General features: G+C 34.1%; 103 protein-coding genes, 2 tRNA genes, 6 pseudogenes and 1 riboswitch (1 of these 112 running past the window's edge). Of the genes and pseudogenes, 64 read left to right on the top strand and 47 right to left on the bottom strand.

Annotated elements, in window-relative coordinates:
- Together ACQKCJ_RS11330 and ACQKCJ_RS11325 are read right to left on the bottom strand one after the other, a co-directional pair.
- Window positions 1-292, bottom strand: partial view of an iron chelate uptake ABC transporter family permease subunit gene (locus tag ACQKCJ_RS11330; protein WP_427402048.1) — the start only. 737 nt of this gene lie to the left of the window's left edge; the window shows 292 of its 1,029 coding nt (coding positions 1-292); its start codon is at window positions 290-292; its stop codon lies off the left edge, out of view.
- 5 nt (window positions 293-297) lie between these two features.
- Window positions 298-1,440, bottom strand: coding sequence for an ABC transporter substrate-binding protein (locus tag ACQKCJ_RS11325; RefSeq protein ID WP_427402047.1), 1,143 nt, complete (start codon window positions 1,438-1,440; stop codon window positions 298-300).
- 172 nt (window positions 1,441-1,612) lie between these two features.
- Between ACQKCJ_RS11325 and ACQKCJ_RS11320 the strand changes: the two genes are divergently transcribed.
- The 7 genes from ACQKCJ_RS11320 (at window position 1,613) to ACQKCJ_RS11290 (ending at window position 9,214) form a co-directional block, all read left to right on the top strand.
- A complete protein-coding gene (locus ACQKCJ_RS11320) occupies window positions 1,613-1,975 on the top strand; it encodes a DUF5522 domain-containing protein (RefSeq protein WP_271335192.1) in 363 nt (120 codons plus the stop codon).
- A 183-nt stretch (window positions 1,976-2,158) separates the two neighbouring features.
- A complete protein-coding gene (gene cobU, locus ACQKCJ_RS11315; protein ID WP_427402046.1) occupies window positions 2,159-2,668 on the top strand; it encodes a bifunctional adenosylcobinamide kinase/adenosylcobinamide-phosphate guanylyltransferase in 510 nt (169 codons plus the stop codon).
- 129 nt (window positions 2,669-2,797) lie between these two features.
- A complete protein-coding gene (gene cobT / locus ACQKCJ_RS11310; protein WP_271335194.1) occupies window positions 2,798-4,477 on the top strand; it encodes a nicotinate-nucleotide--dimethylbenzimidazole phosphoribosyltransferase in 1,680 nt (559 codons plus the stop codon).
- Window positions 4,478-4,655: 178 nt separating this feature from the next.
- A complete protein-coding gene (locus ACQKCJ_RS11305) occupies window positions 4,656-5,453 on the top strand; it encodes an adenosylcobinamide-GDP ribazoletransferase (protein ID WP_271335195.1) in 798 nt (265 codons plus the stop codon).
- A complete protein-coding gene (cobC, locus tag ACQKCJ_RS11300) occupies window positions 5,438-5,971 on the top strand; it encodes an alpha-ribazole phosphatase (protein ID WP_427402045.1) in 534 nt (177 codons plus the stop codon). The genes ACQKCJ_RS11305 and cobC overlap by 16 nt, the downstream gene beginning before the upstream one ends.
- A gap of 67 nt (window positions 5,972-6,038) precedes the next feature.
- Window positions 6,039-6,251: riboswitch (cobalamin riboswitch) on the top strand.
- Between the two features lie 27 nt (window positions 6,252-6,278).
- Window positions 6,279-8,141, top strand: coding sequence for a TonB-dependent receptor plug domain-containing protein (locus ACQKCJ_RS11295; protein ID WP_427402044.1), 1,863 nt, complete (start codon window positions 6,279-6,281; stop codon window positions 8,139-8,141).
- A 5-nt stretch (window positions 8,142-8,146) separates the two neighbouring features.
- Window positions 8,147-9,214: a YncE family protein gene (locus ACQKCJ_RS11290; RefSeq protein WP_427402043.1), complete on the top strand. Its 1,068-nt coding sequence runs from the start codon at window positions 8,147-8,149 to the stop codon at window positions 9,212-9,214.
- A 74-nt stretch (window positions 9,215-9,288) separates the two neighbouring features.
- Here ACQKCJ_RS11290 and ACQKCJ_RS11285 read toward each other — a convergent pair whose 3' ends face one another.
- Window positions 9,289-10,761, bottom strand: a complete 1,473-nt coding sequence (locus ACQKCJ_RS11285) for a S41 family peptidase (RefSeq protein ID WP_271335199.1) — start codon at window positions 10,759-10,761, stop codon at window positions 9,289-9,291.
- Between the two features lie 170 nt (window positions 10,762-10,931).
- Here ACQKCJ_RS11285 and ACQKCJ_RS11280 point away from each other — a divergent pair, with 170 nt between their 5' ends.
- Genes ACQKCJ_RS11280 through ACQKCJ_RS11270 form a run of 3 tightly spaced genes read left to right on the top strand, consistent with a single transcriptional unit; the run spans window position 10,932 to window position 12,431 of the window.
- Window positions 10,932-11,441 (top strand): RNA polymerase sigma factor, encoded by a 510-nt coding sequence (locus tag ACQKCJ_RS11280; RefSeq protein ID WP_271335200.1) that lies wholly within the window; start codon window positions 10,932-10,934, stop codon window positions 11,439-11,441.
- On the top strand, window positions 11,428-11,886 hold the full coding sequence (locus tag ACQKCJ_RS11275) for a hypothetical protein (RefSeq protein ID WP_271335201.1): 459 nt from the start codon (window positions 11,428-11,430) through the stop codon (window positions 11,884-11,886). The genes ACQKCJ_RS11280 and ACQKCJ_RS11275 overlap by 14 nt, the downstream gene beginning before the upstream one ends.
- 17 nt (window positions 11,887-11,903) lie before the next feature.
- The gene (locus ACQKCJ_RS11270; protein WP_271335202.1) at window positions 11,904-12,431 is read left to right on the top strand and encodes a DUF4252 domain-containing protein; all 528 of its coding nucleotides are present in this window, start codon (window positions 11,904-11,906) and stop codon (window positions 12,429-12,431) included.
- Here ACQKCJ_RS11270 and ACQKCJ_RS11265 read toward each other — a convergent pair.
- A pseudogene (locus ACQKCJ_RS11265) lies at window positions 12,402-12,584 on the bottom strand (hypothetical protein); the annotation flags it as partial. The gene ACQKCJ_RS11270 and the pseudogene ACQKCJ_RS11265 overlap by 30 nt on opposite strands.
- On the opposite strand from ACQKCJ_RS11265, the gene ACQKCJ_RS11260 reads away from it, so the two are divergent.
- From ACQKCJ_RS11260 to yiaA, 3 genes are all read left to right on the top strand, one after another.
- Window positions 12,505-12,969, top strand: a complete 465-nt coding sequence (locus tag ACQKCJ_RS11260; protein ID WP_414655386.1) for a DUF4252 domain-containing protein — start codon at window positions 12,505-12,507, stop codon at window positions 12,967-12,969. The pseudogene ACQKCJ_RS11265 and the gene ACQKCJ_RS11260 overlap by 80 nt on opposite strands.
- A 283-nt stretch (window positions 12,970-13,252) precedes the next feature.
- Window positions 13,253-13,927: a TIGR02117 family protein gene (locus ACQKCJ_RS11255; RefSeq protein WP_427402042.1), complete on the top strand. Its 675-nt coding sequence runs from the start codon at window positions 13,253-13,255 to the stop codon at window positions 13,925-13,927.
- A gap of 14 nt (window positions 13,928-13,941) precedes the next feature.
- Window positions 13,942-14,337 carry an inner membrane protein YiaA gene (gene yiaA / locus ACQKCJ_RS11250; protein WP_271335205.1) on the top strand — a complete coding sequence of 132 codons (396 nt, stop codon included), beginning with the start codon at window positions 13,942-13,944 and terminating at the stop codon, window positions 14,335-14,337.
- A 978-nt stretch (window positions 14,338-15,315) separates the two neighbouring features.
- Here the strand turns inward: yiaA and carB are convergent.
- Both carB and rpmH read right to left on the bottom strand, forming a co-directional pair.
- Window positions 15,316-18,171, bottom strand: a complete 2,856-nt coding sequence (gene carB, locus ACQKCJ_RS11245; protein ID WP_427402041.1) for a carbamoyl-phosphate synthase large subunit — start codon at window positions 18,169-18,171, stop codon at window positions 15,316-15,318.
- A gap of 146 nt (window positions 18,172-18,317) precedes the next feature.
- Window positions 18,318-18,479, bottom strand: a complete 162-nt coding sequence (rpmH, locus tag ACQKCJ_RS11240) for a 50S ribosomal protein L34 (RefSeq protein ID WP_008464848.1) — start codon at window positions 18,477-18,479, stop codon at window positions 18,318-18,320.
- 166 nt (window positions 18,480-18,645) lie between these two features.
- Between rpmH and ACQKCJ_RS11235 the strand changes: the two genes are divergently transcribed.
- Entirely contained in the window at window positions 18,646-19,161 is a 516-nt protein-coding gene (locus ACQKCJ_RS11235) for a hypothetical protein (protein WP_065451088.1), read from the top strand.
- Between the two features lie 290 nt (window positions 19,162-19,451).
- Here ACQKCJ_RS11235 and ACQKCJ_RS11230 read toward each other — a convergent pair whose 3' ends face one another.
- Window positions 19,452-20,111 (bottom strand): alpha/beta hydrolase, encoded by a 660-nt coding sequence (locus tag ACQKCJ_RS11230; protein WP_271335207.1) that lies wholly within the window; start codon window positions 20,109-20,111, stop codon window positions 19,452-19,454.
- A 318-nt stretch (window positions 20,112-20,429) separates the two neighbouring features.
- Between ACQKCJ_RS11230 and ACQKCJ_RS11225 the strand changes: the two genes are divergently transcribed.
- Window positions 20,430-20,714: a GNAT family N-acetyltransferase gene (locus tag ACQKCJ_RS11225; RefSeq protein WP_427402072.1), complete on the top strand. Its 285-nt coding sequence runs from the start codon at window positions 20,430-20,432 to the stop codon at window positions 20,712-20,714.
- 3 nt (window positions 20,715-20,717) lie between these two features.
- On the opposite strand, the gene ACQKCJ_RS11220 is transcribed toward ACQKCJ_RS11225, so the two are convergent.
- Genes ACQKCJ_RS11220 through ACQKCJ_RS11210 form a run of 3 tightly spaced genes read right to left on the bottom strand, consistent with a single transcriptional unit; the run spans window position 20,718 to window position 24,595 of the window.
- On the bottom strand, window positions 20,718-22,148 hold the full coding sequence (locus tag ACQKCJ_RS11220; protein WP_271335209.1) for an anion permease: 1,431 nt from the start codon (window positions 22,146-22,148) through the stop codon (window positions 20,718-20,720).
- Window positions 22,149-22,169: 21 nt separating this feature from the next.
- Window positions 22,170-23,321: a porin gene (locus ACQKCJ_RS11215; RefSeq protein WP_271335210.1), complete on the bottom strand. Its 1,152-nt coding sequence runs from the start codon at window positions 23,319-23,321 to the stop codon at window positions 22,170-22,172.
- Between the two features lie 59 nt (window positions 23,322-23,380).
- Entirely contained in the window at window positions 23,381-24,595 is a 1,215-nt protein-coding gene (locus ACQKCJ_RS11210) for a hypothetical protein (protein WP_427402040.1), read from the bottom strand.
- Between the two features lie 264 nt (window positions 24,596-24,859).
- Between ACQKCJ_RS11210 and ACQKCJ_RS11205 the strand changes: the two genes are divergently transcribed.
- From ACQKCJ_RS11205 to ACQKCJ_RS11195, 3 genes are read left to right on the top strand one after another with little or no spacing between them, the layout of a single operon-like run.
- Window positions 24,860-26,242, top strand: a complete 1,383-nt coding sequence (locus tag ACQKCJ_RS11205) for a TolC family protein (RefSeq protein ID WP_427402039.1) — start codon at window positions 24,860-24,862, stop codon at window positions 26,240-26,242.
- Window positions 26,243-26,254: 12 nt separating this feature from the next.
- The gene (locus ACQKCJ_RS11200; protein WP_427402038.1) at window positions 26,255-27,208 is read left to right on the top strand and encodes an HlyD family secretion protein; all 954 of its coding nucleotides are present in this window, start codon (window positions 26,255-26,257) and stop codon (window positions 27,206-27,208) included.
- A 2-nt stretch (window positions 27,209-27,210) separates the two neighbouring features.
- Entirely contained in the window at window positions 27,211-28,368 is a 1,158-nt protein-coding gene (locus ACQKCJ_RS11195; protein WP_271335214.1) for an ABC transporter permease, read from the top strand.
- A gap of 69 nt (window positions 28,369-28,437) precedes the next feature.
- Here the strand turns inward: ACQKCJ_RS11195 and ACQKCJ_RS11190 are convergent.
- Window positions 28,438-28,761 (bottom strand): annotated as a pseudogene (locus ACQKCJ_RS11190) (anion permease); the annotation flags it as partial.
- A gap of 91 nt (window positions 28,762-28,852) precedes the next feature.
- Window positions 28,853-30,487, bottom strand: coding sequence for an ABC-F family ATP-binding cassette domain-containing protein (locus ACQKCJ_RS11185; protein WP_271335215.1), 1,635 nt, complete (start codon window positions 30,485-30,487; stop codon window positions 28,853-28,855).
- 202 nt (window positions 30,488-30,689) lie between these two features.
- Here ACQKCJ_RS11185 and ACQKCJ_RS11180 point away from each other — a divergent pair, with 202 nt between their 5' ends.
- Entirely contained in the window at window positions 30,690-31,133 is a 444-nt protein-coding gene (locus ACQKCJ_RS11180; protein WP_427402037.1) for a PepSY-like domain-containing protein, read from the top strand.
- 23 nt (window positions 31,134-31,156) lie between these two features.
- On the top strand, window positions 31,157-31,621 hold the full coding sequence (locus ACQKCJ_RS11175) for a PepSY-like domain-containing protein (RefSeq protein ID WP_427402036.1): 465 nt from the start codon (window positions 31,157-31,159) through the stop codon (window positions 31,619-31,621).
- 52 nt (window positions 31,622-31,673) lie between these two features.
- On the opposite strand, the gene ACQKCJ_RS11170 is transcribed toward ACQKCJ_RS11175, so the two are convergent.
- Together ACQKCJ_RS11170 and ACQKCJ_RS11165 are read right to left on the bottom strand one after the other, a co-directional pair.
- A complete protein-coding gene (locus ACQKCJ_RS11170; RefSeq protein ID WP_271335218.1) occupies window positions 31,674-32,849 on the bottom strand; it encodes a GlmU family protein in 1,176 nt (391 codons plus the stop codon).
- Window positions 32,850-33,208: 359 nt separating this feature from the next.
- Window positions 33,209-33,460 (bottom strand): type B 50S ribosomal protein L31, encoded by a 252-nt coding sequence (locus tag ACQKCJ_RS11165; RefSeq protein ID WP_213301759.1) that lies wholly within the window; start codon window positions 33,458-33,460, stop codon window positions 33,209-33,211.
- A 245-nt stretch (window positions 33,461-33,705) separates the two neighbouring features.
- Here ACQKCJ_RS11165 and ACQKCJ_RS11160 point away from each other — a divergent pair, with 245 nt between their 5' ends.
- The 7 genes and pseudogenes from ACQKCJ_RS11160 (at window position 33,706) to ACQKCJ_RS11130 (ending at window position 40,775) form a co-directional block, all read left to right on the top strand.
- On the top strand, window positions 33,706-34,248 hold the full coding sequence (locus tag ACQKCJ_RS11160) for a DUF4199 domain-containing protein (RefSeq protein WP_427402035.1): 543 nt from the start codon (window positions 33,706-33,708) through the stop codon (window positions 34,246-34,248).
- A gap of 8 nt (window positions 34,249-34,256) precedes the next feature.
- A complete protein-coding gene (locus ACQKCJ_RS11155; protein ID WP_271335220.1) occupies window positions 34,257-35,213 on the top strand; it encodes a glycosyltransferase family 2 protein in 957 nt (318 codons plus the stop codon).
- Between the two features lie 131 nt (window positions 35,214-35,344).
- Window positions 35,345-37,072, top strand: a complete 1,728-nt coding sequence (locus ACQKCJ_RS11150; RefSeq protein ID WP_271335282.1) for a phospho-sugar mutase — start codon at window positions 35,345-35,347, stop codon at window positions 37,070-37,072.
- 6 nt (window positions 37,073-37,078) lie between these two features.
- Window positions 37,079-37,474: pseudogene (locus tag ACQKCJ_RS11145) on the top strand (DUF1016 N-terminal domain-containing protein); the annotation flags it as partial.
- 251 nt (window positions 37,475-37,725) lie between these two features.
- Window positions 37,726-38,118, top strand: coding sequence for a PDDEXK nuclease domain-containing protein (locus ACQKCJ_RS11140; RefSeq protein ID WP_427402034.1), 393 nt, complete (start codon window positions 37,726-37,728; stop codon window positions 38,116-38,118).
- Window positions 38,115-39,944, top strand: a complete 1,830-nt coding sequence (locus tag ACQKCJ_RS11135) for an ABC transporter ATP-binding protein (protein ID WP_427402033.1) — start codon at window positions 38,115-38,117, stop codon at window positions 39,942-39,944. The genes ACQKCJ_RS11140 and ACQKCJ_RS11135 overlap by 4 nt, the downstream gene beginning before the upstream one ends.
- 129 nt (window positions 39,945-40,073) lie before the next feature.
- Complete coding sequence (locus tag ACQKCJ_RS11130) at window positions 40,074-40,775, top strand: hypothetical protein (protein WP_271335223.1); 702 nt, start codon at window positions 40,074-40,076, stop codon at window positions 40,773-40,775.
- A 221-nt stretch (window positions 40,776-40,996) separates the two neighbouring features.
- Here ACQKCJ_RS11130 and ACQKCJ_RS11125 read toward each other — a convergent pair whose 3' ends face one another.
- Genes ACQKCJ_RS11125 through ACQKCJ_RS11110 form a run of 4 tightly spaced genes read right to left on the bottom strand, consistent with a single transcriptional unit; the run spans window position 40,997 to window position 46,554 of the window.
- Complete coding sequence (locus ACQKCJ_RS11125; protein ID WP_427402032.1) at window positions 40,997-41,719, bottom strand: hypothetical protein; 723 nt, start codon at window positions 41,717-41,719, stop codon at window positions 40,997-40,999.
- Window positions 41,720-41,765: 46 nt separating this feature from the next.
- Window positions 41,766-42,401, bottom strand: coding sequence for a hypothetical protein (locus ACQKCJ_RS11120; protein WP_427402031.1), 636 nt, complete (start codon window positions 42,399-42,401; stop codon window positions 41,766-41,768).
- Complete coding sequence (locus ACQKCJ_RS11115) at window positions 42,398-44,857, bottom strand: TonB-dependent receptor (protein WP_427402030.1); 2,460 nt, start codon at window positions 44,855-44,857, stop codon at window positions 42,398-42,400. The genes ACQKCJ_RS11120 and ACQKCJ_RS11115 overlap by 4 nt, the downstream gene beginning before the upstream one ends.
- Window positions 44,858-44,868: 11 nt before the next feature.
- Window positions 44,869-46,554: a M23 family metallopeptidase gene (locus ACQKCJ_RS11110; protein WP_271335227.1), complete on the bottom strand. Its 1,686-nt coding sequence runs from the start codon at window positions 46,552-46,554 to the stop codon at window positions 44,869-44,871.
- A gap of 179 nt (window positions 46,555-46,733) precedes the next feature.
- On the opposite strand from ACQKCJ_RS11110, the gene ACQKCJ_RS11105 reads away from it, so the two are divergent.
- The 3 genes from ACQKCJ_RS11105 to rny all read left to right on the top strand — a co-directional run bounded on the left by ACQKCJ_RS11105 (window position 46,734) and on the right by rny (window position 49,095).
- Window positions 46,734-47,024 carry a hypothetical protein gene (locus ACQKCJ_RS11105; protein ID WP_271335228.1) on the top strand — a complete coding sequence of 97 codons (291 nt, stop codon included), beginning with the start codon at window positions 46,734-46,736 and terminating at the stop codon, window positions 47,022-47,024.
- A 6-nt stretch (window positions 47,025-47,030) separates the two neighbouring features.
- Window positions 47,031-47,324, top strand: coding sequence for a cell division protein ZapA (locus ACQKCJ_RS11100; RefSeq protein WP_056246511.1), 294 nt, complete (start codon window positions 47,031-47,033; stop codon window positions 47,322-47,324).
- Between the two features lie 208 nt (window positions 47,325-47,532).
- On the top strand, window positions 47,533-49,095 hold the full coding sequence (rny, locus tag ACQKCJ_RS11095; protein WP_271335229.1) for a ribonuclease Y: 1,563 nt from the start codon (window positions 47,533-47,535) through the stop codon (window positions 49,093-49,095).
- 277 nt (window positions 49,096-49,372) lie between these two features.
- Here the strand turns inward: rny and ACQKCJ_RS11090 are convergent, their stop codons facing one another.
- The 5 genes and pseudogenes from ACQKCJ_RS11090 to ACQKCJ_RS11070 all read right to left on the bottom strand — a co-directional run bounded on the left by ACQKCJ_RS11090 (window position 49,373) and on the right by ACQKCJ_RS11070 (window position 53,915).
- Window positions 49,373-50,893 carry a PAS domain-containing sensor histidine kinase gene (locus ACQKCJ_RS11090; protein ID WP_427402029.1) on the bottom strand — a complete coding sequence of 507 codons (1,521 nt, stop codon included), beginning with the start codon at window positions 50,891-50,893 and terminating at the stop codon, window positions 49,373-49,375.
- A 145-nt stretch (window positions 50,894-51,038) separates the two neighbouring features.
- The gene (gene xerD / locus ACQKCJ_RS11085) at window positions 51,039-51,935 is read right to left on the bottom strand and encodes a site-specific tyrosine recombinase XerD (protein WP_271335283.1); all 897 of its coding nucleotides are present in this window, start codon (window positions 51,933-51,935) and stop codon (window positions 51,039-51,041) included.
- Between the two features lie 80 nt (window positions 51,936-52,015).
- A pseudogene (locus tag ACQKCJ_RS11080) lies at window positions 52,016-52,603 on the bottom strand (porin family protein).
- A gap of 185 nt (window positions 52,604-52,788) precedes the next feature.
- Window positions 52,789-53,344 (bottom strand): annotated as a pseudogene (locus ACQKCJ_RS11075) (porin family protein).
- 307 nt (window positions 53,345-53,651) lie between these two features.
- Window positions 53,652-53,915: a hypothetical protein gene (locus ACQKCJ_RS11070; RefSeq protein ID WP_271335232.1), complete on the bottom strand. Its 264-nt coding sequence runs from the start codon at window positions 53,913-53,915 to the stop codon at window positions 53,652-53,654.
- A 283-nt stretch (window positions 53,916-54,198) separates the two neighbouring features.
- Here ACQKCJ_RS11070 and ACQKCJ_RS11065 point away from each other — a divergent pair, with 283 nt between their 5' ends.
- The 3 genes from ACQKCJ_RS11065 to ACQKCJ_RS11055 all read left to right on the top strand — a co-directional run bounded on the left by ACQKCJ_RS11065 (window position 54,199) and on the right by ACQKCJ_RS11055 (window position 58,013).
- Window positions 54,199-54,765: a porin family protein gene (locus tag ACQKCJ_RS11065; protein WP_271335233.1), complete on the top strand. Its 567-nt coding sequence runs from the start codon at window positions 54,199-54,201 to the stop codon at window positions 54,763-54,765.
- 188 nt (window positions 54,766-54,953) lie between these two features.
- The gene (gene aroQ, locus ACQKCJ_RS11060; RefSeq protein ID WP_271335234.1) at window positions 54,954-55,367 is read left to right on the top strand and encodes a type II 3-dehydroquinate dehydratase; all 414 of its coding nucleotides are present in this window, start codon (window positions 54,954-54,956) and stop codon (window positions 55,365-55,367) included.
- Between the two features lie 156 nt (window positions 55,368-55,523).
- On the top strand, window positions 55,524-58,013 hold the full coding sequence (locus ACQKCJ_RS11055; protein WP_427402028.1) for a DUF5686 and carboxypeptidase regulatory-like domain-containing protein: 2,490 nt from the start codon (window positions 55,524-55,526) through the stop codon (window positions 58,011-58,013).
- Window positions 58,014-58,441: 428 nt separating this feature from the next.
- Here ACQKCJ_RS11055 and ACQKCJ_RS11050 read toward each other — a convergent pair whose 3' ends face one another.
- From ACQKCJ_RS11050 to ACQKCJ_RS11035, 4 genes are all read right to left on the bottom strand, one after another.
- Window positions 58,442-59,317: a cation diffusion facilitator family transporter gene (locus ACQKCJ_RS11050; RefSeq protein ID WP_271335236.1), complete on the bottom strand. Its 876-nt coding sequence runs from the start codon at window positions 59,315-59,317 to the stop codon at window positions 58,442-58,444.
- Window positions 59,318-59,459: 142 nt separating this feature from the next.
- Window positions 59,460-60,773 (bottom strand): UDP-N-acetylglucosamine 1-carboxyvinyltransferase, encoded by a 1,314-nt coding sequence (murA, locus tag ACQKCJ_RS11045; RefSeq protein WP_427402027.1) that lies wholly within the window; start codon window positions 60,771-60,773, stop codon window positions 59,460-59,462.
- Window positions 60,774-60,964: 191 nt separating this feature from the next.
- Window positions 60,965-61,687, bottom strand: a complete 723-nt coding sequence (locus tag ACQKCJ_RS11040; RefSeq protein ID WP_271335238.1) for a DUF4290 domain-containing protein — start codon at window positions 61,685-61,687, stop codon at window positions 60,965-60,967.
- Window positions 61,688-61,690: 3 nt separating this feature from the next.
- Window positions 61,691-61,987, bottom strand: a complete 297-nt coding sequence (locus ACQKCJ_RS11035) for a DUF493 family protein (RefSeq protein WP_271335239.1) — start codon at window positions 61,985-61,987, stop codon at window positions 61,691-61,693.
- A 338-nt stretch (window positions 61,988-62,325) separates the two neighbouring features.
- On the opposite strand from ACQKCJ_RS11035, the gene ACQKCJ_RS11030 reads away from it, so the two are divergent.
- The 6 genes from ACQKCJ_RS11030 (at window position 62,326) to ACQKCJ_RS11005 (ending at window position 68,211) form a co-directional block, all read left to right on the top strand.
- Window positions 62,326-63,240, top strand: a complete 915-nt coding sequence (locus ACQKCJ_RS11030) for a carboxylesterase family protein (protein ID WP_271335240.1) — start codon at window positions 62,326-62,328, stop codon at window positions 63,238-63,240.
- 387 nt (window positions 63,241-63,627) lie between these two features.
- Entirely contained in the window at window positions 63,628-64,161 is a 534-nt protein-coding gene (locus ACQKCJ_RS11025) for an ATP-binding protein (RefSeq protein WP_271335284.1), read from the top strand.
- Between the two features lie 65 nt (window positions 64,162-64,226).
- Window positions 64,227-66,122 (top strand): RecQ family ATP-dependent DNA helicase, encoded by a 1,896-nt coding sequence (locus tag ACQKCJ_RS11020; RefSeq protein WP_427402026.1) that lies wholly within the window; start codon window positions 64,227-64,229, stop codon window positions 66,120-66,122.
- A complete protein-coding gene (gene fmt, locus ACQKCJ_RS11015) occupies window positions 66,122-67,069 on the top strand; it encodes a methionyl-tRNA formyltransferase (RefSeq protein ID WP_271335242.1) in 948 nt (315 codons plus the stop codon). Before ACQKCJ_RS11020 ends, fmt begins: the two co-directional genes overlap by 1 nt.
- 180 nt (window positions 67,070-67,249) lie before the next feature.
- Window positions 67,250-67,522 (top strand): HU family DNA-binding protein, encoded by a 273-nt coding sequence (locus ACQKCJ_RS11010; protein ID WP_017498096.1) that lies wholly within the window; start codon window positions 67,250-67,252, stop codon window positions 67,520-67,522.
- 128 nt (window positions 67,523-67,650) lie between these two features.
- Window positions 67,651-68,211 (top strand): YqgE/AlgH family protein, encoded by a 561-nt coding sequence (locus tag ACQKCJ_RS11005; RefSeq protein ID WP_072959341.1) that lies wholly within the window; start codon window positions 67,651-67,653, stop codon window positions 68,209-68,211.
- Here ACQKCJ_RS11005 and ACQKCJ_RS11000 read toward each other — a convergent pair.
- Both ACQKCJ_RS11000 and ACQKCJ_RS10995 read right to left on the bottom strand, forming a co-directional pair.
- Window positions 68,208-69,047: an aminotransferase class IV gene (locus tag ACQKCJ_RS11000; RefSeq protein WP_427402025.1), complete on the bottom strand. Its 840-nt coding sequence runs from the start codon at window positions 69,045-69,047 to the stop codon at window positions 68,208-68,210. The two genes, ACQKCJ_RS11005 and ACQKCJ_RS11000, sit on opposite strands and share 4 nt — an antisense overlap.
- 54 nt (window positions 69,048-69,101) lie before the next feature.
- Window positions 69,102-69,494, bottom strand: a complete 393-nt coding sequence (locus ACQKCJ_RS10995) for an START-like domain-containing protein (protein WP_140509532.1) — start codon at window positions 69,492-69,494, stop codon at window positions 69,102-69,104.
- Window positions 69,495-69,647: 153 nt separating this feature from the next.
- Here ACQKCJ_RS10995 and ACQKCJ_RS10990 point away from each other — a divergent pair.
- The 3 genes and pseudogenes from ACQKCJ_RS10990 (at window position 69,648) to ACQKCJ_RS10980 (ending at window position 70,670) form a co-directional block, all read left to right on the top strand.
- Window positions 69,648-69,721: transfer RNA gene (locus ACQKCJ_RS10990), tRNA-Met, on the top strand.
- Between the two features lie 104 nt (window positions 69,722-69,825).
- Entirely contained in the window at window positions 69,826-70,083 is a 258-nt protein-coding gene (locus tag ACQKCJ_RS10985) for a hypothetical protein (protein ID WP_427402024.1), read from the top strand.
- Window positions 70,084-70,254: 171 nt separating this feature from the next.
- A pseudogene (locus ACQKCJ_RS10980) lies at window positions 70,255-70,670 on the top strand (helix-turn-helix domain-containing protein).
- Window positions 70,671-70,743: 73 nt separating this feature from the next.
- Here ACQKCJ_RS10980 and ACQKCJ_RS10975 read toward each other — a convergent pair.
- From ACQKCJ_RS10975 to ACQKCJ_RS10960, 4 genes are read right to left on the bottom strand one after another with little or no spacing between them, the layout of a single operon-like run.
- Window positions 70,744-71,724, bottom strand: a complete 981-nt coding sequence (locus ACQKCJ_RS10975) for an aldo/keto reductase (protein WP_427402023.1) — start codon at window positions 71,722-71,724, stop codon at window positions 70,744-70,746.
- A 26-nt stretch (window positions 71,725-71,750) separates the two neighbouring features.
- The gene (locus ACQKCJ_RS10970; protein WP_271335247.1) at window positions 71,751-72,149 is read right to left on the bottom strand and encodes a nuclear transport factor 2 family protein; all 399 of its coding nucleotides are present in this window, start codon (window positions 72,147-72,149) and stop codon (window positions 71,751-71,753) included.
- A complete protein-coding gene (locus tag ACQKCJ_RS10965; protein WP_271335248.1) occupies window positions 72,136-72,975 on the bottom strand; it encodes an aldo/keto reductase in 840 nt (279 codons plus the stop codon). The genes ACQKCJ_RS10970 and ACQKCJ_RS10965 overlap by 14 nt, the downstream gene beginning before the upstream one ends.
- Before the next feature lie 44 nt (window positions 72,976-73,019).
- The gene (locus ACQKCJ_RS10960) at window positions 73,020-73,997 is read right to left on the bottom strand and encodes an aldo/keto reductase (RefSeq protein ID WP_427402022.1); all 978 of its coding nucleotides are present in this window, start codon (window positions 73,995-73,997) and stop codon (window positions 73,020-73,022) included.
- 179 nt (window positions 73,998-74,176) lie between these two features.
- On the opposite strand from ACQKCJ_RS10960, the gene ACQKCJ_RS10955 reads away from it, so the two are divergent.
- Together ACQKCJ_RS10955 and ACQKCJ_RS10950 are read left to right on the top strand one after the other, a co-directional pair.
- Window positions 74,177-75,073: a helix-turn-helix domain-containing protein gene (locus tag ACQKCJ_RS10955; RefSeq protein ID WP_427402021.1), complete on the top strand. Its 897-nt coding sequence runs from the start codon at window positions 74,177-74,179 to the stop codon at window positions 75,071-75,073.
- Window positions 75,074-75,106: 33 nt separating this feature from the next.
- Window positions 75,107-76,687, top strand: coding sequence for a Na+/H+ antiporter (locus ACQKCJ_RS10950; protein WP_271335251.1), 1,581 nt, complete (start codon window positions 75,107-75,109; stop codon window positions 76,685-76,687).
- Between the two features lie 41 nt (window positions 76,688-76,728).
- Here ACQKCJ_RS10950 and ACQKCJ_RS10945 read toward each other — a convergent pair whose 3' ends face one another.
- From ACQKCJ_RS10945 to ACQKCJ_RS10925, 5 genes are all read right to left on the bottom strand, one after another.
- Complete coding sequence (locus tag ACQKCJ_RS10945; protein ID WP_271335252.1) at window positions 76,729-77,505, bottom strand: TIGR03915 family putative DNA repair protein; 777 nt, start codon at window positions 77,503-77,505, stop codon at window positions 76,729-76,731.
- A gap of 199 nt (window positions 77,506-77,704) precedes the next feature.
- Window positions 77,705-78,964, bottom strand: coding sequence for a putative DNA modification/repair radical SAM protein (locus ACQKCJ_RS10940; RefSeq protein ID WP_271335253.1), 1,260 nt, complete (start codon window positions 78,962-78,964; stop codon window positions 77,705-77,707).
- A 348-nt stretch (window positions 78,965-79,312) separates the two neighbouring features.
- Window positions 79,313-80,038, bottom strand: a complete 726-nt coding sequence (locus ACQKCJ_RS10935) for a siderophore-interacting protein (RefSeq protein ID WP_271335254.1) — start codon at window positions 80,036-80,038, stop codon at window positions 79,313-79,315.
- 79 nt (window positions 80,039-80,117) lie between these two features.
- Window positions 80,118-80,966, bottom strand: coding sequence for a helix-turn-helix domain-containing protein (locus ACQKCJ_RS10930; protein WP_271335255.1), 849 nt, complete (start codon window positions 80,964-80,966; stop codon window positions 80,118-80,120).
- A 180-nt stretch (window positions 80,967-81,146) separates the two neighbouring features.
- Complete coding sequence (locus ACQKCJ_RS10925; RefSeq protein WP_271335256.1) at window positions 81,147-83,009, bottom strand: TonB-dependent receptor plug domain-containing protein; 1,863 nt, start codon at window positions 83,007-83,009, stop codon at window positions 81,147-81,149.
- A gap of 64 nt (window positions 83,010-83,073) precedes the next feature.
- Here ACQKCJ_RS10925 and ACQKCJ_RS10920 point away from each other — a divergent pair, with 64 nt between their 5' ends.
- The 8 genes from ACQKCJ_RS10920 to ACQKCJ_RS10885 all read left to right on the top strand — a co-directional run bounded on the left by ACQKCJ_RS10920 (window position 83,074) and on the right by ACQKCJ_RS10885 (window position 88,798).
- The gene (locus ACQKCJ_RS10920) at window positions 83,074-84,558 is read left to right on the top strand and encodes a PLP-dependent aminotransferase family protein (protein ID WP_427402020.1); all 1,485 of its coding nucleotides are present in this window, start codon (window positions 83,074-83,076) and stop codon (window positions 84,556-84,558) included.
- Between the two features lie 51 nt (window positions 84,559-84,609).
- The gene (locus tag ACQKCJ_RS10915; protein ID WP_427402019.1) at window positions 84,610-85,173 is read left to right on the top strand and encodes a Crp/Fnr family transcriptional regulator; all 564 of its coding nucleotides are present in this window, start codon (window positions 84,610-84,612) and stop codon (window positions 85,171-85,173) included.
- A gap of 66 nt (window positions 85,174-85,239) precedes the next feature.
- The gene (locus tag ACQKCJ_RS10910) at window positions 85,240-85,566 is read left to right on the top strand and encodes a DMT family transporter (RefSeq protein WP_271335259.1); all 327 of its coding nucleotides are present in this window, start codon (window positions 85,240-85,242) and stop codon (window positions 85,564-85,566) included.
- 249 nt (window positions 85,567-85,815) lie between these two features.
- Entirely contained in the window at window positions 85,816-86,199 is a 384-nt protein-coding gene (locus tag ACQKCJ_RS10905) for a hypothetical protein (RefSeq protein WP_427402018.1), read from the top strand.
- A gap of 226 nt (window positions 86,200-86,425) precedes the next feature.
- The gene (locus ACQKCJ_RS10900; protein ID WP_271335261.1) at window positions 86,426-86,989 is read left to right on the top strand and encodes a DUF6642 family protein; all 564 of its coding nucleotides are present in this window, start codon (window positions 86,426-86,428) and stop codon (window positions 86,987-86,989) included.
- A 3-nt stretch (window positions 86,990-86,992) separates the two neighbouring features.
- Window positions 86,993-87,913: a helix-turn-helix domain-containing protein gene (locus ACQKCJ_RS10895; RefSeq protein ID WP_427402017.1), complete on the top strand. Its 921-nt coding sequence runs from the start codon at window positions 86,993-86,995 to the stop codon at window positions 87,911-87,913.
- 70 nt (window positions 87,914-87,983) lie between these two features.
- A complete protein-coding gene (locus ACQKCJ_RS10890) occupies window positions 87,984-88,184 on the top strand; it encodes a hypothetical protein (RefSeq protein WP_271335263.1) in 201 nt (66 codons plus the stop codon).
- A 41-nt stretch (window positions 88,185-88,225) separates the two neighbouring features.
- The gene (locus ACQKCJ_RS10885) at window positions 88,226-88,798 is read left to right on the top strand and encodes a pentapeptide repeat-containing protein (protein ID WP_271335264.1); all 573 of its coding nucleotides are present in this window, start codon (window positions 88,226-88,228) and stop codon (window positions 88,796-88,798) included.
- A gap of 177 nt (window positions 88,799-88,975) precedes the next feature.
- Here the strand turns inward: ACQKCJ_RS10885 and ACQKCJ_RS10880 are convergent, their stop codons facing one another.
- The 4 genes from ACQKCJ_RS10880 to ACQKCJ_RS10865 all read right to left on the bottom strand — a co-directional run bounded on the left by ACQKCJ_RS10880 (window position 88,976) and on the right by ACQKCJ_RS10865 (window position 97,422).
- The gene (locus ACQKCJ_RS10880; RefSeq protein WP_427402016.1) at window positions 88,976-90,538 is read right to left on the bottom strand and encodes a DUF5123 domain-containing protein; all 1,563 of its coding nucleotides are present in this window, start codon (window positions 90,536-90,538) and stop codon (window positions 88,976-88,978) included.
- 28 nt (window positions 90,539-90,566) lie between these two features.
- On the bottom strand, window positions 90,567-92,369 hold the full coding sequence (locus ACQKCJ_RS10875) for a RagB/SusD family nutrient uptake outer membrane protein (RefSeq protein WP_427402015.1): 1,803 nt from the start codon (window positions 92,367-92,369) through the stop codon (window positions 90,567-90,569).
- A 17-nt stretch (window positions 92,370-92,386) separates the two neighbouring features.
- On the bottom strand, window positions 92,387-95,629 hold the full coding sequence (locus ACQKCJ_RS10870; RefSeq protein WP_427402014.1) for a SusC/RagA family TonB-linked outer membrane protein: 3,243 nt from the start codon (window positions 95,627-95,629) through the stop codon (window positions 92,387-92,389).
- Between the two features lie 626 nt (window positions 95,630-96,255).
- Window positions 96,256-97,422, bottom strand: coding sequence for an MFS transporter (locus ACQKCJ_RS10865; RefSeq protein WP_271335268.1), 1,167 nt, complete (start codon window positions 97,420-97,422; stop codon window positions 96,256-96,258).
- Window positions 97,423-97,524: 102 nt separating this feature from the next.
- On the opposite strand from ACQKCJ_RS10865, the gene ACQKCJ_RS10860 reads away from it, so the two are divergent.
- From ACQKCJ_RS10860 to ACQKCJ_RS10845, 4 genes are all read left to right on the top strand, one after another.
- On the top strand, window positions 97,525-98,358 hold the full coding sequence (locus tag ACQKCJ_RS10860; RefSeq protein ID WP_271335269.1) for an AraC family transcriptional regulator: 834 nt from the start codon (window positions 97,525-97,527) through the stop codon (window positions 98,356-98,358).
- A 123-nt stretch (window positions 98,359-98,481) separates the two neighbouring features.
- Window positions 98,482-98,817: a hypothetical protein gene (locus tag ACQKCJ_RS10855; RefSeq protein ID WP_271335270.1), complete on the top strand. Its 336-nt coding sequence runs from the start codon at window positions 98,482-98,484 to the stop codon at window positions 98,815-98,817.
- A 164-nt stretch (window positions 98,818-98,981) separates the two neighbouring features.
- Window positions 98,982-99,512, top strand: coding sequence for a DUF3347 domain-containing protein (locus ACQKCJ_RS10850; protein ID WP_271335271.1), 531 nt, complete (start codon window positions 98,982-98,984; stop codon window positions 99,510-99,512).
- Between the two features lie 2 nt (window positions 99,513-99,514).
- Window positions 99,515-100,075, top strand: a complete 561-nt coding sequence (locus ACQKCJ_RS10845; protein WP_271335272.1) for an AraC family transcriptional regulator — start codon at window positions 99,515-99,517, stop codon at window positions 100,073-100,075.
- Window positions 100,076-100,118: 43 nt separating this feature from the next.
- Here ACQKCJ_RS10845 and ACQKCJ_RS10840 read toward each other — a convergent pair whose 3' ends face one another.
- Window positions 100,119-100,286, bottom strand: coding sequence for a Txe/YoeB family addiction module toxin (locus tag ACQKCJ_RS10840; RefSeq protein ID WP_427402071.1), 168 nt, complete (start codon window positions 100,284-100,286; stop codon window positions 100,119-100,121).
- Window positions 100,287-100,374: 88 nt separating this feature from the next.
- The gene (locus ACQKCJ_RS10835) at window positions 100,375-100,476 is read right to left on the bottom strand and encodes a hypothetical protein (RefSeq protein WP_414655385.1); all 102 of its coding nucleotides are present in this window, start codon (window positions 100,474-100,476) and stop codon (window positions 100,375-100,377) included.
- Window positions 100,477-100,820: 344 nt separating this feature from the next.
- Here ACQKCJ_RS10835 and ACQKCJ_RS10830 point away from each other — a divergent pair, with 344 nt between their 5' ends.
- Both ACQKCJ_RS10830 and ACQKCJ_RS10825 read left to right on the top strand, forming a co-directional pair.
- On the top strand, window positions 100,821-103,361 hold the full coding sequence (locus ACQKCJ_RS10830; protein ID WP_427402013.1) for a heavy metal translocating P-type ATPase: 2,541 nt from the start codon (window positions 100,821-100,823) through the stop codon (window positions 103,359-103,361).
- A gap of 8 nt (window positions 103,362-103,369) precedes the next feature.
- Window positions 103,370-105,622, top strand: coding sequence for a multicopper oxidase family protein (locus tag ACQKCJ_RS10825; protein ID WP_427402012.1), 2,253 nt, complete (start codon window positions 103,370-103,372; stop codon window positions 105,620-105,622).
- Window positions 105,623-106,117: 495 nt separating this feature from the next.
- On the opposite strand, the gene ACQKCJ_RS10820 is transcribed toward ACQKCJ_RS10825, so the two are convergent.
- Window positions 106,118-106,570: a DUF4442 domain-containing protein gene (locus ACQKCJ_RS10820; protein WP_271335275.1), complete on the bottom strand. Its 453-nt coding sequence runs from the start codon at window positions 106,568-106,570 to the stop codon at window positions 106,118-106,120.
- Between the two features lie 231 nt (window positions 106,571-106,801).
- Between ACQKCJ_RS10820 and ACQKCJ_RS10815 the strand changes: the two genes are divergently transcribed.
- From ACQKCJ_RS10815 to ACQKCJ_RS10795, 5 genes are all read left to right on the top strand, one after another.
- A complete protein-coding gene (locus ACQKCJ_RS10815) occupies window positions 106,802-107,281 on the top strand; it encodes a DUF4870 domain-containing protein (protein WP_271335276.1) in 480 nt (159 codons plus the stop codon).
- A 150-nt stretch (window positions 107,282-107,431) separates the two neighbouring features.
- Window positions 107,432-107,764, top strand: coding sequence for a PadR family transcriptional regulator (locus tag ACQKCJ_RS10810; protein ID WP_213259014.1), 333 nt, complete (start codon window positions 107,432-107,434; stop codon window positions 107,762-107,764).
- 3 nt (window positions 107,765-107,767) lie between these two features.
- A complete protein-coding gene (locus ACQKCJ_RS10805) occupies window positions 107,768-109,489 on the top strand; it encodes a PspC domain-containing protein (RefSeq protein WP_427402011.1) in 1,722 nt (573 codons plus the stop codon).
- A 3-nt stretch (window positions 109,490-109,492) separates the two neighbouring features.
- Window positions 109,493-110,227 carry a head GIN domain-containing protein gene (locus ACQKCJ_RS10800; RefSeq protein ID WP_271335278.1) on the top strand — a complete coding sequence of 245 codons (735 nt, stop codon included), beginning with the start codon at window positions 109,493-109,495 and terminating at the stop codon, window positions 110,225-110,227.
- Between the two features lie 85 nt (window positions 110,228-110,312).
- Entirely contained in the window at window positions 110,313-111,146 is an 834-nt protein-coding gene (locus ACQKCJ_RS10795) for a GIN domain-containing protein (protein WP_427402010.1), read from the top strand.
- 150 nt (window positions 111,147-111,296) lie between these two features.
- Here ACQKCJ_RS10795 and trxB read toward each other — a convergent pair whose 3' ends face one another.
- Window positions 111,297-112,244: a thioredoxin-disulfide reductase gene (trxB, locus tag ACQKCJ_RS10790; protein WP_271338734.1), complete on the bottom strand. Its 948-nt coding sequence runs from the start codon at window positions 112,242-112,244 to the stop codon at window positions 111,297-111,299.
- A gap of 152 nt (window positions 112,245-112,396) precedes the next feature.
- Between trxB and ACQKCJ_RS10785 the strand changes: the two genes are divergently transcribed.
- Window positions 112,397-112,471: transfer RNA gene (locus ACQKCJ_RS10785), tRNA-Pro, on the top strand.
- 327 nt (window positions 112,472-112,798) lie between these two features.
- Here ACQKCJ_RS10785 and ACQKCJ_RS10780 read toward each other — a convergent pair.
- The gene (locus tag ACQKCJ_RS10780) at window positions 112,799-114,967 is read right to left on the bottom strand and encodes a hypothetical protein (RefSeq protein WP_427402009.1); all 2,169 of its coding nucleotides are present in this window, start codon (window positions 114,965-114,967) and stop codon (window positions 112,799-112,801) included.
- Window positions 114,968-115,343: the final 376 nt, after the last annotated feature.

Raw genomic sequence — 115,343 nt, 5'->3', positions numbered from 1 at the left:
TTAATCCCAAAACATCTGGACCTGCCAGCGGATTTCTAAATAAGGTCTGCATAAGCAAACCGCTTATCGATAATCCTACACCCACTAACATAGCAGTAATTGCTTTGGGCAAACGATAATTAATAATAATATATTCCCAAGTCGATTTGCTTGCCTGACCTCCGGTTAAGCTCGTATAAACCTCTTCGAATGGGATGGTAACGGATCCTAAACTAATGTCCAGAAAAAACATAAATAAAAGGGCAAGACCAAGTACCGAAAACAGGATTATATTTCGCTTTTTATTAATCAATGCTATTAATTTAATTTAGAGGCAAAAGTAAACTCATAGCTTGGCAATAACTCAGGGTGAAAGATCTTGATGTAGTCTTTTAACACTAAATCCGGACGACTTGGAGCCAATTCATAATAAACTGTTCCTCCTGTTGCTCCGTACTTTCCTTCGAATGTATATACGTTTTTGTTCTTAAAAGCATCAAACTGACTATAGTGCGGATTTGCTTTTTCTACTTCAGCTAAACTTTTAAACGAACCCGAAGCAATCCAGAAATTAGCCGTTTTACCTTTTACTAATATTTTCTCAAAAGACAAACCTTCGCTTCCTGTTCCTTTTAGATCTGACCATAAATAATTGGCATGAGCATCTTTCATAAATTGAGCTACCCAACTATTTCCTTTGGCTACATACCAAATATCTTCGTACATAGAACCGTATAAAACTGTTGACGTTGCAGGTTTATCAGCTACCAGTTTCTTCGCCTGATCGTAACTGGAAACAATTTTATCAAACAATTCTTTGGCTTTATCTTCTTTACCAAACAAAACGCCGTAAAGTTTAATCCATTCTGCTTTTCCTAGTGGCGATTGCTCCATCCAATCTGCTTGAATCAAAATATTTAAACCGCTTTTTTTCAAATTATCCAACGTTGGATTATTGTTGTCTACACCAAAAGTTACAATCAGATCCGGAGATAACTCGATCAATTGTTCGATGTTCAACTTCTCGTTTTCACCCACATTTTTAACCGCTCCTTTATCGATCAGAGCTCTTGTTTTTTCTGATGAAACATAATCAGTATGCGGAAAACCAACTAATTTATCTTCGACTTCCAGCATTTCAAGAAAAGGGATATTTGTTGTAGAAGTTACAACAACAGATTCTAAAGGAACTTTTATGGTCGTATATTTTTGCAAACTATCCGGAACTTTTGCATTTTTTTCTTTTAATACATAAGTGAATTTCGCATTGGCATTTGGCCACGGATCTGAAACAGTTACAACTGAATATCCTTTACTTTTTACAATAGAAAGTCCGGCAGCATATTCGATACTATTTTTTGCAATTTCCGTTTTTTCAATCTCTGCAGTTTCATTCTTTTTACATCCAACAAGAACAAAAAAAGGTAAAATAAAAATTAATTTAGGTAATAAATGTTTCATCTTTAAGTTATATATTTTTTTAAAGGAATAGTTTTTGCTTCTCGGTTTTAGCTCGTAATATGAATTATTACGATTTGACAATTTAAATTTTGATACTGACAAAGGTAACGTAATTTCTATTTTTTATGATTATCTTTATTCTTACAAAAACCAAAAACGACACCTTTAACCTATGAATAGCATAAAAACAAAAGTTTGCTCCAGCTGCGAATCTTCTTTTAGTTGTGGAGATTTATCAGCAGAAAGCAAGTGTTGGTGCAATGACTTTCCTCCTATTTTTAATCTTTCTGAAGGAAATGATTGCCTTTGTCCGGTTTGTTTTAAAGAAGCTTGCGAGGACAAAATTGATGCTTATGTAGAAACAATTACGCCACAAAAAGCCCTTAAAAACAAAGCGATATCTTTGCCAAAACAAGAAAAATTAATTGAAGGAATTGATTATTATATCGAAAACGACAATTATGTTTTTAAAACCTGGTTTCACCTAAAAAGAGGAAGCTGTTGCGGAAATGATTGCCGCCATTGCCCTTATTAAAAGTTATGAGTTATGAATTATTAGTTATAAGTTCATAACTGTTTTTTTAATGCAATTAGTCTTTTGCGTTAGGGATAGCAGCGGTATCCTTTTATTTTTTTCTTTAAAAAATAAAAGATATAGCGGATAGCCCGACCGCAGGGAACGCCATAACAATTCACAACTTACAATTCACAATTAAAAATGATTTGCTTAATTACCGGAGGCGAGCGATCAGGAAAAAGCAGTTATGCCCAAACTCTAGCCTTACAACTTTCAGATTCACCAATATATGTCGCAACAGCCAGAAAATGGGATGCTGATTTCCAGAACAGAATCGATCGTCATCAGCAGGAACGTGATGAACGCTGGACAAATATTGAGAAAGAAAAATACTTAAGCGAAATTAATTTTACTAAAAAAACAGCACTTATTGATTGTGTTACCCTTTGGCTGACAAACTTTTTTACAGATCATCAATATGATGTAAATTTAAGCTTAGAGGAAGCAAAAAAGGAGTTTCTTGCGATCGCGAATCAAAAAAATGCTACACTAATTATTGTAACCAACGAAATTGGAATGGGCGTTCATGCCGAAACTCATATTGGCAGAAAATTTACTGAATTGCAAGGCTGGATGAATCAATTTTTGGCTTCTAATGCAGATCAAGTGGTTTTGATGGTTTCCGGAATCCCGGTTAAGATAAAAGGTTAAAAAATAAAAATCCATTTTTTTTAAATTCCAAATTCCAACGCTATCCTTTATCTTTACTTAAATCTTTAAATTTTAAATCCTTTTTAAGATTGAATTGGAATTTAGAATTTAAAAAATTGGAATTTAAAAATGAGCTACTTAGATGATATTTTAAAATCGCGTCGGGACACCCGACATTTTACCACTGACGAAGTTCCTGATGAAGTGATCGAAAAAGCATTGCAAGCCGGACATTGGGCACCTTCTGTAGGATTGACAGATGCTACACGTTATTTTATTATTAAATCTCCTGAAGTTAAAACGGCTGTAAAGAATCTCTTTTTAGATTATAATAAAAAGGCCGAAGAACTAACTGATAATCCTGAACAAAAGGAACGATACAAATCCTTGAAACTTGAAGCGATTGAAGAAGCGCCAATTGGACTTATTATTGCATATGACCGATCTGTTTTGAACCAATTTACGATTGGAACTGTGGGCAGCAACGAAGCAGTAAAATTTAGTTCAGTTTGTGCTGCACAAAATATCTGGCTTTCGCTAACTGAGCAAGGTTACGGAATGGGCTGGGTTTCGATTTTGAATTATTATCAGTTTAAAAAGATTCTTGATTTACCCGAAAACATTGAGCCTTTGGGTTATTTCTGTATTGGAAAACCGGCCACAAATTACGACAATCAACCCATGTTGCAGCAACTGAATTGGAAACAAAAATCTGAAGCTCCTGATTGCAAAGAAATCAAAAATATTACTGAATGTCACATATCTGATTTACCTAACAAAATTTCTGCTAAAAATGAAACTGAAAGTGATTTTAATACACTTTTGCAGGAAAAAATAGACTCTAAAACAAAACCACTTGGAGCTTTGGGAACTCTGGAAACACTTGCTTTTCAGATGGCAACGGTTTTTGAAACTCTAAATCCAAAAATAATAAATCCTAATATCGTTGTTTTTGCCGCTGATCACGGAATTGCAAATCATGGCGTTAGTGCTTATCCGCAAGATGTAACCCGACAAATGGTCGCGAATTTTCTGGAAGGCGGAGCTGCCATAAATGTTTTTTGTAATCAAAACGATATTCATTTATCGATCGTTGATGCCGGAGTCAATTATGATTTCCCTACAAACGCTAATTTGATTAATGCCAAAATCGCCAAAGGAACCCAATCCTTTTTGCATGTTCCTGCCATGAGCGAAAATGAATTGAATTTGTGTTTTGAGAAAGGAAAAGCTATTGTTGAAGACATTGCAAAAACGGGATGCAACTGTATTGGTTTTGGCGAAATGGGAATTGGTAATACCTCTACAGCTTCTGTTTTGATGAGTCTTTTAACAGATTCTCCTATTGAGGAATGTACTGGGAAAGGAACCGGGATTGAAAACGAAAAATTACTTCAGAAACAAGAATTACTCAAAAAAGCAATTGAAAATTATTCAGGCCAAGCCGAATTAAAACAACATCTCGCCTACTTTGGAGGTTTTGAAATCCTGCAAATCGCCAGCGGAATGTTAACTGCCTATGAAAACAAAATGCTGATTTTAGTAGATGGTTTTATTTGCAGCGTAGCATTTTTGATAGCTTCTAAAATAAATCCCGACATTCATAAAAATGCTGTTTTTTGTCATTGCTCTGCCGAAAAAGCACATCAAGGATTATTGAATTATTTTGATGCAAAACCTATTTTAAATCTTGATTTGCGCTTAGGTGAAGGAACTGGATGTGCCATTGCTTTTCCTATTTTAAAATCGGCTGAAGTTTTTCTGAATGATATGGCTAGTTTTGAAAGTGCCGGGGTTAGCAGGAAGTGATGAAGTCCCAGTTTTCAGTTTTCAGAAAAAAAACAATCATTTGCCACAATCTATGTCATTTCGACGAAGGAGAAATCACACTAGAAATTCCCCAAAGAAAATCAACAATCTTTGTCGAGCCCCGAGTATGATTTCTCCTTCGTCGAAATGACAAGACTAAATTAAATTTATATTAAAAATGAAAAAAGAACTACATATCTTCTTCACTTCCTTAATGTTCTACACCCGAATTCCTTGTCCTAAAAACATTGATCATCATCCTGATTATTTGAATAAAGCCACACGTTATTTTCCTTTGATTGGTTGGATTGTGGGAACCATTTCCTTTCTGGCTTTTTATCTTTCTTCTTTTTTTCTCTCAACAGAAACTGCAGTGATTATTGCTCTTATTATATCTGTACTAACAACCGGCGCCTTTCATGAAGATGGATTTGCTGATGTTTGCGATGGTTTTGGCGGAGGATGGACGAAAGAAAAAATCCTGATCATTATGAAAGATAGTGCGATTGGCGCTTATGGAGCAATTGGTTTGGTTTTGCTTTTTTTATTAAAATTCAAATTGCTTTCAGAATCTGTTTCGCTTTTTAAGGCAGATAATGCTATCGCTCTTTTCCAGATTTTTCTTTTATTTATTTCCGCGCATGCTTTAAGTCGTCTTGCTGCTATATCGATTATTTTTACTCACGAATATTCTCGCGAAGACGCTTCGAGCAAAAGCAAACCTATTGCTAAAGAAAATACCTGGAAAGAAATTTTAGGTTCATTTTTCTTTGGGTTAATTCCGTTATTGGTTTTATCTTATTTTCAATATCAATTTCTTTTAGCTGTAATTCCGGTATTTGTAATGCGCTATTTTTTAGCTCGTTATTTTCAAAAATGGATCGACGGCTATACCGGAGATTGCCTGGGAGCAACACAACAAGTTTGTGAAGTTATTTATTATTTAAGCATTCTTTTGATATGGAAATTTATCTAGTCCGTCATACCGAAACGATTTGCGAGAAAGGAGTTTGCTACGGACAATCGGATGTGGGTTTAGCAGAACCTTTTGAAAACATTTTCGAAAACATTGTTTTGCAATTACCCTCAGAAGCTGTTATTTTTTCGAGTCCCTTAAAACGTTGTATGATTTTGGCCGAATACATTCAGAAAAACATACAGGCAAATTCATTCGAAAAAGATGCACGACTGCTAGAAATGAATTTTGGTGATTGGGAAATGAAAAACTGGAACGATATTCCACCGGAACAACTCAATCCCTGGATGGAAGATTTTGTAAATATTAATGCTTTAAACGGGGAATCATTTATAGAATTACATAAAAGAGCTGGTGATTTTTTATCGCAGCTTTCAAAAGAAATAACAACGCCTGTCGTTATTGTTGCGCATGCCGGTGTAATTCGAAGTATATTATGTCATCATAGTTCGCTGCCATTAAAAGACGCCTTTAACAATAAGGTAGATTTTGGGCAAGTCATCAAAATTGAACTATAAACGTCTTTTTGTTCAGAATTTGTTTTTAAAACTCAAACAAATTTGAAAAATCGACAATTTTAACTTTATCTTTGCACGAAATTAAGGTTGTGTTCATTTTAAACACATTAAAAGGGAATCAAGTAAATAATTAAAAAAATCTTGAGCTGTACCCGCAACTGTAAGCTTTGTTCTTAAACGAATGCTTGTTGTTAACTACAAAACCACTGCTCGCCCCGGCGAATGGGAAGGTAAACAACAAGACGCAAGCCAGGAGACCTGCCTTTGTAACAAATATCGAGCTCTCGGGAAAAAGAGTATTGAAATTATGACTTTAAAAAAACTTTTTGCTTTTTGTTTACTGTTGTTGTGCCAGATTATTTCGGCGCAAAGTGATTCTATTAATAAATTAAAAGAAGTCATCGTTTCTGATACCAATCTTAAGAAATACTCGAACTCACAATCAGTTCAGGTATTGAATGATTCTGTCATTAATAAAAATCAATCTTCCTTAACTTCCCTTTTAAATTACAATACTGTTATTTATTTTAAAGAAAATGGTCTTGGCATGACATCCGGCCCTTCTTTTAGAGGAACTACCGCATCACAAACTGCCGTTATCTGGAATGGTATCAATATCAATTCGCAATTTCTGGGTCAGACAGATTTCAACACCATCGGAACAAGAGATTTCAATTCTATAGCTGTAAAAGGCGGGGGCGGAAGTGTTCTGTACGGCAGCAGTGCCATAGGCGGAAGTATACACCTTAACAATGATTTACAATTTAAAAAAGAGTTTTCAAACCATCTCTTTTTTAGTGCCGGCAGTTACGATACTTACAGTGCCAATTATCGCACTATGGTTTCATCAAATAAGTATAGTCTGCAAGTAAGTTTTTCCAGAAACAGTTCAGAAAATGATTTTAAATATCCTGGAAATACGGATCAGAAAAACATCAATGGAGAATACTACAATACGAGTATGAACACCACTTTTGGTTATAAAATCAATTCTAAGAATACTATAAAATTATACAGCCAGTTTTATGATTCTGAGCGTCATTTTTCTTTAACTACTCCTACAGCATCCAAAACAAAATACGGCGATTTTAATACCCGAAACCTTTTAGAATGGGAAAATAAATTTGATCGGTTTACTTCGAAAGTAAAATTAGCTCATATTGGTGAATCTTATAAATATTTCTCTGACATAGATTCTGATTTGTTTACTTATGGAAAAGTCGAAACCTCAATTATAAAATATGATTTGGCTTTTGATGTAAATGACAAAATAAAACTTAATTCGATCATTGACTATAATCGTAATAAAGGATACGGATCAAGCATCAATAATGTAAAAAGAGAAATAGGTTCTGCAAGTTTATTATTAAGTCATTTAGTAACTGATAAATGGGATTATAACGCTAGTATTCGTCAGGAAGTAACCGACAATTATGGCAATCCTTTTCTTTTTTCTTTAGGAACAAGGTATTTGTTTACCGATTTTTATCGCATAAAATTCAATGCTTCTAAAAATTTCAGAATGCCTACTTACAATGATTTGTTTTGGGAAGGAAGCGGTAATCCTAACTTAAAACCTGAGACATCTTATCAGGCGGAAATTGGCAGTGAATTTTTCACGAAAAACTTTTCATTATCTGTAACTACTTACTACAATTCGATCACAGACTTATTGCGCTGGGTACCATCACAAGGAGGCGGAGACAATTGGTCGCCTGAAAACACAAAAAAAGTGAGAGCTTATGGAGCCGAAGTACTTCTGGAATGGAGAACTAAAATAGACAACCATAATTTTACGCTTAATGGTACTTATGCCTATACTGTTTCAGAAAGCAAACAGTTAATAAGCGGTGAATTGGTCTATAAGCAACTTGTATATGTTCCTTATCATAAACTAACAGGATCGGTTTCGTACAATTGGAAAAAAGTATCCTCTTATTTTCAGTATTTATATAATGGCGATGTTTACAGCACTCCTTTTAATAATCCTGCAACCAGAGTAAAAGATTATAACGTTGGAAATTTTGGAGCTGATTATGATTTTGGAAAAAAGAACAGTTACAAAATTGGCTTTCAAATATTTAATATCTGGAACGAAAACTATCAACCTGTCATAAGCAGACAGATGCCCGGAACAAACTATACTTTATACATTAACCTTAATTTTTAAATATCATGAAAAGATTTAATAAACTGTTTTTAACCATTGCGATAAGCTCGGTATTTCTTGTGTCGTGTAGCAATGATGACAATGATAATCAAGCGCCAAGAGGAGATTATGATGGTGGGCTATTCATTGTTAACGAAGGTAATTTTTTAACGCCAAATGGAAGTATCTCTTATTTATCAGATGATTTACAAATAGAAAACAACGTATTTACTTTAGTAAACCCAGGCAAAGTTACTGGTGACACTCCTTTATCTGTTAGTTTTAATGGTGATGTAGCTTATATTGTTGTAAACGGTTCTAATAAAATCGAAGTCGTTAACAGATATACTTTCAAAAGTATTACCACTATTACTACAAACATAAAAAACCCAAGATACATTGCTTTTGCAAATGGAAAAGGATATATAACAAACTGGGGAGATATCGCTATTAAAACAGATGATTATGTAGCGGTTCTTGATCTTACCTCAAATGCTGTTACTTCTACAATTCCTGTAGTTGAAGGTCCTGAAAAAATAGTTGAGAACAACGGTAAACTTTATGTAGCGCACAAAGGCGGAGGCGGACAAGGAAACTCACTGAGTATAATAAACGCTGCAAATAATACAGTTACATCAAATTTTGTAGTAGGTGATGTTCCTAGTTCATTAGTAAAAGAAAACGGAACTCTATATGTATTGTGCAACGGAAGACCTAGTTATGCAGCGCCGGAAACAACCGGTAAAATCGTTAAAGTTAATTTAAGCACGAATGCAGTAACATCTACTCTTGATTTTCCCGGACTAACGCATCCTGATTTCTTAGATATTGACAATAGCAAAATATATTATACTATTGGAAACAGTATTTATTCTATGGCAACAAACGCAACGGCTTTACCAACAGCAGAAACATTTAAAGCAAAAGAGGTTGGTTCTCTTTATGGCTTTGCTGCAAAAAATGGTAAATTATATGTGGCTGACGCAGTAAACTATCAGGATAACGGAAACATTTATCTTTATTCTTTAACAGGAACGGTTTTAAATAAATTTGGAGTATCTATTTTACCAAACGGTTTCTACTTTAATAACTAATCTAAAAGCAGATTAAGTTTTAGTTCCTGAACATAAAAAAAGGCTTTCATTTCTGAAAGCCTTTTTTATTGGTCTTATTTTAATGCTCTTAAAAGTCCTTCCGGCGCTTTCTCTATATACATTTGATCTCTTGTTCCGGTCATTGCTTTACTATCTGTAAAGTTCCTTAAAACTATTCCTTTATCTAATTGTACTTTTTTACCCGTTGATCCGGTAATTTTCGAAATGGCAACACTTAGTAATGGCTCTGACGAATCTCCTAAAACACCTAAATTAGTTATGCGCTCTAATTGTTCGTAAGTAGGTTTTAAACCGTCTGTATATTCGCCAAAATCAGCAGCATTTACAATTTTCAAAACCAGGGGCTGCATTGCATATTTATGATTAGGATTTCTTTGTGCTTTTCCAAAAGTTGGAGAATCATATAAAGTTATCGAACCTACATTTTTTCCAACAGTAGTCTCACCTACCTGAATTACAGAAACATAAGGCGCTAATCCGTTTATTACTAATTCACTCGCAGATGCTGTACCGCTTGTTGTTATAATATATATTTTTGACAAGTTTAAGCTATTAATTGCAGCTCCGTCTATTTTGTCAACAAACCTGTTATTCAATGATTCCGGATCTTCGCTTTCGTAAAACTCATTAATTTTTGCATTCCATTTTTCTTTAGCAAAAATCTTATTGGTAAATTGTCCCGTAATCATACTTGCCAAACGTGTTGCTGTTTGTATAGAACCACCTCCGTTATATCTTAAATCCAAAACAAGATCTGTAATTCCTTGTGATTTTAACTCAGCAAAAGCTGCATTAAGCTGTGAATCATAATTGGCATAAAAACCATTGTACATTAAATAACCAATTTTTGAACTTCCTGATGGAATTACTTTATTAATAAAAACTGGATTTTCATTGAGAGTTGTCTTAACCAGTGCAACTGTCTTTCCGTTAGATTCAAAATCAGTTCCGGTATAAGAAGCCATATTTAAAGTAAAACTATCAGCCGCTAAAAGTGCCTGATAATTTGAAACTGTAAGTTGGGTTCCGTTTACGGCTGTAAAAAGATCTCCACGTTTGATATCTTTGTTCGAAGCATCAGAATTTGGAATAATATAACGCACATAGCCCACTAAATTAGTCGCGCTTCCCGGTCTATAGCCCAATCTAAAATCTACACCATTATTTTTTGTAGTTCCCTGAAGTTCTTGTTCCAAAACGCTGTAATCAGAAACAATCCAACTAAAGCGATCGATTGCCTGACCTTTTGGGAATTTACTAATTGGTTTATTCAATAAGTCCTGAAATAAATCTTCCGGTTTAGAATATCCTCTTAAAAAAGAATTTAAAGATTCCTGATTATTAAAACGATCATCTGCTAAATTAGGAACATCTGCTTGCCATAAATAGAATTGATTTAATCCTTTCCAAACAAAATCATTTACTTGCAAAGCCGCAGGAGCCGCCACATCATCCTGATCCTCGCAAGATTGCAAAGAAAAGGCAAGTAAAAATAATAACAGGACGCTCTTTAATATTGTTTTCATATAGTGGGTATATCTAGTACTAACGTAAAAATAGTATCTTTAGTTTTAACAATGATAAATTTAAAGTGTTTTTTGTTATAAAATTTACACATCATCATGTAACAAAAATAATAGTGCTTCGTCTTGACTATATAAGCTAACGAGTAACCAACGAATAACTACCAAATTTTATGAATCAAAATGTGTTTATAGAATTAATAAATCCTTTTAAAGACAAAGTTTTTCGTCTGGCAAAAAGATTATTAACCAGTACCGAAGAGGCGGAAGATGCAACTCAGGAAGTAATGGTAAAATTATGGAATAAAAAAGAGAATTTAAGCGATTATAACAACGTAGAAGCTGTTGCGATGACCATGACCAAAAATTATTGTCTGGATCAGCTAAAATCAAAAAGAGCCGGAAATCTTAAAATTGTTCATAATAACTATACTGATCGGGAACCTTTATTAGATAAAAAACTAGAAGATTCTAATAGTTTAGAATGGGTGGAAAAAATTATAAACCAGTTGCCTGAACAACTGCAAATATTAATTCAGTTGCGCGATGTTGAACAATATGAATTTGAAGAAATTGCGAAAATTGTCAATATGAATGAAACGGCTATTCGGGTAGCACTTTCGAGAGCGAGAAAAAAAATAAGAGAATCAATGCTTAATACACACGGTTATGGAATTCAATAAAATAGAGGATATATTAGAAAAATACTTTCAGGGAGAAACGACTATTGCCGAAGAAAAAGAATTAAAAGAATATTTTTCTTCACCAAATGTTGCGCAGCATTTAGAGCAATACAAACCTATGTTTGGTTATTTCTCTCAGGTAAAAGAACAAAAATCGACGCAGGAAATACCATTACAAACTAAAAAACGAAATGTAGCATGGTTATCAATTGCGGCTTCGGCTGTTGTTTTACTGGGAATTGGGTCCTATTTTTACGTGAGCGAAAAAAATACACCTCCGGTTGTGGCGCAATCAGAATTAGGAACCTACGATAATCCGGAAGAAGCTCTCGCTGCGACGCAAAAAGCTTTGGCCTTATTATCAAGCAATGTTAATGTAGGTATAGAAAGTGTACAATACATTAAGGAATATGAAGAATCAAAAAACAAAATTTTTAAACAATAATTAAAATTCAATCAAAAATGAAAAATTTCATCATAACACTAGTTTTAGCATTTGTTAGCCACGCTTTTTATGCTCAGGGAGCATTTGACAAATTTGATGGCCAGGATGACGTGACATCAGTAATTGTAAACAAAAAAATGTTTGACTTAATGAGTAAGGTAAAAGTTGATGCTTCTGATAAAGAAACGCAACAATACATTAACCTGATTAAAAAATTAGATTACTTAAAAGTGTTTACTACTAAAAACCCTAAAATTGAAGCAGATATGAAAGCTTCTGCTGACAAGTACGTTAAAACAGCTGGTTTAGAAGAATTAATGAGAGTAAATGACAGTGGTAAAAACGTAAGAATATTGGTTAGATCCGGTGCATCTGATACTCAGATAAAAGAATTGCTAATGTTTATGGACGGTGGCAAAAACGATGATACTGTTTTATTGTCTTTAACGGGTAACTTCGATCTAAATGAAATTTCAGTTCTTACGGACAAAATGCAGCTTCCTGGCGGAACTGAACTAAAAAAAGCTTCTAAAAGCAAAAAATAAGATGAAACTGAACATCATTACCTCAGCCCTTTTAGTACTACTAACTTTAATAAGTTGTAATTCTAATCCTTCGCTGCAAAAGTATTTTGTAGAGAACACAGATAATAAAAACTTTATTGCCCTGGATGTTTCACCTGGTATTTTGAACTTAGAAAAAACAAAACTAACTGCTGAACAAAATGAAGCTTTAAAATCATTTGATAAAATGAATATTTTAGCTTTTAAATCAAACGATAAAAATCAGGCAGAGTTCGAAACAGAAAGAGCTAAAGTTAAAGCAATACTTAAAGATCCAAAATACCAACAGTTGATGAGTTTTGGCTCAGGAAAAGACGGTGCATCAATAAGCTATGTTGGTACTGATGATAATATTGAAGAATTCGTAGTTTTTGCCAACAAAAAAGAAAGCGGCTTTGCTGTAGTTCGCGTGCTGGGAAAAAACATGAATCCAAATAATATCATGACCTTAATGTCTGTATTGAAAGAATCAAAAATCGATATGGAACAATTGAAACCTTTGCAACAATTGGTTAAATAATACATCTATCTTACTTTAAAACGAGAAGGCTCCATAATTATGGAGCTTTTTTTATTTATTCTTCTTTTTGAACATAGAAAAAAATAAATATTAACTCAAAAAAGAAACAAATTATCGAGCTATTTTCTTATAATTATTTGAAAGATTATACTGCATAATATTTAGTTCGATTTATTTTGATGTGAATCAAATTTGGTTATATTTGCATCCGATCAAATAAGTTTATTAAATTAAAACTTACGAATTAGCGAAATAAGGAATTAAAAAATAAAACCAATAATCGTTGAAAAAAGCATTAAAAATCACGCTTAAAATATTTCTGGTTCTTTTTGCATTTATTGCAATATACTTAGTAGCTGTATTTTCTCTTTCTAAAATCACAGTAAATCAAGAAGTGAATACAAAACCTGAAGTCGAAATTTATATTTTAACAAATGGGGTGCATACAGATATTGTTATGCCTACTAAAAATGATCAAATCGACTGGAGCCAACAAGTAAAATTTGAGAACACAAAAGCTGCCGACTCAACTTATAAATATATCGCAATGGGCTGGGGAGATAAAGGCTTTTATCTCGAAACACCGGAATGGTCAGATCTAAAAGCTTCTGTCGCATTCAAGGCGGTATCCGGATTAAGCAATACTGCTATTCATGCTACTTATTATAAAAAGTTAAAAGAAGCCGATGATTGCAAGAGAATGATGATCAGTAAAGAACAATATGATCGTTTGATAAAATACATCTCGGACAGTTTTCAAAAAGATGCTTCGGGAAATTTCTTAAACATAAAAACAAATGCAATCTATGGCAAAACCGATGCTTTCTATGAAGCTAACGGAAGCTATAGTTTGTTTCACACTTGCAATACGTGGGCCAATAGCGGCTTAAAAGCAAGTGGACAAAAATGCTGTTACTGGACGGCTCTGGATTCTGGAATTTTTTCGAAATATAAATAAATTTTAATATAAACATGGTACAAAAAACATCGAATGCCTTTATAGCGGCATCTTGGGTAGCTCTTGGAGCAGGAATGGTTGGATACATCGTTGGGCTTGCAAGAGCAGAAATGCTGTTAAATGAAAAAGGATATTATTTTACCGTTTTAATGTTTGGTCTTTTTGCTGTAGTTTCATTACAAAAAAGTGTTAGAGACAGGCTTGAAAAACTTCCGGTAACAGATATCTACTACGGAATTTGCTGGTTCGGAACGCTATTATCAATTGTATTATTAGCTGTTGGACTTTGGAACGCTACAATTTTACCAAGCGAAAAAGGTTTTTATGCATTTGCTTTTTTACTAGCGTTGTTTGGGGCAATTTCAGTACAAAAAAACACAAGAGATAATATGTCATTCTCTAATGAATAACATTAAAAAAAACTAACTAAACCAACTTCCAAATTAACCTTTAAAAGTTCCATGAAAATGGGACTTTTTTTTATTCGCAGCCTTTTCATATCGAATTTTCAAAGTTTATAATAAGAAATTTAAGCTGAACTAATATGTTCGATTATCCCAAAAACAGTATCCCCACTTTAACTGATTATAATGGATAGCATAAAAGAAAAACACGCATAATATTAACTCTAATTCCCTATTGTAACTTTATACAAAAAAAAGAGACTAATCATAAAAGATTAGTAATGGAAAACCAAAATAAACTAAGTGTTTTAAAATTAGCATGGGTGAATTTAGATTTTAGAAAGACCTATGTTGAATACTCCGAATTAAAAAAATTAATACAATTGAATTCAAATTCAATCGTGAAAAAGATTTTTATTATTAGTTTATTTGAATTTGCTCTTTCTATTTTACCCTTCTTTTTAGACGGGAAAGAGTTTTTTACGAAAGAAATACTAGATATTCAAAACAGTAGGATAATGCTATACTTAGATTATTTGTATTACGCTATTTTTATTTTTTTCATAATACAATTCTACCTCAACTTTAAGAAAATTAATGCCAACTCTAACCTTAATGAATTATCAAAAAACATTTTAAAAACAAGAAAATCAGTTTATAACTACATCTATGTCAGTTTAATTATTTTTAATTTAAACTCGCTTGTCTTTGCTTACTTATATTTAGAGAACAATTCTTCTTATAAGCAATTCATCAGCCACGCTAATTCACAAAACACTCCACTTCTATTTCAGCTTATTTTTTATAGCATTTTAGTTGTTTTTCTTTCCGCGATCACGTACTCAATATGGCTGATATACAAAATACTATACCTAAAATTAATTAAAAAATTAGATCAGAACTTTCATGAATTAAACAGCTGATCCATACTAAAAACAAAAAAGCTCCATTTTCATGGAGCTTTTTTTATATCAGGATTTGAGATTATTTACTCAAATACATTTTTCTTCTAGAGTACAATTCGTAGAATTGATCGTCTTTTAAATCATCAATAAACAAGATACTTTCTCCCGTTGATTTCATCTCCGGTCCTAATGCTTTGTTTACATTATGGAACTTGCTGAAAGAGAAAACCGGTTGTTTGATTGCATATCCTTTTAATTGTGGATTAAAATCAAAGTCAGTTACTTTATTGTGTCCTAACATTACTTTCGTAGCATAGTTTACATAAGGTTCTCCGTAAGCTTTTGCAATAAACGGTACTGTTCGTGAAGCTCTAGGATTTGCTTCGATAATATAAACTGTATCGTCTTTTATCGCAAACTGAATATTGATCAAACCAACTGTTTTTAGCGCTCTTGCTATTTTTGTTGTATGATCTTTTATTTGCTGCATTACGAATTCTCCTAAGTTAAAAGGAGGCAATGTTGCATTACTATCTCCAGAGTGAACTCCGCAAGGTTCGATATGCTCCATAATTCCTATGATATACACATTTCCGTCAGCATCGCAAATTGCATCTGCTTCTGCCTCGATTGCTCCTGCCAAATAATGGTCTAAAAGCAATTTATTTCCAGGAATTGTTTTCAACAAATTGATAACGTGTTCTTCCAGTTCTTTTTTGTTGATTACGATTTTCATTCCCTGGCCACCTAATACATAAGAAGGACGAATCAATAATGGGAAGTCTAAAGTATCTGCAAGAGCAGAAGCCTCATCAGCTGTTTCTGCTATTCCAAATTGTGGGAAAGGAATCTTTAATTCAGTCAATAATTCAGAGAAACGACCTCTGTCTTCGGCTAAATCAAGCGCATCAAAACTAGTTCCAATGATTTTTACTCCGTATTTAGATAATTTCTCAGCTAATTTCAAAGCTGTTTGACCACCTAACTGCACAATTACACCTTCTGGTTTTTCATGTTGAATGATGTCATAAATATGTTCCCAGAAAACAGGTTCGAAGTATAATTTATCTGCTGTATCAAAATCTGTCGAAACAGTTTCAGGATTACAGTTGATCATAATGGTTTCGTAACCACATTCTTTGGCAGCCAAAACTCCGTGAACACAAGAATAATCAAACTCAATTCCTTGTCCAATTCTGTTAGGTCCTGAACCAAGAACGATAATTTTCTTTTTATCAGTTACAACACTTTCGTTATCTACATAACGCTCGCCGTTTGCTTTTTCTATTTCAGCTTCAAAAGTGGAGTAGTAATAAGGAGTTTTTGCTTTAAATTCTGCCGCACAAGTATCTACTAATTTAAATACACGATTAACATTCAAATTCATACGTAAAGTATGCACTTCACTTTCCAAACAATTCACCATGTGAGCAATTTGTCTGTCAGCAAAACCTTTTTGTTTCGCTTCAAGCAAAAGTTCTTTTGGAAGATTCGAAATTTTATAGTTCGAAATTTCTTTCTCTAAAGTATAAAGTTCTTCATATTGTTTTAAGAACCACATATCGATTTTTGTGATTTCATGAATACGGCTCAACGGAATTCCCATTGCGATTGCATCATAAATTACAAAAACACGATCCCAACTTGCAAAAGTTAGTTTCTCTATAATCTCTTCGTAGTTTTTATATCCTTTTCCGTCAGCACCTAAACCGTTTCTTTTAATTTCTAAAGATTGAGTTGCTTTGTGTAAAGCTTCCTGAAAAGAACGTCCGATACCCATTACTTCACCAACAGATTTCATCTGAAGACCTAAAGTTCTGTCAGCACCTTCGAATTTATCAAAGTTCCAACGAGGTATTTTCACGATTACATAATCCAAAGTCGGTTCAAAAAGAGCCGAAGTTGATTTTGTAATCTGATTTTGCAATTCATCTAAATTGTATCCTAAAGCCAGTTTAGAAGCAATTTTAGCAATTGGATATCCAGTTGCTTTAGATGCTAAAGCTGATGAACGTGACACACGAGGATTAATCTCGATTGCTACGATATCTTCTTTTTCGTCTGGTGAAACCGCAAATTGTACATTACAACCTCCCGCAAAGTTTCCGATACTACGCATCATTAAGATTGCATAGTCACGTAATTTCTGGAAAGTGGTATCTGATAATGTCATTGCTGGTGCAACCGTAATCGAATCTCCGGTATGAATTCCCATTGGATCCATATTTTCGATTGAACAGATAATTACAACATTATCATTTTTATCTCTTAAAAGCTCTAATTCATACTCTTTCCAACCCATCAAAGCTTTGTCAATCAAAACTTCATGTATTGGCGAAGCTTCTAAACCACGTGTTAAAAGCTCATCAAAGTCTTCTTTTTTATAAACAATTGCAGCTCCGGTTCCTCCAAGTGTAAACGAAGGACGTATTACAAGTGGAAAACCAAATTCCTGAGCAATCTCTTTTCCTTCTAAATAAGAAGTAGCTGTTTTTGCAGGTGCAGTTGGCACATTAATTTTTTCAAGAAGTTGTTTAAACTGCTCTCTGTCTTCTGTAATATTAATAGCGTTTACGTCAACTCCAATTAATTTCACTCCAAAATCTGCCCAAATTCCTTTTTCATCAGCTTCCAAACATAAATTCAAAGCCGTTTGTCCACCCATGGTAGGCAAAACAGCATCAATTTGTGGATGTGCTTTTAGAATTTCAATAATCGATTTAGTAGTTAAAGGTTTCAAATATACGTGATCGGCCATTGTTGGGTCGGTCATGATAGTCGCTGGATTTGAGTTTATCAAGATAACTTCAATTCCTTCTTCACGAATAGAACGTGCAGATTGAGAACCTGCATAATCGAATTCGCAGGCCTGACCAATAACAATAGGTCCTGACCCTATTATTAAAACTGATTTTATTGATGTGTCTTTAGGCATTTTATTTGTATTGTGTAGTTATATAAAGTACTTTAAAAAACATTCGTAGTCTATTCTAAACTAGAACGTTGAGAATTTTTTACCGACAAGGTATAAAAAAAGGCGATACTAAAAAAAGTAACGCCTTATTTATGTTTATAGAAACATTATTTTTTGTGTCTAGGTTCGCTAGAAACAGTCAATTTATGTCTTCCTTTAGCTCTTCTACGCGCCAGAACTTTTCTTCCATTTGCAGAAGCCATTCTGTCCATAAATCCGTGCTTATTTCTTCTTTTTCTTTTCGATGGTTGAAATGTTCTTTTGCTCATTGCTTTGTATCTTTAAAATGGTGTCTATTTTCTGTTTTTCTGTTTTGAATATCGTTGTTCCAAAACCGAGTGCAAATATACAAAGACTTTTTTTTCTCGCAAGTAGTTTTATAAAAATATTTTTAATTCATTTTACTATATTTGCAATCATAAATATACATCTATTATGTTTCACAAGAATATTAAACTTATTTTGGCCGGACTTCTAGTAGTCGCAGGCGTTTGGCAATTTACAGAGAGTAATATCGGGAACGGAATATTCCTTATTTTATTGACGGCAATTCCAATTTTTCTTTACTTTAAAAATGAATTTATCCTTTTAGCCTTCCTTAAATTAAGAAAACAAGACTTTGAAGGTGCTAAAAAATGGCTGGCATACATCAAAAATCCGGAAGCCGCTTTAGTACGAAAACAACAAGGATACTTTAATTATCTGCACGGAATCATGTTATCTCAAACCAATATCAATCAGGCCGAGAAACATTTCAAGAAAGCAATCGAACTTGGATTGTCTATGGATATGGATTTAGCAGTAGCAAAATTAAACCTTGCCGGAGTTGCAATGTCACGCCGCAGAAAACTTGAAGCGACTAATTTGCTCAACGAAGCTAAAAAATTAGACAAGCAAGGAATGCTGAAAGAACAAATTACAATGATGAAAGATCAAATGAAGAAAATCTAGAACTTTCTCAAATTCCAAAATATTTTAAAATCCCAAATTCCAAAAGAGTTTGGGATTTTTTTGTTTTCAGGCTGGCGAAGTCGAAGTCTCAACCCAATATTACCATTTCGAAGAATGAGCAATCACATAAAAAAACCGACAAAGATTACACATCGAAACCCGACAGGTTTTAAAAACCTGTCGGGTTTACTATGCGCAACTACCTTTGTCAAAGTTTGAGACTTTGAAAAAAGGTTCCCAATCATAACATTTAGAATTTAGTCCCGAAGCTTCGGGATAAAAAATAGTATTTAATCTTCTAGTATAATCGAAGGTAAATTTTCATTCAGCCATTTGTATTTATTCAGAATCATGATGTGAGTCCCTCCTTTTACAACAATGCAACTATTAATATACTTTATAGGAAAAACATCGTCCTGATCACCGTGAATATGAACAACGGCTGCATCAATCTCATTTCTATCCCACCGAATAACAGATTCAACGGCCCATTGCAAATATTTGAGATCACGAACAGCTAAAAACTTTTCGTATAATTTAATCCGTTTATTTACTTTTTCTCCAAAAGAGTATTTAGCAAGATTTTCGATATTCAAGATCAGCTTCATCGGAATCAGCTTGTATGCTTTCGTTTTCTTTCCAATTTTCATTCTTCTCGGAAATTCAGCATTACTTCTGACACTCGAAATAATAATTACTTTTCGCGTCTGGATATGTTTTGATATCTCCTGAACCAAAATTCCTCCAAAGGAAACTCCAATTAAAACAGGATTTTCGTGTTTAATATTTTTTGCAATTCGCAATGCATAATCAGACAAAGACTCTTTTGGAAGTGGAATTTCCCATTCTAACAAACACATTTCAAAAACAGATTCATCTAATTTGATTCTTTCAAAAATAGCCGGACTAGCAGCCAGACCAGGCATAAAATAGACAGGGATTTTACTCATTTGTTCGAAAAAGGTTTATAGTTATAGGTTTTAATTTCAAGATAAAATTAATTTTTTTAGCAATATACACTACAAATGTTACACCATAATTGTTTTTTAGACGAAATAAAATCACAAAAAACACGGCCAACCCAGCTATATATGGGGTTTCAAAAAATAATTTTATATTGAAAATCAAATGATTACCTTTGTAGATACTATAATCATTATTTAAACATCATTCCAAGATGTTTCACATAGTGCTATTAACGTTCTTTTTCTATTATTTTTTAATCCAATACCCCAAAAAACATGACTAATATGGAACCTATTGAAACTATGGAAATCAAAGACAACACTTTTGCAAGACAATTTGAAACCATAGTACCCGAAGGATTACTTTCTGTTGAATATTCATTTCAGGAGAAAAAAATCTTTCTAACTAAAATCAACTCACCAGAAGGTTTTGGCAATCAAGCATTAATTGATGTAGTACTTAAAAACATCATGGATATCATTATCGAAAAGAAATTCAAATTAATGCCTATTCATCCCAGAATTGTATTATTTATCAAAAAAAACCCTACTTACAAGGAATTACTTCCTCCCGGAATTAGAATTTAATTTTTAAAAATAACCAATAAGTCTCAGCCACAGTCCACCAATAACCATGTAAATAAGTAACATTGTTAATCCGGTGATGAGTCCTTTGACCCACCAGCTTTTTAAATCGACATAGCCGCTCCCGAAAAAAACGGGTGCCGGCCCATGTCCGTAATGCGTTAAAGTTCCATAAAGCGATCCTATAAAACCAAGCATAAAAGCTAATAATAATCCGGGAATCCCTAGTGAAACACCTACACCAAGTAAAGCCGCATACATCGCTGCTACGTGTGCGGTTGCACTTGCAAAAAGATAATGACTAAAAAAGTATACCAGTATAATAATAGGAAAAGCCATTTGCCAGCTTAATCCGCCAATTTCTGCTTTTACCAAATTACTGAACCAGCCAATAAAGCCCAGTTCGTTGAGCGAACTTGCCATCATTACCAAAACCGAAAACCATACAATTGTATCCCAGGCTCCTTTTTCGGCTTTTACATCTTCCCAGGTTAAAACTGAGGTCAGCAATAAAATCACTAAACCAATAAATGCTGTTGTTGTAGCATCGATAGAGAATAAATCTCCTGTCATCCAAAGAAATAATAAGATAAAAAAAGTCAAAAGCATCAGCCATTCATTACGGCTTATTGGCCCCATTTCTTTCAACTTTTGAGCCGCAATTTGTGGCGCATCTCCAGTTTTTTTTAATTCTGGCGGATAAATTTTATACAACACAAGCGGAATCACAAAAAAGGCAACTAAACCGGGAACAATTGCTGCCGTTGCCCACGAAATCCACGTTATTTTAATTCCTAAGTTAAGGGCAAATTTTTGACACATCGGGTTACTCGCTGTTCCGGTAAGAAACATAGACGAAGCTATTAAATTTGCATTATAACTGCTTAATGTCAGATATGAACCTAATTTTCTGTGCGTTTCCGGCTGGTCAGGCATCGAACCAAAACTCATTGCCATTGATTTCATGATGGGATAAATAATCCCTCCTCCTCTGGCGGTATTACTTGGTACAGCCGGGGCCAAAACCAAATCGGCTAAACCCAAACCGTAAGCTAATCCAAGTGAGCTTTTTCCGAATACTCTAATAAATAAAAACGCAATTCGGTTTCCTAAACCTGTTTTGATAAAACCTCTTGCAATAAAAAATGAAATCCCGATAAGCCAAATCACTTTATCTCCAAAACCTCTTAGCGCCAAAGTAATTGATTTTCCGGCTTCACCGGGAGCCAAAACTTGCGAAAAAGCTGTTAACGCAATCGCAATCATACACATCGTACCCATTGGAGCAGCTTTCAAGATGATTCCTAAAATAGTAGAAACAAAAATTGCAAATAAGTGCCAGGCTTCAATTTTTACACCATTTGGCGCAGGGATTAGCCAAATTGCAATTCCAATTGCAAGTGTAATTAAGGTTTGAGGAATTTTTACTTCTTTCATAAAAACAAGAATTAAATTAGATTAAAGTCGGAGTTGTAACTGAATGATAAATAAATCATCATTGTAAAAAGAGGTGTCAGGAATATTTTTATCGAATCGATCAATCTCAAATCCCATCTCTATACGACCTAAATAAGCTTTCCCAAATTCAAGGCTTATCATTGGTGTATATGTTTTTCTAACATTCGAGTTTACCTTAAAATTATTATCAAAAGATTCAAAACGACAGGATAGCTCAAGAGAGGTCAATTTTTTATAATCAACTACATATCTGAAATTTGGCAAAAAATAAACCCCTCTCATTTGGTAATCATCCAAATTTGGCGTTCTGCCATCAACCGGTAAAGAAAAATACAGATTTTGATTAGTTCCTTGTTTGTATTCAATTTGCAAATCAAATGTAAGCCTGTCAGTTAACTTAAAATCACTTGTTATATCAGCCCCCACAGCAAATACTTTCTGATCTGATCTTTTACCGATACCTCCGTTTAATCCTAAATTTATTTTATGAAGTTTTGACAATTCAAAAACCCATCTGCTCGAATATTGTTTTCCGTTATCATTATCCATTTCCTGATTTCTCCCGTTTCCGTTTAAAATGGAAATCGCATAACTTACAGGATTTTTACCAATATCAAAACTTCCGCTTGCAGAAGCACCAATTTGAAAACTCGTCCAGCCATTTTTTCCAAATTCATAATATTGATTTGAGAAATCAAATGATTTGATAATATCCACCGGGACTAATTCTTCGATACCAAATGCGGGACGAAATTGACCTCCGGTTAAAGCAATATATTTATTAAAAGTATATTTTCCGTAAGCATTTTCAAGTACCTTTCCTTTAGGATCGGATTTAAAATCAGCCAGATTTACTAAAATTACTACTTCAGTGGTGTTGCTTAATTTAGTATTAAGACCAACACGCATTCTTTTAATATCAAACGAACTTTGAGTAACTTCTCCTGTTGAATGCTGCACACCCAAAACATCAACATTTTTACCGGAACTTTCTAAATATCTTGCCTGCAAAAGCCCTTTGAACTGAAACTGAGGATATTTGATAGTATTTTCGGCATCTTCGAGTGCTTGGGTATCAGTAGTTTGCGCCTTTGCAAAAAAGGGCACTATTAAAAGAACAAAAATTAGTTTTATTAGTAAAGTTTTATTCATAAGCTCTGTCTATTAAAAATTCATCCATTACTAACATCTTAAAAATCAATCACCTCTACCTACCTCCTGTTAGAACCGCCATTAGCTGGTCTTGGTGCTGCAGGTCTGGGTGCTGCAGGTCTGGGTGCTGCAGGTCTTGTTACGGGTTGTGTTGGCCTAACAGCAGGACGCGTAGACGGAACAGCCGGGGTAACAGGACGCGTGACTGGCCTTGTTACAGGCTGCGTTGGTCTTACAGCTGGTCGTGTCGATGGATTAGTTGGTGTTACCGGACGTGTTGTTGGTCTGGTGGTTCCTCCTGGTCTGGTCGATGGATTCGTAGGTCGTGTTACCGGTCTTGTTGTATTTCCTGGTCTTGTTGATGGGTTCGTTGGGCGTGTTCCCGGCCTGTTACTGTTTCCCGGTCTGGTTGGTCTTGCTGTAACCGGAGCCGGTCTTTTATAGTCCCTGCCATTATAGGTCGTGTTATAACGTCCGTTAGTTCGGTTATTTCTAACAATAACGGATGTATTTCTTCTGCTCGCATAATTATTATAATACCTTGGGTTTCTTATAACAGCAGTTCTTCGATAATATGGGCTTCTGTAATAATGGCCGTGATATCCCCAATAATCATGATAATAAACCGGACGCCAAGGACGCCAGTAAGGAGGATAATATCCCCAATGCCAAGGAGACCGATACGCAACATATACAGGAGAAAACAAAAATAATATAACCGGCCATGCACTAACACTGGCGCTTACATAACTTGGGCTTGTTGTTGTATTATAATTATTGGTTGTATTATTATTTACAATTACAGTGCTACCTCCTGTATATCCGGGATTTGGTGTTCCGGAAACATTGTTTGCAGGCTCTACAATATAATTTTTGCCATATAAATCTTCATCACCAATAGCCTGAACATGAATATTGTTCTTTTTATCCTTATCAACTTCAATAACAGCAACATCTTGTGTTTCGCTATTATTTACTGCAACCTGAAGTACAATTACATGCGTATTTCCTTCTTTGTGACTTTCTATCTCAATATAATCGATCTCTCCATCATTATTCAGATCTAAATTATTGACCTTATTATCCGGATCATTTAATGCTTTTTCAAAATCCTCAAGGGTTTTAGACTTTTGAAAAAGATCTAAAACAGCATATAAGTTAAGGTTATCTCCAGGCAGCCCCAAAGCAACAGGCTCATTATCAGTTTGAGAAAAAACAGGAAGACTAAATAAGCCAGTCAACACAATAGCTAAAAACAAGGCTTTCTTTTTCATGCTAATTAGTAATTAATTTACAAATATTCCTACTAAGGTATAAAAAAACAAATAAAGTACATCAACATCAAAAATCTTTCTATTTTCTTATTAATAACTACTAAAAAGTTGCAATTCAATCAATCATTCTCTTTTATAATCGTAGAATGTAAGACTAATATGCTTAACTTTGTAAATAGCCGTATTTTATACGTACCTATTCCGTTTGTAATACCTTACAAAAATCTGTTTACGATTTATCATATAATAGAAACAAAAATTACAATGAGAAAACATCTACTATTCCTCTTTTTCTTTCTTTCCATAACTTCCGGATATGCTCAGATAGAGATTTCACCCACTCTTGAAGATGCTATTATTAAAGCTATAGAAAAAAGCGCTTCTTTAAAGAACAAAGATCTGGATATTGAAAAATTAAATCTTCAGGAAAAAGGAGTCTGGAACAAATACATTCCTACTGTAGAAGCCAGTGCGCTGTACTCTTATTTTGACAACAAATTGACTGTCGATCTTCCTACGGCTACCATACCTATTGTAAATTATCCTTTGTTTGATGGAAAAACTGCTTTTAAAAATTACGGAAATATTTTTAATGGAAGCGTAATGGCAAAAACAGTCTTATTTAGCGGTATGCAAATTCCAAACGGAGCAAAAGCAATTCATGAAAAAACGAAAGGAACCGTATTTTTAAAAGAATCAGAAAAGGATCAAATCACAAAAGACGTTATTAATACTTTTGATCAGTTAGAACTCTTAAAAGAAATAGACAGACTCATAAAAGAAAGCGAAAAACGACTTGAAACAGAAACCAAACGTGTTACAAAAGCAATAGAACAAGGACTTGCAATTCCTTATGACCGGGATAAAATAAAACTGGCGTCTCTTGAATTAGCCTCTAAGAAAATTGAACTGGATGGAAAACGAAAATTAGTTTATAAAAAAATCCAATATTTAACGGGGTATTCCAATGCTGAAACTGATAATGTCAAATACGATTTAATTCCCTATTTGATTACCGATGAAAAGCTAAGTACCCAAAACAAACAGGAAATAAAAGCTCTGGAGTCGTTTAAAACCGCCTATGAATTTTTATTAAAGAAGGAAAAAGGTACTTATCTGCCAACTTTAGGAGCATTTGGTGGTGTTTCTTACTCGAGTTTATTTGATGCAAATGCTACGACACCTATCGTTACGGGAATCAATCAGGCTCTATATTTAGGCTTAAACGAAGTAACAATAAGCAATAACTGGGTTGTGGGCGCAGCAATGAAATGGGAAGTATTTTCAGGTTTTGAAAGAAAACATAAAGTACACGAAGCTAAGATCAATATCGAACAGGTACAAAACCAAATTGATGATACGAAAGAAAAACTGGAATTGCTTCTTGAAAAAAACCTGGTTGATTATAGTGTCCTGACTCAAAAAATTGACATTACCCAACAACAGGAAAAAGTAGCCGCTAATAATTTGAATTTAGCCATAAAACAGTATAAAGAAGGTCTTATCAATATATCAGAACGTCTTGAAGCTGAAAATGATTCATATAAAGCATCTGTAAACAAGACAACTACCTTAATCGAACAACGATTAGCGGCTATTGAAACTATCATCGCTACCGGCGATTTATCAAAAAAACTATCTAAATAAAAGTTCTGTTCTATGAAAAAAGCAATTATGATAATCAGTTTAATTTTCATTTTTATAAGTTGCCAAAAAGCTAAAAAAGAAAATGTAATTCAGGGAAAAACAGAAAAGGAACAAATTGCAGTTGTCAGTAAAATCCCTGGCAAGATTTTAAAAATCTTTGTCAAAGAAGGTGACATAGTGCAAAAAGGAGACACACTGGCGCTGCTTGATATTCCGGAAGTAGATGCTAAAAAAAGTCAGGCCGAAGGTGCCGTTATCTCTGCAAAAGCGCAATACAAAATGGCTGTAAAAGGCGCAACCGAAAATCAAATCAAACAGCTTGAGGCTAAAAAAATGGGATTGAAGGAACAATATGAATTTGCTCAAAAATCGATCAGACGATTGAATAACATGCTTAAAGATTCTTTAATATCGCAACAAACTTATGACGAGACTTTTGCTAAATACCAAGGAGCACAAGCGCAATATAATGCGGTTATTGCTGAACTGGATGATGCAAAAAAAGGTGCTCGTATCGAACAGCAAACTATGGCTTTGGGACAACAAGACAGGGCCCTTGGAGCTTTGCAGGAAGTGGAAACTGCTGACAAGGAACGTTATATTATTGCACCGCAGGACATGAGTATTGAAACTATTACGCTTAATCTCGGCGAACTAGCTTTACCCGGCTATACCTTGTTTAATGGCTATATTGCCAATAGCACTTATTTCCGTTTTACAATTCCTGAAAATCAACTGGCAAAATTCAAAAAAGGGCAAGAAGTTACCGTTCATGTTCCTTATAAAAAAGAAGACATTAAAGGAACCATCTCTACCGTAAAACAACTGGGGGCTTATGGAAATATTGCAACTGCATATCCAGACTATGAAATGCAGGAAAGTTTATTCGAAATAAAGATAATGCCTGCGAATGGCGACCAGACAAAAGATCTTATTACAAAAACAACTGTTACCTTATCTCTTTAACTATGCAAAATTTCTTTTCATTGCTTAAACGGGAATTCAAACTATTTTGGAGCAATAAAGTACTCCGACTGCTATTTATTGGCGCACCAATACTCTATGGCGTATTACTAGGATATGTTTATGGAAAAGGCAAGGTAACTGATTTATCCATAATTATTGTGGATCAGGACAGATCTGAATTAAGCTCAAAAGCAATTCAGATGTTTGAAGACAATGAAGTTCTTCATATTTCTTCAATTCTATACGACCAGAATAATCTTTCGCAGATTGCTATCGAGAAAGAAGCTACCTGTGTTGTCATTATTCCTAAAGGTTTTGAGAAATTGACACTTACAAAAAGATATCCTGAAATTACTACTATAGTAAATACATCCAATGTTTTAACTGCCAATTATGCATCAACTGCAATACAGGTCTGTCTTGGAACATTAAAAGCAGGTGTTCAAATTGAGACTTTAAGAAAACAAGGCGTCCCCGAAAATTTGCTCGCCTCACAATACGAACCTTTTAAAACTACTTTCATAAAAAAATACAACCGAAGCACTAATTATATGTACTTTTTATGGCCGGGCGTTTTAGCAACGGTTCTGCAACAAGTACTATTATTAGGGCTGGCACTTTCTTTTGCATCGGAATTTGAAAACGGAACTTTTAAAGAATTAGTCAAAAGATGCCCTTCAATTTTAAAACTTCTCGCGGTAAAAATTATTCCTTACATGATCATGAGTTTTGGTATTTGGCTGATATATTGGCTTTTTACTTTATGGTTCAGGATTCCGTTTTACGAAAACTTACTTCCACTTACCTTTATTGCCGGAATATTTGTACTCTCAGTTTCTTTTATTGGTATACTGGTGAGCATTCTGGTTCCAAGTCAATTGAAAGCTACTGAAATTTTGATGGTTATTGCAACTCCAAGTTTTATCTTAAGTGGTTTTACCTGGCCATTAAGCCAGATGCCACAAGCAGTTCAGGCAATTGCAAATGTAATTCCGTTAACTCATTTCCTCAAAGCATTTAGGATTCTGATTATCGAGAACGGAAATTTTTCTCAAACTACTACACCCATTTGGAATATGATAATTATAGGTGCGGTTTGTTCTATTGCAGCATATATCGCTTTATATTTCAAGAAGAAAAAGGCTCTGAAAGAAGCATAAAACATTCCGTTAAAAATAATAAAAAGCACAAGATTTTTCTTGTGCTTTTTGAATTTATATAATGAATTATTAATTCAAATATCCCAAAAAATTCAACCATAAACCACCAATTACCATATAAATTGCCAACATTGCAAGTCCTGTTATCAACCCTTTGACCCACCAGCTTTTTAAATCCACATAACCACTACCAAAAAATACAGGTGCTGGTCCGTGAACGTAATGGGTTAATGTTCCATAAAGAGAACCTACGAATCCTAACATAAATGCCAAAAACAATCCAGGAACTCCCAATGACATTCCAACAGCAAGCAATGCCGCATACATAGCTGCAACGTGAGCTGTTGCACTTGCAAAAATGTAATGACTAAAGAAATAGACTGCTATGATTATTTACTCTTTAATCACTTTATTTTTATTTTAAGCAAAAAAAAAGGCGTTAGAATTAACTAACGCCCTCTTTATTATTACATTTTTAACTAGATTACTTCTCGATCTCTCTCATAGAATCCATTTTTTTATGCGCAAGGAAACCTGCTACATCTTCAAAATGTTCCTTAACACGTTTGTTTCCAAACTCAAAAACTTTAGTCGCTAATCCGTCAAGGAAATCACGATCGTGAGAAACCAGGATTAAAGTTCCGTCAAAGTCACGCAATGCATCTTTAATAATATCTTTAGTCTTCATATCAAGGTGATTTGAAGGCTCATCGAGAATTAATAAGTTAACCGGTTCCAACAATAATTTTATCATTGCCAAACGCGTTTTTTCACCACCGGAAAGTACTTTTACTTTCTTGGTAATATCATCGCCCTGAAACATAAAAGCTCCAAGAATATTTTTTATTTGTGTACGGACATCTCCAACTGCAATTGCATCAATAGTTTCAAAAATTGTAGCATTTTCATCTAATAAAGAAGCCTGGTTTTGGGCAAAATATCCAATTTGAGAATTGTGCCCTATTTCAACACTTCCTTCATCGATACCAATCTCTTTCATGATCGCTTTGATCATGGTTGATTTTCCTTCACCATTTTTACCTACAAAAGCCACTTTTTCTCCTCTTTCTATAACAATATTAGCATCTTTAAAAACTACATGATCGCCATATGATTTAGAAAGTTCTTTTACCACTACAGGATATTGACCTGAACGTGCTGCCGGTGGGAATTTAAGTTTCAATGCTGAGTTATCTACTTCATCAACTTGTACGATCACTAATTTCTCAAGCATCTTAACGCGGGACTGGACTGCATCTGTTTTAGAAAAAGTTCCTTTGAACCTATCAATAAACGTTCTGTTATCTGCAATCATTCTTTGTTGCTCATCATATGCTTTTTGCTGGTGTACACGACGGTCTTTTCTTAACTCTAAATAGTGAGAATATTTTGCTTTATAATCGTAGATTCTTCCCATTGTAACCTCGATAGTACGATTTGTAATGTTGTCTACAAATGCTCTATCGTGCGAAATTACCACAACTGCTTTTGCTGAATTAATCAAAAAATCCTCTAACCACTGGATACTTTCAATATCCATGTGATTGGTTGGCTCATCTAATAAAATTAAATCAGGTTTACGCAAAAGAATTTTCGCCAATTCGATACGCATTCTCCATCCTCCTGAAAACTCAGAAGTCTGACGTGTAAAATCCTCACGTTCAAAACCTAAACCAACTAAAATCTTCTCAACTTCGGCTTCGTAATTTACTTCTTCAATAGCATAAAATTTCTCGCTTAAGTCAGAAACTCTTTCGATTAATTTCATATAAGCATCGCTTTCATAATCTGTACGAACAGTCAATTGCTCATTGATCTCATCTATTTCAGCTTTCATTTGAAAAATTTCACCAAATGCCTTTGATGCCTCTTCCATTACAGTCGAACCATCTTTAGTTAACAAATGCTGAGGCAAATAAGCTACAACTGCATCTTTTGGAGCAGAGATACTTCCGGTTGAAGGTTTGCTTTGTCCTGCAATTATTTTTAAAAGTGTCGATTTTCCCGCACCATTTTTACCCATAAGGGCAATTTTATCATTTTCATTTATAGCAAAAGAAACATCGCTAAATAATGTAGTTCCACCAAACTGAACCGAAATATCGTTAACTGTAATCATTTAGATTTTTAGATTTTAGACTGCTCAGATTTTACATTTCCGGGCAAGTATTTTTTTGAAAGCGCAAAGATAGATTAATTAGACTATTAGGCAATACTATTTTAGACTACGGACATCTTCTGATTTTTAATTTACACCTATATTCTTACATTTTTTAAAAATTTAGCCTTATCTTGTATAAGAATTTAAAAATCAGCAAAATATGAGAACGAAATTAAAGTTGACTATATGTCTAATTGCAGTATTAATATTTGGACTTTCTGCAAATGCGCAAAAAACTGTAATTAAAAAAGAAGCTTTGCCCGCAAACGCACAAACCTTCCTGAAAACTCACTTTGGGTCGAAGAAACCAAGTTATGTATTGCAAGACAAAGAAATTCTTTCTACAGAATACAAAGTTCAATTTGACAATAAACTTGAAATCGAATTTGATAAAAAAGGAAACTGGAAAGAAGTAGATGCAAAAGGCGCTAAAATTCCCGCATCTATTATCCCTAAAAAAATCGCTTCTTATGTAAAAACCAATTTTCCTAAAGAAAAAATAACCAAAATAGAAATAGGAACTTTTGGTTATGAAACGAAACTAACTAACGATTTAGAATTAAAATTTAACCTAAAAGGGGATTTTACCAAAATCGATAAATAGCATATAACTTAAATAATACAATCATGAAAAAAATAATCTTAACTCTTGTTACTGCTGTATCACTTCTATTTTTAGCCACAGCTTGCGATAGTGGCGAGGACGGCAATCATGACTCTGTAATCAGCGCTGCAGATTTACCAAAATCAGCAAGTGCATTTGTCACCACTTACTTTCCCGGTATCACTTATTTGACCGTAAAAAAACACAATATCCCAGAGAGCGACGGATCTGTATATGAGGTAAAACTTAGCAATAATTTCGAAATTGATTTTGATGCAAATGGAAACTGGATAGACATTGACGGAAACAACCAGGCGATTCCCACAGATCTGATTCCAGAAAAGATACAAAACTATCTAACGGCTAATTATGCCAATCAATTTGTAACATCAATCGATAATGAGAAAACCTCTATTGAAGTAGAACTTTCTAATAATATAGAACTCGTTTTTGATCTTCAGGGAAATTTTATTAGAATTGATAAATAACCATATTAAAAACAAAACCCCTCAATTATCAAAAATTGAGGGGTTTGTTTTTTTAGTCTTTTCTCCACTTTTTAGTTTCCTCAAAAATGTGTTCCAGAATTGCTGATTCCGTTTCGTCGAAATCTATATTTCTTCGTCCCATAACTAATTTTGCAGTTTCAAAAGCTTTTTTGGTTACATAAGTTGTAAAACCTGCAGCTCCTCCCCAGGAAAAACTAGGGACAAAATTGCGGGGAAAACCACTTCCAAAAATATTAGCACTCACTCCTACTACAGTTCCGGTATTGAACATCGTATTAATTCCGCATTTACTATGATCTCCCATCATTAAACCACAAAACTGAAGTCCTGTTTTAGCAAAACCTTCGGTTTCATAACTCCACAACTTCACTTCTTCGTAGTTGTTTTTCAGGTTCGAATTATTGGTATCTGCTCCAATATTACACCATTCGCCCAAAACCGAATCCCCTAAGAATCCGTCATGCCCTTTATTTGAATTGGCGAACAGCACTGAATTTTTAACTTCTCCGCCAATTCTTGATCCCGGACCAACTGTTGTTGCTCCGTAAACTTTAGCATTGAGTTTTACCTGTGCATTTTCGCACAAAGCAAAAGGACCGCGAATTACGGTTCCTTCCATGATTTCGCTATTCTTTCCTATATATATAGGACCGTTGGATGCATTTAGGGTTACAAACTCTAATTTTGCACCTTCTTCAATAAATACATTTTCGGGAGCGATAACATTTACGCTTTTCGGGATTGGCTGTGATTTTCTGTCTTCGGTCAAATAAATAAAATCCTCCCGAATCGCAGCATCATTTTTAGAAAAGATATCCCACGTATGTTCTACAGTTAAAACATTTTCGTTGTACTGAATAATTTCGTACGTATCAAAATCAACTTCTTCCTGATTTTCTGTTGTAAAAAAAGCAATTACATCATCGCCTTTAAAAATTGCCTGATTGGCTGTAAGATCAGAAACCATTTCTGCAAGAGTATCATTTGGTAAATACGCTGCATTGATCATTATGTTTTCTTCTAATTCTACCATTGGAAATTTCTCTGCCAGATAATCTTCGGTAATAGTGGTAATAGTCGAACCTAAACGCGCCTCCCATTTCTGGCGAATTGTCATTATTCCGATTAATATATCAGCAACAGGTCTTGTAAAGGTAAAAGGTAACAAAGCATTCCGGACGGGACCGTCAAAAAGAATGTAATTCATAAATATTAAATTTGGAAACTTGTTAAAATCTTGATTTGGTTATCGCGATCAAAGTTACAAATATTTTTTTTGTTCTATTAAAAGTACTCTTATTCAAAATAAGAAAATAATTGCATTTTTTTTAAACCTATTTTTTATATTGATAATCATTTAACCAAAAAGTGCGCAAAGTTTATATTATTACGTTTTTGCAAAAAAGTAAAGTTCGCAAAGCTTTATATAGATTTAGCTTTGCGAACTTTGTGTTTTCTAAATATAATACCAGATAAAAATCTTTGCGCAATTTGCGATTAAATTTTACAATTCCATAAAAAAAGCCTTCCGATTGGAAGGCTTTATATAAGTAAAAACAGCTTTTATTATTTAGCGTGTTTTGCATATTTAGTTTTAAATTTATCAATACGTCCTGCAGTATCGATAAGTTTAGATTTACCAGTATAAAAAGGGTGAGATGTTCTAGAAATCTCCATTTTTACAACTGGATACTCAACTCCGTCAACTTCAATTGTTTCTCTTGTATCTGCAGTAGATTTAGTGATAAAAATTTCGTCATTTGACATGTCTTTAAATGCAACTAATCTGTAATTTTCTGGGTGAATTCCTTTTTTCATCTTTTCTTTTATTTATTGTTTAGAGCATTTTTATTTTGAAGCTTTTTCGTGGTTAGAAAAAGGTGTAAACAAAGGATACTCTTTTTTTGTTTAAAAATTTAATTATTTTTGAGTGTGCAAATTTACAATTCTTTTTTAATAAACAAACATTTAGTACACTTTTTTTAGTAAAATTCAAAAAGCTTTTTTTTCTCTCTCATTATATTGGGAATTGCTATATTTGTGGATTAATAAATCATCGTTTTATGGAAAAAAATACTTCTCCTGCTAAATCATCAATTATATATGGTGTTTTGTTTGGTGTTATCATGGTTTTAGAATTCGTGGTTATGTATATAATTGGTATGAAATCACTGGTAAATTCTAGTGCCGGCTCAATTGTAAACATTGCGAACTATCTTATTTTACCAATCCTGTTTATATATATAGGTTGTACTAATTATAAGAAAAACGTAAACAACGGATTCATTTCTTTTAGTGAGTGCTTAAAAATTGGAATTTCGATCACGTTTGTTGCTGCTTTTGTCTATGCAGCGTTCAGCGTTATATTTAATTTCATTTTCCCGGAGTTCATCAACGAAATGATTGACATTTCAAAAGAAGGAATGCTGGCTAAAAATCCTGAAATGACGGCCAAAGAAATGGAGATGGGAGTCGAAATGATAAAAAAATTCATGAACCCGTTTATTGTTTTCCCTGTAACACTTGTTATGTACTCTTTCTTCGGATTATTGTATTCATCTCTTATAGGGGCAATTATTAAGAATAACAATCCTCAAAGTTTATAAAAAATTAAATGAATTTATCTATACTTATACCGCTTCTAAATGAGGAGGAATCACTAAAAGAACTCTATTCCTGGATTATTAAAGTGATGCAATCTAACAATTACTCTTATGAAATCATTTTTGTAGATGATGGAAGTACAGATGATTCCTGGAATATTATCGAGAGTTTTTCTAACGAAAACCCAAATGTAAAGGGTATTCGTTTCATGAAGAACTTTGGAAAATCACAGGCTTTACATGCTGGTTTTGCAAAAGCACAAGGTGATGTTATTATTACAATGGATGCCGATTTGCAGGATAGTCCGGACGAGATTCCGGGATTATACGAAATGATTACCAAAGAAAAATTTGATTTAGTTTCAGGCTGGAAAAAGAAACGTTACGACTCTGTTGTAGCAAAAAATCTTCCGTCTAAACTTTTTAACTGGGCAGCCAGAAAAACTTCCGGAGTTGAGTTGAACGATTTTAACTGTGGATTAAAAGCTTACAAAAATACGGTTGTGAAAAACATTGAAGTTTCGGGCGAAATGCACCGATACATTCCTGTTTTGGCAAAAAATGCCGGTTTTAATAAAATTGGCGAAAAAGTAGTTATTCACCAGGCTCGAAAATATGGTGAAACCAAATTTGGAATGGAGCGTTTTATAAACGGTTTCCTGGATTTGATTACGATTTGGTTTTTATCGCGATTCGGAAAAAGACCAATGCACTTGTTTGGTGCAATGGGATCTGTAATGTTCATCATTGGATTTTTATTGGCAGGTTATGTTGGAATTTCGAAATTATACCATATGTATAACGGAATGAAATACAGTTTAATCACCAGTAACCCTTGGTTTTTTATTGCTTTGACAACTATGATTTTAGGAACTCAATTATTCCTTGCAGGTTTTCTGGGAGAAATTATTTTGAGAACTAAAAACAACGAAGCACGTTATAAAGTAGCACGAGAAGTTAATTTTTAACGTAAAGCCCTAGCCCTGATGGAAGGGAAAATCCTTTTTTATCCGCCGCGTCGGATAAAAAAAGATTGGAATGACAGCAGGAAATAGCTCCTGAAAATTATTATTATTTTAAATATAAAAATATACGAATGATGAATATAGCACCTAATATTTTGAATGCTGTAAACGAATGGTTGACTCCTACATTTGACAACGATACACAAGCTGCGGTTAAGGAATTAATGACTACGTCGCCAAAGGAACTTGAGGAAAGTTTTTATAAAAACCTGGAATTTGGAACTGGCGGAATGCGTGGCGTTATGGGTGTTGGAAACAACAGAATTAACAAATATACCCTTGGGAAAAATACTCAGGGATTATCTGATTATTTGCATCAGGTTTTTCCAAATCAACCTTTAAAAGTAGTTATTGCTTACGATTGTCGTCATAACAGTAATACTTTAGCGAAGGTTGTAGCAGATGTTTTCTCTGCAAACGGAATTCATGTTTATTTGTTTTCTGACTTACGCCCTACTCCTGAATTGTCTTTTGCGCTTAAATATTTAGGCTGTCAATGCGGAATTGTTCTTACGGCATCGCATAATCCTCCGGAATATAATGGCTACAAAGTATACTGGGAAGATGGCGGACAAATTGTTCCTCCTGAAGATGCTGCAATTATCAATGTAATCGAAAATTTAAATTACGATAAAATCAAATTCAATGCTAACGAAAAGCTGATTGAATATATTGATACTGAAATTGACAAAGCATTTATAAAATCATCTATCGAAAACGCAAGTTTTAATACTCCGGCTGCTGCCAAAGACAACTTACAGGTTGTTTTTACTTCGCTTCACGGAACTTCTATAAAATCTATTCCTGATACTTTATCTCAGGCAGGCTACACTAATGTGCATATTGTTCCGGAACAAGCTGAACCAAACGGGGATTTCCCAACAGTAAAATCTCCAAATCCCGAGGAACCGGAAGCTTTGACTATGGCTTTGGCTTTGGCAGACAAAACTAATTCAGATATTGTTGTTGGAACTGATCCTGATTGTGATCGTTTAGGTGTTGCCGTTAGAAATAATGATGGGAAAATGATTTTGCTTAACGGAAATCAAACCATGATTTTAATGACTTCTTTTTTATTGAAACAATGGAAAAAAGCGGGTAAAATTAACGGAAAACAATTCGTAGGCTCTACAATCGTTTCGACTCCAATGATGATGGAACTGGCAACTAGTTACGGTGTTGAATGCAAAGTAGGTTTAACCGGTTTTAAATGGATCGCTAAAATGATCAAGGACTTCCCGGAACTTGAATTTATTGGCGGTGGTGAAGAAAGCTTTGGCTTTATGGTTGGCGATGCCGTGAGAGATAAAGATGCTGTTGCAGCTACTTTATTGATCTGCGAAGTTGCGGCTCAGGCAAAAGCAGCAGGAAGCAGTGTTTATAAAGAACTTTTACAACTTTATGTTGAAAATGGTTTTTATAAAGAATACCTGGTTTCGCTAACTAAAAAAGGAATCGAAGGCTTACAGGAAATCACTCAGATGATGATTGATTTACGTGAAAATCCTTTGAAAGAAATCAGCGGACAAAGAGTAATTATGGTAGAAGATTATCAATCTTCTATTGCTTTGAATTTATTGACCGGCGAAGAAACTACAATGGATATCCCAAAATCTAACGTATTGATTTATTATACTGAAGATGGTTCTAAAATTTGTGCAAGACCAAGCGGAACTGAACCTAAAATTAAATTCTACATTAGTGTTAATGCAGAATTAGATTCAGTTACTAATTTTGATGCTGCCGAAAGTTTCTTAGACGAAAAAATACAAAATATCATTGCAGGAATGCATTTGAAATAAAAAATAATGAGTGACAAACCGGAAACGAATGATCAGCCCGAACTATTAAATTCAATCATTGGATTAATAGATCAGACTCGTCATTTTGTTGCCAAAACGGTTAATCAGGAATTGACTTTATTATATTGGAAGATTGGAAAAACGATTAATGAAGAGATTCTAAAAAATGATCGGGCCGATTACGGAAAGAAAACAATTCAAATCCTGAGCTCAGAACTATCAAAAAGATACGGAACCGGCTTTAGTAAAAGAAACATACATAGTTTCATAAAACTAAATACTGTTTTTCAAGACTTTACAATTGTGCAGACAGTGTCTGCACAATTGAGCTGGTCTCATTTATATTCGATACTAGGAATTGAAAATGATATAAAGCGTGAATTTTATATTCAGATGAGCGCTCACGAACGCTGGAGTGTACGAACCTTGCAGGAACGTATTGACAGTATGCTTTTTGAAAGAACTGCGATCAGCAAAAAACCAGAAGACACAATACTCAATGACTTAGCGTTATTAAAAAACGAAAAACAAATAAGTCCTGATTTAACCTTTCGCGATCCTTACTTCCTGGATTTTTTAGGATTACACGATAGTTATTCTGAGAAGGATTTAGAAAGTTCAATTTTAGCTCAATTACAAAATTCATTACTGAAATGGGCAGTGAATTTGCTTTTCTTGCCCGCCAAAAAAGGATCACTATTGACGATGAAGATTTCTACATCGACTTGCTTTTTTACCATCGCGGCCTGCGCCGATTGGTTGCCATTGACTTAAAACTAGGAAAATTTAAAGCCGGATACAAAGGTCAAATGGAGCTTTATTTGCGTTGGTTAGAGAAAAACGAGCAAAAAGAAGGAGAAAACAAACCAATTGGATTAATTTTGTGCAGTGAAAAATCTCCAGAACAAATAAATTATCTAATGCTTGATAACGATGAACAAATCAAAGTATCAGCTTACTTAACTCAATTACCAGAAAAAAAATTATTGCTGGAAAAACTCGAAAGAGCCATTGCCATAGCAGAAAATAACATCCATAATAAATGAGTAATTTCAAAAAAATAGTTCCTTTTATATATCCGTATAAAAAATACGCGTTCTTAAATATCTTTTTTAATATTTTGTATGCGCTTTTTAGTACACTTTCGTTTGTCGCTTTAATACCAATGCTTCAGGTATTGTTTGACCAGGCAAAAGAGAGAAAAGCAAAACCAATATATGAGGGAATTTTCAAACTCCAGAAATACGGAGAAGAATATCTAAGCTATTACATCACTACAACAAAAGGCGATCACGATCCTGGTTATATTTTAGCCATAATGGTAGCCATTATAATCTCTATCTTCTTATTGAAAAATTTAGCAGATTATCTGGCTATGTTTTTTATTACTTTTTTACGAAATGGGGTTTTAAAAGACATGCGAAATGCTATGTACAAAAAAACACTTGAACTGCCTTTGGCATTTTATTCGGAGAAAAGAAAAGGAGATGTTATCTCAAGAATTTCCGCGGATGTCAACGAGGTTCAAAACTCATTTTTAGCAATATTAGAACTTATTGTAAAAGAACCATTAACGATACTTTTCACAATAACTACAATGCTAATCATTAGCACCAAACTAACGTTATTTGTTTTTATTTTTATTCCTATTTCAGGCTACATTATTTCATTAATTGGAAAACAGCTTAAAAAACAATCAACAAAAGCACAAGAAGAACAAGGTGCTTTTCTATCTACTATCGAAGAAACTATTGGCGGATTAAAAGTCGTAAAAGGATACAATTCTGAAAACTATTTCAATACCGTTTTTCAAAATTCAACAGAGCGTTTTTTCAATTTATCAAATTCTATAGGCAATCGCCAGAACTTAGCTTCTCCTGCAAGTGAATTTATGGGAATTACTGTTATCGCTATTTTATTGTGGTATGGAGGTCAAATGGTTTTGATCGACAAGACACTAAGCGGCCCTTCCTTTATCGCTTACATGGGATTGGCTTATAATATCTTAACGCCTGCAAAAGCAATCTCTAAAGCTTCTTACGGAGTTAAAAGAGGAAATGCGGCAGCAGAACGTGTACTTGAAGTTCTTGAGCAGGAAAACACTATCGTTTCTAAACCAAATGCAATCGAAAAAACTACTTTTGATGATTCTATCAATATTCAGAATGTAAATTTTAAATATGAAGAAGAAACGGTTTTAAAAGACTTTTCTCTTACTATTAAAAAAGGACAAACTGTGGCACTTGTTGGGCAATCTGGAAGTGGAAAAAGTACCATTGCCAACTTATTGACGCGTTTCTACGATGTAAATGACGGAACAATTTCTATTGACGGAATCAACATCAAAGACATGAATTTACAATCGCTTCGCAGTTTGATGGGATTAGTAACTCAGGACAGTATCTTGTTTAATGATACTATAAAAGCAAATATTTCGTTAGGAAAATTAGATGCTGCAGATGACGAAATTATTGAAGCCCTAAAAATTGCAAATGCTTTTGAATTCGTTAAAGATTTGCCTTTAGGAATCTATACTAATATTGGTGATAGCGGAAACAAGCTTTCAGGCGGACAAAAACAACGTTTATCGATTGCCCGTGCTGTATTGAAAAATCCTCCAATTATGATTTTGGACGAAGCTACTTCTGCATTGGATACGGAAAGCGAAAAGTTTGTTCAGGTTGCATTAGAGAATATGATGCAAAACAGAACTTCGATTGTGATTGCGCATCGCCTTTCAACAATTCAGAAAGCAGACTTAATTGTGGTCATGCAAAAAGGAAAAATCGTTGAACAAGGAACGCATGACGAATTGATTGCGCACAACGGAACCTATAACAAACTGGTAACGATGCAGTCTTTTGAATCGTAAATAAAAGAAAACATCTTTTAGCCACAGATTACACAGATTAACACAGATTCTTTTTTTAACGAAATAAATCATTTTAATCTGTATAATCTGTGGCTATTTTTTTTAAAAAATAAATCTAAAACAAAAAAAATGTATCTCAACAATCAGAATATAAAGCTTCCCGATGATCCTGATACCATTGTTTGGAAATACTTAGACTTATCTAAATTCCTGGATTTATTATTGTCTAAGAAATTATTCATGTCCCGTTCTGATAAATTCGAAGATCAGTACGAAGGCACTTTTAGCGAACCCACTTATGAAGAGATCAAGAAACTGGCCAATGAAAATCCAGACTTTTTAAACTATTACAAAACACATCGGGAAAAAGTCGCTATAAGCAGCTGGCATATTAACGAATATGAATCGTTTGCCATGTGGCAGATTTTTACACAAAACAGCGAAGGATTAGCCATTCAGTCTACTATTGGAAGATTACAGAAAGCACTGAATCCGGAGAATAACTTTGATCAGTATATTGGCGAGGTCAATTATATCGACTATAAAAAAGAATACATCCCATTTGATGATTCGTTCTTCCCGTTTCTATTCAAACGAAAAAGCTTTCAATACGAGCGTGAAGTCCGCATTATTACGGATACTTCTAAAAGCACCATAAAACTAAATGACGGCTTGAAAATCAATGTTGACCTTAGACAATTAATTGAAAAGATTTACATTCATCCAAAATCTGAAAACTGGTACAAAAAACTCGTTATTGAATTGGTGGAACGTTTAGGATTTGGTTTTGAAATCGAAAAATCTGATCTTGAGAGCGATATTTTGATTTAGAATGCTATTTATTGTTTTTTGATTATTCGTTATTCGTTATTCGTTATTCGTTATTCGTTATTCTAAACTGGACTAAAGTCCAGCCCTACAATATGGATCGAGCCTCACGGTTCTTTTCTATCGATTGTGATTAGACACAAAAAAAGACCATTTAAAAATTACTTTTTAAATGGTCTTTTTTATATCGTTAAGGTTGAGATTCTAATTTTTCAATCTAAAATTTATATCGGCTTATAACTTTTAACTTCCCATTTTTTAGCGGCTAAATCAATGTAGTTATAATGTACAACATCATTTTTATCAAACTGTCCGTTTTGGTTTGTATCTTCAATTGTTCTAAAGTATAAACGGTTTTTAGATTCAATTAAACTCCAATCTATTAACTCCTGGAAGTCTTCTGAAACCTTAGTAAAATTTTCACCACTAATATTACTCAAATACAACGTTTTAATATCGCTGCTATCAATTTTACCATCCTTATTGGTATCAGCATCTGCCAAAGTATACACCATAATTTGGTTTTGCGTTCTCTCTGCAACTGATTTCAAATAAGTAGCGGTTAATATTAAAGCAGGTTTATCAGTTAATGGTCGAATAGAATCTGAATCTACTTTTTGAAATTTCAGGTTTTGCAAATAACCCGTAATTTCATATTCGCCTAAATTAGAAATAGTAAAACTTACATCGTTCACACTTGAAGATCCATAACGGGATTTCGTTCCTCTTTCAAAAACACGCAAATCCCCAACAGGATGAATCAAATAATTCGTTCCCGTCATCTGAATAGGCAAATCTGCCACTTCAATCTGCGTTGAATCCGTTTTGATCACAACACTTACTTTATTGGCACCATCATAAATTACTTTTGGTTTCTGCACTTCATCTTTACAACTCACTAATGTTCCGATGATTGCTAAGGCTATATATTTTAAAGAATTTTTCATGTATGCTAATTATATTATAATATCAAATATAGTATTTTTGATTGTATTATCTAGTTTTATTGAATTTTACTAGGGTAAAGATATTGAGAACTACTATTCCCAGATAACCCAGAAATATAATCCATTGCTGTTTTAGAAAAGAAAGCTGAAAAACCTGAAGTTCTTTTTTTTGGTTTTCTTCCTCCATTCTAAGCGAATTCATTTTTGAATACTTTCCGTTACCACAAACAAAGCCACGATCTTTTTTAGGCCTTGGTTTAGCATTTGCCAATACATAAATATTATCCTTAAACAAAGCCCAAGTTGGCACATTCACCTCAGACATCATACTGATTACACTGACAAAAGTATCATAATCTGTTTTTGATCCAAAATGAATTTTGGCCCCATTTATAGTATCATATTGTCTAACCAAATCGTGAACAAAAAATTTCAATTCTTTTAACTTCTGTTGCTCTTTTGATCTATTGTCTTCAAACTTAAAAATTTTATATTTTCTTAAATCTTCAACTTTATATTTTTCAAGTTCGTCTTTATTTGGAAGAAAAAATTCAAGAGAACTATAAACCTTAAAAGCATCAATTTTATAAAAATAATACAAACACAACAACGGAATAAAAACCAAAGATATTATTCCCGGCACGTAAAAAATCTTTTTTCTTTTCTCACGTTTACTTTTCATAATCTCGCATTCAGCTTTACATTAAAAACTCTTGAAGTCATATAATTTGGAATTGCATATTGATTTTTAGAATACACATCACGAACCCAGGTATTGGTAATTGCATTTTGATTATTGAAAAGATTAAAAATCTCTAACCCAACAGACAATTCTTTGAAGTTTTTTAGCCATTTTGCTTTTGCTACTTTAGTACTATTATCAACAAAAACCTTTGCAAAACCAACATCTGCCCTACGATAATCATTCAATCTGTCCTGATACTTATATGGATCAGAATATGCAGGAGCTCCACCAGGCAAACCAGTATTATAAACCAGATTCAGGTATAATTTGACACTCGGGATATTGGGCATATAATCCTGAAACAACATTGCAAATTTCAAACGCTGGTCTGTTGGTCTTGCGATATATCCTTTGTCTGCATAATTTTCTTCGGTTTTCAGATAGCCAAAGCTGATCCAGGATTCGGTTCCCGGAACAAACTCTCCGTTCAGCCTAAAATCAAGACCTTGGGCATAAGCTGTTGCATTATTATTGGCGATATAACGAATTCTGACATTATCGATCGAATACACATTGACATCTGAAAGTGACTTATAATACAATTCTGTAACCCATTTGAAGGGACGATTCCACATCTTGAAATTATAATCATTACTCAGAACAATATGTACCGATTCCTGCGCTTTTACATTTGGATTTACCACTCCATCCGGATCACGAAGTTCCCTGTAAAATGGGGGCTGATGATACAACCCGCCGGAAAGCCTGAAAACCATATCCATATCCCAATCGGGTTTTATTGCAAATTGAGCACGCGGACTAAAAACGATTTGATTTTTTCCTTCAACTGCAGCTCCAGAAACATTCCAGCTCTGAAAACGCGCTCCTATATTATACCAAACCTGATTGGATCCTAATGCTGATTTTTTATTATATTGTGCATATCCTGAAAACCTGTTAATGGTATTAAAGTTTGTAGCACGAACATCCTGATAAGGCAAAAGCGGTCCTGTATAAGGATCGTAAGGCTGATTGTTTTTTGGTAAAATAACAATTGGCGGATTTATAGAAAACCCTGCCGAGTCAATCATTTCCCATTCCACAATTCTGTCACGAATAGATTCTCTGGTATATTTTAAACCAAACTCTAACTGGCTGTCATTTTTCCACTCTTTAAAACCCTTAATCTCAGCATTTGCAATAAGGGCATCCAAATCGTTTCGGGCATGATTCAATTGCGAGCCTATTCCTCGGGTAAAATCGACAGAAGTTGTTTGATCATTACGTACATTTCCTAAACGATATTGTGCCAGAATATCAAAATACTCTTGTTCTATCGTATGAAATAAAGAACCTATAAACTTTAGGGTAAAGGTGGGCGAAACTTTATAAGTTGTTTTGAAAGCACCAAAATAAGTGTCGTATTGATCTCTTTCCCTTCCTTCATAATACACAGCAAGCGCCATTGGCTTATCTACCGTTCCAAACTTCGTCTCACGTGTTAACGGCTGATATAAATATTCATTTTTAGCAATATTACCTAAAAAACTTACTTGCCATTTATTCGAAATGTCGTAATTTATATTAGTTTGAATATCTGCAAAAGTGGGCGTATAATTGGTTTGTGTATCCTGACTGTTTACCAGCAAACTATTATTTCGATAACGAACACCTGTCACGGCAGACCATTTTTTATTTTTAGAAACGGCATCGACAGCAACACTTCCGCCAAGTAAACTAGCCTCTAAAGAAACGCCAAACTGAGTAGGTTTTCTATAGGTAATATCTAAAACAGAAGATAACTTATCGCCAAATTTAGCCTGAAATCCTCCAGCCGAGAAATCAACATTCTGAACTAAATCCGTATTGGTAAAACTCAACCCTTCTTGCTGACCGGAACGAATTAAAAACGGACGATAGACTTCGATTTCGTTTACATAAACTAAATTTTCGTCATAATTACCACCACGAACCGCATATTGCGTGCTTAGTTCATTATTTGAATTGACACCGGGTAATGTTTTCAGAATATTTTCTATTCCTGCATTGGCACCCGGAATTTTCTTAATGGTTGCCGCATCGATAGTTGCAATTCCCTGAACACGTTTTTTATTTCCGGAAGACACAAAAACTTCTCCCATTTGTTCCTCATAATTACTCATTACAGGATTAAAAATAAAAACTTCGTTAGATTCCAGATTTACCGTCAAACTCATCATCTTTAATGAAATATGAGTAAAAACTAAAGAAGTTTTTTTATTTGAAGGCACATCGACTTCAAAAAAACCATTTGCATCTGATTGTGTTGTTTTACCCAGTGATGTAATATTAACATCGGCCACAGGACGATTTTGACTATTTAAAATAATACCTTTAACATGAGCGTTTTGAGCAAATGAAACACAAGAAATGCATAAAAAAAGAAAAACGAATATTATCCTGCTACTGTTCAAACGCTTTGGTTTTATTTTTGTTGGCTTCTAAAAAAATGAGCTTCAAAGATAGCAGAATTGCCCACATTATCAGTGACTTCAATTTTTAAATCGTTGGCTCCTTCTGCAAGTAAGGACTCATCAAAAGTATGTGTGATTTTTTTCGTTTTATTTTCATATTCAAACAAAATCCATTTTCCGTTCAAATAACCATTATAAGATTTAATCCCTGAAGAAGAATCATTAATAACAAACTCAATTTTTTTCTGGTCACTAATCCATTTATCCTCAATAGGCTTTAAAATTTTAATTGTTGGTGCAATCGTATCGAGCACAAGTCCAAATTGCCCTAATACTTTTGATTTGGCTGTAAAAACATCTCCTTTTCTAATTGTGCCATTATAACCAGAACCATTTCTACCAATAAAAAGCTTATCTCTCAATGCTTCAGGATACGAATCATCTTTTATCGTTATGGTAAAATTAGAATGAACCGGCACAGTATCGTCGTGAATATATATTCGATTATTTCTGACATCAAAATTCAAATTAAAATCATCATAAAAAGTTCCTGCAGGAAAGAACACTGACATATTATCTTTTTCGAAATTAGAATCTTTATTGACTTTAATAAAATACTTTGACGTTATTGGTTCTGCTTTTACAATTGGCGTTGCAGCATCATATTCAATAGGAACTGTAATAGAACTTAGGTTTCCGAAATAATCCGAAACTTCAATTCTGTACGTCGAAGCTAAATTTGGTTTAACCGGAACAATTCCGCGAAGAGAATCCGTTTTAATAATGCTTAATGCAAAAGGCGTTTTCATAAAAAGTTTCTGAACGCGCTGACCTGATTTTTTATATTTAGCATAATCAATCAGAGCATTTACATAACGCATCTCATCAAATGAATAGGTATTGAACTGATAATTATAATTTTGATTTCCGTTAAAAAAAGTAGAGACATTAAAAACCCCGTTTTTATTAAACGAAACATTATCATAATCTACCGCAGAGATTCCAAAACCAATTTTTCCGTTTGCTTTTACTTTACTTGCCAGATAGGTTCCGTCTTTTTGCAATGCGAGATTCAGCAGCAAAGGCAGTTTAGACTGATTGACTGTCGAATTATCTAACGGATATACATAAACACTTGAAACAGTAGGTTTTTTCGTGTCTTTTATATTTTTATCAAACCCGAAGAATATCGGATTAATAACAAATTCTGTTTTAGAATCGCGAATTTCAAAATGCAAATGCGGTCCTTCAGAAGAACCTGTGTTTCCGGAAAGTCCAATTATTTGTCCTTTTGTAACCGGCAATTCACCTGGCTTCAGAAACATTTCGATTTCATATGCTTTTTCTTTATAATGCGTTTTTTTTACATAATCCTGAATTGGACCAACGGCAGTTTGCAAATGTCCGTAGACCGAAGTATATCCGTTTGGGTGTGTAATATAGATGCATTTTCCGTTTCCGAAAGTAGAAATTTTTATTCTCGAAACGTATCCATCCGCAATTGCATGTACACTTAATCCTTCTCTTTGATTGGTTTTCAAATCGAAACCTGCGTGAAAATGATTGGGTCTCAACTCCCCGAAATTACCGGAAAGCTGCATAGGAATATCAAGCGGAGCGCGGAAATCATCTTTAGGATATTGGGTTTGAGCAAAAATAAACGGACAAAAAAATAGGGTGAGTAGTGAGAATTTCATAAGCAACATTTTTGCTAAGATAAAAAATAAAGAAGCCAAATCCGAGTATAAAGCTACAAAAATACAATTGATTGAATTTCATTTATTTGGTTATTTTTAATGTAAAAAAATCGATAAAAAATTGCATTAATAAAAAGGAATACTAACTTTGTATGATTAAGTAATGAATAGGATTTACAATGAGTGTAATTGCAGAAATAATTGATACTCTTGAATATAAAGTTGAAAAGCTTTTTGAGAAATCAAAAGGCCTGGAGAAAAACAATCAGGTTTTACAATTAGAACTAACCAAAGCTGCGCAAATTATCCAGAAACAATCTGAAGAAATGGAGGCTTTGAAGAAGCAATATGAAACCCTTAAAATCGCTAATTCATTACTTGGCAGCGACAATAACAAGAGAGAGACAAAGCTTAAAATAAATTCATTAATTCGCGAAATCGATTACTGTATAGCGCAACTATCAGACTAGAAAGACATGGACGGAAAGCTTAGAATTAAAATATCAATTGCAGACAGAGTTTATCCATTAACGGTTGAACCAAGTCAGGAAGAGGGACTTAGAAGTGCTTCTAAAAAAATTGATGCTATGATCAAGCAATTCGAAGAAAGTTACGCGGTTCGTGACAAACAAGATGTTCTGGCTATGTGTGCCTTGCAATTTGCATCACAAGTAGAGCAAAAACAAATTGATAACGCAATCGATGGAGAAGAAACCATTGAAAGAATTAAAAGATTAAATTCGCTATTAGATCAATATCTCGAAAATTAAACGTTCTTTACAGAAACTAAGATACTGCCTACATTAGTTCACAATTGGTAAACTCAACACTAACAAATTAAAGTGAGTGAATCTTCGCTACTATAGTATGCCATGCTTCGGCAAGGAAACTTGAACAGTGAGTTAGCTCAAAACTTGTCTTTACGAGTTTATTCAAGCAATTAATGTAGGCTTTTTTTATATATAAATTTTAACAAACATGGACATAATAACGATCATTATTTCAGGTATTATAGGGATTGCAGCAGGTTTTGCAATCGCTAAAATTATCGAAAAGAGCAATATTTCTAATCTAATCAAGAACGCAAAAAAAGAGGCTTCTTCAATTTTAAAAGATGCTAATTTAGAAGCCGAGAACATTAAAAAAGATAAAATCCTTCAGGCGAAAGAAAAATTTATCGAATTAAAATCTGAGCACGAGCAAGTTATTTTATCAAGAGATAAAAAAGTAGCAGAAGTGGAGAAAAGAGTTCGCGATAAGGAATCTCAAATCTCAAATGAATTATCGAAAGCTAAAAAAGTAAACGATGATTTTGAAGCTAAAACAGCAGAATACAACAACAAAATCGAGGTTTTAGACAAAAAACAAACTGAAGTTGACAAATTACATAAAAGTCAATTACAACAACTTGAAGTAATCTCAGGACTTTCTGCCGAAGAAGCAAAAGAACAATTAGTAGAAGGCTTAAAAGCCGAAGCTAAAAGTAAAGCAATGTCTCATATTCAGGATACGATTGAAGAGGCTAAACTTACTGCACAACAAGAAGCTAAGAAAATCATCATTAATACAATCCAGAGAGTTGGAACTGAAGAAGCAGTTGAAAATTGCGTTTCAGTATTCAACATTGAATCTGATGATGTAAAAGGTAGAATTATTGGTCGTGAAGGTCGTAATATTAGAGCTCTTGAAGCTGCAACAGGAGTAGAAATCATTGTTGATGATACACCGGAAGCTATTATTCTTTCTTGTTTTGATCCGGTTCGTAGAGAAATTGCCCGTTTGGCATTGCACAAACTGGTAACTGACGGACGTATTCACCCGGCAAGAATTGAAGAGGTTGTTGCTAAAACTGCCAAACAAATTGATGACGAAATTATCGAAGTTGGTAAACGTACTGTTATTGACTTAGGTATTCACGGTTTACACCCTGAATTGATTAAAGTTGTTGGTAGAATGAAATACCGTTCATCTTACGGACAAAACTTATTGCAACACTCCAGAGAAGTTTCTAAACTTTGTGGTATCATGGCTGCCGAACTTGGCTTAAACGTAAAACTGGCTAAAAGAGCAGGTTTACTTCATGATATTGGTAAAGTTCCGGATACTGAAAGTGATTTACCTCACGCATTATTAGGAATGCAATGGGCAGAGAAATACGGTGAAAAAGAAGAAGTTTGCAATGCCATTGGAGCTCACCACGACGAGATCGAGATGAAATCATTACTTTCTCCTATCGTTCAGGTTTGTGATGCTATTTCAGGTGCAAGACCAGGCGCAAGACGTCAGGTTCTGGATTCATACATTCAACGTTTGAAAGATCTTGAAGAAGTAGCTTACGGATTTAGCGGTGTAAAAAATGCATACGCAATTCAGGCAGGTAGAGAACTTCGTGTAATTGTAGAAAGTGAAAAAGTTTCTGATGATAATGCAGCAAACTTATCTTTTGAAATTTCACAAAAAATTCAAACTGAAATGACTTACCCGGGTCAGGTTAAAGTAACAGTAATTAGAGAAACAAGAGCTGTTAATATCGCTAAGTAATCTCAACATTATATAAAAACAACAAAGGCTATCCTAACCGGATAGCCTTTATTGTTTTGCACCAAAGGCAACGTTGCCTATATTTTATAAATAAAAAACCTGTGGAGAGAAAAAAAATTACCACAGGGATTGCAATTTTTTTTAAATATGCTACGTTAAAACCACGAAGCTTTGCGAACTTAGATTGCGTAAACACAACTTAAATCTTAGGTAACTCTGCGAAAAACCTTTGTGCTTTCTTCGTTAAAACCAGTATTTCTATGTCTTTAAATAAATTTTAAAGATCATTAAAGACAATTTTAAAACTCGTCCCTACTCCAACCTCGCTTTCTACAGAAATACTTCCTTTCATGGCCTCAATTTGGTTTCGGGTAATATACAAACCAATTCCCCGGGCCTCCTGATGTTTATGAAACGTTTTATACATTCCGAATAACAACTCTCCGTAAACACTCAAATCTATTCCCAAACCATTATCTGTAATTTTTAATGATTTATAACCTTCCGGCTCAATGGCAAAATCAAAAACAATAACCGGATCACGATCAGGATGTGCGTATTTTATGGCATTCGTCGCAAAATTCAACAGCACACTTTCCATATACGCCGGATTAAAATTTACAGTCAAATACTTCGGCACATTATTTATAATCGTTACATTCTTCTGTTTGTCAAATCCTTTTATTGTAGAGATTGTTTTATCGATATAATCAGAGAGCTTTAACGGAGTAACCGCTATATTAATATTACTCTGCGTTTTTACAATCTGCGTTAGATTAGCTATTGTATCATTCAAATCATTAGAAACTGTTCGTAAATGCTCCAACATTTCGCTAACAGTTTGTTTATCTACATCTGCATCAATAAAATCTAAAATAGACTTTATATTCCCTGCCTGAGTATTTAGATTATGCGAAACGATATGCGAAAAATTAACCAGTCGGCTATTTTGATCACTATATAATTTCATCGTTTTTAAAAGCTCTAATTCTTTTTCCTTTTGCAAAGAAATATCGGTATGTGTACCTATTACCCGTAATGGTTTACCATTTTCGTCTCTTTTAATCACTTTTCCGCGATCCAGAATCCATTTATAATTACCACTGGAAGTCATTACACGATGATAATTTTCGTAGTACGGAATCTTATTGTCAAAATGTTCCTGAATATCTGAGTAATATTTTGGCAAATCATCAGGATGAACAATCTTGTCCCAGCGTTCAGGGTCATCAAAAATATCTGCTGATTCTAATTCTAAAATTTTTAATGATAATGAAGAGTAAAAAACAGTATTGGTAACCATGTCCCAATCCCAAATTCCTGCTGTCCCGGCTTCAAGAGCAAACTGAAAACGTTCTTCGGATATACGAAGTTTTTCTTCTTTTTCCTTTAGCTCCGTAATATCAGAAACGTGTCCATAAAAACTAACACAACCATCGTGAGCCAATTCAGTTTTAGACGAAATTTTAAACCAGCGCAATCCTTTCTTAGGCAAAACTGCCCTAAATTCAATATCCCATGGCTTTACTTCTTTTCTTGCTTTTACAAGGGACTGGAAAAATAAATCGCGATCCTGAGGAAAAATCCTGTCATAAATAATTAGCTTGGGATTATTTGAAAACATATCAGCTGCAAGCTCAAAGATTTCGTCAGCCGATTTACCGACTAAAGGAAAAGTATAATTGTTATCACAATCAATAACAAACTGAAAAAGTAAATCAGGCATTTCTGCAAACAACTTTTTATAAAAATTATTTACTTCTAAGCAATCCTCATTTCCATATAAATCAAAAACCATATATCACTTATTTAGTAGATTCAATTATTTCGAATAATATCTCAACGAAAAAGAACCACTTTATGCCTCTCCTATTTAAAGATTAACACAAAACCTTACACAATATATTAAATTTTCACTTAAAAAGGCAGGTCTTCACATAAAATTATTTTCTGGGATGATAAGAATGCATTACTTCTTTTAAAAAACTTCTGTCTAAATGAACATAAATTTCAGTAGTTGTAATCGATTCATGCCCTAACATTAACTGAATTGATCTTAAATCAGCGCCATTTTCGAGTAAGTGCGTTGCAAAAGAATGTCGCAACGTATGCGGACTTATATTTTTATTTAGATTAATCTTCACAGCCAGGTCTTTTATAATCGTAAAAATCATAGCCCGTGTGAGCTGACTTCCTCTTCGGTTTAAGAATAAAGTATCTTCAAAACCTTTCTTTATCGTTAGGGTTCCCCGAATATTTTTTTGATAAATCTGCATGTATTTTTGGGTATATTTTCCTATTGGTACAAAACGTTCTTTGTTTCCTTTTCCCGTAATTTTAATAAACCCTTCGTCAAAAAACAAATCGGAAATCTTTAGCGAAACCAACTCCGAAACCCGAAGTCCGCAACCGTATAATGTTTCTATAATAGCACGATTTCGTTCGCCTTCGTTTGTACTTAAATCAATAGCTGCAATAAGCGAATCTATTTCCTGAACAGATAAAGTATCGGGGAGTTTACGTCCTGTTTTTGGAGTTTCGATTAATTCTAATGGATTATCATTTCTATAATCTTCGAAAACAAGATAGCCAAAAAAACTTTTTAAACCTGAAATAATACGGGCTTGCGAACGTGGATTCACTTCTTTTGCAACAGCATATATAAATTGTTGAACGGTTTCATCTGAAATTTTCAAGGGAGAAACCTCTATTTGATTCGTTTCTAAAAAAAAACATAATCGTTCGATATCAAAGCCATAGTTCTCGATTGTATTTTTCGACAATCCTCTTTCGATTCGCAAATACGACTGATAATCTTTAATATAGCTGTTCCAATTCATACTTACAAAGTAAAACATTTTTAGGCATAAAAAAACCTTCCGTATTAGAGAAGGTTTTATAAAGTATGTTGCTGTAAATATTAAATTTTATATGCTAATGACAATGCAAAATTGCTATTTTTAAAGCTTGCATTATAAACAAATGGATAATCCTGAATGTCATCAGGAACATCTGCTATATCTGACAATCCTATTGTATAACGTACGCCCAGAGCAAAATTTTCCGTAAAGTCGTACCCGATTCCCAAATTAAGGCCATAATCTGTTGATTTAAACAAATCCTTAATATCTTCCCCTCTACTTTTGGCTGACAACAAAAACCCAATCTGTGGTCCAGCCTCAACACTAAAAGCATCTGTAATATAATATTTAGCCAAAACCGGAATATTTAAATAATTCACTTTGACATTTGCATTCGAATTACCACCTTAACCTTCGACAGTAGTACCCTGAGTCGAGAACAAAAATTCAGGCTGAATCGCAAATTTTTTCGCCACTTTAATTTCAGCGAATCCTCCAACATGAAAACCAGCTAAAGATTTAACATCTTCCTGATAACCTGTAAAATTCGAGATATTCAGTCCGCCTTTTACTCCAAATCTAGTAGATTGGGCACTTGCAAATCCAAATAACATACATGCCATAATTGGTAAAATAATTCTTTTCATTTCATAGATTTTAAATTAAAGAAAAAGAAACACAACAATAATGACAGAATATTCTTATAAAAATATAGAAATTTATTTTTGATACAATTCATTTAGACGATTGTTTTTCAACAACTTAAAAATAACAAAATAAAAAAAACCTTCCTGATTAGGGAAGGTTTTGAAAATTTATTTTCTAGAAGTAATTAGAATTTATAAGCTAAAGATAAAGCAAGGTTACTATTTTTAGCACTATCATAATAATCTTCTGTATTATCAATTTCGTTATCTGTAATAGGAGACAATCCTATAGTATAACGAAGACCTACAGAAAGATTATCTGTAAAATTATATCCTGCACCAATATTAAACCCAAAATCTACAGACCTTGTATAGTCTTTAAAATCGCTACCATTTGCTTTTGCAGATAACAAAATACCTAATTGTGGACCAGCTTCAACGCTAAATTTATCCACGATATAATATTTAGCTAAAACCGGAATATTCAAATAATTTAATTTAAGATCTGCATCAGTCCCTAAAGGACCATCAACCTTAGTTCCTTGAGTTGAATACAAAAGCTCTGGCTGGATAAAGAATTTGTCAAAAATTTTGATTTCAGCAAAACCTCCAACGTGAAAACCGACTAACGATTTAGTATCTTCAACATCTCCTCCAACTAAAGTTGAAATATTAAGACCTCCTTTTATTCCAAATCTTGTTTGCTGTTACCGCTATAGCAGCTAAAATAATTTTCTTCATAATATTTGTTTTGGTTAAATTAATAATCAAATATAAAAATTTACTTCATAAAAAATAATTTTTATTTTAACAAATAAATTGGTAATTAGAAACTTAATCCTGTTAAAAAATTAATTAACGAATCACAATTTGTTACACATTAGGCATACTAAATTAAAAAAGCCTTCTCACATGTGGAGGGCACTGAAAAAGTAACCGTTTATCAAAAGAGGTTGTTTTCAAATATGACAACGCCTTCTTTTTCTCTGATATTCTCGGATAGGTGACGGAGAACACTTTAATACAGACGATTTTCAGAGCCTCTATTTTACTTATAATCTTCTCCATTATCACCATAACCTAATCCTACTTTTACAGCTAAATTATCCATTACAAAATAACCACCCTCAGCACCAACATTCCAAGAAGTAGTACCATCTTCTGAACGCAATGCAAAGCCTGTGTTACCAGTTCCCGTTGCTCCAAAAGAAGTATTACCTTCAATAAGATACTTTCCTTTTTTAGTTTGCTCTTGTGCACTTGCAAAACCAATTGTCATTACTGCAATAGCAGCTAAAATATTTTTTATCATGTTTGTGTTTTTATTTATTACCTAACAAAAATAATCTTATACTTGTTAAAACAAGTACATAATAAAAACAAAAAGCATTAAAATAAGACAGAATTTAATTACAAACAAAAAGCTGAATTTCAACAGATTAGCCAATGAAGTAAAAAACGAAGGTTAATAAAAAACATAAATACGTGAGATTTTTGTTAATTATTTAAAGCTATATATAAAACAATAAAATTAAAATAATGTAGTTTTGACTAATAGATAACATTAAAAAAATACCAAATTTAAAAACACTTTTATGAAAAAAATAATTTTAGCGGCTGTTCTGTTCATCGCAACATCAGCTACAATTCAGGCACAATTACTAAAAATTGGGGTAAAAGCAGGGGTTAACTTTGCTAGCCAAACTGGAGACGCATTTCCAAGTCAGAATATTGACAAAGAAGGAATAACAAACTTTCATGCAGGTTTAGTTGCTGAAATTAAATTATTAGAAAAATTCTCTATTCAACCTGAACTTTTATACTCTACTCAAGGAGCATCTTATAAATTTAAAGATGTGAACCAAGAAGTAAAAAATGACTTGGGATATATATCTATTCCGGTAATGGCTAAAATTTATTTAAGTAAATCATTTAGCTTAGAGGTGGGACCACAAGCTCAATTTTTAGTAAGCGACAAAGATAATGTTAACCTTGGAGACACTAAAACATTCGATTTCGGACTTAATGCTGGTTTAGGTCTAAAACTTACAGAAAGTATTTTTGTGCAAGCTCGTTATGGAATCGGACTTACAGAAGCATCAAAAGATGCAAATGTAAGAAACTCTGTTATACAACTTTCAGCTGGAATAATGTTGTTCTAAAAAAATTTATCACATACTTTTAAGAAAACCGTTCTATTAATTAGAACGGTTTTTTTATTTTTACCAAGTTCTATGACAATTTCAAAAACAATTTCAACCAATAAAATTAATTTAGCTTAATTGAACTTCTATTTCTTATATGGTTTAAAAAACTAAATGTTTTAACTCGCACAAAATATCTTTAAAATATGAAAATCGCTATAATCAACGGACCCAATTTAAATCTATTAGGAAAAAGAGAACCGGAAGTTTACGGAAGCCAAACTTTTGAAGATTATTTTGAAACGCTGCAAACTAAATTTCCTAATATAGAACTTTCTTACTACCAAAGTAATATAGAAGGTGAGCTGATTGGAAAAATTCAGGAACATGGTTTTACATATGACGGAATTATTTTAAATGCCGGTGCTTATACTCATACTTCAATAGGTTTAGGCGATGCTATAAAAGCGGTTACAACTCCTGTTATCGAAGTACATATTTCGAATACTTATGCCCGCGAAAGTTTCAGACACCAATCGTATTTGTCCGGAAACGCGAAAGGGGTTATTTTAGGCTTTGGCTTAAAAAGCTACGAATTGGCCATTCAGTCATTCCTGTAAATACTTATAACTTTCTAACCGAATGTCACCCTGAGCGAAGTCGAAGACTATTGAAAATGAGAGGACTTTGGCTCTGCTCAACCTGACAAACAATTTAACAAATTATTAATAGGCTCGTTTTTAACTTATTCTATTTTTGTGAGAGAAACCACTTTCATGAAAAACTATACTTTACTAGCCTTTTTATTTTTTTCGATCTCCAATTTTGCTCAAATAAAGGGAACTATCACTGACGAAAAGGGTAATCCGCTGCCTTTTGTTTCTGTCTTTGAAGAAAACACTTATAGCGGAACTACTTCTAACGAACAGGGAAAATATCAACTTAACGTAAAAGAACCGGGCAAGAACAAGATTACTTTTCAGTATTTAGGCTTCAAAACACAAAAAATCTCAGTTTCTCCTGATTCGAAAACTTTTACGTTGGATGTAAAAATGCATGAAGAAAGTTTTGCATTAAACGAAGTCGTAATTGATCCCAAAAATAATCCCGCAATTGCAATCATAAAAAATGCTATTGCGAACAAAAAAGACAATTCAGATAAAACAGCACGATACACGGCTGATTTTTATTCTAAAGGAATGTTTAAAGTCAAAGATTTACCTAAAAAAATTCTTGGCAAAAAAGTAGATCTTGGAGTTGACATGGCATCAAATCTGGACTCTACAGGATCGGGGATTTTATACTTATCTGAAACCATATCTAAAATTATTTTCGAAAAACCGGACAAATTAAAAGAGAAAATCATTGCTTCTAAAATATCCGGAAACAACAAGGGTTATAGTTACAATACCGCTTCATTATCGACTTACGATTTTTATGACAATACGCTGGACTTTGACGTTAAGCTGATCTCCCCTATTGCAGATAATGCTTTCAGCTATTACAAATACAAACTTGAGGGGAGTTTTTATGACGATAATAATCAACAGATTTACAAAATCAAAGTAATTCCTAAACGTGATAAGGAACCTGTTTTTGAAGGTTACATTTATATAGTCGATGATAGTTTTGCCATTTATGCCATAGATTTAGTCATAAAAGGATACCGCATGAAAAATGAATTCACTGAAGTAATGAACTTGAAACAAAGCTTTAGTTATAATCCAAAAAACAAAATTTGGACAAAAAATGCGCAAACCCTGGATTTTAATGCAGGTCTTTTTGGTGTAAAATTCTCGGGGAAATTCAATTATGTATATTCAAACTATGAGTTCCCTGCTTCGTTTGAAAAAAAGACTTTTGGAAATGAAGTTGTTGCGTTCGAACTTAATGCGAATAAAAAAGATGATGCTTTTTGGAATCAAATCAGACCCATTCCGTTAACGATTGAAGAAAGTACTGATTACACAAAAAAAGACAGTCTGCAAACGATTAGAAAATCCCAAAAATATACTGATTCGCTTGATGCAAAAAACAACAAGTTTAAAGTTTTGGATATATTAATGGGCTATGATTACAAGAATACTTTCAAGAAGCATTCTTTTGAATACAAAGGTTTATTGAATATCACATCATTGAGTTTTAATACTGTTCAGGGCTTTAATTTAGATTCTGGTTTTTCTTTTAAAAAGTGGAATGAAGAACAAGGAAAAAGCACTTCGATCAGCACTACTTTTAATTACGGTTTTTCAGACGAACGTTTTAGGGCAGTTGGAGAATTCAATCATAAATTTAATAATATCAATTATGCTACTATTGGAGTTTCAGGAGGAACAAAAACAGCGCAATTCAATAGTTTCGAGCCTATCAGCAAGCTTATCAATTCTATAAGTTCTTTATTTTTTAAGGACAATTACATGAAGCTGTATAATCTGGAATTTGCCCAGATCAATTACTCGCAAAACATTCTGAATGGCGTTAATCTCGTTGGAAAAGTAGCATACGAACAACGAAAAACCCTTTTTAATACAACCGATTACTCTTTCTTTAAAAGAGACGATTTCTATTCTTCTAATAATCCGTTAGCGCCAAATGATTTTACAACGCCGGCATTTGATCCTCATCATTTATTTAAAGCCGCTCTAAGTACCAGAATCAACTTTGGCAATAAATACATTTCAAGACCTGATGGAAGATATAATATTAAGGACGAAAAATATCCAATAGTATTTTTAGCTTTCGAAAAAGCATTTGCGGCAAGCGAGAAAAAATACGAATTTGAAAGAATTGGAGCTTCTGTTCTTTACGATTTATCGTTAGGAAACAAAGGAATTCTTGGCATGAATTTAAGAGCGGGAAAATTCTTTAATGCCGAAAATATTTCTTTTATCGACTACAGACATTTTAACGGAAATCAAACTCATATTGGCACAAGTGAGCGCTACCTAAACGTTTTTAACCTAATGCCTTATTACGCCAATAGTACAAATGACAGTTATTTTGAAATGCATCTGGAACATAATGATACGGGATTTATCATGAACAAGATTCCTTTGCTGAATCTTTTAAAATCAACGATGAATCTTGGATTTCACTCCCTGGCAATTCCGGACAGGAAACCTTATACTGAATTTACTGTTGGTTTAGACAATTTAGGCTTTGGAAAATTCAAGATATTCAGATTGGATTATGTTCATTCTTATCAAGGCGGAATTCAGCAAAATGGTGTTGTTTTTGGCTTGAAGATTCTAAATGTATTGAATTAGGCTTCTATCTAAATAAGCACAATCTTGTCATTTCGACGAAGGAGAAATCACATCACGATTTTCACGTCTTGTACATAATCACAAAGGAATCAATTATGATTTTTCTTCAAAATTTTATTATTGGAGTCGAATTTCTTTATGTGACTTCTACTTCGTCGAAGTGACAAAAAAACCGCAAATGTTATCATTATCCCGGATCGTGTTAGGGAGAGAAGCGACATCCTTTTGCTTTTTTCTTTAAAAAGTAAAAGATATGGCGGATAGCCCGTTCGCCACGGCGAAAACGACTATAAAAAAATCCGCTTACTCTCTGAAAGAATAAGCGGATTTGAGATTTTATCTTTCACAAGTTTTGAACTTTGACAGCGGTTCATAACATATTACAAGCCTTTGCAACTACTTTGAAACCTTGTCACTTTGAAGCTCTCCTAGTGATAATCATCCGGTTCAATATGTATTAAGACATTCCCCAATTGAGGTATTTTTTCTTTTAAAGTATCTTGTAGTTTGTGTGACAAATCATGTCCTTCTTTTACCGAAATTTTGGCTGATACAATAGCATGGAGATCGACATGATATTTCATTCCGGCTTTACGGATAAAACATTTTTCAGTTCCCAGAATACCAATAACGGTTAGAGATTTTATTCGAATCTCTTCAACTAAGTCATCGTTTAAATTTTCGTCCATAATTTCGCCAAGTGCCGGCCTGAAAATCTTATAGCTGTTATATAAGATAAAAAAAGCAGCAAAAAGTGCCGCCCAGTCATCTGCTGATTCATACCCTTTTCCCATAATAAGTGCAATCGAAATCCCGACAAATGCCGCTACAGAAGTAATGGCATCACTTCGATGGTGCCATGCATCAGCTGCCAATGATGAACTATTGGTTTGCTTACTGCGTTTCATCACTAAACGAAACGAATATTCTTTCCAGACAATAATAGCTCCCAAAACATATAAGGTCCAGGATTTTGGCAAATCATGCGGATTTTGAATATTGGCAATACTTTCGTAACCAATAATGGTCGCAGAAGTAATTAAAAAACCAACTACCAAAAAGGTAATCAGTGGTTCTGCACGACCGTGACCGTAAGGATGGTTTTCATCTGCGGGTTTGTTTGAATATTTTATTCCGAACAAAACCAGACAAGACGAAAATATATCTGTAGTCGATTCGATTGCATCTGCAATCAAGGCATAGGAATTGCCAAAAAAACCTGCCAAACCTTTTATAACGGCCAAACAGGTGTTTCCAACTATACTAAATATAGTAGCTTTTATAGCTTTTTGTTCATTTGTCATGTGAGACTTTTAACGGATTTTAAAATCAAGTTTTAAGATATAAAAACCATTAAGATATTAAGTTTCATTAAGATATTGCAATCTTAATTTTCCTTAACCTCCTAATGGTTTATTTTGAATATTTATTTGACTAAATATTTATTTATGCTCTTATAATTTTTGCTCCAATCGCTCTCAAACGCTCGTCGATACGCTCATATCCACGATCGATTTGTTCAATATTCTGAATTGTACTTGTTCCTTTTGCAGATAATGCAGCAATTAATAATGAAATCCCAGCACGAATATCAGGAGATGACATTGTTGTAGCTTTTAATTGAGATTCAAAATTATGTCCCATAACAACTGCTCTGTGCGGATCACATAACATAATTTTAGCTCCCATGTCAATTAATTTATCTACAAAGAACAAACGGCTTTCAAACATTTTTTGGTGAATCAAAACATCTCCTTTCGCTTGTGTTGCCACAACCAAAACAATGCTCAATAAGTCAGGTGTAAATCCTGGCCATGGCGCATCTGCAATTGTCAGAATAGAACCATCAATATCTGTTTTCACTTCATATCCATCAACGTGAGCAGGGATATAAATATCGTCTCCGCGTTTTTCGATTGTAATACCTAATTTTCTAAAAGTATTTGGGATCAAACCTAAGTTTTCCCAGCTTACATTTTTGATCGTGATTTCGCTTTTTGTCATAGCCGCAAGACCAATCCAAGAACCAATTTCAATCATATCCGGTAAAATTCTATGCTCGCATCCGCCAAGGCTTTTAACACCTTCGATGGTCAATAAGTTAGATCCAACTCCTGTGATCTTAGCTCCCATTGAGTTTAACATTTTGCATAATTGTTGCAAATAAGGTTCACAGGCAGCATTATAAACTGTCGTTTTTCCATTTGCTAAAACAGCAGCCATTACGATATTTGCTGTTCCGGTAACTGATGCTTCGTCAAGCAGCATATCTGTTCCTTGTAATCCTTCTTCCGGAGATTCAACTCCGTAAAAGTGATCTTCTCTATTGTATCTGAATTTCGCTCCAAGGTTAATAAAACCTTCAAAGTGTGTATCTAATCTGCGACGTCCAATTTTATCTCCTCCCGGTTTTGGAATATATCCTTTTCCGAAACGTGCTAATAGTGGTCCAACAATCATAATAGAACCACGTAATGCTCCACCTTCTTTTTTGAAAGCTTCGGTTTCTAAATATCCAACATTAACCTCATCGGCCTGAAACGTAATCGAACCCGGTTCATTTCGTTGAATTTTCACTCCTAAATTACCCAACAATGTGATTAATTTATTAATGTCAATAATATCGGGAATATTATTAATTTTTACTTTATCCCCCGTTAGAAGCACGGCACATAAAATTTGTAATGCCTCATTCTTTGCTCCTTGCGGAGTAATTTCTCCCTTTAAAGGAGTTCCTCCTTCGATTTTAAAAATTCCCATATTTCTTTTTTAGGTTCTGAGTTACTGAGGTTCTAAGGTTCTAAGTTTTTTTTGAGGTACTTAGTAGATTAGCTGCTAGCAACTTTTTATTTCTGATTGTTTTTTTTAAGGTTTTGAGTTACTAAGGTTCTGAGTTACTAAGTTTAAGAAAGACCCAGCAACTTAACATCTTAGACAACTAGCAACTTTTTCTACTTTTGATTGTTGTTTTTCTGAAAAGGTTTTGGTTTTCCGCCTTTAATATTGTTTTTATTACTTTGGATTTTTGGAGGTCCGGCTGGCGTAATTTTATTAGACATGCGTTTGTTGGTACGCAATAAATCTGTTGTATTCAAAAGCTCTTCTGTGCTTTGTAATAAATTAATTTTACCTCCTGACAATTCATATAAATGCTCAAAAATCACATCATCTTTTACTGTGTCTTTGTTCCAGCTTAAATATGATTTTTTCATATGATTGGCAATTACCAATATCAATGCATTTTTCATTTCACCATCTTCCCATCTATTAGCAACATCAATCATGTATTTGATATTGTTACCATAAAATCTGTATTTAGGAAAATTTTGCGGATACTGTAAAACATCCGGTTTTAGCTGCAATACATCTCTCGACGGAATTGGATATGGCGATTCTACATTTAATTTAAAATCAGACATAATAAATAGCTGATCCCATAATTTATGTTGAAAATCCGGTACATCACGCAAATGAGGATTCAGACTTCCCATAACCTGAATAATGTATTTCGCAGCTTTGTTGCGCATTTCATCATCTTCAATAATAGTTGCCTGATCAATCAGTTTTTGCAAATGACGACCATATTCCGGAATAAGTAAACGCTGTCTTTCAGAATTATATTCTAAATTGAAAACAACGTCATTCGCTACTTCTTTTTTATATTTTTCGACCATAACTTATAATGAAACTATACCTTCTATTGTAGAAACTTCAATGTATTTGCTAATCACATGATCAGCACTATGCATTGTAACATCTATAGAAACACTGGTAAATTTACCTGTTTTAGATTTTGTTGTTTTAATTACCGCGCCCATACTGTCAAAAGCTTTTTCAACTCGCTCCACATTATCGTCTACCGAAGGCATTATAAATTTATACAAATATTCTGCAGGCCAAGTATTTGAGTTATCTAACTCAACCTTTAATCTTTCGTAAAATTCGGCGGTGTTTTTTTCTTTATCGTTCTCCATTTGCACTTTAAAATAGAAAGCAAATATACGTTTTTGATTTCAGATTTCAGATTTTCGGTTTTAGATTTTTTTCATTGAAGAAAGCATCGATTCTTTGCCACGAATTTCACTAATTTACACGAATTATATTGTGGTAAATGTATCCTCTGCTTTCACTCTTTTTTGATTAATCCTAAAGTTAAAATCCGTAAAAATTCGTAAAACTGGCGGCAAACTTTTATATTTGAGAAACTTTGCTTCTAAATTTGCAACAAAGTCACGAAGGCGCAAAGCTTAAACTGTCATAAGTTAAAAAACTTTGTTCCTTCGCTACTTTGCGATTCAAAAAAAACATTACAATGAAAAAAATTCTCTTATTTTTTATCGCACTTACAATCAATAACATTCACGGACAGGAAATCAAAACGATGACTTATTTTCAGAATGACACCATCAAACTGGATCTGGATTTATACTTACCTCAAAAGAAAACAAACGAAAAACTTCCGTTAATTATTTTTGCATTCGGCGGAGGATTTTCTGGCGGAGAACGTACGAGCGAAAAAGAATTTGGAATGTTCATGGCAAAAAATGGCTATGCGGTTGCGAGTATTTCGTACAGCTTATATATGAAAGGAAAAGATTTTGGTTGTAAAGGAACGTTGACCGAAAAGATAAAAGCAATCCAGATTGGCGTGAGCGATATGTGGCAGGCAACTTCGTTTTTGATCGAAAATGCCAATAAATACAATATTGATACTTCTAAAATATTCATCTCAGGAATTAGTGCGGGAGCCGAAATTGGTTTTCATGCTTCGTTCTGGGATTATAAACTCATGAATTTATACAAAAACAATCTTCCGGAAAACTTCAAGTACAAAGGTTTTATTGGAGGATCAGGCGCCATTCAGGATATTAATTTAATTACAAAAGAAAAAGCGATTCCAATGTTGTTGGCACACGGAAATAACGATGATACCGTTCCGTATAGTGCTGGTTCGCATCGCTCCTGCCCTACAAATGCATCGGGCTGGATGATTCTTTTTGGATCTTATGCGGTTTACAATCATATGAATGATCTACACAAAGACATTGAACTAATCACTTTTTGCGGCGGCGGACATGAATTATCAGGTTATCTTTTCCACCAAGGTCAACAATATGTTCTGGATTTTGTAAATGATGTGTTGAAAGGAAAGAAATTTGAGTCCCATATTATTATTCCTTCGCAAAAGAAAGGTGTGGGTTCTGAGAAATATTTGTTTTGCGAATAGGCCTTACAGGACATTTTCGCCAACCCATCTTTGTTTTTCTACCGACCAATATAAACTGGACTAAAGTCCAGCCCTACAATATTTGCCGAGTCTACGACTTTTTTTTTATTTAGTTCCGGAGGAACGATCTATTTTACAGAGCTGGACTTTAGTCCAGTTGCGATAACATTTGCATAGGATTATTTTCATTTTTGAACTGTTTTGTTTCAACGTTCCGAAGCATGAAGAAAAAACCTCTCGTTTTTTTCTTTAAAAAGCAAAAGATTGCAACGAATAACTGATTCCAAACCTCCTAATTCACATAAAATTGCGAAATCGTTCGCTCAAGGCAAAATAATCTTTTTAAATACAATAAGTTTAGGTAAATTTGCGCTTTATTTTAAGAAAGTGCAAAAACAAATCATAGTTCTCATTGGTGGCCCGGGAACGGGAAAATCTACTCTTATTAACGAATTGGTAGCTCGTGGCTACTGCTGTTATCCTGAAATTTCAAGACAAGTTACACTCGAAGCACAACAACGGGGAATTGACCAATTGTTTCTGGAACAACCTTTATTATTTAGCGAAATGTTACTTGAAGGACGCATTAAACAATTCAAAGATGCTCTTGAAGAACCTGATGATGTAGTTTTTATAGATCGCGGTATTCCAGATGTTGTCGCTTATATGGATTATATTGGTGATGATTATCCAGCACATTTTGTAAAGGCGTGCGAGGATTTTAAATACACCAAAACTTTTATTTTACCACCTTGGGAAGAAATTTACGAATGCGATACAGAGCGTTACGAAAATTTTGAACAGGCACTAACAATTCAAAAACACCTTGTTGAAACGTATAAGAAATATGGCTACGACTTAATTGAAGTACCAAAAGATACGGTTGAGAACAGAATTCTTTATATCTTAGATAAAATTTAGGCAGGTGTTTAAAGTTGCAAAACTAGAAACTGATTTCTAAATTTTTTAACTTTAAAATGACACCAATGCCAGAAGCGCAAGAAATTCTTTTAAAATATTGGAAACACGACAGTTTTAGACCGTTGCAAAAGGAGATTATTGACTCGGTTTTGGACGGCCAGGACACTTTTGCCTTACTACCAACCGGTGGCGGGAAATCGATTTGTTTTCAGGTTCCGGCCATGATGCAGGAAGGTATTTGTTTGGTCGTTTCGCCTCTGGTCGCTTTGATGAAAGACCAGGTAGGGAATTTGCAGAAGCGGGAAATTAAAGCCATCGCCCTTACAGGAGGAATTCACACGGAGGAAATCATTGACCTTCTTGACAATTGCCAATACGGAAATTACAAGTTTCTATATCTTTCTCCCGAACGATTACAATCCGACTGGATTTTGGAACGTATCAAAAATCTTCCAATAAACTTAATCGCCATTGATGAAGCACATTGTGTTTCGCAATGGGGACATGATTTTCGTCCTGCTTATTTGAAGATTTCAGAACTTAAAAAACACTTCCCGAAAATTCCATTTTTAGCTTTGACCGCCACAGCAACTCCAAGGGTTATTGAAGATATTAAAACTGAATTAGGACTAAAAGACCCTATACTTTTTCAGCAATCTTTTGAAAGGAAAAATATTGCCTACATGGTTTTTGAAGTTGAAGACAAATTGTACCGTGTAGAGCAAATTTTAAAGAAAAATCCGCAGCCTTCTATTATATATGTCAGAAATAGAAAATCTTGCCTGAATATGTCGACGCAATTGCAATCGTTAGGATTTAAGGCGACTTATTATCACGGTGGACTTTCATCAAAAGAAAAAGACAAAAACATGCAATTGTGGATGTCACAACAATCTCAGGTTATTGTTGCCACGAATGCGTTTGGAATGGGAATCGACAAAGACAACGTAAAAACGGTTATTCATACTCAGCTTCCTGAAAATATAGAAAACTATTACCAGGAATCCGGAAGAGCAGGACGAAATGGAGAAAAAGCATTTTCGGTTGTTTTGACCAACTCATCAGATGGGAATCAAACAGAACAACAATTTTTAAGTATTCTTCCTGATAAAAAATTTCTGAATGCGATGTATATCAAACTTTGCAATTATTTTCAGATTGCTTACGGCGAAGGTCTGGACGAATCATTTTCGTTTAAACTAAATCATTTTTGCCAGAAGTACGACTTCCCTACCCTTAAAACTTACAATGCTTTGCAGTTTTTGAATCAGCAGGGAATTATTACGATGTCTCAGGAATTCTCTGAGAAAATTACAATGCAGTTTTTGATTGAATCAAAAGAAGTAATTCGGTACATGAGCCTGAATTCAAATGACGAAGAAATTATTCTGGCAATTCTGAGAACTTATCCCGGAATTTACGAAATGAAAACTCCGTTTAATATTTCGCTGATTGCAAAAAAATCAAATCATACCGAGGCACAGGTTTCAGCTGTTTTAGACAAACTAAAAGAGAAAGATATTATCGATTATAAAGCAAAAAACAACGACGCTACTATATTATTTAATGAAGTACGCGAAGACAACCTTACCATAAACAGGGTTGCAAAATATCTCGAAAAACAAAATCAACTCAAAAAAGATCAGCTTTTATCTGTCCTGCATTATATAAAGGACAATAAAACATGTAAAAACCGATTGATCCTGGATTATTTTGGAGAAGAAACAACTAAAAATTGCGGAGTCTGCTCGTATTGCATTACCCAAAAGGGAAAAATAACGGAAGCGGATTCGATTGCAGATAAAATCCTGCACTTGTTGAGAACAGCAGCTTTGACTTCGAGAGAGATCGAGGCTAAAATAAAACTAGATACAAAGGATGTAATTTTGGCGCTTCAGGAATTACTTGAAAACAATTACATTATCATTCAGCCTAATAATAAATACACTTTAAAATTATAATGGAAAAATTGAGAATCATATTCATGGGAACTCCGGAATTTGCTGTTGGCATTTTGGACACCATTATCAAAAACAATTACGATGTTGTTGGCGTTATTACCGCTGCAGACAAACCGGCTGGACGCGGACAAAAAATAAAATATTCGGCAGTAAAAGAATATGCACTGGCGAACAATCTTACCTTATTGCAACCCACAAATTTAAAAGATGAAAGTTTTCTTGCCGAATTAAAGGCTCTGAATGCTAATTTACAAATTGTTGTTGCTTTTAGAATGTTACCAAAAGTAGTTTGGGAAATGCCAAGCTTGGGCACCTTTAATCTTCATGCGTCTTTATTACCAAATTATCGTGGCGCTGCACCTATTAACTGGGCTATTATTAATGGAGAAACAAAAACGGGCGTTACCACTTTCTTTATTGATGACAAAATCGACACCGGCGCAATGATCTTAAATTCGGAAATTGCTATTGAACCGGAAGAAAATGCAGGACAATTACACGACCGATTAATGTTGCTAGGAAGCGAAACGGTAATTGAAACTTTAAAGGTTATCGAAAGCGGAAATGTAACAACAACAATCCAGAAAGATGATGCCGAAATTAAAACGGCTTACAAACTCAATAAGGAAAATTGTAAGATCGACTGGACCAAATCCGGAGAAGAAATCAATAATTTAATTCGCGGATTAAGTCCATATCCGGCTTCCTGGTGCTTCTTAAAAGACAAGGAGGAAGAATTAAGTATCAAAATATACGAGGCAAAACTTATTGAGGAATCCCATTCTTATGAAGTTGGAAGCTTGATTAGCAGCAAAAAAGAAATCAAGATCGCGATCAAAGATGGCTTTATTCAGCTTTTAGGTTTGCAATTACCAGGAAAAAAGAGAATGCAAGTTGCCGAATTATTGAACGGTATAACATTTTCTGATAGCACAAAGGTCTATTAAGGTCAGTAAAACAGGGGTTTTTACCTGATTTTGAGCGGAAAACGACTTGCGTTATGAACAAAAAAAGCAAGTTATCAACAATTTTTGCTAAAATTAAAGAAAACACTTGCAAGGAACGGATTTCCTACTAAATTTGTGTATTAACAATTTTTTTTAACCAACAATTAATAACTAATTATTATGAACAAATCAGAATTAATCGATGCTATCGCTGCTGATGCAGGAATCACAAAAGCTGCGGCAAAATTAGCTTTAGAGTCATTTTTAGGAAACGTAGGAGCTACTTTGAAAAAAGGTGGGAGAGTTTCATTAGTAGGTTTTGGATCATGGTCTGTATCTGCTAGAGCTGCAAGAGACGGAAGAAACCCTCAAACAGGAAAAACTATTCAGATTGCTGCTAAAAATGTAGTAAAATTTAAAGCTGGAGCTGAATTAGAAGGTGCAGTGAACTAAGTAAGAAAGTTCTCTAAACTTATAATATAATCAAAACCCTCCCCATGGAGGGTTTTTTTATGCGGTTTAACGATTTTATTTGTGATTTTAAAAATTTTATTATTAAATTTAATAAAAATTGTAGCCGTATGATTTCAGAAAAATTAAAAAAAGGACACCTGCTTATTGCCGAGCCTTCTATAATTGGAGATTTATCTTTTAATAGATCGGTAATTTTATTAGCAGACCATAACAAAGAAGGATCGATAGGTTTTATCATTAATAAGCCATTAAAGTATACTATTAATGATTTAATTCCTGAGATTGATGCCACTTTCAAGATATACAACGGGGGGCCGGTTGAACAAGACAACCTTTATTTTATTCACAATATCCCGGAATTGATTCCAAATAGTGTTGAGATTTCAAATGGGATTTATTGGGGAGGTGATTTCGAATCGACCAAAGACTTAATAAACGACGGATCTATTGGCAAAAACAATATTCGCTTTTTCTTAGGTTATACTGGTTGGGACGAAAATCAGCTTGAGAATGAAATGCAAGGAAACTCATGGATCATCACTGATAATAGTTATAAAAATAAAATTATCGGAAAGTCAACCACCCATTTTTGGAAAGAGCAGATTATTGAGCTCGGAGGCGATTATCTTATTTGGTCGAATGCACCTGAAAATCCATATCTGAATTAATTTTCAGAAATGGATTCATTTAGTTTCTGCACTAATAAATGCGCCAGATTACTTGTAAACTCCTTTTTTCGATACTTAGTTATCGGTTGTATCCCTGTGATTACATTTGTCAGAAATAATTCGTCAGCTTTTTGAAGATCAAATGGCGAAATTATTTCTTCAAGCATTTCTATGCCTTCAACTTTTTTAGCCAGAGCTATTATTTGTTTGCGCATAATTCCGTTCAGACATCCTTCGGAAATTGGCGGAGTGATCAGTTTTTTACCCATAACCATAAACAAATTGCCTTGCAATGCTTCTACAACATTTTTAGTATCGTTTACTAAAATGCAATTGGCAAGACCATTTTCGTGTGCAAAAATGCTTCCCGTAACATTTATCAATTTATTAGTCGTTTTAATAGACGATAATAACTGCTTGGTTACATAGAAGTCTTTATACAAATCAACTTCATATTCGGCAATATTTACAGCATAAGAAACGCTTTCAAGTGCAGTTGCGTGAATTAAATATGAAACTTCATTCGTTTTTGGTAAATACAAACCTCCGTCTTTTCTAAAAACAGTAATTCTTGCTCTGGCTGATGCCGAAATACTTTTTTGATTCACCAGGCTTAAAATCTCTTCTTCAAAATACTCCATTGTAAAGTTCATAGGAATTTCCATTCGAACTACACGCATCGAAGCCATTAACCTAAAATAATGATCTTCAAGAAACAAGATTTTATTATTGACTATTTTTAGCGTTTCAAAAACTCCGTCTCCGTACAAAAAAGCACGATTTTGAGTTAATATATTATCGTCCTGCGCTACTATGTTTCCGTTAAAATTGATCATAAAAAAACCCTGAATTTTGTTCAGGGCAAATATAAGGTATAAAATAGAAATTCACTAAACAGAACCTATAAGATGTTTCAGATCTGAAATCTGATTCTCCCACAATTGTTTAGCTTCTCCTACTTCTTCTTTTTCAGCAAAATCGACTACCATTAATGATACATCTTTTGTTAATTCATCAACCAAAATATGAAGTTCAAAAAAGTATTCAGTATCCTTACTGCTTTCATCAACCCATTTGAATTTTACTTTTTCTCCTGTTTTTTTAGAAGCTAAACGCGCTTTTTCCTGCGAGTCGTTCCAGATAAAAGTGAAAAATTCGCCTCTTGAATTTACATTATCTGCAAACCATTCTGACAAACCTGACGGCGTTGATATATATTGATACAATAATTGCGGCGAAGAATTTATGGGAAACTCGATTTCGTAACGTATTTTTGACTCCATGTGCTACTTTTAATTTTTTGGAAATATAAGAATATATGTCCAAAAACAATGCATTTTTAAAAAAATTATTTTTTCTTCATTTTATTCTTGTAAGCTTTAATAATATTTCTATCTTTGCACCCGCAATGAGGAACACGGTTCACTTGCAATCTTGGCGAGGTAGCTCAGTTGGTTAGAGCGCAGGATTCATAACCCTGAGGTCACGGGTTCAACTCCCGTCCTCGCTACATAAAAACAAAACCCTAATCATCAATTGATTAGGGTTTTTTTATTGTAGTTTTGTTTAAAAAACTTCATAAGAACATCTCAAATATCTAAAAAAGAAGCAACAATGGATATAGTTAAATTTAAAATCACATCAAAAACGATAAAAGTAGAAGTACGCAATTCGAATAACTACGTTTTTAATTTTAATACAGCTTTAGAAATTGAAAAAGAAGACAGAGATGTTTTACTAAGACTTTACAACGCATTAGACATTCTTTTTAAGAAAGAAAACACTCCTGAAGTAAAAAACTACATTTCGCCCAACCAAACCAATATACTGGATCAGATTTCTGCCGTTGATGGTTTAGAAGAAGAGAAATAAACAACAAACCTCATAATTCAATATTTTCAAAGCATTACATTGTCTGAAAAATTGTACTTTTTTTCAAAACACTACATTTTTATACAATTTTATAAAAATGTATTTTACAGCTAAAGCAATGTGTTTTACCAAACCCGAAAAATTTTAAAGAATTTTAAATATCTTTGAACTATGAGCACAGTAAGAAAACCATATCATATAGGGCGAAAAATTAGCCGTATTCATGAACTGAAAGACCTTAAACAAGAAGCTTTGGTGCAAGCTTTAGGAACGAATCAATAATCAGTTTCGGCTATAGAAAACGGCGAAACTATTGATAAGGAAAAACTTACTGATATCGCAAGGCACTTGGTGTGAGTGTAGAAGCAATTAAAAATTTCTCAGAAGAAAATATGATTAGTTATTTTAATACTTTTAATGATAATAGTATTGCGAACGGACTGGTTAACAATGCAAATCATTGCACTTTCAATCCATTGGATAAACTAATGGAATCAGTAAAGGAAAACAAAAAACTTTACGAACGTTTATTACAAGCTAAAAAAGTTAAAATCGAATATTTAGAAAAATTATTAAAAGACAAATAGTTTTACTTTGTAAATCAATTTTCATATAAAAACAAACCCCTTAAATAATTACTATTTAAGGGGTTTGTTTATTTTATTTACCTACTGCTTTTTGCAAATGAGCCGGGTATCTATCTCCTTGTATTGTGGTTTGAGCAAAAGCATCGTCAATTTTTTTAACGTCTTCTGTCGATAAATTAATTGAGGCTCCACCAATATTTTCTGTTAATCGGTGTGATTTTGTTGTTCCCGGAATTGGTACAATCCAAGGTTTTTGTGCCAATAACCAACCTAAGGCAATTTGCGCTGGAGTTGCTTGCTTTTGAGAAGCAATTATCGCCAGTAAATCAACTAATTTCTGATTTGCTTTTCTGTTTTCTTCACTAAAACGAGGCAAAGTACTTCTAAAGTCCGTAGACTCAAAGCTTGTGTTTTCAGTAATCGCTCCGGTTAAAAAACCTCTTCCTAACGGGCTAAATGGTACAAAACCAATTCCTAATTCTTCTAGTGCCGGCAAAATTTCTAATTCCGGTTCTCTCCACCAAATCGAATATTCGCTTTGCAAAGCTGTTACAGGTTGAACTGCGTGCGCTTTTCTAATAGAGCTCACGCTAGCTTCAGACATTCCAAAGTATTTTACTTTTCCTTCTTGTATTAGATCTCTTACCGTTCCGGCCACATCTTCTATTGGCACATTTTGATCTACTCTGTGTTGGTAAAACAAATCAATAACATCAGTTTTCAAACGTCTTAAAGATTCCTCGGCAACGGCCCTGATGTTTTCTGGTCGGCTATCTTGTCCGTTAAGTGCATTTCCTCCTTTAAAACCAAACTTTGTCGCAATAACAACTTCTTTTCTAAAGGGACTTAAAGCTTCTCCTACCAGTTCTTCGTTGGCAATTCCGTAAGCTTCGGCAGTATCAAAAAAGTTAATTCCCTGCTCGTGTGCTTCTCTGATTATTTTTATTGCCTGTTGTTTTTCTATCACCGCACCATAAGCAAAACTCAATCCCATACAACCTAATCCCAGTGCAGAAACTTCTAATCCTTGTGTTCCTAATATTCTCTTTTCCATAATTTCATTTTTTATATTAATTTTATTCAAAAAGTGGTAGCTACCGATTTTAGTATAATCCACTTTCCTTTTCGTTTTTCCAATTGCATTGTTTGCTGTAAACGCCAATTATTTCTGGTTCCCCAAATTCTGGCATCTAAAATATTCTGACCAACAAACACCGCTTTATCTCCATCAATTGTTACTGAAGTTTTAACTTCCTGAAAGGAGTAATATTTCATTCGCTCACTTTCAATTTCAGAAAACCATTCTTCTTTTGACTGCACATATCCCGTAATATGTGTGAGCGTAAAGTTTGCATCCAAAATAGCATTGATTTCTATTGTATTCCTTTCAATCATCAACTGTGTCAATTGGCGCGTTATCTCCAGAATTTGCGATTTATTATCTGCTGTTTTATCCGTTTCCACACTATCGACTACCAATCCATTTTACAATTTCAGGATCGCGATGATCGAAGAAAACACTTTTTTTAGTATCTAAAATTGAAATTACATCCATATCTTCTAAAGATAATTCAAAATCAAAAATATCAATATTTTCAGCAATTCTTTCTTTTTTAACTGATTTCGGAATCGCCACAACTTCTCTCTGGATCAACCAGCGCAAGATAATTTGTGCCACACTTTTATTGTATTTACCCGCTATTGAAACCAATAATTTGTTGGTAAACATATTATTTCGACCTTCTGCAAATGGTCCCCAACTTTCTATTTGCACTTTGTTTTCTTTCAAAAAATTTTGTGTCTCAATTTGCTGATGAAAAGGATGTGTCTCAATTTGATTAACAGCCGGAACTATTTTGTTATGAATAATCAGATCCAGCAAACGGTCCGGATAAAAATTACTTACGCCAATAGCTTTTATTCTCCCCTCTTCATATAATTCTTCCATTGCGCGCCATGAACCGTAAACATCTCCATAAGGCTGATGAATTAAGTACAAATCAAGATACTCTAATTGTAGTTTTTCTAACGAAGTTTCAAACGCTTTTTTAGTTTTTTCGTAACCTGTGTCTGAAACCCAAAGTTTTGTAGTAATAAACAAATCTTCACGTGGCACTCTGCTTTTTTGAATGGCTTTCCCTACCGCTTCTTCATTACCGTAAGCCGTAGCGGTATCAATTAATCTATAACCTGCTTCGATAGCATTTAGCACACTTTTTTCACATTCGTCAGCATCTGGAATTTGATAAACCCCAAATCCTAACAATGGCATTTCGAGACCGTTATTTAAAATAATATTTTTCATTTTATATAATTTATAGTAGTTAAAAAAAGTTAAGAGCTTACTATTTATTCTTCAGATAAACCGAGTAATCCTTCATTAAGTCTTGCTCCCTGAAAAGTTATTTTTGCAAGTCCTTCTTCTATTTCCTGTAAATCTTTTATCGAAAGTTCGACAGCTGCAGATTTAATATTATCATCTAAATATTCTATTTTATCCATTCCGGGAATTGGCACTATAAAAGGCTTTTGAGCTAATAACCACGCCAAGGCTATTTGCACAGGTGTGGCATTATTTCTATTAGCAATTTTTGTCAGCAACTCCACAACAGGCATATTTGCTCTAATGGCTTCCGAAGTAAAACGTGGGAAAGCAGCACGTAAATCTGTATCGCTGTCAAATTTGGTGTCCGGCGTAATTTTACCTGTCAAAAAACCAGTACCAATTGGCCCCCACGGCACAAAACCAATTCCTAATGCGTCACATAATGGCAAAACTTTTACTTCCGGCTCTCTTGTCCAGATCGAATACTGGTTCTGAACTGCTGAAACCGGCTGAATCTCATGGGCACGCTGAATCGTTTCTGCACCCGCTTCTGAAAGTCCAAAGTATTTTACTTTTCCTTCCTGAATCAAATCTTTTATGGTTCCTGCAACATCTTCGATTGGCACATTTGGATCTACCCGATGTTGGTATAATAAATCAATATAATCTGTTTGTAATCGTTTTAAGGAGGCTTCAACCACTTTGCGAATGTGTTCCGGTTTGCTGTTAATTCCGGTATCCGAAATCATTCCGAATTTTGTTGCAATAACAACTTCTTTTCGAAAAGGTTTCAATGATTCTCCTACTAACTCTTCGTTTGTAAAAGGTCCGTAAGCTTCTGCAGTATCAAAAAAAGTGATTCCTTTTTCATATGCTGAACGAATTACTTTAATTCCTTCGTTTATATCAACTGCTTTTCCTGTTCCAAAACTCAGGTTCATACATCCCATTCCTAATGCAGAAGCTTCTAATCCTTGTGTTCCTAATATTCTTGTTTTCATATTGCTTTTTTTTGACTAAATTGTCTATCATCTTGTCAATACAAAGTTCATTCAATATTAAAAGCTTTCTTTTATACAAATTACTGTTATTAATACCATTTTTACTGATTAGAATTATCACGCTAAGTTATTAATAATCTGAGTAGTATATTTGCATTAATAATTTTAAAAGTTGCATCATGGATCCTATTATAAAACTCGAAAAAATCGCTCAGTACAATCAATTAAAAGGTATTGAAACGCAACATCCTTTAATAAGTGTTTTTGATAACTCTGCAACAAAAGCATTACCCAATCATACGCGCATGCATTTTGGGTTTTATGCCATATTCCTGAAGGCCGGAAATTGCGGCGAATTAAAATATGGCCGCAATAATTATGATTATGATGATGGTACAATGGTGTTTGTTTCGCCCGGACAAGTTATTGAAGTAAATAACCCCGAAGATTATCATCCTACAGGATTAGCGATTCTATTTCATCCTGATCTGATAAAAGGCACTTCGCTGGCAAAAAACATGAGTCAGTATTCTTTCTTTTCTTATGAATCGCATGAAGCTCTTCATTTATCTTTAAAAGAACAGCAAATAATAAAAGATTTATTTAGTAAATTACAATACGAATTAAGCCAGTCTATTGATAAACATAGCAAAAGCATTATAAGTAATAATATAGAGTTGGTACTAAATTATTGTGTTCGCTTTTATGACAGACAATTCATTACCAGAGAAAATATTAATACTGACGTTTTATCAAAATTTGAAAATTTATTACAGGATTATTTTCAATCTGAAAGTGCACAAGATACAGGTTTACCTTCGGTGGGATATTTTGCAGATCGTTTGCATCTTTCGGCTAATTATTTTGGCGATTTAATAAAAAAAGAAACAGGCAAATCAGCTCAGGAACACATTCAGTTAAAGTTGATAAATGTGGCGAAAGAACGAATTTTCGATACTGATAAATCAGTCAGTCAAATTGCGTTTGAACTGGGTTTTAAATATCCACAGCACTTTAATAGAATGTTTAAAAAGAATACGGGTTTTACACCAATTGAATACAGAAATTTAAACTAAAAAATCATAAACCAAATTTCATAAACCACAAGAATGCTAGAGAATTTCCCTTTTTATTTAGGTTTGTTAATTGTTATTTTATTACTGATTATGTTGGCCAATAAAATAAAAGTAGCTTATCCGATATTGTTGGTATTGGCCGGATTGGCAATCAGCTTTATCCCAAAGGTGCCTTTAATACAAATCGAACCTGATTTAATATTCTTTATATTTCTGCCTCCTTTACTGTACGAAGCGGCATGGACGGTTTCATGGAAAGAAATGTGGCGCTGGCGACGCATTATTACCAGTTTTGCCTTTGTAGTTGTTTTTGTTTCGGCATTATCTGTTGCCTTAGTTGCTAATTATATTATTCCCGGATTTTCATTGGCGCTTGGTTTTGTTTTGGGCGGAATTGTATCTCCTCCGGATGCAGTAAGTGCCGGTGCTATTTTGAAATTTGTAAAAGTACCCAAAACTATTTCATCAATTTTAGAAGGCGAAAGTTTGCTGAATGACGCCTCTTCTTTAATTATTTTCAGATTTGCAATGATTGCCGTTGCAACAGAGCAATTTATATTTTATAAAGCCGCCGTTAGTTTTAGCTGGATGATTTTTGGCGGAGTTGGAATTGGGTTATTAATTGGCTGGCTTTTTATGAAAGCGCACAAATATTTGCCTACAGATGCAAATGTCGATATTGTTTTGTCTTTGCTTACACCCTATATTATTTATCTGGCTGCCGAAGAAGTTCATAGTTCCGGTGTATTGGCCGTAGTATGTGGCGGATTGCTTTTGTCTAATAACCGACACCGATTTTTGAGCAGTAAATCTCGTTTGCAGGGCATCAATGTTTGGCAAAGCCTTACTTTTATTCTGAATGGTTTTGTGTTTATGCTGATTGGCTTAGATCTGCCACAAATTACAAACGGTCTTAAAGTCGAAGATGTTAGCATTTCGTCCGCAATTGGTTATGGCGTTCTGATAACATTTGTCTTAATAATCAGTAGAATGATATCTTCTTACGGAGCCGTTTTGGTGACGCTTGTTGCACGAAATTTTATCACGGTTGCTGACAGCAGAAATCCCGGTTATAAAACTCCGTTTATACTGGGCTGGACGGGAATGAGAGGTGTTGTATCATTGGCTGCTGCCTTATCTATACCTGTTTATCTTAATAATGGCAACGGTTTTCCGCAACGGAACCTCATCTTGTTTATCACGTTTATCGTTATTCTTTTAACTCTGGTAATTCAGGGACTCACATTGCCTTATTTTATTAAAAAAATCAATCTTACTGATATGTATGATCCTCTGCCAAAAGAAGAAGCTCATAATAACCTGCGCCACGAATTAGCCGAATTTGCTTTAGATTATCTAAAGAGTAATTACAGCGATCAGATCGAAAGCAATTCTTCGCTACAGCATCTTATCCAGAAATGGGAACAATACAGCAATGGCATTGATGACGAACAAATAGGAAAAGAACTTAAAGTAATCTATCTCGACTTATTAGACAAGCAAAGGCAATGGCTGATTAATAAAAACAAAGAAGATCAAACTCTTGATGAAACCATTATAAGACGACAAATGCATTATTTAGATATCGAAGAAGAGAAACTAAGGTATATTTAGCATTAATTTTACTGCTATTTCACCTCGAAATTGGTCATTATTTATTTTTTGAAATCAGGAATTTTCTCGGTCAAATTCTTCCAATATCGTTTTGGCATATGCTGAAGATGAAGTCGCATGTTCTTTCTCGATTCAATATTGACACTGCTGAAATAACGTTTCCAAAGATTTTGAAAAAATTCTTCCTTTTCGTCACAGATTTCAGTTAAGAATTTCGAAGAAGCAGCTTCCGGATTGAATTGCAATTGTACGGTTGCAACATTTTCGAGGTCATAATAAATTCCATATTTGCGCTTTGCATCATATATTAACCAACGCTGATCTGCGTAACGGTTTTTAAAATGGCTTTCTATAAGTGGTAACACATCACAATCGGGCTCAACAATGGCATAATACAATTGATCTTTGGTTAATTTGAACCGCACAAATGCTTCCATTCGGTGACTTTCTTTGCCCGTTAATCGAGCCGCCTTTTTTATATCTAAAACTGTACTGTTGCTTAAATCTCTTTCTATATTTATTGAACTGGCGAGTACATATTTTACAAACTGAAACATTGTTTCCTCTATCTGATTTACTTCTGATAAAAAAGCTTTGTAAATATTCGAAATTCCTTCTGCCGACAGGCGTTTTTGTAAACCACTTAAAACGCGCTTTGCTTTGTCAGGATCTGTTGTTACAAAATGAGTGGTTGAAAAAAGCAAAGAATTAGAAACTTCGTTTTTTACAAAAACAATATCGCCAAGCTTATATTCGTAAATTTCAAATACAGCTGTGAGCCATCCTTCATAAGTTGCGTCATAAATTACTTGTGTCATTTAATTTAATTCAGTTATTACAATTACTTCGTATGTTCGCTTGCACGAAATTAAACACATAGAAACATAGATTTATATCTAAAAAAGAAATACATTTCTTTCGCGTAGCTATGTGCATTTTAATCAAGTGCAACGATTTATTTAATAAAAAAAGGCTACGTTTCTATGTTTTAAAAATTACAGCATGACATTTAATCAACTAAAATAAAGCAAGTTGATTTGAGAAATCATTTTTATACTTACTCTTTTGAGAATTTAAAATCTGACTTTTGATTTGTATAGAAGTTAAATCTTTCTGCATTTGAAACGGTGTTGCAAATGCCAGAAAATATTTGGCACGGGTATAAGCAATTCCTAACTTTTGCAAATCCTGTGGCATCAGTTTTTTAAATTGTCTTGCAGCGACTATTTTAGTGGCACTTAAAAAACCAATACCGGGAATGCGTTTTATAAGTTCTAAATCTGCGGTGTTTATATCTACAGGAAATTGATTCAGATTTCGCAAAGCCCATCCTAGTTTAGGATCAATATCCAGATCGAGATTTGGTTGATTGAACCCAACAATCTCATTTACATTAAATCCATAATATCGTATTAGCCAATCGGCCTGATACAAACGGTTTTCGCGTATAATAGGAACCGGTGTTCCAATTGCAGGAAGACGATTGTCATTACTTATTGGCACATATCCGGAATAATACACACGTTTCATATTCATTTGCTGATAGAAATAATCTGCCATGCCCAATATTTCAAGATCACTCTCTTTTGTTGCACCAATAACCATTTGGGTACTTTGACCTGCAGGAGCAAAAAGCGGCGCTTTGTAATTGAGTTTTTTTTCTTCCCGATAACCAACAATTTCATTCTTGAGGTATTCCATGGGTTTGATCACGTCGATATGATTTTTATCCGGCGCCAGTAATTTAAGGCTTTGTTCTGTTGGCATTTCGACATTTACACTCAGACGGTCGGCATACATTCCGGCTTCTTTCAACAATTGGTCACTAGCTCCGGGAATCGCTTTAAGGTGAATATAACCATTAAAATTGTGCTCTAATCGTAATTTCTTCGCTATTCGAACCAAGCGTTCCATTGTATAATCGGCATTGTCAAAGATGCCGGAACTCAAAAAAAGTCCTTCTATATAATTTCTTCTGTAAAAACCGATAGTAAGATCAACCACCTCATCTACTGTAAAAGCAGCACGTTTTATATCGTTGCTTTTTCGGCTTACACAATATGCACAGTCAAAAATACAATGATTGGTCAGCAGGATTTTCAGTAAAGAGACGCAACGTCCGTCTTCGGTAAACGAATGACAAATGCCATATCCTTTAGAATCTCCCAATCCTTTGTCTTTATTCTTTCTATTGCTTAAAGCTGATGAACATGATACGTCATATTTTGCAGCATCGGCCAATATGCCCAACTTCTCCATCACTCTTTCATGTACCATTTTGAACCTTTTTAGTGGTTAAGGAATTAAATTTGTTTGACCTCAAAACTACTATTTTGCGATACAAAAATCCTGAAATCCGTTGTTCTAAATTGTACCAAATTTCAATAAGACAATCTCAACTCACTTTCAACTACAATAATAACCCACTGATTATAAAAACTTTAATACGTAGAAAAATAGCTTTACTTGCTTAAAAAAGGCGTTTCATTTATTTAAAACACACATAACTATATATCGAGAAGAAATATATTTCTTTTTGTCTCTGCGACACATAAAATCTATGTTTCTATGTATTTATTTTTTCAAGGCCCAAACGAAGAATCATCCAAACCAGTTAATAATAAATCAAAGTCCAATTTTTCCTTCTGCCCAATACGGCTGCGTATAGATTTTTTTATTTAGAACACCTTTTTCTTTTAAGACTTTTCTAAAGGCCTGAATTGACTTCGCATTTCCCATTAAATAAAATTGTCCATGCTGCCATAAATCCCAAATTTTAGGATCTAATTTATTCAGCATTTCGATTGCAAATTCGGCTTTTATGTTTGTTTTTTGCACGATATCCACTTCAAGTCCCAACATCTTTGGGATTTCAGCGGTACTTGCATCTAATTCTAAAATGCCTAAATAATTATTTTCGCCGGCATTAATTTCGTCTTTGATACTTTTAAAAACGCTGATACAAGTTTCATCTCCATAAAAGAAATGATACTTTTCTTCCTTTTTAAAAAACTCAAAACCTCGCGGTAATCCCACTGTTACCTGATCATTGGGTTTTAAGTTTTCTACAAAATAACTTCCGGGACCGTTTTTATGAATATGAAAAATAACTTCAAACCATCCTTGTGCACTATTCCATTTACTGGGCGTGTAATTGCGATAATTTGTATCATCTATTCTAATGACTATGGCTTGTCCTATTTTAAAATTAATGTGGGGAAAATGACCTCTGAACTGGATCATTTTTACATTTTCGCTGAGCATTTTAGTCGCTGCAACGCTTACTTTGCAAATCTTGCTAGTAAACGCCAGTTCCATAAAATCTCCAATAATCTTGGGCATCGAATTCATAATGGTATGTTTTAATTTCGATACAAAATTGAAACTAAAACAAAAAGAATTAATTGAAGAAGAAATAGGGATGATTGGACTATTCGCGGAATTTTAACCGGAAGGCTAAAGGTGTTTCACCGTTTATTTTTTTAAACAATCTGGAGAAATAAGTATGATCCTCAAATCCTAACATAAAAGCGATTTCCTTTACATCATTATCTGTGTAGTACAATAATCGTTGCGCTTCTAAAATCATGGCGTTCTGAAGCCAATACGTTACCGATTTTCCCGTCGCAACATTCACACAATAATTTAAATGCGAAGTGGTGACATTTAATTTTTCAGCAAAGAAAGAGGGACTTTCTAAAAAAGTAAAATCAGATAGTAATTTTTTAAAATTAGAATAAATCTGTACCGCTTGATTTTTAATTTCCGTTGTTAACTTATTTGATTCTGAATATATATTTACAAAACGATAGACCAAAGCACTAAAAAGACCATTGACAATAGGTGTTTTATTCGAAGTACTATTTTCAAAAGAACGGTGTAGCAACGACACCGTTTCTAAAACATCTTTCTTCTGAAATTTATCAATTTTACTGACCTGATTCGCAATTTTCAAGTTCTGAAAAACGGTAGCACAATTATTCGGAATTAAAAATGGTGCCACACCTATGTAATATCCGGCAGCATCAGGCGAAATAAATTGTGGCGAATGAATTTGAAATGGCTTAATAACGACAACACTTTGAGCATTTATCTTTACATCTACCATATCACATTTCATGATGACTTTTCCTTTTGTGAGCACAAAAAAAATATAAAAATCATCCCGATGTGCTCCTAATTTTTTTATAACATCAGAATCTTTTACTAATACAGATAACTCACCAATATAGATCCCTCCTACTGCTTCTGATCTCTGGTTGTAAATAGGAATTTTCAAGTTTGAATCTTTTTTAAAATTATAAGTACGTAAACTTTATGACGGATGATGTTATACAAACTTAGAAAATTAATTCTAAAATGATTTTCAATATTCTTTAATAGGCCTGGAAATACAAAAAGCCTTTAACCACAAACGGATTAAAGGCTTTTATTTCTTTATCTAAAATATTAGTGAAGCTTAGAAAGTCACAAATTTCACTCCTAAACTAAACCATCTCGAAGGAAGAGGAACTGCTCCTACTTCATAATATGTGGTATTGAAGATGTTTTGTGCATCGACATAAACTGTTACTTTTTTGATCGCCTGACTTACTCTAAAATCATTTACCCAATAAGATGGTCCGGTTACTCTCTGACTGAAACGAGTCGCAAATAAAGCAGTAAAATTTTTATGCTGAAAATCTATTGTATTGGTTATTTGATGTTCTAATGATGAAACCAGATATTTAGAATAAACTACCGGAATAACATCCTGAAATTTGAAATCTAAATACGAATACGCCAGATTGATATTTAATCTCGAATTCGCAGAAAAGTGTGTACTATAATTGGTACGCAGGTTAAAACCGTTTGTATTCAGATTGCCATAGTTATTACTCTGGTAAGGTTCTGTGGTAACATTTCTGGTCCAGTCGATAAAATTGTTGATTTTTCTATAGAAATAATTGGCATTAAAAGTAAAATCGCGTTTGATGTATTTGAATCCTACTTCGCTCTGAAAAGCATTTTCGGTTTCAAGATTAGGATTTCCTATGTTTCCCGGACGCTGGTTGAGGTATAAATCCGTAAACGAAGGAATACGCTGACTTGTCCCGATGTTCCCTATGATCTTAAAAGCATCTGTTATGGCGTAACTGGCATCAAGCCCAGGATAGACCTGCCATTTGTAATCTGAATTATAATTAAGATAAGCTCCTAAATTTACATCCAGTTTTTCTATAAAAGTGGTTCTGTATTGTAGATAAAGTCCGTAATTTTCACGATTATGTTCTCCAATATTAGACGAACTTATGTCCTCACTTCTTGCTTCTGCACCAAATCCTAGTTCACCATTTTCCATCTTGTACGATGTGTTAACTTCTGCAGCAAATGAATTGGTATAATGCTGGCTTCTTCCGGCATTTAAGTTTGCAATTCCGTAATAGCGGTAGTCGTCATAATTGTATCGGTAACTCAATCTTGGCATCAATGTCCATTTTTCAGACAACTGATGTTTAGATTGTACAGATGCAAATGTAGTTTGCACGACTTCACTTGAATTCTTATCGCCTGGTGCTGCATAAAATCCGTTGGCACCAAAACCGTTATTGATGTAACCAAACGAACTTAAAATTTCATTTTTATCGTTGAGTTGGTAATTACCCTGATAGAATATTTTATTGTTTTCGAAAGCCGTATTGTATCTATATCCGTTGCTTTTATCGTGAGAAGCAAAAAGTGAATGTTGCTGTTTCTCTTTGCTCAAAACACCGCCCACCTGAATTCCGGTACCGTAAAATGTATCTCCGGTATCCTGGGTGTCTTTTTCGAAATTCGATCCTGCATAAGAATTTACCATAAATCCTGATTTTGTTGGCTTTTTGGTAATAATATTAATCGCTCCGGTCAGACTATTAATCCCGTAAGTAAGCGCTGCCGGACCACGAATGATTTCGATTCTCTCGATAACCTCAACCGGAATAGGCAGGTTTAGCATATTGTGTGCCGTTTGGGAATCTATTATTTTAGTTCCGTTCAGAAGAACAACGGTTTGTTCAAAGCTTCCGCCATCAACACTGACGTCAGCCTGACTTCCAAACGGTCCTCTTTGTCTTAAATCGACGCCATTGGCATATTGCAGAATTTCCTGAACAGATCGTCCCGGCAGTTTTGCAATTGTTGCTTTATCAATTACATATACGTTTCTGTTTTTCTTAGATATTGGCGTACTAAACCTATTTTCATGAATAATTACTTCATCAATATTAATGGTATCTTTTTGCACCTGAGCTTGTAAACTAACACATATCAGAGTCAGTGCAGCAAAATAAAGTTTTGTCATTTGTTTTAATTTTTTGCAAAAGTAGTATCTTGCCGTACTACTAATGTATACCAGTTTTATAAAAATGGATAGTCCGGTTCAAATTCCTTTCAAAAGTTTCATTCAGCTTAAGCCTGAAGAAGCGACTGCTTTATATCTGCAGATCGTTTTTGAATTTATAAAAGCGATACAAATTGGTTTACTTCCTGAGGGCACAAAACTTCCGGGAACCCGCATATTATGCAAACTTTTATGCGTTAACAGAAACACATTGATCAAAGCTTTTCAGGATTTAGAATTACAAGGATGGATTGAAATTTTACCCAATAAAGGAACTTTTATCTTATCTGAAAAACAACAAAAAAACAAGGCGGAATTTACTTCTGAAGAAAACAAAAATGTTGCAAAAGCATCTACAGGTTTTACTTTCAAGCATTCTACTATTCTCGAAAACCCTAAAGAAGTAAGTACTTTGCCTTATCAATTCAACGATGGTTTACCTGATCTGCGACTTGTTCAAACAGATGTTCTGGCAAGATTGTACGTTTCTAAACTAAAGAGACAAAAAAGTACCAAAACTGGCGAACAATTTCAGACACAATCTCATTTGAATTTTAAAACCCAGTTTTCTAATTTTTTAAATCTAACGAGAGGTATTCGGATTTCGACATCAAATTTGCTCACTACAAGCAGTCATGAAATTAGTTTGTATCTGGTTACCAAATTACTTATTTCACCTGGCGATAAGGTAGTTGTGGCTTCTCCGGGTTACTACATATCAAATATGACATTGTCTGATAGCGGAGCTCAAATTATGACAATACCTGTTGACAAGGAGGGAATCAATACGGAACAACTGAAACAAATTTGCGAGGAACACCAAATCAGGATTTTATATCTTACCTCAAATTACCATTATCCAACAACAACTTCTCTTAGCGCCAAAAGAAGAATGGAGGTATTAGAATTGGCCAATCGTTATGGTTTTGTGATTATCGAAGATGATTATGACTTTGATTTTCATTACGACAATAATCCGGTATTACCTCTTGCCGCTTTAGATTCAAACGAAAGAGTTGTTTATATCGGATCATTTGGCAGATCATTACCGGCAGGTTTTGGTTATGGTTTTATTGCCGCGCCATCGGCATTTATAAAAGAACTCGAAAAACATCAAAATATTCTCGAACCGGGAATAGATGTCATCAAAGAACAGGTTTTAACGGAATGGATCAGGGAAGGTGAAGTGCATCGCCTTTCTAAGAAAAATAAAAAGGTATATAAGGAGCGCAGGGATTATTTTGTTTTATTATTAAAAGAAAAGTTAGAAGGGAGAATCAAATTTCAGATTCCAGTTCGGGGTTTGGCGATTTGGGTAGAATGGCTGGATAATTTTAATTTGATAAAATTACAAAAGCAATGTGCTGCAAATGGTTTATTCTTGCCAAAGACGGTTTTATATCAAACCAAGAATCTAACAGCAACACGTTTAGGTTTTGGACATTTAGATGAAACAGAAATGGAGAATGCTGTAGCAATTTTGCGCCAATCTCTCGAAGCGATTCTTTAAACAATACAATTAATGCTTTCTAATAATGTCGCATTAAAATAAAAAAATGATATGGAAATAGAACAAATTCTTGATCAAATATACGCATTACCTGAAACTTCAAAATTGAAACTTCAAAACTGTGTGACTGAAATAACTTATCCTAAAGGACATATTTTATTGAGGGCTGACAAAATTGAAACGAATATTTATTTTATCCGAAAAGGGATTGCAAGGGCTTATTCTAATCGGGATGATAATGAAGTTACTTTCTGGTTTGGCAAAGAAGGCGATACTGTTTTATCGATGAAGAGTTATGTTGCCAACCAAAAAGGATATGAGGATATCGAACTTTTGGAAGATTGTGAATTGTATGAATTGAAATCTGAAAAGCTGCAAAAGCTTTTTCAGGAAGATATTCATATTGCCAATTGGGGACGAAAGTTTGCAGAAAAGGAATTGGTAAAAACCGAAGAACGCCTTATTTCTCGTCAATTTAGAACTGCTACAGAACGCTATAAAGAACTTCTTATTGATTATCCACATTTAATTCAGCGTGTACAATTAGGCCATATTGCTTCGTATCTGGGCATTTCCCAAGTAAGCCTGAGCAGAATTCGCGCCGACATTAAATAACTTTTATTTTTTAACAAATGTAAAATGCTCTCCGAATCTCTTTTCTAACCTTTGCAAAAAAAAGATATGAACTGGATTATTTTGATTATTGCCGGCTTATTTGAAGTTGGCTTTACTTTGTGTTTAGGAAAAGCAAAAGAAACAACGGGAAACGAAATGTATATGTGGTACACGGGTTTTCTTATTTCTTTAGTTGTTAGTATGGGACTTTTAATGAAAGCGACGCAAACTTTGCCTCTGGGAACTGCTTATGCTGTCTGGACAGGTATTGGCGCGGTTGGAACTGTAATAATTGGAATTTTAATTTTTAAAGATCCAACAAATTTCTGGCGCCTCTTTTTTATTGCAACTCTTATTGGTTCTATTGTAGGCTTAAAAGCGGTATCTCACTAATTTAAAGAAAAAGGATATAGAACAAGCGGGTTAGTAAACACTAATCCGCTGTTTTTATGCCTTTATTTAAAACCTTTTTTGAAAATCAGGTATTTATACTTGATTCCCTAATTATAAAAAAAACGATTTTTGTCTACAAAATGTGACAATCCGTAAGTTATTCTCAATAAACGATTATAGATTAGCAAGACATTTAAGTCAAAAAATGTCAAAAAAATTCATTACACATTATAACCTAAAAAGATAATCATGAAAAATCTTTGGTGTTGGCGTTGTAAAATAGAAGTTCCTATGCTTGATCAAGAGGAATATAAAGTTGCATCTAAACTGTATCGCAATGGTTTTGAAACTGGAAAGTGCAATATGACAAGAAAGACACGTTTTAAAGACTTACTTGATTATTATAAAGACTTAACAGGATTTGAAGAAACTAATCCTAATGCTATAATGCATCATAGAATTGACTTGTATGGTGCGGCTTGCGAAAATTGTTCTAAACCCTACAGAACTCCCAAAGCTTCTTTTTGTGCTGCATGCGGAAACAAAAAAAAAGCTAATAACTGTACTGAATCTTTACACAAAGAAAAACCAAAATGGTGGCAAAAATTATTGGTTTTGAATAAGGCTGGTTAAAACTGATAAAAAAAATTAATAATCTTTTTTGCAGATTTATTTTTACAGATACCTCTTTTGTTGAAGTTGAAAAGATTGTATTTATAGCAGCGGTGAATTGCTATTTATTTCTTCAATGTCAAAAATGCGTTAAAAAACTTTTCGGATAGCAGTTTTTCGACAATAAAAAATACTTTTGTGAGAAAGGAAAAACAAAGACTTATCAGCAACCGGAAAACATAATGATATGGATTACGAAAAATTCATCTTCTGCCTCGAAGGTGTTCCAGACGTAGACGACGACAGAGCAACTTTAGTGGTACAAAACTTAGAAGAAATTGCAATTGATCAGGGTATTGCTAGTATTTATAAAACCTGCGATACTATCGAAGGATTAGAAGAAAGCTTGAATGTATTGCTTTATGAAGATCATAATTTTAAGGATTATGAAATCATTTATTTGGTAATGCCGGGTGAAGCCAATACGATATGCCTTCATGATTATTACTATAGTTTAGAAGAAATAGCGGAACTTTTTGAAGGGAAAATGAAGGGGAAAATTATTCATTTTGCGAATCTAAAGGTTTTGGACCTCAACAACGAAGAAGCACAATATTTCCTGGATATAACCGGCGCGCGAGCCATTTCGGGTTACGGATCTACTTATAATAAAATTGCCAGTTGCAGCACTATTGACAAAGCCTTTTTTAGTCTCTATCAGGACAATGACGACATTACAGAAGTGGTAGAGGAATTGTACCAAAAACATTATGCTTTGTGCAAATTGCTCGATTTTAGATTGTACTATTAAACGATGAAAAGCAAAACAATCGAAAAAGTAAAAACCTACGAAGCAAAAGGATTCAGGGAGAAGTTCTTAGGCGAAGATAATCCTGCACATTTACTTTTTAAATCAAATTCTGATCACTTTTTTTGTTTACAAATGAATGAAATAGTGGGCCTGCAATATCCTGTTCCTCCATCTAAACACAGTTGCCATACATTACTTTTTATTGCATCTGGCAGTCAAACAATGAAAGTGGGATACCAGGAATATCAAACTGTTCCTAATGAAATTATTGTGGTACCGGCAGGTCAGGTTTTTTCGATAAAAAACATTAATAATTCACATACCGGTTATGTATGTCAATTTCATCCTGATATTTTAATTGGAAAATATGCCAATCGTGAAATATTGAATGATTTTGATTTTCTGAAAATATCAGGAAACCCAAAAGTGAGTTTATCAGCCAATGACACGGCATCAATTATTGCGATCTTAAATAGACTGCAAACTGAATATACTGAAACTGAAACAGCTAATTTGGATATTGTACAAGCTTATTTAATTGCCCTGTTTTATGAGATGAATAGAAACACGGTAAAAGCTTCTAAAAATGTGTCGGCAGCAGAAATTCTTACTACTAAATTCAGAGAATTAATTCATCAAAATGTCAAAAATTATCATCAGGTTAGTTATTATGCCTCTCTACTGAATGTGACACCCAATCATCTTAACAAATCTGTTAAAGCTGTCACGAACAAAACAGCGGCTTCATGGATTGATGAAACCATTTTATTAGAAGCCAAATATTTACTTTTTCAAACCTCTCTTTCTGTCAGCCAAATTGCCATGCAGGTGGGTCATGAGGATCATTCTTACTTTAGCAGATTTTTTAAAAAACGCGAGGGCATTACCCCTGTTCAATATCGAAAATTGATTGATAAGTCCTAATTATTGATTAGAGAATCCTATCAAATTGAGAAGCATTTATTGAAATTTGCCAAGTAAAAAAAAGCAAGTTATGATTTATGTTTTTAAAACTTCCGTTGACACAAAATCGAAATTAGAATTCGCAAACGTGTTACTCGAACAATTGCTTCCAGATGCTTTATGGAATTTTGATCTTGAGGATTGCGATAATATTTTAAGAATTGACAGCGACGCTGATATAAATGAAATGGCATTGAAAAATGACATTTTTGATTGTATCGAACTAGAATAAATTGCTTTACAAACACTTCTTTTAAACCTTAGCTTATTAATATGGAAACGGCATTGCATCAGAACAAAACATTTGACACTATTGATTACTCCGATCAGAAACTATCAGATAACGAATTTGTAAATTGTGAATTTATCAATTGTAATTTCTCGAAAAGTGATTTCAGTTATATCGATTTTTTGGACTGTACTTTCAAGAACTGTAATCTTTCGCTTTCTACCTTAAAAGGTACAGGATTAAAAAACATTAAATTTATTGGCTGCAAATTAATGGGGCTTGACTTTAGTGCCAGTAACAGCTTTTTATTTTCGATGAATTTTCAGGATTGTCTTCTGGATTATTCCACTTTTATTTACAAAAAACTGAAGAAAACAAACTTCATTGATTGCTCTCTTAAAGATGTCGATTTCTCGAACACTGATTTGTCTTTGGCCATTTTTAAAAACTGCGATTTGGCGAACGCTACTTTTCAGGATTGTGTATTAGAGAAAACAGACTTTCGCTCTTCCAGAAATTATGCCTTTGATCCCTCTGAAAATAAAATAAAAAGAACCAGAGTTTCTCAAACGGCACTTGCCGGTTTATTAGAAAAATTTGATCTGGATATTGAGTAAGAATTCCGCTAAGAAGACACACGGATTTTTATAGATTCAAACAGATTTTATTTTTACTGAAACCTTTATAGAAGTAGTAAATATTATTGATACTTTATAACAGCATTTAGTTGTATAAAAAAAGGGATGCAGTTCAAAAAAACTGCATCCCTTTTTAACTAACTCTATAAAAATTTCTTATTTAATCCAACGTGGATCTCCTACTTTATTATCTTTTAATGTTTGATTACCTAGAGTAAAATCTCCGGTAGCAGCACTAGCAAATTGAGGATTTAATGCCGTTCCGGCAGTATCCGATTTAAGAGGTGACACAGGACTAGCCTGATTAAGGGTAGCTGCATTGAAATAATTATTATTAGAAAATGTTGGTGCATTTGTTGTCGCTTGATTGATATATCTTGCAATTGTTTCTGCAAATAATGAGTTACGGACAATTGTAGCATTACTGGCAAAACGAATATATAGAATTTGATATCCACTAGCTGCAATTGTATTAGTAACGCCATAGAAAGTACAACTATCAATTAAGGTATTTGTTGTAAGTCCAGTCCCAAATGAAGTTGTAGCATCTTCTCTAATAAAAGCTCTTGTTGAGGCACAATTGTTAAATGTACTTTTTGTCAGAGTAATATTAGCCACATAACCAACTCTAAAATCAATAAACTCTCCTGTTGCTGCAGTATCGATATTTGTAAGTTCTGAATTGTCTACAGTAATTGATTCAATCTTAGCTCCAATTGCACTTCCTGCAATAGCAAACGAACCAAGATAATCATAAATTTTACATCCGCTAACTAATAGTTTACCATATGTACCACTTTGATTGTATCTTACAAAATCTGTTTGAGTTTTTTCACCATTAAAATTTAAATCGATTAAACTTACATCGGTAACACCTGGATTGAATGTAAATCTTACATATAATTTCGGTTTATCAGAAACCCTTAACCCTCTAATTGTTATAGGTTTACTCAACACGATTTCCCCTTTAAAAATGGTATAATCTCCTGGCATTAATACCAAAACAGAACCAGCAGGTGCATCTGCTATTTTAGCATTTAAGTCGTCTTCTGGTTTAACCAAAATACCTGTTCCTATATCGATTCCGGTAGTAAAAGTTCTAACACCTCTTGTCTTAGTTCCGTTTATCAAAGTTGCGGTATAAGCAGTTTCACTTGTTAGACCTGATACTATAGCAACTCCCGCTATTTTTTCCGCTGGAGTTATCGTATGAATAAGATTTCCGGGATTAGAAGTAATTTGTGTTACAGCACTATTTGGAGTCCATCTTAGTGTAACTTGCTTTGCCTCAATATCAGCATCAGCAACAGGAAATAAAATTTGCTCAGAAAGTGTAGTTGCAGTTGCAACTGTCCACTTAGAATCTGCTAATCCGGTTGTAATTGCTTTTACTCGTATTGAATAAGTTGTTTCGCCTTCCAGCTGAACTGTTAATGGCAATTGAGCCCCCGTAACTTGTACCGTTTTATAAATCACTTTAAAATCTATATCATCTGCACTAAATTCTACTGTATAATGATCCGCTGCCGGATTCACTGTCCAGTTAAGTTCGACAAATGTCTGATTTTTTACTTTTGCTGTTAGAGCGATTGGAGAAAATTCTCTTGTATTGCCTATACCGTCTAACAATCCCTCATTATAACTTTCGCAGCCTGAGACTGCAAATGCAAGTACTAATGTGGCTATTAATCCTTTAAGCATATGTTTTGTTTTCATCATAATAACTTTATTAATTTTTTCTAAGATCTTAATAACCGTAATCATTTTTTAATTGATTGTTGCTTCCATCAATAAACACTTGCCATATTGGCCAGAATTGTCTGTTATCAGGATTCACGCCTGGTTTGTACAATGAATTTATCTTAGCATCTGCTGCTGTTCCTGTCCATGTCCAGGTAGCAGATGAATATAGTGCTCCCGGATTTGTTGTTTCTCCTCTGTTTAATCCGTAGATATCAAGAGAAACATTATCAGCTTTATATTTATAGTACAAGGTTGTCGGTATATCAGCATATTCACCTGTTCGAGCTGACAGATTTGTCATTTTTTGTTTTGCCAGATCCAATTTTACTTTCAGCAAATTCCAACGAATAAGTGCTTGCTTACGCTCCATTTCTCCGGTAAACTCAAATTTATTTTCTTCAACGATTGCATTCAGCATTGCCTCTTTACTAGTAATATTATTTACATATTGATCTACTTTAACAGCTTGTGTTGCTGCAGGGAATGCTCTTCTGCGAATTTCTTTCAGATAAGGTGCAGCTGCACCCGGACCTTCTAATTCGTTAGCTGTTTCAGCAGCAATTAAAAGTACTTCTGCATAACGCATGTACATTTTATTTACACCATCATCATTGGTAGAAGTCACATAACGTTTCATCCATTCGTAACGGTATTTACCAAAATACCACGTATCTAGCGTGTTTAACTCTTGTTTAGCAATATTATTAACCGCTGCACCATATTTATAAGGCACACAAGTAACATCTCTACGGGCATCAGCCTGGTCATAGTCATAAAAAACAAATGGTAATGGACCTGCTACACCACCGCGATTGGCTCCATTAGCTTGAAATTGATCACTGGCTGCTGTGTGTTTTACAGCGAAAGTAAACAGCATTCTACCACGTCCGTCAGCAAAAGGAAGCTCCCAAAGAGATTCTCCTCCGGCAGTAGTATTTTCTTCATTGTATTTTCTCCACAATCCCTCAAAAGTAGATTCTAAACGAGCTGCACCACTTTGAATCACTTCACGAGATTCTCTTAATGCCAATCCATACATATTACCCACTGAAAGTTCCGGATCTGTACTTCTTCTTACTCCGTCAGGATATTGCTGAAAACCACTTGAAACCAAAGCCAAACGTGCTCTAAATGCTTTTACAAAAGCTTTATTTATATGCTCTACTGTACTTGTATATGCAGTTTCGTTAGGCCATGCCACTAATGTTGATGCTTCTCCTAGATCTGTAATTAATTGTTTGTAAAGAATGTCTCTACTTGATTTAGGCAAATATAAAGTTGCAGAAGTAATAGGTTCAAAACGAGCCGGAACATCTCCCCATGCTTTAATTAAATCAGCATAGTAAATAGCTCTAAGCGTTAAAGCTTCTCCTAATAATTGCCCCATTTCTGTTCCCGGCAAAGGATTTCCGTACTGACGTAAACCTTTAATACAAATATTAGCACGCTCAATACCTGAGAACATCATTGAATAAGCATTATTGGTAGTATTCATCTCTGTATTGCTTGGCTTTGTATCGTAAACACACAAATCTGCCTTATCCCCTGCTGTTTGCGAAGTAGCATACCATTCTACATCTGTGTTTAATCCGTAATAAGGTAAAAAACGTCCTCTGTAAGAGTTAGTCTCGGCAAATGGTACTTTTATTCCATCAATAGCTCCTTTTGCAAGTCCGGCTGTAGAGAAAATTACAGACGCGTCTAATGTTGATTGTGCAGGTGCTTCTAAATAGTCGTCTTCAAATTGTTGGCAAGAACTGAATAAACCAGAAATAATCAATCCTGCTATTATTATTTTATGTTTCATTTTGTGATAATTTAAAATTAGAAATTAAGATTCATCCCAAAAACCATTTGTCTGCTTCTTGGATAAGGACTTGAATCAACCCCAGGTGTCAATGGATTTTTTCTTTTCGTTGACACTTCCGGATCAGAACCTGAGTAGTTTGTCCAGACAAAAACATTAGTTGCTGTCAGATAAAATCTTAATTTAGAAACTCCAAGTTTAGATGTAAACATCTGAGGGGCTGTATACCCTAATGTTAAAGTATTCAATCTTAAAAACGACGCGTCCTCAACAGCCCAATCAGTAAGAATAGCACTTCTCATATATGGCGACCACATCGTGGTATTAGCATTAAGAGCTGTTAATGCAGCAGGATCTGTTACTAACTGGCCAGAAACAGGATCTAAATTTGTCCATCTCTGTCCATCAGCCATAGTAGAATTTAAATTTTTGTACTTTCCTGAAGCAGTGGCTGTCGAAAACTCGATTTTATCAGCATTGTAGATGTCATTTCCAATACTCCAGTTAAAAGCTGCCATTAAATCAAAACCATAAGCATTTCCGTTGATAATAAAACCACCATAACTTTTAGGATTAACATTACCAATAACTGTTTTATCATTTATATCTACTTTACCATCTCCATTAACATCTTTCAATTTCATATCTCCGGGTTTAAGACCACTTCCGTCTCCTACTAGAGTGGTAGCAGTACTCATTACGCCACTTTTCAAAATATATTTTCCTCCCACAAAATCAAAGTCCGACACTTCGTATCTTCCATCATTTTTATAACCATACATAGACCCTAGAGAAGAATTAACCGCTACCTGATAATCATCTCCAATTTGTGAAGAAGCCCATCCTGTAGCCTGTCCAAAATTATCCATAACACCTAATGAGTTAATTTTATTCTTGTTTATTCCCATATTGAATGAAAAATTCAATCCGTATTTGGCTTTATCAATTGCAACAATATTTATAGTAGCCTCAAAACCTGTATTTTGTGTTTCACCCATGTTACGATATTGATAATCGTATCCGGATCCAGGAACTAAAAAGTTAATTAATAAATCACTTGTAATATTTTTATAGATATCAAAAGTACCGCTTAAGCGATTTTTGAAAAATCCAAAATCCAAACCAACATTTTGGGTAACTGTTGTTTCCCATTTCAATTCAGGATTAGGCATTGTTTTAGAAGGTGCCCAAATACTGGTAACGCCATTGATCCATGTTGTTGGTGTTGATTGAAAAATTTGAACTTGTTGTCCAACTGGTATGTTATTATTTCCTGCTTCACCATAACTGGCTCTTACTTTTAAAAGATTCATCCAGGTTTTATCTTTTAGAAAATTCTCTTCAGAAATTTTCCATCCCGCTGCAAAAGCCGGGAAATATCCCCAACGATTCTCTTTTAAAAATTTACTTGACCCATCTGCACGAAATGTAGCTGTTAATAAGTAACGGTTTTTGTAGTCGTAATTGGCACGTCCAAAAAATGACAATAATTTATCATCAGGGCTGTAATAATTATCTATTGATTGTGGTGTTCCTTGTGTTGTTAATTTTTTTGCCTGATCAAAATCAAAAAATACAGGGTATCCATGAATCGTATTCGTTACAGTATTAGAAGTATATTCAATACTTTCCTGTCCTAAAAGAGCACTCAAATGATGATTTCCACCCATTATTTTTTTGAAATCATAATTCAATGTATTTGCATTTCTAAAACGTCTGTCTTTAGTATCGCTCATAATCATCGCAGGCATATTTTGCAATGGTCCTACAGGAGCGTTAGCAATATAATAAGTAGTTAATCCGTAAAAACGATAATCCAGATTGTTAAAATTATCCAGACCTAAATCTACTTTCAATTTTAAATTTTCTGCAAGCTCCCATCCAAAACTACCTAACATATTATAGTTCTTACGAAACTGTTGACGATCATTGTCTGCAACAGATGTTAAAGGATTTATCAATACATCTGAACCGTCTCCGGATGTATCATCTGAAGTTAAACCTGGTACCGGAAGTGGCGCATAACCAACAATAGTACGCATACGTGAATCTGATGAAGATTTTTCGTTTTGCTCATTTACACCACCACCATCAATTTCAGTATCTGAATAGCGCACCGTAAAAGCGACATCAATCTTATCTGTTATTTTACTTTTTAAAGCCAGGGAAAGGTTGTTACGTTTATAATTAGAACCTATCATAATCGCCTTTTCATCGTAATGAGCATAATTAAAATTATAATTAAGTTTATCAGTTCCTCCTCTGATTCCTAAATCACGACTTTGCACCTCTCCAGTACGTCCAAAAATTTGTTTTTGCCAATCATCTCCTTTTAAACCTTTGTACATATCGTGATCTTGCCAATTTCCAAAATACTTGGTATATGAAGTTGGATCAGAAGCTACTTTTGTCCCTGATTGCGAAAGCAGCGCATACTCGTATTGCCATTTAGTATAATCTTCCGGCGATAAAACATCAATTTCATTGGCCATCTTTTTCATACCATAAAACATGTTCAGACTTACTGCCATTTTACCATCTTTCCCGCTTTTAGTTGTAATGATAATTACCCCATTTGCACCACGTGATCCGTATATTGCAGTTGAAGCAGCATCTTTCAAAACCGTCATAGAGTCAATATCAGATGACGAAATATCATTCATATTATTTATAGGAAATCCGTCCACAATAATCAAAGGCGAAGCATCCTGAGTAAGAGAACCACCTCCACGAACTCTAATTTTTATATCAGCATCGGGAGAACCCTCTGATGAGGTTACCTGTACACCTGCAATACGACCTGTTAAGGCTTCAGCAACATTTGCCACCGGTACTTTTTTCAAATCGTTACCTGAAATAGTAGAGACAGCACCTGTTAAATCGCTTTTTTTCACAGTTCCGTATCCAACAACGACAACTTCATTTAGAGCATTTGAATCTTCAGATAAAACAACATCAACTTTAGTTTTTCCGTCAACGGCCACTTCTTTGGTTTTAAAACCTATAAAAGAATAGGTTAATACAGCTTTTGAACTGGTAAGCTTTATTTTATAATGCCCGTCAAAATCTGTAGAAGTTCCATTTTTAGTTCCTTTTTCTAATATATTAACACCCGGTAAAGTGAGTCCTGCAGCATCTTTAACGGTTCCTTCAAGTGTTACTGTCTGCGCATTCATTTGATGGCTCGTCAGTAAACAAAATAAGAAAACAACTGCAAAGCAACAATTTGCTCCTTTGTTAAATAAATCTTTAAAATTCATGGTTAATTGTTTAAGTTATTAATTAGTTTTTTGTTTTTAAGTGGTTTTTTGTGGTCATTCTAAGTATGCTCTTTCAACTTTTATTTTACTGTTAAAGTTTCATTTCTTCAGTTATACTGTGGGAATTTGCTTTTTTTAGAATATCTGTAAAGCCAAATATTTCATTCAATAAAAAAGTTGTAATCGATTACACAAACATAAATATTTTTTTGATACAAAAAATTAAAACTCATAAAAATTTCCTAAAATAAATAAAATATCAAAAATAAAAGCACTTTTTTATATGACATATGTAATTTAAGTTGCAAATAAATATTAAATATATTTTTAATATTTCGAAATTTGTTGCGATTTTCGAATTAAAACAATCGATTACACTAAAAGTATTTGCAATATTATTAAGTGTTGTTTTAACATTTAAAAAAGATAAAAATTTAAAAAATTTTTACTAAAGTGATGAAGATTTAAAACAATATGAAAGATCATAGAACTAATACATTTCAAAAAACCAGTACTATTCCTACGATTAAAACTTTAACCTAAAAAAGAATTAGGAACATAACACAAAAAAGCCCCCAAACAATTTTGTTTAAGGGCTTCTGTTATTTTAAAGAAGAATCTACATGTTAAGCACGCTGAAGCTGCAGATTACTTTTATGTTTTTGCATTAAAACAAACGTAATAATCATACCAAGGACAGCCATTGCAACGCCAATAAGATTTGGGGACGCGTAACTATATCCCGCTGCCAAAGGTAATCCTCCCAGAAAAGCTCCCAAAGCATTACCAATATTGAAGCTTCCCTGCAATGCTGCCGAAGCAATCATTTCTGCATCTTTAGCAGTTTTAATCATTAACATTTGAATAGGTGCAATAACTGAGAAAGAAATCGCTCCGGTTAAAAAAGTAAGGAATAACGATATATATTGATTTGAAGAGAACAGATAAACCAAAATCAAATCAATTGACATTACAAATAATAAAGCTAATACTGTTGGTGCAGGCGAATATTTATCGGCTAGTTTACCGCCTAAAAAGTTTCCTACTACCATTCCCAAACCGGCTAGAATCAAAATATACGAAACATCCTCGGCAGAAAATTTAGACACATTTATCAATAAAGGTGCGATATAACTAATCCAGGCAAACAACCCACCAAATCCTATAGCGGTAATCCCGATGATTAACCAGGCTTCTGTTTTCTTAAAAAACAGTAACTGCGTTTTCATATTTACATTTTGATCTTTCTCCAGATTTGGCATCCATAAAGAGATAAACAAAAAGGTTAGCAAACCTACAACAGCAATTAATATAAAGGTATAACGCCATATAAAATTGTGTCCTATATAAGTACCAATAGGTACACCTATTAAATTAGCCAGTGTTAAACCTGAAAACATGATTGCAATTGCCTGCGCTTCTTTGCCTTTATCAGCCAAACGGCTGGCAACTACAGCACCAACGCCAAAAAAGGCTCCGTGTGGTAAACCGGAAAGAAATCTGGACGCGAATAAAAAATTATAGGTAGGTGCAATAATCGAAAGCGCATTAAAAACAGTTAACATCAAAGCTAATATCAGAAGCATTTTTTTTGGAGCAAGATTTCTCCCTAAGATTACTAATAAAGGAGCTCCAATAACAACTCCAATGGCATAAGCAGAAATTAAATATCCTGCAACGGGAATCGAAACATTCATATCTGAGGCTATATCCGGCAACAAACCCATCATAACAAACTCGGTAATACCGATTGTTAAACCTCCTAATGAGAGTGCAATAAGACTTTTTTTCATTTGTTTTTATAAGAAAGGAATAGATTTTCTATGGTGCAAATTTAAGACCGTTCTGCTTAAAATAAATTGTACATTTGTGATATAAACTTGTAAATTTAGGTTATGCCAAAATTAAATCAATTCAAAACCCTGGTTATTGATGAATTTGAAGATGAAAAATTTCACCTTCCACCACACACGCACACTTATTATGAAATTATTTATATAAAAAAAGGAAGTGGAGTCCATCACCTGAACAACAACTTGCTACCTTATAAATCGGGTGATCTGTTTGTGATTTCGCCAGAAGACGAACACTATTTTGACATAAAAAAATCAACCCGATTTTTCTATATTAAGTTTACTGACAATTATTTTAACTCAAAGCAAAACCTTACCTGCGATGAATTTTTAATTCATACTCCGGAAAGTTTCATGAGGGACAAAACACTAAAAGAAACGGTTCTAAAATTAGACGATCCCTGCAAAACAATATTAAAAAACACAATCGAAAATATTGCTGCCTATAACTGCAAAACCGATGTTTCGACCTCGCCTATTGTATTTTATCAAATTCTTTCGATTTTTGGATTAATCAAGGAAACTATGCGCGGTATGAATCTTGTCGTAAAAGGAAATTCTATCGATAACGAACAAATCACTTCATACATTCATCAGAATATTTATCAGCCAAAATTAGTTCAGATAAAAGTTATTGCGAATCATTTTAATATTGCCGAAACGTATTTTAGTGCTTATTTTAAAAGAACCTTTACAATTAATTACCGCGATTATATTCACAATCTAAGAACTACCTTAATCGAAAAACGAATTCACAACAATCAATTGCCTATTAAACAAATAGCATACGAGTTTGGTTTTACAGACGAAAGTCACTTATCTAATTATTTTAAAAAGAGAAAAAACATGAAACCAACGGACTTTAAAAAAACATAACATTCGAAATCTTAAATAAATAGCGGCTGTTAAAAAAAATATCTAAATTTGTATTATTAAATACCATTTTCATTGGCAAAAAAATTCCACATATTATTTCTGTTTATAACTTTTGGCTTCTTTATGATGTCAAATACGGGTTATGCATGTGGAAAAGCAGAAGAAAAAACTTCGTATGAAAAGAACACTACTTCAAAAAAGAATGTTGCTGATTCTTGTCAAAAAGACTGTTGCAAAAAAAATCAGAATTCTAAAAAAGACCAACATGGCTGCAACAGAAAATGTGATCATTCCGGTTGTACAACTTCCGGCCTACTCTATAGTCTGGTAACTGCAAATGAATTTGAGTTCAATAATAATCTATTCAATTTCTCATTTGAGAAAACAACTCCCTATTATAAAAACATCAGTATTTCTGATGGGTTTACTTCTATCTGGTTACCGCCAAAAATAAATTAATTCTATTTCTGACAGCCATAATTACGTTTTGCCAAAAGACATCAAGGTTCAAGAAAAAAAACAGTCCTTTGTATCCCTCTGTAACTTTACAGAGAATGACTTTTTATAAAGATTAAAATTATTTAACTTAGAGAAAAAAAATATTCTCTACAAAAACACATAAAATGAAAAAATCAATTTCAACTATAGCTGCAGCAATCGCCTTGTTATTTACTGCAAATTTCGTTCAGGCAAATACAATCAAAACAGAAACAACTGCAATCGAAGTTGCAGATTCAAGTCAATTGCAATCTGTTTATGATGCTTATTTTACAGTAAAAGATGCCTTAATTAAAAGTGATGCTAAGCTAACTTCAGCGAAAGCCACAGATTTATTGGCTGCAATTACTGCCATAAAAATGGATAAACTAAAAACTACAGAACACACCGCGTGGATCAAAGTGGTAAAAAAACTAACAGCTGATGCAAAAAGTATTTCAACTACAACAGATCTTAAAAAACAACGTGAGACTTTTAAATCACTTTCAAAAAACACATACGATTTAATTAAAGTTTCTAAATCTGATGTTGCCGTTTACAAACAATATTGTCCAATGGCAGATGCAGATTGGTTAAGCAAAGAAAAAGCAGTTAAGAATCCGTATTACGGTTCTTCAATGCTGACTTGCGGAAATGTGGTAGAAACTATTAAATAAATATGACTATCTACATCAAAAACATGGTGTGTGGTCGCTGTAAAATGGTTGTGAAGTCTGAGTTGGATAAACTCGGGCTTCAGACTGTTTCTGTTGAATTGGGTGAAGTAGAATTGCAAAATGACATTCCGGACAATTTAAAAGAAGTTTTACTTAAAAACTTACAAGATTTGGGTTTTGACTTTATTGATGATAAAAAAAGTAAGACTATAGAGAAAATAAAAAATCTTATTGTCGATTTAGTTCATCATAAGAACAATGAACTCAAAATTAATTTGTCTGATTATTTAGTCAAAAACCTCAACCAGGATTATAGCACGCTAAGTAATCTGTTCTCTGAAATTGAAAATACTACTATCGAGAAATATTTTATCAGTCAAAAAATAGAAAAGGTAAAGGAGTTATTACTTTACAATGAATTATCATTAAGCGAAATTGCCGATTTATTAAACTACAGTAATGTCGCGCATTTAAGCAATCAGTTCAAGAAAATCACGGGCTTTACACCTACGCATTATAAACAGTCGAAAGATAAAAAACGCATTCAGATTGAGAATTTATGAATCTGATTTCATAAAAAAAACGTGCTAAAATTTAGCACGTTTTCTATTTATCAGAATAATGTCCCATCGCAGAAATCACCACAACGGTAACCAGCTCTTCTTTAACTCTATATAAAAGTCTGTCTTTTTTATTTATTTCCCTTGACCATAATCCTGAAAGTTCATGTTTTAATGCCTCAGATTTTCCTACTCCTTCAAACGGATTTTCAATTAGTTCTTCTAATATCTTTGTAATCTTATTTATGCTGGAATGATTACCTGATTCAAATGTTTAGAAATATGCATTTGAGTTTCTGCAGTTATTTCAACCCTAAACTTCCCCATATATCATTTGGATCAAGTGTTATACTTTTAGATTTTCCACTATTATAATCTGCTTCTATCTTTTTTGTTTTTTCCACAAATTCAGGATTATATGGACTTTTTTCTTCTATTTCACACCTTTATTTGTAGCCGCCAACAACTTTGCAAGTTCAAGCAATGTTTTACCCGCTTTGGTTCGCTCGTTTATAGTTATCGTTGTCATAATCTTTATTTTTTATTATTACTAAGACACAAAAATCATGCTATTTTATTACGATACAATTCTGTAAGTAAAAATATCACTATTTTTGTATACCCCACAAAATCAACCACTTTGAATCCTGAGAATTTCTAAATCTTACAAATCATTCTCAAAATTATACAACCCGAACTAATAGTTACTTCGGAACTTTGCATTGTAATACTTAAAAAAATAGAAACAATGACTCATCAATATGTAATTTCAGGAATGTCGTGCGATGGATGTCGTAAGAAAGTCGAAAAAACTTTGAATTCGATAGAAGAAATTCAGGCCGAAGTAACATTAGATCCTCCGTTGGCCACTATAACAATGGAAAAACATGTTCCGACTGAAAAATTTCAGAAAGTCCTGTCCGAAGCCGGAAAATATACTATTGAGATGACTAATTCTAAAAAAACTTCAGAACCTGCAGCTAAATCTTGTTGTTCAGGTGACAACAAAGAAAGTCATACTGGTCATCATGATAAAAAAGAATCAATTGCATCACATAATCATAATGCAACTGGCGTTTATTATTGTCCAATGCATTGCGAAGGAGATAAAACATATAACAAACCCGGAGATTGTCCGGTTTGCGGTATGGATTTAGTGCAGCAAGTTGCCATTAATGTTGCGCAATTTACTTGCCCGATGCATCCGGAAATTGTTTCGAACGAACCGGGAGATTGCCCAATTTGCGGTATGGATCTGGTACCCATGCAAGCCTCTGAAAACCAAGAGAACAAAACCTACACCGACTTATTAAAGAAGATGAAGATTGCTGTTCTATTTACGCTTCCTATCTTTATTATTTCGATGTCAGAAATGATTCCTAATAATCCTCTTTTTAAAATAATGCAAATTGAAAACTGGAATTGGGTTCAGTTCTTATTTACCCTTCCGGTACTTTTTTACGCAGGCTGGATGTTTTTTGTTCGTGCCTACAAATCAATCATCACATGGAACCTAAATATGTTTACCCTAATTGGGATTGGAACTGGTGTTGCCTTTCTATTTAGTATTGCGGGAATGTTTTTTCCTGATATTTTCCCTTCTGAATTTAAATCGCATCACGGTACCATTCATCTTTATTTTGAAGCTGCAACTGTTATTATAACTTTGGTTTTATTAGGACAATTATTAGAAGCTAAAGCTCACGGACAAACCAATGGCGCCATAAAAGCATTATTGAAATTAGCTCCAACCGAAGCAACTTTGGTCGAAAATGGAAATGACAAAGTAATCTCAATCCATAATATTAAAAAAGGAGATTTACTGCGTGTAAAACCGGGAGAAAAAATTCCGGTTGATGGAAAAATTACTACAGGGGAAAGCAGTATCGATGAAGCTATGATTACGGGAGAGCCAATTCCGGTTGATAAAAAAGTTGACGATACCGTAATTGCCGGAACCATAAACGGAACAAAATCGTTTGTCATGATTGCCGAGAAAGTGGGTTCAGAAACTTTGCTTTCGCAAATCATACAAATGGTAAATGACGCAAGCCGCTCACGTGCTCCAATCCAGAAATTAGCAGATCGCGTGGCCAAATATTTTGTACCAACCGTTGTCATTATTTCCATAATAACCTTTTTTGTCTGGGCAAAATTTGGTCCTGAACCCGCTTACATTTACGGACTGATCAATGCCATTGCGGTATTAATTATCGCTTGTCCCTGTGCTTTAGGATTAGCGACACCAATGTCTGTAATGGTTGGTGTGGGAAAAGGTGCGCAAGTCGGAATCCTGATAAAAAATGCCGAAGCACTAGAAAACATGAGCAAAATTGATGTTCTGATCACAGATAAAACCGGAACTATTACTGAAGGAAAACCATCTGTAGAAAAAATCTATGCCGTAAATAATAATGAAGACAATTTACTGCAAAATATCGCCTCACTTAATCAACATAGCGAACATCCTTTGGCACAAGCCGTAGTTAATTTTGCCAAAGCTAAAAATCAAACGATACTTGAAGTTCCGGACTTTGAAGCCATCGCCGGAAAAGGAGTTACAGGAACTGTCAATAACTCAAAAGTAGCGCTGGGAAATAAAAAATTAATGATCCAGGTTGGCGCTTCTATCTCTGATGCTATCGAAAACAAGATTGCTGCCGAACAAAATCTAGGTAAAACTGTTTCTTATATCGCAGTAGATAAAATTGTTTTGGGTTATGTAACCATCACAGATGCGATCAAAGAAAACAGTAAAAAAGCCATCAAAGAGTTAATCGATCAGGGCGTTGAGGTCATTATGATGACGGGCGATAATGGCAACACTGCCAAAGCTGTTGCGGATCATTTACATCTAAGCTCGTTTAAAGCTGATTGTCTTCCTGAAGATAAACTAAAAGAAATTCAGCGTTTGCAAGCCGAAGGCAAAATTGTTGCCATGGCTGGTGACGGAATCAACGACGCTCCTGCTTTGGCGCAAGCCAATATTGGAATCGCAATGGGAACCGGAACTGATGTCGCCATAGAAAGCGCCAAAATTACTCTTGTAAAAGGAGACTTGAACGGAATTGTAAAAGCTAAAAAACTAAGTTATAATGTGATGAAAAATATCAAACAGAACTTGTTCTTTGCTTTTATATATAATGTCTTGGGCGTTCCCATCGCAGCAGGTATTTTATACCCGGCATTCGGGATTTTGCTTTCACCAATGTTAGCGGCGTTAGCCATGAGTCTGAGCTCAGTTTCAGTAATTGTAAACGCTTTACGATTGAGAAATCTAAAACTTTAAAAATCAATATGAAACTATATACTATACTAATTGCCTTTTTGCTTGTTTTTAGTGCAAACGCTCAAAAAGTAGTTCGTTACGATTTGCACGTTCGCGATACGATTGTCAATTTTTCAGGAAAAGAAAAACGCGCTCTTACAGTCAACGGACAAATTCCGATGCCAACATTGACTTTTACCGAAGGTGATATTGCCGAAATTTATGTGCACAATGATTTAAAAAACGAAGATACTGCGCTGCATTGGCACGGGTTATTTTTACCAAATAAAGAAGACGGAGTTCCGTATTTGACCCAAATGCCAATAAAAGCAGGAACAACGCATAAATATTCTTTCCCGATTATCCAGAACGGAACGTATTGGTATCACAGCCATTCGGGTTTGCAGGAACAAATAGGTTTGTACGGACTTTTTATCATCAATAAAAAGAAAGACGATACTACTTTTAGAAAAGGGATTGACGATTTGCCAACTATTCCGGTTATTTTAAGCGAATGGACGGATTTGAAACCGGAGAATGCCCAACGAATGCTGCACAATGCCAACGATTGGTTTGCCATAAAAAAAGGAACTACTCAAAGTTATGCCGAAGCAATTAAGCACGGTCAGTTCTCGACAAAAATCACGAACGAATGGAAACGTATGAATGCCATGGATGTGAGTGATGTTTATTATGAAAAATTCCTGATTAACGGAAAAAATGAAGATCAGCTTTCACAATTTAAAGCAGGTGACAAAGTACGATTGCGAATTGCAAATGGTGGCGCTTCAAGTTATTTCTGGCTGACTTATGGCGGCGGAAAAATAAAAGTTGTATCCAGCGACGGTAATGATGTTGAACCTGTAGAAGTCGATCGATTAATTATTGCAGTCTCTGAAACCTACGATGTTGTGGTTACGATTCCGGAAGATCATAAAGCCTTTGCTTTTTTGGCTACAGCCGAAGACAGAACCGGATCAGCTTCTTTATTTCTGGGAGAAGGAACAAAACAGACTGTTTCGCATCTTCCAAAATTAAAGTATTTTGAAGGAATGAAAATGATGAACGGCATGATGAAGATGAACGGTGAAATGAATGATATGGGCATGAAGATGTCTTTGAACAAAATGGACATGAATGCTGTAATGTATCCTGAAATTTCCGGCAAAGACAAATCTATGAACATGGAAAATCACGCAGGTCACAATATGGAGGGCATGAAAATGGAGGATATGAAAATGCCAACTGATACTACAGAAACTGCCGAAATTACAACTCTGAATTACGGAATGTTAAAATCACCGACCCAGACAACGCTTCCAAAAGATGCACCTGTAAAGGAATTACGTTTCGAATTATCAGGTAATATGAATAGATATGTTTGGAGTTTAGACAATAAAGTGATTTCTGAAACGGATAAAATCTTAATCAAAAAAGGTGAAAACGTCAGGATTGTATTGTACAACGGATCGATGATGCGTCATCCAATGCATTTACACGGACATGATTTTAGGATTCTGAATGAACACGGTGATTATTCTCCGCTTAAAAATGTAATTGATATTATGCCAATGGAAACCGATACTATCGAATTTCAGGCGAATGCTGATGGCGACTGGTTTTTTCATTGTCACATCTTATATCATATGATGGCGGGAATGGGACGTATTTTTAGTTATGAAAACTCAGCTCCCAATCCGTTGATTCATGATCCGAAAATGGCGTACAAAATGCTAAAAATGGACGATCGAATGTTTCATTTTATGGCCGAAAATGATTTTGCGTCAAACGGAAACGATGGAGAAGCAATGTTAGGCAACACACGTTGGAGCATTGGTACGGAATGGAGATTAGGCTATAATGACAAACACGGTTATGAAACTGAAACACATATTGGCCGATACATAGGCAAAATGCAATGGTTCATGCCTTTTATAGGTTTTGACTGGCGTTACAGAAAAATGGGAATAGACGAACAGGAACAAAATCTTTTTGGACAAACCAATACCAAAGACAATCGTTCGGTTTTTAGTGCTGGTATCGAATATACTTTGCCAATGCTCGTAAAAGCACAAGTAGAAGTTTTTACAGATGGAAACGTGCGAATAAAATTTGAAAGAAAAGACATTCCGCTTTCAAGACGTTTGCGAATGAACTTAATGTGGAATACAGATAAAGAATATATGGCGGGTCTAAAATATGTGGTTGCCAGAAACTTTGGGATTACAACACATTATGATAGTGATATGGGGGTTGGGTTTGGATTGAATCTTAATTATTAATTGTTTTGTAAACCATATACAATTGGATTACAAGCATAAGAAACAAAACCGGCTCCTAAAAAAGAGAAAGCTAGAAAAAAACCTGTTCTAAAAATCAAGTGACAAAGACAAAAAATGTTGCGCTAAAAAATAATCGTAACACGTATTTAAACAAAAAGGCTTCGAATAATTTGAAGGCACTGAAAAAGTAACCGTTTATCAAAAGAGGCTGTTTTCAAATACGAAAACAGCTTCTTTTTCTTTGATATCCTCGGATAGATGACGAAGAACACTTTCGTACAGACGATTCTCAGAGCCTCCATTTTATTTATAAAATTACCTTTTTAACTTTAAAGGACTTTTTCAGTGCCCTCAATAATTTCGAAGCCTTTTTTATGTTTTTTTTTCGCGACGAATTTTACTAATTTTCACGACAAAAAAACTATGCATCTAACTTTGAAAAAGTTATCCATTCAAAAATCTTTTTAATCCCTTTGATCAGTGATGAAAAAGAAACTATTTCAGCCTCACACTCCATTCAAAATCCATTTCAGAAACCTGAATGCCTTCTTCATTTGTTCCTATGGATTTCATCCAGAACGTTTGCCCCTCGCCCGTTGCAATTGTCTGTTTAATAGCATCGGCTATTAAATGTCCATCGTTACAAACGAATGTTATTCTTCCGGTTGCTTTTTTAGTAAAGTTTCCTTTATTATTGGCTACCAGCATCGAGATCTTTTTTCCGCTTTGCTGAATTTGGGAGATTACCAAAGCTCCTGTAGTTAACTCTGCTGCCATTGCCTGAACAGCAAAATACATCGAGTTAAAAGGATTCTGATTAATCCATCTGTGTTTTACACTTACCACGCATCTATCTTCGTCGATTGCCTTTACACGAACACCGCAAATGTATGCAGATGGTAATTTGAATAATACAAATTTGTTGAGTTTAGAAACTGATATTGCCATGATATTTATTTTTTTATGTAAAAATACAAAAAAACTATGCATGCACAATAACTTACAATTACTTTCCAAATACCTCAATAAAATCAAGTCTTCCGAATGATTTTCAGAACATTATAAGTTGATTTCAAATTTTAACTTTGTTAAAATTATGTTAATTTTAGGTACTATGCAAAACAAGATACTGTCTTTTAGATATATATTTGCATAAGAAAATACTATATACTTTTAATCATGGCAACAACAACACCACTCATCATGGAAACAACATCAGAAAAAAACATTGCAGCGTTTACGCATTTAAGCACTTTAAGCCAGTATATCATTCCGTTTGGGAACTATATTTTTCCAGTATTATTCTGGACAAGTTACAAAGACAAATCAGAATTTGTAAATCACCACGGAAAACAGGCATTGAATTTTCAATTAAGTATTTTGCTTTATACTTTAATTTTAGCCTTAATTGCAATACCCATCTTTCTAACTGTTTTTTTACAAAACATTCCTTTGGAAGCCGTTTTTAACGACGAAGATTTTATCATCAGAAATTTTAATTTTCAAGGAAACATCACATTATTAAGTATTGGGGCAACGGCAGTTTTACTTTTTGGATTATTAAAATTTGTTGAATTCTTTTTAGTGATTTACGCTTCGGTAAAAGCTTCAAACGGAGAATTATATAAATATCCGCTTACGATTCCTTTTATAAAGTAATTAGAGAAACGCTCAGTGTGACATAAAAAATTAAAAGTTATAGTTGGAACTTTTCAGGCAATCAACAAGAATAGTTTCGAAATCAATCATCAATCAATCATCATCAATCAAAAAACGAATTGTTCAATCTAAAAAAAACAAAATGAAATTATGAACATTGAAAACACAAAAGCACAGATGCGCAAAGGTGTTCTTGAGTTTTGCATCTTATCAGTATTAAAAGAAAAAGACGCATACACATCAGAAATATTAGACACTTTAAAAAACGCAAAATTACTAGTTGTTGAGGGAACTGTTTACCCACTTCTAACCAGGCTGAAAAACGACGGTTTGCTCAATTATAGATGGGAAGAATCGACATCAGGACCACCACGAAAATATTATGGATTAACCGAAATAGGACAAACATTTTTAAACGAACTTAACGGTACCTGGACAGAATTGTCTGATGCTGTAAATCTAATCACCAATCAAAATCAATAAGTCATGAACAAAACAGTAAATATTAACTTAGGCGGTATGGTCTTTCACATTGATGAAGATGCATATTTAAAATTGACACGCTATTTTGACGCTATAAAACGATCACTAAACAACTCGTCTGGTCAGGATGAAATTATTAAGGATATCGAAATGCGTGTTTCTGAATTATTAATCGAGAAACAAAAAAGCGACAAACATGTTGTAGGACTGAAAGACGTTGAAGAAGTGATTACAGTTATGGGGCAACCCGAAGATTATATTCTTGAAGACGAAGAAAAAACAAATCAGTCTTTTAATGATTATGGTAACAGAAAACATAAAAAATTATACCGTGACAAAGAAAAAGGTATGATTGGTGGTGTTGCAACCGGATTAGGTCACTACTTTGGAATTGATGCTGTCTGGATAAAAATCTTATTCTTAGTATTTGTTTTTGCAGGTTTTGGAACTGGAATTTTAGCTTATTTCGTTCTTTGGATCGTAACTCCGGAAGCGGTTACAACATCAGAAAAATTAGAAATGACTGGTGAACCGGTTACTATTTCGAACATTGAAAAAAAGGTACGTGAAGAAATTGAATCCTTATCTGATAAATTTAAAAACGCAGATTATGATGCAATGGGAAACCAGGTAAAGTCAGGAGCTGAGAGAATAAGTAGTTCATTTGGAGACTTTATTATGACTGTTTTTAAAATCTTCGCTAAATTTTTAGGCGTAATCTTAATCATGTCAGGACTAAGTATTTTAATCATGTTATTGATTGGAGTTTTTACTCTTGGAACTAATATCTTTATTGATTTCCCTTGGCAAAACTTCGTTGAAGCAGGAAACTTTACAGATTATCCTCTATGGTCATTTGGTTTATTAATGTTCTTTGCTGTTGGGATTCCGTTTTTCTTTTTGACACTTTTAGGTTTCAAATTGTTATCTCCAAACTTAAAATCAATTGGCAATATAACAAAGTATACTTTATTAGCCATCTGGATTATAGCAGTTGCCATTACTATTAGTATTGGAATTAAACAAGCGACTGAAATCTCATACGACAATAGATCACTAGAGAAAAAAATACTCAATATTAGTACAAAAGACACATTATTTGTAAAATTCAGATACAACGATTATTATGCAAAAGATCTTAATCATCATAGAGAATTTGAGTTAGTACAAGATTCAGCAAACAATCAATTAATCTACTCAAACGATGTTCGCTTGCATGTTTTGCGCACTGATGAAGCCGCTCCTTATATACAAATAGAAAAAACGGCAAGAGGAAATTCATTGTCATCTGCGAAACAAAGGGCGGAGAAAATTAACTACAAATATCAGATCAACGGAAATCATTTAGTTTTGGATAATTACTTCCTTACTGATGTAAAAAACAAATTTAGAGGTCAGGAAGTTGATGTATATTTATACTTACCTGAAGGTCAGTTATTCAAACCAGATGCTTCTGTACAAGATTATGATGACTCAGAAAATGATTTTTTCAACTTGCACTTTAGCGGTAATTACAATTATAAAGTTGAAGGTTCAAAAATTAAATGTCTGAATTGCCCATCAAATGAAAATGACTATAATGATTCAGATGAGGAAAACGTAATTGAAAATGACAGCGTAAACGAAGTTTCAATTAAAATTAACGGAAAAGAAGTTTTAAACGGAAAAAAAACTAACGGCAGATTAACCACTGACAAAAACGGAGTTATAATTAAAATTAACTAAGCCATGATAAAAATAATCATTCATATTACGAAATTTCTTATTGCAACTATTACTGCATTATTGTTTGCCTCTTGTAATTTTAATGTGAACTCAATTGAAGGAAGCGGAAATGTTACAACTGAAAAACGAATCGTTAACGGAGATTTTACTAAAGTATCCGTAAGTAATGCCATCGATTTAGTAATTATACAATCAGATTCAACAGAAATCGTCGTTGAAGCTGATGACAATTTACAGAAAGAAATTATTACTACTGTTGAAAACGGAACTCTAATTGTAAAATGCAAATACAGCTCTTTTAGGGATATTACTAAGAAAACTGTAACTGTAAAAATGCCAAAAATCAACAAGCTGGAAGCATCAAGCGCTTCTAATCTGGTAAGCAAAGGGCTTCTTCAGGGCGAGGATATTGATATCGAAACTTCAAGTGCAGCGTCAATAGATATTAATTTGGAATTTGATAATATTTCTGCTGATTCCGGAAGCGGAAGTACAATTGACTTAAAAGGAAAAGCATTAAGGCTCAAAGTTGCAGCATCTAGCGGTTCCGGCATAAACGCCAGTAAATTATTTGCAAATGAAGTTCATGCAGAGGCTTCAAGTGGTGCAAGCGTAAATGTGCACCCAATTGTAAGTTTAAAAGCGGAAGCCAATAGTGGAGCAAGTATTAATTACGACATTACACCTAAAACAATAGAGAAAACTTCGAATTCTGGAGGAAGTATCAGCCAGGGATAAACCCTATTAATCTGTTAAATATAAAAAAATCATTCATCGAAAGTGGATGATTTTTTTATATTTGTGAAAATCAAATCTAGAATTAATGAAAAAGAATACAGCCTTACTCCTATTATTATTGGTTACGACGCTAACTTTTGCTCAAAGAAGAGAAAAAATAAAAGGATCTAAAATCGTAACTACTTCCGTAAAAGAAGTAGGGGAATTTGATGGTATTGAAGCCGATGACAACTTGGAAGTTTACCTGGAAAAAGGAGAAAAAAACGAAATCAAAATTGAAGCCGACGATAATTTACATGATATTATCGGAATGGATTTAAGAGAAAAAGTCCTTCGCTTATACACTTCAAAAGAAAGTACAATTTATAAAAAACTAATCGTACGTGTTACTTATACCAACTCACTAAAACAAGTAATTGCTAAAAATGACGCTGTGATTTATGCGATACAAGAACTTCAGTTAGAGGATATCACTTTTAATACTTTTGATTTTTCGAAATTATTCCTGAATGTAAATTCAAAAAAATTCACATTATTTGCTGATGACAAATCCAAAACCGAATTGAATTTAAAATCAGAAGACGCTAATTTACAACTAAGCAAAAATGCGTCAATTAAAACATTAGTATCAGCAATAAAATTCAAATGCGATTTGTACCAGAAAGCTGTTGCTAATATTGAAGGAATTGCCGAAAAAGCAACGATTCGGTTAGACAACAATTCAATCTTTACAGGAACAAAATTTACTTTGAAAGAAGCTAATGTTACCGCTGAAAATTATGCAATTGGATCAGTTTTGGCAGATACTACAATTTCGATCGCTCTTGGAGACAAAGCAGAGCTTTCTCTTTTTGGAAGCCCGGCCATTACCCTGACTCGTTTTTCTGAAGAAGCAAAACTGATTAAGAAAATTAAGTAGTTTTTTTAGTCACATTTTTCAGTCTCAGTTTATAGTCACAGTTTGCAGTGAGATCGCTTACAAAATAAAAAGTCCCAATCGATTTAAGATTGGGACTTTTATTTTATAGTTCTGTTCACATTTAAATAACTGAAAACTGAGAATGAAAACTTACTCTTTTGAAGCTAAATATCTCTCAGCATCTAATGCAGCCATACATCCTGTTCCGGCAGCAGTAATTGCCTGACGATATACATGATCAGCAGCATCTCCCGCTACGAAAACACCATCAACATTTGTTTTAGATGTTCCGGGAACGTTTACAATATATCCTGTTTCATCAAGAGTAATATAATCTGCAAAAATATCTGTATTTGGTTTGTGTCCAATGGCTACGAAAAATCCTGTAGCAGGAATTTCAATAACTTCACCTGTAGTTTTGTTCAACGCTTTAATTGCGTGTACTACTTGTTGGTCACCTAATACTTCAATAGTATCGTGGTTCAATAAAATTTCGATATTTTCAGTTTTACGAACGCGTTCTTCCATAATTTTAGAAGCCCTGAATTTTTCGCTTCTTACTAACATCGTTACTTTTTTACAAAGTTTAGATAAGTAATGTGCTTCTTCACAAGCAGAATCTCCAGCTCCAACAATTACAACTTCCTGGTTACGGTAGAAAAATCCGTCACAAACAGCACAAGCAGAAACTCCGCCACCCATTTGCAAATAATGTTGTTCTGATGGTAATCCTAAATATTTAGCAGATGCACCTGTCGAAATAATAACAGTTTCGCAGTGTAATTCGATAGAATCGTTAATCCAAACTTTTTTAATATCTCCTGAAAAATCAACTTTAGTAGCCCAGCCATCACGAATATCTGAACCAAAGCGTTTTGCTTGCTCTTGCAATTGAATCATCATTTCAGGTCCTGTAACACCATCAACATAACCAGGGAAATTTTCCACTTCATTTGTCGTAGTCAATTGACCGCCAGGTTGCATTCCTTGATATAAAACTGGATTCATATTTGCTCTGGCTGCATAAATAGCCGCAGTATAACCTGCTGGACCAGAACCAATAATTAGGCATTTAATTTTTTCGATTGTATCTGACATAATATGTATAGTTTTAAGTGATGCAAAGGTAAACTTTATTATAAAAAACTACCATCAAATCAAATCCTAAATAACTATCTCAAAATAAGTTTTATTTATTTTAATATTTTTCTTTTGTAATTCGAATTTATTACTATCTTTGCATCCGCTTACGGGGTGTAGCGTAGCCCGGTTATCGCGCCTGCTTTGGGAGCAGGAGGCCGCAGGTTCGAATCCTGCCACCCCGACAAAAGTCTTTTCATCTTCTTGAAAAGGCTTTTTTTTTTGTATAAAACTGAAAATCAATTCAAAAACAATTCCGTTTCAAATATAGACCGTGGTTTCAACTATGGGAAACGTTTTATGATAATGCATCATAAATAATATATTTGTAAAAAATATTGCGCCCAAACGGTTGAAACCGTTGGCTATGTTTGAATATTACAAACAAGAAGCATGGTTATAATAATCCACTTGAAATCGAGAAAACCTTGGCATCAAATAAAAAAACTCTGATGACATTTGATCTTCAGAGTTTTTTTTAAGATTTTCCAGCAAAAATCTACCTTTATTATTTACTTCTCAGTAGCAATATAGGCAGGATATGATTCACGACTAGGCAAATCAAATTTTTCATCATAAGGTTGGATCCCATCGCCATTACTGAATAATGCTACACGTTTTACACCAGTTGCCGTACTGCCGCCAATACCATTGACAACATTTTGAATATTACCAGGACCTGCAAAACGGGTGATACACATTTTTTCGAGTTTTACATTTGGACTATTCGGTATTTCAAAACCATTTTTCTTGTTTACGATTTCACCATTTCCTGTAAAAACTGCGTAAGACCCCATTCCTATACTGTGATGTTCTTTGACTGTATTTGCTACTTTGAATGCTGCATAACCATCAACCCTTCCATCCTGACTACTCCAGCTTGCCTGATTTGGAGCATCGTACGGCGGTTCGTTTTGAAAGAAAAAAGTCCTGCCTCGTTCTCCTAACCACAACACTTCATATTCTTGATAATGTTCTGCAAATAAAGCATAAAGTGTAACATCATCACCAACAACAATAAGTCCGTTTTTACACCTGTCTCTTGCCCAACGAACATCTCCGCCTTTTTGTGAACCATGATCGGCACGCCAAAACCAGAAATGATCCCCGACTACATTGTTGCTGTTTATTTGCATAGAAGTTTGTATCTGAATATTTTTTGACTGAACTCCTCCTACTCTACAAGTAATATCTGTAAGCAAGATAGGATCTGCAGAATGGTCAGCATTTGCGCCTTCGTCACCAATTCTAACTTGATACGTTGTACTGTTGAATGAATCCATAAGAAGTCCGGCAATGATAATTCCGTCTTTGTCGTCAGCAAAAATACATCCCCAAGTATTCTTTTCAGTAGGCTCTAAAGTTACCGAAGCTATTCCGGCACCCAGAAGTATTGCATCTTTTTTATTTACCTGAATAGGAGCATTCAACGCATAATGCCCTGGTGTAAAAAATATATTTTTACCGGCTTTTAGCGCATTATTGATTTCTACATCAGTGTCGCCTTCTTTGGCAACATACCAATCCATAAGCAAATCCTGAATTTTACCTTTGCCCATATCTGTTGCAGACCAGGAAACCCCCACTCTATCCTTTTGCCATGCGGGAACAAACACTTTGTATTCGCCATCATTATCAATAAAAAGAAAAGGTTTTTCTCTGATAATAGGTGTCACAGGAATTGGAGAATTGGCATCATCTGCTTGTGGAGGATTCACGCAGCCTTGCCAAACCATATTGTATGAACCGCCCATAGCTCCTGAGCCTGAAGGAAAAACAGCATTCCTGGTGTACCATTGTTGTTGTCCGCCCCAGTCTGGTCTTGTTGATGTATAATGAGTATCAGCAATAAAACCACCGCTGCCCCAGAAGTTAGTGTCACCAATATCCGAGATATATTTAGAAGCACTTTCAATCGACATTCTTCGTGCACTGGTAGATTGAGAAACTGTCCAGGCAAAATCTCGCATTACAGCCACATTTTCAACAGAACGCCAAAATGTACATGTAGCATTTGCTCCTCCCGAAAGGTGAGGCCTTGTAAATATAGAACCCAACTTTACATCTGATGGTACTTTGCCTAAACCTCCAATATGAGAATAGAATCCTAATTCTATTGAATTAGCAGTCGCCGATGATGCGGAACCCGATCCACCGGAATCATACGTTTGACCTTTAATATTAGCTTTAAAATAATAGGCCTGACGTTTTGTAGTAAACTCACCATTTGATCCGCCGAGACCAATAGCACCAAACTGCGAATTAATTTCGTTTCGGGCAGTTTCTGCTTTTTCATATTTTCTATCGTAGAAATACATATTGTCACCAAAAATTTGATTCTCCAACGAAATTATTAAGGCTATATCATTGCGGGTAACTTTATAATAGTTCTCATATTTATCTGCGTTTGGCTTATTGTCTGTAAATGTCAATTTTGAAGTCGAGCCAAGAGCAATAAAATCTGATGCCAAACGACTGCCTGCTTTTGTAATTACATAATTTCCTGAAGTACCAAATGCCGGCCATGATAATACTACGTTATGTTTCTTCTTGTTGTAAACAATCTTGCCTTGTATCTTATTGTCTTGTTTTTTTTCATCTGATAAATTTGATGTTATAAAACTGCATAGAATCAACATAAACGCAAATGCTGTAAATATTGAGATTAACTTTTTAATCATAAATAATCTTTTTGGGTTTGATAATAGTATCGTTTTAAGAATCCCAAAATAGCAATAATCTTTGACCTATCTGTCCGTTTTTATTCTCAATTTTCTCATCAAAAACTATACAAAGCCTCAATTTATCTTGTAATAGCAATGCTAAAAGTTAAAAACGAAATGATAAGAGATTTGTAATTGTAAAAATTACAGACGGAGACTTTTATTAAAGAAGAGAAATTGATTTAAGAAAAGAGCATTTCATTCAGATCAATTAACATTCAAAGAAATACCATTGCACTTAATCGGATAGGAGCCTAGGGATTAATTCCCTAGGCGACCTTCCACACCACCCGGCATACGGATCCGTACCAAGGCGGTTCTTAATTTACGATAC

This window comes from Flavobacterium sp. NPDC079362 (genome assembly GCF_050267765.1).
Lineage (GTDB): Bacteria > Bacteroidota > Bacteroidia > Flavobacteriales > Flavobacteriaceae > Flavobacterium > Flavobacterium azizsancarii.
Note: the sequence above shows the minus strand (reverse complement) of the source record. Positions and strands in the feature narration are given on the sequence as shown.

Coding starts and splice junctions, on each gene's coding strand:
- ACQKCJ_RS11325 (WP_427402047.1), bottom strand. CDS start 1,440: ATGAAACATTTATTACCTAAATTAATTTTTATTTTACCTTTTTTTGTT.
- ACQKCJ_RS11320 (WP_271335192.1), top strand. CDS start 1,613: ATGAATAGCATAAAAACAAAAGTTTGCTCCAGCTGCGAATCTTCTTTT.
- cobU (WP_427402046.1), top strand. CDS start 2,159: ATGATTTGCTTAATTACCGGAGGCGAGCGATCAGGAAAAAGCAGTTAT.
- cobT (WP_271335194.1), top strand. CDS start 2,798: ATGAGCTACTTAGATGATATTTTAAAATCGCGTCGGGACACCCGACAT.
- ACQKCJ_RS11305 (WP_271335195.1), top strand. CDS start 4,656: ATGAAAAAAGAACTACATATCTTCTTCACTTCCTTAATGTTCTACACC.
- cobC (WP_427402045.1), top strand. CDS start 5,438: ATGGAAATTTATCTAGTCCGTCATACCGAAACGATTTGCGAGAAAGGA.
- ACQKCJ_RS11295 (WP_427402044.1), top strand. CDS start 6,279: ATGACTTTAAAAAAACTTTTTGCTTTTTGTTTACTGTTGTTGTGCCAG.
- ACQKCJ_RS11290 (WP_427402043.1), top strand. CDS start 8,147: ATGAAAAGATTTAATAAACTGTTTTTAACCATTGCGATAAGCTCGGTA.
- ACQKCJ_RS11285 (WP_271335199.1), bottom strand. CDS start 10,761: ATGAAAACAATATTAAAGAGCGTCCTGTTATTATTTTTACTTGCCTTT.
- ACQKCJ_RS11280 (WP_271335200.1), top strand. CDS start 10,932: ATGAATCAAAATGTGTTTATAGAATTAATAAATCCTTTTAAAGACAAA.
- ACQKCJ_RS11275 (WP_271335201.1), top strand. CDS start 11,428: ATGGAATTCAATAAAATAGAGGATATATTAGAAAAATACTTTCAGGGA.
- ACQKCJ_RS11270 (WP_271335202.1), top strand. CDS start 11,904: ATGAAAAATTTCATCATAACACTAGTTTTAGCATTTGTTAGCCACGCT.
- yiaA (WP_271335205.1), top strand. CDS start 13,942: ATGGTACAAAAAACATCGAATGCCTTTATAGCGGCATCTTGGGTAGCT.
- carB (WP_427402041.1), bottom strand. CDS start 18,171: ATGCCTAAAGACACATCAATAAAATCAGTTTTAATAATAGGGTCAGGA.
- rpmH (WP_008464848.1), bottom strand. CDS start 18,479: ATGAGCAAAAGAACATTTCAACCATCGAAAAGAAAAAGAAGAAATAAG.
- ACQKCJ_RS11235 (WP_065451088.1), top strand. CDS start 18,646: ATGTTTCACAAGAATATTAAACTTATTTTGGCCGGACTTCTAGTAGTC.
- ACQKCJ_RS11230 (WP_271335207.1), bottom strand. CDS start 20,111: ATGAGTAAAATCCCTGTCTATTTTATGCCTGGTCTGGCTGCTAGTCCG.
- ACQKCJ_RS11225 (WP_427402072.1), top strand. CDS start 20,430: ATGGAAATCAAAGACAACACTTTTGCAAGACAATTTGAAACCATAGTA.
- ACQKCJ_RS11220 (WP_271335209.1), bottom strand. CDS start 22,148: ATGAAAGAAGTAAAAATTCCTCAAACCTTAATTACACTTGCAATTGGA.
- ACQKCJ_RS11215 (WP_271335210.1), bottom strand. CDS start 23,321: ATGAATAAAACTTTACTAATAAAACTAATTTTTGTTCTTTTAATAGTG.
- ACQKCJ_RS11210 (WP_427402040.1), bottom strand. CDS start 24,595: ATGAAAAAGAAAGCCTTGTTTTTAGCTATTGTGTTGACTGGCTTATTT.
- ACQKCJ_RS11205 (WP_427402039.1), top strand. CDS start 24,860: ATGAGAAAACATCTACTATTCCTCTTTTTCTTTCTTTCCATAACTTCC.
- ACQKCJ_RS11200 (WP_427402038.1), top strand. CDS start 26,255: ATGAAAAAAGCAATTATGATAATCAGTTTAATTTTCATTTTTATAAGT.
- ACQKCJ_RS11195 (WP_271335214.1), top strand. CDS start 27,211: ATGCAAAATTTCTTTTCATTGCTTAAACGGGAATTCAAACTATTTTGG.
- ACQKCJ_RS11185 (WP_271335215.1), bottom strand. CDS start 30,487: ATGATTACAGTTAACGATATTTCGGTTCAGTTTGGTGGAACTACATTA.
- ACQKCJ_RS11180 (WP_427402037.1), top strand. CDS start 30,690: ATGAGAACGAAATTAAAGTTGACTATATGTCTAATTGCAGTATTAATA.
- ACQKCJ_RS11175 (WP_427402036.1), top strand. CDS start 31,157: ATGAAAAAAATAATCTTAACTCTTGTTACTGCTGTATCACTTCTATTT.
- ACQKCJ_RS11170 (WP_271335218.1), bottom strand. CDS start 32,849: ATGAATTACATTCTTTTTGACGGTCCCGTCCGGAATGCTTTGTTACCT.
- ACQKCJ_RS11165 (WP_213301759.1), bottom strand. CDS start 33,460: ATGAAAAAAGGAATTCACCCAGAAAATTACAGATTAGTTGCATTTAAA.
- ACQKCJ_RS11160 (WP_427402035.1), top strand. CDS start 33,706: ATGGAAAAAAATACTTCTCCTGCTAAATCATCAATTATATATGGTGTT.
- ACQKCJ_RS11155 (WP_271335220.1), top strand. CDS start 34,257: ATGAATTTATCTATACTTATACCGCTTCTAAATGAGGAGGAATCACTA.
- ACQKCJ_RS11150 (WP_271335282.1), top strand. CDS start 35,345: ATGAATATAGCACCTAATATTTTGAATGCTGTAAACGAATGGTTGACT.
- ACQKCJ_RS11140 (WP_427402034.1), top strand. CDS start 37,726: ATGGGCAGTGAATTTGCTTTTCTTGCCCGCCAAAAAAGGATCACTATT.
- ACQKCJ_RS11135 (WP_427402033.1), top strand. CDS start 38,115: ATGAGTAATTTCAAAAAAATAGTTCCTTTTATATATCCGTATAAAAAA.
- ACQKCJ_RS11130 (WP_271335223.1), top strand. CDS start 40,074: ATGTATCTCAACAATCAGAATATAAAGCTTCCCGATGATCCTGATACC.
- ACQKCJ_RS11125 (WP_427402032.1), bottom strand. CDS start 41,719: ATGAAAAATTCTTTAAAATATATAGCCTTAGCAATCATCGGAACATTA.
- ACQKCJ_RS11120 (WP_427402031.1), bottom strand. CDS start 42,401: ATGAAAAGTAAACGTGAGAAAAGAAAAAAGATTTTTTACGTGCCGGGA.
- ACQKCJ_RS11110 (WP_271335227.1), bottom strand. CDS start 46,554: ATGAAATTCTCACTACTCACCCTATTTTTTTGTCCGTTTATTTTTGCT.
- ACQKCJ_RS11105 (WP_271335228.1), top strand. CDS start 46,734: ATGAGTGTAATTGCAGAAATAATTGATACTCTTGAATATAAAGTTGAA.
- ACQKCJ_RS11100 (WP_056246511.1), top strand. CDS start 47,031: ATGGACGGAAAGCTTAGAATTAAAATATCAATTGCAGACAGAGTTTAT.
- rny (WP_271335229.1), top strand. CDS start 47,533: ATGGACATAATAACGATCATTATTTCAGGTATTATAGGGATTGCAGCA.
- ACQKCJ_RS11090 (WP_427402029.1), bottom strand. CDS start 50,893: ATGGTTTTTGATTTATATGGAAATGAGGATTGCTTAGAAGTAAATAAT.
- xerD (WP_271335283.1), bottom strand. CDS start 51,935: ATGAATTGGAACAGCTATATTAAAGATTATCAGTCGTATTTGCGAATC.
- ACQKCJ_RS11070 (WP_271335232.1), bottom strand. CDS start 53,915: ATGATAAAAAATATTTTAGCTGCTATTGCAGTAATGACAATTGGTTTT.
- ACQKCJ_RS11065 (WP_271335233.1), top strand. CDS start 54,199: ATGAAAAAAATAATTTTAGCGGCTGTTCTGTTCATCGCAACATCAGCT.
- aroQ (WP_271335234.1), top strand. CDS start 54,954: ATGAAAATCGCTATAATCAACGGACCCAATTTAAATCTATTAGGAAAA.
- ACQKCJ_RS11055 (WP_427402028.1), top strand. CDS start 55,524: ATGAAAAACTATACTTTACTAGCCTTTTTATTTTTTTCGATCTCCAAT.
- ACQKCJ_RS11050 (WP_271335236.1), bottom strand. CDS start 59,317: ATGACAAATGAACAAAAAGCTATAAAAGCTACTATATTTAGTATAGTT.
- murA (WP_427402027.1), bottom strand. CDS start 60,773: ATGGGAATTTTTAAAATCGAAGGAGGAACTCCTTTAAAGGGAGAAATT.
- ACQKCJ_RS11040 (WP_271335238.1), bottom strand. CDS start 61,687: ATGGTCGAAAAATATAAAAAAGAAGTAGCGAATGACGTTGTTTTCAAT.
- ACQKCJ_RS11035 (WP_271335239.1), bottom strand. CDS start 61,987: ATGGAGAACGATAAAGAAAAAAACACCGCCGAATTTTACGAAAGATTA.
- ACQKCJ_RS11030 (WP_271335240.1), top strand. CDS start 62,326: ATGAAAAAAATTCTCTTATTTTTTATCGCACTTACAATCAATAACATT.
- ACQKCJ_RS11020 (WP_427402026.1), top strand. CDS start 64,227: ATGCCAGAAGCGCAAGAAATTCTTTTAAAATATTGGAAACACGACAGT.
- fmt (WP_271335242.1), top strand. CDS start 66,122: ATGGAAAAATTGAGAATCATATTCATGGGAACTCCGGAATTTGCTGTT.
- ACQKCJ_RS11010 (WP_017498096.1), top strand. CDS start 67,250: ATGAACAAATCAGAATTAATCGATGCTATCGCTGCTGATGCAGGAATC.
- ACQKCJ_RS11005 (WP_072959341.1), top strand. CDS start 67,651: ATGATTTCAGAAAAATTAAAAAAAGGACACCTGCTTATTGCCGAGCCT.
- ACQKCJ_RS11000 (WP_427402025.1), bottom strand. CDS start 69,047: ATGATCAATTTTAACGGAAACATAGTAGCGCAGGACGATAATATATTA.
- ACQKCJ_RS10995 (WP_140509532.1), bottom strand. CDS start 69,494: ATGGAGTCAAAAATACGTTACGAAATCGAGTTTCCCATAAATTCTTCG.
- ACQKCJ_RS10985 (WP_427402024.1), top strand. CDS start 69,826: ATGGATATAGTTAAATTTAAAATCACATCAAAAACGATAAAAGTAGAA.
- ACQKCJ_RS10975 (WP_427402023.1), bottom strand. CDS start 71,724: ATGGAAAAGAGAATATTAGGAACACAAGGATTAGAAGTTTCTGCACTG.
- ACQKCJ_RS10965 (WP_271335248.1), bottom strand. CDS start 72,975: ATGAAAAATATTATTTTAAATAACGGTCTCGAAATGCCATTGTTAGGA.
- ACQKCJ_RS10960 (WP_427402022.1), bottom strand. CDS start 73,997: ATGAAAACAAGAATATTAGGAACACAAGGATTAGAAGCTTCTGCATTA.
- ACQKCJ_RS10955 (WP_427402021.1), top strand. CDS start 74,177: ATGGATCCTATTATAAAACTCGAAAAAATCGCTCAGTACAATCAATTA.
- ACQKCJ_RS10950 (WP_271335251.1), top strand. CDS start 75,107: ATGCTAGAGAATTTCCCTTTTTATTTAGGTTTGTTAATTGTTATTTTA.
- ACQKCJ_RS10945 (WP_271335252.1), bottom strand. CDS start 77,505: ATGACACAAGTAATTTATGACGCAACTTATGAAGGATGGCTCACAGCT.
- ACQKCJ_RS10940 (WP_271335253.1), bottom strand. CDS start 78,964: ATGGTACATGAAAGAGTGATGGAGAAGTTGGGCATATTGGCCGATGCT.
- ACQKCJ_RS10935 (WP_271335254.1), bottom strand. CDS start 80,038: ATGAATTCGATGCCCAAGATTATTGGAGATTTTATGGAACTGGCGTTT.
- ACQKCJ_RS10925 (WP_271335256.1), bottom strand. CDS start 83,009: ATGACAAAACTTTATTTTGCTGCACTGACTCTGATATGTGTTAGTTTA.
- ACQKCJ_RS10920 (WP_427402020.1), top strand. CDS start 83,074: ATGGATAGTCCGGTTCAAATTCCTTTCAAAAGTTTCATTCAGCTTAAG.
- ACQKCJ_RS10915 (WP_427402019.1), top strand. CDS start 84,610: ATGGAAATAGAACAAATTCTTGATCAAATATACGCATTACCTGAAACT.
- ACQKCJ_RS10910 (WP_271335259.1), top strand. CDS start 85,240: ATGAACTGGATTATTTTGATTATTGCCGGCTTATTTGAAGTTGGCTTT.
- ACQKCJ_RS10905 (WP_427402018.1), top strand. CDS start 85,816: ATGAAAAATCTTTGGTGTTGGCGTTGTAAAATAGAAGTTCCTATGCTT.
- ACQKCJ_RS10900 (WP_271335261.1), top strand. CDS start 86,426: ATGGATTACGAAAAATTCATCTTCTGCCTCGAAGGTGTTCCAGACGTA.
- ACQKCJ_RS10895 (WP_427402017.1), top strand. CDS start 86,993: ATGAAAAGCAAAACAATCGAAAAAGTAAAAACCTACGAAGCAAAAGGA.
- ACQKCJ_RS10890 (WP_271335263.1), top strand. CDS start 87,984: ATGATTTATGTTTTTAAAACTTCCGTTGACACAAAATCGAAATTAGAA.
- ACQKCJ_RS10885 (WP_271335264.1), top strand. CDS start 88,226: ATGGAAACGGCATTGCATCAGAACAAAACATTTGACACTATTGATTAC.
- ACQKCJ_RS10880 (WP_427402016.1), bottom strand. CDS start 90,538: ATGATGAAAACAAAACATATGCTTAAAGGATTAATAGCCACATTAGTA.
- ACQKCJ_RS10875 (WP_427402015.1), bottom strand. CDS start 92,369: ATGAAACATAAAATAATAATAGCAGGATTGATTATTTCTGGTTTATTC.
- ACQKCJ_RS10870 (WP_427402014.1), bottom strand. CDS start 95,629: ATGAATTTTAAAGATTTATTTAACAAAGGAGCAAATTGTTGCTTTGCA.
- ACQKCJ_RS10865 (WP_271335268.1), bottom strand. CDS start 97,422: ATGAAAAAAAGTCTTATTGCACTCTCATTAGGAGGTTTAACAATCGGT.
- ACQKCJ_RS10860 (WP_271335269.1), top strand. CDS start 97,525: ATGCCAAAATTAAATCAATTCAAAACCCTGGTTATTGATGAATTTGAA.
- ACQKCJ_RS10855 (WP_271335270.1), top strand. CDS start 98,482: ATGATGTCAAATACGGGTTATGCATGTGGAAAAGCAGAAGAAAAAACT.
- ACQKCJ_RS10850 (WP_271335271.1), top strand. CDS start 98,982: ATGAAAAAATCAATTTCAACTATAGCTGCAGCAATCGCCTTGTTATTT.
- ACQKCJ_RS10845 (WP_271335272.1), top strand. CDS start 99,515: ATGACTATCTACATCAAAAACATGGTGTGTGGTCGCTGTAAAATGGTT.
- ACQKCJ_RS10830 (WP_427402013.1), top strand. CDS start 100,821: ATGACTCATCAATATGTAATTTCAGGAATGTCGTGCGATGGATGTCGT.
- ACQKCJ_RS10825 (WP_427402012.1), top strand. CDS start 103,370: ATGAAACTATATACTATACTAATTGCCTTTTTGCTTGTTTTTAGTGCA.
- ACQKCJ_RS10820 (WP_271335275.1), bottom strand. CDS start 106,570: ATGGCAATATCAGTTTCTAAACTCAACAAATTTGTATTATTCAAATTA.
- ACQKCJ_RS10815 (WP_271335276.1), top strand. CDS start 106,802: ATGGCAACAACAACACCACTCATCATGGAAACAACATCAGAAAAAAAC.
- ACQKCJ_RS10810 (WP_213259014.1), top strand. CDS start 107,432: ATGAACATTGAAAACACAAAAGCACAGATGCGCAAAGGTGTTCTTGAG.
- ACQKCJ_RS10805 (WP_427402011.1), top strand. CDS start 107,768: ATGAACAAAACAGTAAATATTAACTTAGGCGGTATGGTCTTTCACATT.
- ACQKCJ_RS10800 (WP_271335278.1), top strand. CDS start 109,493: ATGATAAAAATAATCATTCATATTACGAAATTTCTTATTGCAACTATT.
- ACQKCJ_RS10795 (WP_427402010.1), top strand. CDS start 110,313: ATGAAAAAGAATACAGCCTTACTCCTATTATTATTGGTTACGACGCTA.
- trxB (WP_271338734.1), bottom strand. CDS start 112,244: ATGTCAGATACAATCGAAAAAATTAAATGCCTAATTATTGGTTCTGGT.
- ACQKCJ_RS10780 (WP_427402009.1), bottom strand. CDS start 114,967: ATGATTAAAAAGTTAATCTCAATATTTACAGCATTTGCGTTTATGTTG.